This is a genomic window from Phenylobacterium sp. (assembly GCF_041919955.1).
Lineage (GTDB): Bacteria > Pseudomonadota > Alphaproteobacteria > Caulobacterales > Caulobacteraceae > Phenylobacterium.
The window spans coordinates 1-109,935 of record NZ_JAYRSU010000005.1; the positions used below are offsets into that span (position 1 = coordinate 1).

General features: G+C 68.9%; 104 protein-coding genes and 1 pseudogene. 56 read left to right on the top strand and 49 right to left on the bottom strand.

The annotated features are described in order from the left end of the window. The first annotated feature begins 95 nt into the window (after positions 1 to 95). Positions 96 to 2,324, top strand: a complete 2,229-nt coding sequence (locus tag ACE3T2_RS05860; protein ID WP_374655671.1) for a TonB-dependent receptor — start codon at positions 96 to 98, stop codon at positions 2,322 to 2,324. Positions 2,325 to 2,414: 90 nt separating this feature from the next. Next, complete coding sequence (locus ACE3T2_RS05865) at positions 2,415 to 5,396, top strand: amidohydrolase family protein (RefSeq protein WP_374655673.1); 2,982 nt, start codon at positions 2,415 to 2,417, stop codon at positions 5,394 to 5,396. A gap of 63 nt (positions 5,397 to 5,459) precedes the next feature. On the opposite strand, the gene ACE3T2_RS05870 is transcribed toward ACE3T2_RS05865, so the two are convergent. From ACE3T2_RS05870 to ACE3T2_RS05910, 9 genes are all read right to left on the bottom strand, one after another. Beyond that, positions 5,460 to 7,454: a TonB-dependent receptor gene (locus ACE3T2_RS05870; protein ID WP_374655675.1), complete on the bottom strand. Its 1,995-nt coding sequence runs from the start codon at positions 7,452 to 7,454 to the stop codon at positions 5,460 to 5,462. Between the two features lie 59 nt (positions 7,455 to 7,513). Next, complete coding sequence (locus ACE3T2_RS05875; RefSeq protein ID WP_374655677.1) at positions 7,514 to 8,338, bottom strand: nuclear transport factor 2 family protein; 825 nt, start codon at positions 8,336 to 8,338, stop codon at positions 7,514 to 7,516. Between the two features lie 142 nt (positions 8,339 to 8,480). Then, complete coding sequence (locus tag ACE3T2_RS05880; RefSeq protein ID WP_374655679.1) at positions 8,481 to 10,199, bottom strand: thiamine pyrophosphate-requiring protein; 1,719 nt, start codon at positions 10,197 to 10,199, stop codon at positions 8,481 to 8,483. 19 nt (positions 10,200 to 10,218) lie between these two features. Continuing rightward, positions 10,219 to 10,716, bottom strand: a complete 498-nt coding sequence (locus tag ACE3T2_RS05885) for a MarR family winged helix-turn-helix transcriptional regulator (RefSeq protein ID WP_374655681.1) — start codon at positions 10,714 to 10,716, stop codon at positions 10,219 to 10,221. A gap of 60 nt (positions 10,717 to 10,776) precedes the next feature. Next, positions 10,777 to 12,222 carry an aldehyde dehydrogenase gene (locus ACE3T2_RS05890; RefSeq protein ID WP_374655683.1) on the bottom strand — a complete coding sequence of 482 codons (1,446 nt, stop codon included), beginning with the start codon at positions 12,220 to 12,222 and terminating at the stop codon, positions 10,777 to 10,779. Beyond that, positions 12,219 to 13,424 carry an alpha-hydroxy acid oxidase gene (locus tag ACE3T2_RS05895; protein WP_374655685.1) on the bottom strand — a complete coding sequence of 402 codons (1,206 nt, stop codon included), beginning with the start codon at positions 13,422 to 13,424 and terminating at the stop codon, positions 12,219 to 12,221. The genes ACE3T2_RS05890 and ACE3T2_RS05895 overlap by 4 nt, the downstream gene beginning before the upstream one ends. 54 nt (positions 13,425 to 13,478) lie before the next feature. Then, the gene (locus ACE3T2_RS05900; RefSeq protein ID WP_374655687.1) at positions 13,479 to 14,399 is read right to left on the bottom strand and encodes a ketopantoate reductase family protein; all 921 of its coding nucleotides are present in this window, start codon (positions 14,397 to 14,399) and stop codon (positions 13,479 to 13,481) included. A gap of 64 nt (positions 14,400 to 14,463) precedes the next feature. Then, entirely contained in the window at positions 14,464 to 15,270 is an 807-nt protein-coding gene (locus ACE3T2_RS05905; RefSeq protein WP_374655689.1) for a nuclear transport factor 2 family protein, read from the bottom strand. Positions 15,271 to 15,447: 177 nt separating this feature from the next. Beyond that, entirely contained in the window at positions 15,448 to 17,874 is a 2,427-nt protein-coding gene (locus tag ACE3T2_RS05910; protein WP_374655691.1) for a TonB-dependent receptor, read from the bottom strand. Between the two features lie 397 nt (positions 17,875 to 18,271). Here ACE3T2_RS05910 and ACE3T2_RS05915 point away from each other — a divergent pair, with 397 nt between their 5' ends. From ACE3T2_RS05915 to ACE3T2_RS05925, 3 genes are all read left to right on the top strand, one after another. After that, positions 18,272 to 18,790 (top strand): heme-binding protein, encoded by a 519-nt coding sequence (locus ACE3T2_RS05915; RefSeq protein WP_374655693.1) that lies wholly within the window; start codon positions 18,272 to 18,274, stop codon positions 18,788 to 18,790. A gap of 521 nt (positions 18,791 to 19,311) precedes the next feature. Continuing rightward, positions 19,312 to 19,509, top strand: coding sequence for a hypothetical protein (locus ACE3T2_RS05920; protein WP_374655695.1), 198 nt, complete (start codon positions 19,312 to 19,314; stop codon positions 19,507 to 19,509). Then, a complete protein-coding gene (locus ACE3T2_RS05925; RefSeq protein WP_374655697.1) occupies positions 19,506 to 19,985 on the top strand; it encodes a hypothetical protein in 480 nt (159 codons plus the stop codon). The genes ACE3T2_RS05920 and ACE3T2_RS05925 overlap by 4 nt, the downstream gene beginning before the upstream one ends. Here ACE3T2_RS05925 and ACE3T2_RS05930 read toward each other — a convergent pair whose 3' ends face one another. From ACE3T2_RS05930 to ACE3T2_RS05940, 3 genes are all read right to left on the bottom strand, one after another. Next, positions 19,986 to 21,641 carry a M28 family metallopeptidase gene (locus tag ACE3T2_RS05930; protein ID WP_374655699.1) on the bottom strand — a complete coding sequence of 552 codons (1,656 nt, stop codon included), beginning with the start codon at positions 21,639 to 21,641 and terminating at the stop codon, positions 19,986 to 19,988. A gap of 208 nt (positions 21,642 to 21,849) precedes the next feature. After that, positions 21,850 to 23,697 (bottom strand): ABC transporter ATP-binding protein, encoded by a 1,848-nt coding sequence (locus tag ACE3T2_RS05935; protein WP_374655701.1) that lies wholly within the window; start codon positions 23,695 to 23,697, stop codon positions 21,850 to 21,852. Further along, the gene (locus tag ACE3T2_RS05940; RefSeq protein WP_374655703.1) at positions 23,694 to 25,553 is read right to left on the bottom strand and encodes an ABC transporter ATP-binding protein; all 1,860 of its coding nucleotides are present in this window, start codon (positions 25,551 to 25,553) and stop codon (positions 23,694 to 23,696) included. Before ACE3T2_RS05940 ends, ACE3T2_RS05935 begins: the two co-directional genes overlap by 4 nt. Before the next feature lie 322 nt (positions 25,554 to 25,875). On the opposite strand from ACE3T2_RS05940, the gene ACE3T2_RS05945 reads away from it, so the two are divergent. Together ACE3T2_RS05945 and ACE3T2_RS05950 are read left to right on the top strand one after the other, a co-directional pair. Beyond that, positions 25,876 to 27,459 (top strand): AMP-binding protein, encoded by a 1,584-nt coding sequence (locus ACE3T2_RS05945; protein WP_374655705.1) that lies wholly within the window; start codon positions 25,876 to 25,878, stop codon positions 27,457 to 27,459. Between the two features lie 167 nt (positions 27,460 to 27,626). After that, complete coding sequence (locus tag ACE3T2_RS05950; RefSeq protein ID WP_374655707.1) at positions 27,627 to 28,415, top strand: hypothetical protein; 789 nt, start codon at positions 27,627 to 27,629, stop codon at positions 28,413 to 28,415. A gap of 10 nt (positions 28,416 to 28,425) precedes the next feature. Here ACE3T2_RS05950 and ACE3T2_RS05955 read toward each other — a convergent pair whose 3' ends face one another. Beyond that, positions 28,426 to 29,919 (bottom strand): methyl-accepting chemotaxis protein, encoded by a 1,494-nt coding sequence (locus ACE3T2_RS05955; RefSeq protein WP_374655709.1) that lies wholly within the window; start codon positions 29,917 to 29,919, stop codon positions 28,426 to 28,428. A gap of 581 nt (positions 29,920 to 30,500) precedes the next feature. Between ACE3T2_RS05955 and ACE3T2_RS05960 the strand changes: the two genes are divergently transcribed. The 3 genes from ACE3T2_RS05960 to ACE3T2_RS05970 all read left to right on the top strand — a co-directional run bounded on the left by ACE3T2_RS05960 (position 30,501) and on the right by ACE3T2_RS05970 (position 33,876). Beyond that, complete coding sequence (locus tag ACE3T2_RS05960; protein WP_374655711.1) at positions 30,501 to 32,087, top strand: methyl-accepting chemotaxis protein; 1,587 nt, start codon at positions 30,501 to 30,503, stop codon at positions 32,085 to 32,087. Next, on the top strand, positions 32,087 to 32,554 hold the full coding sequence (locus ACE3T2_RS05965) for a chemotaxis protein CheW (RefSeq protein WP_374655713.1): 468 nt from the start codon (positions 32,087 to 32,089) through the stop codon (positions 32,552 to 32,554). Before ACE3T2_RS05960 ends, ACE3T2_RS05965 begins: the two co-directional genes overlap by 1 nt. 158 nt (positions 32,555 to 32,712) lie before the next feature. After that, positions 32,713 to 33,876, top strand: a complete 1,164-nt coding sequence (locus ACE3T2_RS05970; RefSeq protein WP_374655715.1) for a DegT/DnrJ/EryC1/StrS family aminotransferase — start codon at positions 32,713 to 32,715, stop codon at positions 33,874 to 33,876. A gap of 385 nt (positions 33,877 to 34,261) precedes the next feature. On the opposite strand, the gene ACE3T2_RS05975 is transcribed toward ACE3T2_RS05970, so the two are convergent. Continuing rightward, on the bottom strand, positions 34,262 to 35,959 hold the full coding sequence (locus ACE3T2_RS05975; protein ID WP_374655717.1) for an alpha/beta fold hydrolase: 1,698 nt from the start codon (positions 35,957 to 35,959) through the stop codon (positions 34,262 to 34,264). A gap of 77 nt (positions 35,960 to 36,036) precedes the next feature. On the opposite strand from ACE3T2_RS05975, the gene ACE3T2_RS05980 reads away from it, so the two are divergent. The 7 genes from ACE3T2_RS05980 (at position 36,037) to ACE3T2_RS06010 (ending at position 41,420) form a co-directional block, all read left to right on the top strand. Next, positions 36,037 to 36,807, top strand: a complete 771-nt coding sequence (locus ACE3T2_RS05980; RefSeq protein ID WP_374655719.1) for an AAA family ATPase — start codon at positions 36,037 to 36,039, stop codon at positions 36,805 to 36,807. Positions 36,808 to 36,993: 186 nt separating this feature from the next. After that, a complete protein-coding gene (locus ACE3T2_RS05985) occupies positions 36,994 to 37,956 on the top strand; it encodes a zinc-binding alcohol dehydrogenase family protein (protein ID WP_374655721.1) in 963 nt (320 codons plus the stop codon). Positions 37,957 to 38,169: 213 nt separating this feature from the next. Next, positions 38,170 to 39,006 (top strand): alpha/beta fold hydrolase, encoded by an 837-nt coding sequence (locus tag ACE3T2_RS05990; RefSeq protein ID WP_374655723.1) that lies wholly within the window; start codon positions 38,170 to 38,172, stop codon positions 39,004 to 39,006. Beyond that, entirely contained in the window at positions 39,003 to 39,437 is a 435-nt protein-coding gene (locus ACE3T2_RS05995) for a DUF3995 domain-containing protein (RefSeq protein ID WP_374655725.1), read from the top strand. The genes ACE3T2_RS05990 and ACE3T2_RS05995 overlap by 4 nt, the downstream gene beginning before the upstream one ends. Positions 39,438 to 39,466: 29 nt before the next feature. Further along, positions 39,467 to 40,252, top strand: coding sequence for an SDR family NAD(P)-dependent oxidoreductase (locus ACE3T2_RS06000; RefSeq protein ID WP_374655727.1), 786 nt, complete (start codon positions 39,467 to 39,469; stop codon positions 40,250 to 40,252). After that, entirely contained in the window at positions 40,249 to 40,836 is a 588-nt protein-coding gene (locus ACE3T2_RS06005; protein WP_374655729.1) for a histidine phosphatase family protein, read from the top strand. Before ACE3T2_RS06000 ends, ACE3T2_RS06005 begins: the two co-directional genes overlap by 4 nt. Continuing rightward, entirely contained in the window at positions 40,833 to 41,420 is a 588-nt protein-coding gene (locus ACE3T2_RS06010; RefSeq protein ID WP_374655731.1) for a histidine phosphatase family protein, read from the top strand. The genes ACE3T2_RS06005 and ACE3T2_RS06010 overlap by 4 nt, the downstream gene beginning before the upstream one ends. Here ACE3T2_RS06010 and ACE3T2_RS06015 read toward each other — a convergent pair. Next, positions 41,374 to 41,592 carry a hypothetical protein gene (locus ACE3T2_RS06015; RefSeq protein ID WP_374655733.1) on the bottom strand — a complete coding sequence of 73 codons (219 nt, stop codon included), beginning with the start codon at positions 41,590 to 41,592 and terminating at the stop codon, positions 41,374 to 41,376. The two genes, ACE3T2_RS06010 and ACE3T2_RS06015, sit on opposite strands and share 47 nt — an antisense overlap. A 120-nt stretch (positions 41,593 to 41,712) precedes the next feature. Between ACE3T2_RS06015 and ACE3T2_RS06020 the strand changes: the two genes are divergently transcribed. Next, positions 41,713 to 42,456: a YebC/PmpR family DNA-binding transcriptional regulator gene (locus ACE3T2_RS06020; protein ID WP_374655735.1), complete on the top strand. Its 744-nt coding sequence runs from the start codon at positions 41,713 to 41,715 to the stop codon at positions 42,454 to 42,456. On the opposite strand, the gene ACE3T2_RS06025 is transcribed toward ACE3T2_RS06020, so the two are convergent. Continuing rightward, entirely contained in the window at positions 42,453 to 42,878 is a 426-nt protein-coding gene (locus ACE3T2_RS06025) for a MarR family winged helix-turn-helix transcriptional regulator (protein ID WP_374655737.1), read from the bottom strand. The genes ACE3T2_RS06020 and ACE3T2_RS06025 overlap by 4 nt on opposite strands. A 94-nt stretch (positions 42,879 to 42,972) precedes the next feature. Between ACE3T2_RS06025 and ACE3T2_RS06030 the strand changes: the two genes are divergently transcribed. The 4 genes and pseudogenes from ACE3T2_RS06030 to ACE3T2_RS06045 all read left to right on the top strand — a co-directional run. Further along, the gene (locus ACE3T2_RS06030; protein ID WP_374655739.1) at positions 42,973 to 43,644 is read left to right on the top strand and encodes a glutathione S-transferase family protein; all 672 of its coding nucleotides are present in this window, start codon (positions 42,973 to 42,975) and stop codon (positions 43,642 to 43,644) included. Positions 43,645 to 43,671: 27 nt separating this feature from the next. Continuing rightward, positions 43,672 to 44,367, top strand: a complete 696-nt coding sequence (locus ACE3T2_RS06035; RefSeq protein ID WP_374655741.1) for an MgtC/SapB family protein — start codon at positions 43,672 to 43,674, stop codon at positions 44,365 to 44,367. Between the two features lie 60 nt (positions 44,368 to 44,427). Continuing rightward, positions 44,428 to 45,744 (top strand): aminotransferase class V-fold PLP-dependent enzyme, encoded by a 1,317-nt coding sequence (locus tag ACE3T2_RS06040; protein ID WP_374655743.1) that lies wholly within the window; start codon positions 44,428 to 44,430, stop codon positions 45,742 to 45,744. Positions 45,745 to 46,394: 650 nt separating this feature from the next. Next, positions 46,395 to 46,502 (top strand): annotated as a pseudogene (locus tag ACE3T2_RS06045) (PEPxxWA-CTERM sorting domain-containing protein); the annotation flags it as partial. Here ACE3T2_RS06045 and ACE3T2_RS06050 read toward each other — a convergent pair. Continuing rightward, complete coding sequence (locus ACE3T2_RS06050; protein ID WP_374655745.1) at positions 46,499 to 46,930, bottom strand: PaaI family thioesterase; 432 nt, start codon at positions 46,928 to 46,930, stop codon at positions 46,499 to 46,501. The pseudogene ACE3T2_RS06045 and the gene ACE3T2_RS06050 overlap by 4 nt on opposite strands. 61 nt (positions 46,931 to 46,991) lie before the next feature. On the opposite strand from ACE3T2_RS06050, the gene ACE3T2_RS06055 reads away from it, so the two are divergent. The 3 genes from ACE3T2_RS06055 to ACE3T2_RS06065 are packed head-to-tail and all read left to right on the top strand — an operon-like array spanning position 46,992 to position 48,999. Beyond that, positions 46,992 to 47,471 carry a ribonuclease H gene (locus tag ACE3T2_RS06055; protein WP_374655747.1) on the top strand — a complete coding sequence of 160 codons (480 nt, stop codon included), beginning with the start codon at positions 46,992 to 46,994 and terminating at the stop codon, positions 47,469 to 47,471. 26 nt (positions 47,472 to 47,497) lie between these two features. Further along, on the top strand, positions 47,498 to 48,199 hold the full coding sequence (locus tag ACE3T2_RS06060) for a hypothetical protein (protein ID WP_374655749.1): 702 nt from the start codon (positions 47,498 to 47,500) through the stop codon (positions 48,197 to 48,199). Continuing rightward, the gene (locus ACE3T2_RS06065; RefSeq protein WP_374655751.1) at positions 48,196 to 48,999 is read left to right on the top strand and encodes a site-2 protease family protein; all 804 of its coding nucleotides are present in this window, start codon (positions 48,196 to 48,198) and stop codon (positions 48,997 to 48,999) included. Before ACE3T2_RS06060 ends, ACE3T2_RS06065 begins: the two co-directional genes overlap by 4 nt. On the opposite strand, the gene ACE3T2_RS06070 is transcribed toward ACE3T2_RS06065, so the two are convergent. Further along, positions 48,996 to 49,196 (bottom strand): hypothetical protein, encoded by a 201-nt coding sequence (locus tag ACE3T2_RS06070; protein WP_374655753.1) that lies wholly within the window; start codon positions 49,194 to 49,196, stop codon positions 48,996 to 48,998. The genes ACE3T2_RS06065 and ACE3T2_RS06070 overlap by 4 nt on opposite strands. A 119-nt stretch (positions 49,197 to 49,315) precedes the next feature. Here ACE3T2_RS06070 and ruvC point away from each other — a divergent pair, with 119 nt between their 5' ends. From ruvC to ruvB, 3 genes are read left to right on the top strand one after another with little or no spacing between them, the layout of a single operon-like run. Continuing rightward, the gene (gene ruvC, locus ACE3T2_RS06075; RefSeq protein WP_374655755.1) at positions 49,316 to 49,819 is read left to right on the top strand and encodes a crossover junction endodeoxyribonuclease RuvC; all 504 of its coding nucleotides are present in this window, start codon (positions 49,316 to 49,318) and stop codon (positions 49,817 to 49,819) included. Next, positions 49,816 to 50,433, top strand: coding sequence for a Holliday junction branch migration protein RuvA (gene ruvA, locus ACE3T2_RS06080; protein WP_374655757.1), 618 nt, complete (start codon positions 49,816 to 49,818; stop codon positions 50,431 to 50,433). The genes ruvC and ruvA overlap by 4 nt, the downstream gene beginning before the upstream one ends. Continuing rightward, positions 50,430 to 51,467, top strand: a complete 1,038-nt coding sequence (gene ruvB, locus ACE3T2_RS06085) for a Holliday junction branch migration DNA helicase RuvB (RefSeq protein WP_374655759.1) — start codon at positions 50,430 to 50,432, stop codon at positions 51,465 to 51,467. Before ruvA ends, ruvB begins: the two co-directional genes overlap by 4 nt. A gap of 182 nt (positions 51,468 to 51,649) precedes the next feature. On the opposite strand, the gene ACE3T2_RS06090 is transcribed toward ruvB, so the two are convergent. Further along, positions 51,650 to 52,552, bottom strand: coding sequence for a LysR family transcriptional regulator (locus ACE3T2_RS06090; RefSeq protein WP_374655761.1), 903 nt, complete (start codon positions 52,550 to 52,552; stop codon positions 51,650 to 51,652). Positions 52,553 to 52,655: 103 nt separating this feature from the next. On the opposite strand from ACE3T2_RS06090, the gene ilvD reads away from it, so the two are divergent. The 9 genes from ilvD to tilS all read left to right on the top strand — a co-directional run bounded on the left by ilvD (position 52,656) and on the right by tilS (position 61,449). Continuing rightward, positions 52,656 to 54,506 (top strand): dihydroxy-acid dehydratase, encoded by a 1,851-nt coding sequence (ilvD, locus tag ACE3T2_RS06095; protein WP_374655763.1) that lies wholly within the window; start codon positions 52,656 to 52,658, stop codon positions 54,504 to 54,506. Positions 54,507 to 54,698: 192 nt separating this feature from the next. After that, complete coding sequence (gene ybgC / locus ACE3T2_RS06100; RefSeq protein WP_374655765.1) at positions 54,699 to 55,142, top strand: tol-pal system-associated acyl-CoA thioesterase; 444 nt, start codon at positions 54,699 to 54,701, stop codon at positions 55,140 to 55,142. A 129-nt stretch (positions 55,143 to 55,271) separates the two neighbouring features. Beyond that, positions 55,272 to 55,970, top strand: a complete 699-nt coding sequence (gene tolQ, locus ACE3T2_RS06105; RefSeq protein WP_374655767.1) for a protein TolQ — start codon at positions 55,272 to 55,274, stop codon at positions 55,968 to 55,970. Positions 55,971 to 55,973: 3 nt separating this feature from the next. Continuing rightward, positions 55,974 to 56,456 carry an ExbD/TolR family protein gene (locus ACE3T2_RS06110; RefSeq protein WP_374655769.1) on the top strand — a complete coding sequence of 161 codons (483 nt, stop codon included), beginning with the start codon at positions 55,974 to 55,976 and terminating at the stop codon, positions 56,454 to 56,456. After that, complete coding sequence (locus tag ACE3T2_RS06115) at positions 56,456 to 57,295, top strand: energy transducer TonB (protein WP_374655770.1); 840 nt, start codon at positions 56,456 to 56,458, stop codon at positions 57,293 to 57,295. Before ACE3T2_RS06110 ends, ACE3T2_RS06115 begins: the two co-directional genes overlap by 1 nt. Positions 57,296 to 57,318: 23 nt before the next feature. Then, positions 57,319 to 58,608, top strand: a complete 1,290-nt coding sequence (gene tolB / locus ACE3T2_RS06120) for a Tol-Pal system beta propeller repeat protein TolB (RefSeq protein WP_374656056.1) — start codon at positions 57,319 to 57,321, stop codon at positions 58,606 to 58,608. Positions 58,609 to 58,799: 191 nt separating this feature from the next. Next, on the top strand, positions 58,800 to 59,288 hold the full coding sequence (pal, locus tag ACE3T2_RS06125) for a peptidoglycan-associated lipoprotein Pal (RefSeq protein ID WP_374656058.1): 489 nt from the start codon (positions 58,800 to 58,802) through the stop codon (positions 59,286 to 59,288). A gap of 143 nt (positions 59,289 to 59,431) precedes the next feature. After that, the gene (gene ybgF / locus ACE3T2_RS06130) at positions 59,432 to 60,259 is read left to right on the top strand and encodes a tol-pal system protein YbgF (RefSeq protein ID WP_374655772.1); all 828 of its coding nucleotides are present in this window, start codon (positions 59,432 to 59,434) and stop codon (positions 60,257 to 60,259) included. Next, positions 60,247 to 61,449: a tRNA lysidine(34) synthetase TilS gene (tilS, locus tag ACE3T2_RS06135; protein WP_374655774.1), complete on the top strand. Its 1,203-nt coding sequence runs from the start codon at positions 60,247 to 60,249 to the stop codon at positions 61,447 to 61,449. Before ybgF ends, tilS begins: the two co-directional genes overlap by 13 nt. Here the strand turns inward: tilS and ACE3T2_RS06140 are convergent. Beyond that, entirely contained in the window at positions 61,446 to 62,315 is an 870-nt protein-coding gene (locus ACE3T2_RS06140; RefSeq protein WP_374655776.1) for an alpha/beta fold hydrolase, read from the bottom strand. The two genes, tilS and ACE3T2_RS06140, sit on opposite strands and share 4 nt — an antisense overlap. A gap of 66 nt (positions 62,316 to 62,381) precedes the next feature. On the opposite strand from ACE3T2_RS06140, the gene ACE3T2_RS06145 reads away from it, so the two are divergent. Continuing rightward, positions 62,382 to 62,786: a hypothetical protein gene (locus ACE3T2_RS06145; RefSeq protein WP_374655778.1), complete on the top strand. Its 405-nt coding sequence runs from the start codon at positions 62,382 to 62,384 to the stop codon at positions 62,784 to 62,786. A gap of 4 nt (positions 62,787 to 62,790) precedes the next feature. Here ACE3T2_RS06145 and ACE3T2_RS06150 read toward each other — a convergent pair whose 3' ends face one another. The 4 genes from ACE3T2_RS06150 to ACE3T2_RS06165 form a co-directional block, all read right to left on the bottom strand. Further along, entirely contained in the window at positions 62,791 to 63,546 is a 756-nt protein-coding gene (locus ACE3T2_RS06150) for a M23 family metallopeptidase (protein ID WP_374655780.1), read from the bottom strand. 295 nt (positions 63,547 to 63,841) lie between these two features. Further along, entirely contained in the window at positions 63,842 to 65,260 is a 1,419-nt protein-coding gene (locus ACE3T2_RS06155) for an NAD(P)(+) transhydrogenase (Re/Si-specific) subunit beta (protein WP_374655782.1), read from the bottom strand. Positions 65,261 to 65,280: 20 nt separating this feature from the next. Continuing rightward, positions 65,281 to 65,601 (bottom strand): proton-translocating transhydrogenase family protein, encoded by a 321-nt coding sequence (locus ACE3T2_RS06160; RefSeq protein WP_374655784.1) that lies wholly within the window; start codon positions 65,599 to 65,601, stop codon positions 65,281 to 65,283. Positions 65,602 to 65,615: 14 nt separating this feature from the next. Further along, on the bottom strand, positions 65,616 to 66,749 hold the full coding sequence (locus tag ACE3T2_RS06165) for a Re/Si-specific NAD(P)(+) transhydrogenase subunit alpha (protein WP_374655786.1): 1,134 nt from the start codon (positions 66,747 to 66,749) through the stop codon (positions 65,616 to 65,618). 247 nt (positions 66,750 to 66,996) lie between these two features. On the opposite strand from ACE3T2_RS06165, the gene ACE3T2_RS06170 reads away from it, so the two are divergent. Beyond that, the gene (locus ACE3T2_RS06170; protein WP_374655788.1) at positions 66,997 to 67,407 is read left to right on the top strand and encodes a hypothetical protein; all 411 of its coding nucleotides are present in this window, start codon (positions 66,997 to 66,999) and stop codon (positions 67,405 to 67,407) included. A gap of 5 nt (positions 67,408 to 67,412) precedes the next feature. Continuing rightward, complete coding sequence (locus tag ACE3T2_RS06175; RefSeq protein ID WP_374655790.1) at positions 67,413 to 70,064, top strand: hypothetical protein; 2,652 nt, start codon at positions 67,413 to 67,415, stop codon at positions 70,062 to 70,064. A gap of 76 nt (positions 70,065 to 70,140) precedes the next feature. Here ACE3T2_RS06175 and ACE3T2_RS06180 read toward each other — a convergent pair whose 3' ends face one another. The 3 genes from ACE3T2_RS06180 to ACE3T2_RS06190 form a co-directional block, all read right to left on the bottom strand. Further along, a complete protein-coding gene (locus ACE3T2_RS06180) occupies positions 70,141 to 70,368 on the bottom strand; it encodes an aa3-type cytochrome c oxidase subunit IV (protein WP_374655792.1) in 228 nt (75 codons plus the stop codon). Positions 70,369 to 70,450: 82 nt separating this feature from the next. Beyond that, complete coding sequence (locus ACE3T2_RS06185) at positions 70,451 to 71,515, bottom strand: alpha/beta fold hydrolase (protein ID WP_374655794.1); 1,065 nt, start codon at positions 71,513 to 71,515, stop codon at positions 70,451 to 70,453. Between the two features lie 4 nt (positions 71,516 to 71,519). Then, complete coding sequence (locus ACE3T2_RS06190; protein WP_374655796.1) at positions 71,520 to 71,996, bottom strand: PaaI family thioesterase; 477 nt, start codon at positions 71,994 to 71,996, stop codon at positions 71,520 to 71,522. A gap of 160 nt (positions 71,997 to 72,156) precedes the next feature. Here ACE3T2_RS06190 and ACE3T2_RS06195 point away from each other — a divergent pair, with 160 nt between their 5' ends. The 3 genes from ACE3T2_RS06195 (at position 72,157) to ACE3T2_RS06205 (ending at position 75,604) form a co-directional block, all read left to right on the top strand. Further along, positions 72,157 to 72,657 carry a DUF3617 domain-containing protein gene (locus ACE3T2_RS06195; RefSeq protein ID WP_374655798.1) on the top strand — a complete coding sequence of 167 codons (501 nt, stop codon included), beginning with the start codon at positions 72,157 to 72,159 and terminating at the stop codon, positions 72,655 to 72,657. 164 nt (positions 72,658 to 72,821) lie between these two features. Further along, positions 72,822 to 74,255 (top strand): amidohydrolase, encoded by a 1,434-nt coding sequence (locus ACE3T2_RS06200; protein WP_374655800.1) that lies wholly within the window; start codon positions 72,822 to 72,824, stop codon positions 74,253 to 74,255. Continuing rightward, the gene (locus tag ACE3T2_RS06205) at positions 74,255 to 75,604 is read left to right on the top strand and encodes an amidohydrolase family protein (RefSeq protein ID WP_374655802.1); all 1,350 of its coding nucleotides are present in this window, start codon (positions 74,255 to 74,257) and stop codon (positions 75,602 to 75,604) included. Before ACE3T2_RS06200 ends, ACE3T2_RS06205 begins: the two co-directional genes overlap by 1 nt. A 51-nt stretch (positions 75,605 to 75,655) precedes the next feature. On the opposite strand, the gene ACE3T2_RS06210 is transcribed toward ACE3T2_RS06205, so the two are convergent. Both ACE3T2_RS06210 and ACE3T2_RS06215 read right to left on the bottom strand, forming a co-directional pair. After that, positions 75,656 to 77,353 carry a class I adenylate-forming enzyme family protein gene (locus ACE3T2_RS06210; protein ID WP_374655804.1) on the bottom strand — a complete coding sequence of 566 codons (1,698 nt, stop codon included), beginning with the start codon at positions 77,351 to 77,353 and terminating at the stop codon, positions 75,656 to 75,658. Positions 77,354 to 77,509: 156 nt separating this feature from the next. Continuing rightward, a complete protein-coding gene (locus tag ACE3T2_RS06215) occupies positions 77,510 to 78,034 on the bottom strand; it encodes a DUF2087 domain-containing protein (protein ID WP_374655806.1) in 525 nt (174 codons plus the stop codon). Positions 78,035 to 78,260: 226 nt separating this feature from the next. Here ACE3T2_RS06215 and ACE3T2_RS06220 point away from each other — a divergent pair, with 226 nt between their 5' ends. Further along, the gene (locus ACE3T2_RS06220; RefSeq protein ID WP_374655808.1) at positions 78,261 to 78,827 is read left to right on the top strand and encodes an NADPH-dependent FMN reductase; all 567 of its coding nucleotides are present in this window, start codon (positions 78,261 to 78,263) and stop codon (positions 78,825 to 78,827) included. A gap of 10 nt (positions 78,828 to 78,837) precedes the next feature. Here the strand turns inward: ACE3T2_RS06220 and ACE3T2_RS06225 are convergent, their stop codons facing one another. The 3 genes from ACE3T2_RS06225 to ACE3T2_RS06235 all read right to left on the bottom strand — a co-directional run bounded on the left by ACE3T2_RS06225 (position 78,838) and on the right by ACE3T2_RS06235 (position 83,597). After that, positions 78,838 to 80,628: a M3 family oligoendopeptidase gene (locus tag ACE3T2_RS06225; RefSeq protein ID WP_374655810.1), complete on the bottom strand. Its 1,791-nt coding sequence runs from the start codon at positions 80,626 to 80,628 to the stop codon at positions 78,838 to 78,840. A gap of 108 nt (positions 80,629 to 80,736) precedes the next feature. Beyond that, positions 80,737 to 82,875, bottom strand: coding sequence for a PQQ-dependent dehydrogenase, methanol/ethanol family (locus ACE3T2_RS06230; RefSeq protein WP_374655812.1), 2,139 nt, complete (start codon positions 82,873 to 82,875; stop codon positions 80,737 to 80,739). A gap of 83 nt (positions 82,876 to 82,958) precedes the next feature. Next, a complete protein-coding gene (locus ACE3T2_RS06235) occupies positions 82,959 to 83,597 on the bottom strand; it encodes a hypothetical protein (RefSeq protein WP_374655814.1) in 639 nt (212 codons plus the stop codon). Positions 83,598 to 83,873: 276 nt separating this feature from the next. On the opposite strand from ACE3T2_RS06235, the gene ACE3T2_RS06240 reads away from it, so the two are divergent. Further along, complete coding sequence (locus tag ACE3T2_RS06240; RefSeq protein ID WP_374655816.1) at positions 83,874 to 85,370, top strand: sigma-54-dependent transcriptional regulator; 1,497 nt, start codon at positions 83,874 to 83,876, stop codon at positions 85,368 to 85,370. Here the strand turns inward: ACE3T2_RS06240 and ACE3T2_RS06245 are convergent, their stop codons facing one another. Both ACE3T2_RS06245 and ACE3T2_RS06250 read right to left on the bottom strand, forming a co-directional pair. Next, positions 85,371 to 85,673 (bottom strand): hypothetical protein, encoded by a 303-nt coding sequence (locus ACE3T2_RS06245; RefSeq protein WP_374655818.1) that lies wholly within the window; start codon positions 85,671 to 85,673, stop codon positions 85,371 to 85,373. Further along, positions 85,670 to 85,936, bottom strand: a complete 267-nt coding sequence (locus ACE3T2_RS06250; protein ID WP_374655820.1) for a DUF2312 domain-containing protein — start codon at positions 85,934 to 85,936, stop codon at positions 85,670 to 85,672. Before ACE3T2_RS06250 ends, ACE3T2_RS06245 begins: the two co-directional genes overlap by 4 nt. 134 nt (positions 85,937 to 86,070) lie before the next feature. Here ACE3T2_RS06250 and folE point away from each other — a divergent pair, with 134 nt between their 5' ends. Then, positions 86,071 to 86,655, top strand: coding sequence for a GTP cyclohydrolase I FolE (gene folE, locus ACE3T2_RS06255; protein ID WP_374655822.1), 585 nt, complete (start codon positions 86,071 to 86,073; stop codon positions 86,653 to 86,655). On the opposite strand, the gene ACE3T2_RS06260 is transcribed toward folE, so the two are convergent. Both ACE3T2_RS06260 and ykgO read right to left on the bottom strand, forming a co-directional pair. Next, complete coding sequence (locus ACE3T2_RS06260; protein WP_374655824.1) at positions 86,652 to 87,266, bottom strand: HAD family hydrolase; 615 nt, start codon at positions 87,264 to 87,266, stop codon at positions 86,652 to 86,654. The two genes, folE and ACE3T2_RS06260, sit on opposite strands and share 4 nt — an antisense overlap. 1 nt (position 87,267) lies before the next feature. Continuing rightward, entirely contained in the window at positions 87,268 to 87,393 is a 126-nt protein-coding gene (ykgO, locus tag ACE3T2_RS06265) for a type B 50S ribosomal protein L36 (RefSeq protein WP_056023006.1), read from the bottom strand. A gap of 155 nt (positions 87,394 to 87,548) precedes the next feature. Between ykgO and ACE3T2_RS06270 the strand changes: the two genes are divergently transcribed. Continuing rightward, positions 87,549 to 88,853, top strand: coding sequence for a lytic murein transglycosylase (locus ACE3T2_RS06270; protein WP_374655826.1), 1,305 nt, complete (start codon positions 87,549 to 87,551; stop codon positions 88,851 to 88,853). On the opposite strand, the gene ACE3T2_RS06275 is transcribed toward ACE3T2_RS06270, so the two are convergent. Beyond that, entirely contained in the window at positions 88,850 to 90,184 is a 1,335-nt protein-coding gene (locus tag ACE3T2_RS06275; protein WP_374656060.1) for an MFS transporter, read from the bottom strand. The genes ACE3T2_RS06270 and ACE3T2_RS06275 overlap by 4 nt on opposite strands. A gap of 122 nt (positions 90,185 to 90,306) precedes the next feature. Between ACE3T2_RS06275 and motA the strand changes: the two genes are divergently transcribed. After that, a complete protein-coding gene (gene motA, locus ACE3T2_RS06280) occupies positions 90,307 to 91,176 on the top strand; it encodes a flagellar motor stator protein MotA (RefSeq protein WP_374655828.1) in 870 nt (289 codons plus the stop codon). A gap of 71 nt (positions 91,177 to 91,247) precedes the next feature. Here motA and ACE3T2_RS06285 read toward each other — a convergent pair whose 3' ends face one another. Continuing rightward, positions 91,248 to 92,327 carry a 5-(carboxyamino)imidazole ribonucleotide synthase gene (locus ACE3T2_RS06285; RefSeq protein WP_374655830.1) on the bottom strand — a complete coding sequence of 360 codons (1,080 nt, stop codon included), beginning with the start codon at positions 92,325 to 92,327 and terminating at the stop codon, positions 91,248 to 91,250. 11 nt (positions 92,328 to 92,338) lie between these two features. Continuing rightward, the gene (gene purE / locus ACE3T2_RS06290) at positions 92,339 to 92,830 is read right to left on the bottom strand and encodes a 5-(carboxyamino)imidazole ribonucleotide mutase (RefSeq protein WP_374655832.1); all 492 of its coding nucleotides are present in this window, start codon (positions 92,828 to 92,830) and stop codon (positions 92,339 to 92,341) included. 141 nt (positions 92,831 to 92,971) lie between these two features. Here purE and ACE3T2_RS06295 point away from each other — a divergent pair, with 141 nt between their 5' ends. Together ACE3T2_RS06295 and ACE3T2_RS06300 are read left to right on the top strand one after the other, a co-directional pair. Continuing rightward, the gene (locus ACE3T2_RS06295) at positions 92,972 to 93,700 is read left to right on the top strand and encodes a GGDEF domain-containing protein (protein WP_374655834.1); all 729 of its coding nucleotides are present in this window, start codon (positions 92,972 to 92,974) and stop codon (positions 93,698 to 93,700) included. Between the two features lie 87 nt (positions 93,701 to 93,787). After that, positions 93,788 to 94,153: a VOC family protein gene (locus tag ACE3T2_RS06300; protein ID WP_374655836.1), complete on the top strand. Its 366-nt coding sequence runs from the start codon at positions 93,788 to 93,790 to the stop codon at positions 94,151 to 94,153. Between the two features lie 36 nt (positions 94,154 to 94,189). Here ACE3T2_RS06300 and ACE3T2_RS06305 read toward each other — a convergent pair whose 3' ends face one another. The 3 genes from ACE3T2_RS06305 to ACE3T2_RS06315 are packed head-to-tail and all read right to left on the bottom strand — an operon-like array spanning position 94,190 to position 95,514. After that, complete coding sequence (locus tag ACE3T2_RS06305) at positions 94,190 to 94,408, bottom strand: YdcH family protein (protein ID WP_374655838.1); 219 nt, start codon at positions 94,406 to 94,408, stop codon at positions 94,190 to 94,192. A 57-nt stretch (positions 94,409 to 94,465) separates the two neighbouring features. Beyond that, positions 94,466 to 94,912, bottom strand: coding sequence for a TIGR02444 family protein (locus ACE3T2_RS06310; RefSeq protein ID WP_374655840.1), 447 nt, complete (start codon positions 94,910 to 94,912; stop codon positions 94,466 to 94,468). Beyond that, a complete protein-coding gene (locus tag ACE3T2_RS06315) occupies positions 94,909 to 95,514 on the bottom strand; it encodes a UbiX family flavin prenyltransferase (protein WP_374655842.1) in 606 nt (201 codons plus the stop codon). The genes ACE3T2_RS06310 and ACE3T2_RS06315 overlap by 4 nt, the downstream gene beginning before the upstream one ends. Positions 95,515 to 95,645: 131 nt before the next feature. Between ACE3T2_RS06315 and ACE3T2_RS06320 the strand changes: the two genes are divergently transcribed. Further along, positions 95,646 to 95,819, top strand: coding sequence for a DUF465 domain-containing protein (locus tag ACE3T2_RS06320; protein ID WP_374655844.1), 174 nt, complete (start codon positions 95,646 to 95,648; stop codon positions 95,817 to 95,819). Between the two features lie 145 nt (positions 95,820 to 95,964). Here the strand turns inward: ACE3T2_RS06320 and ACE3T2_RS06325 are convergent, their stop codons facing one another. Next, the gene (locus ACE3T2_RS06325) at positions 95,965 to 96,630 is read right to left on the bottom strand and encodes a DUF1013 domain-containing protein (protein ID WP_374655846.1); all 666 of its coding nucleotides are present in this window, start codon (positions 96,628 to 96,630) and stop codon (positions 95,965 to 95,967) included. A gap of 127 nt (positions 96,631 to 96,757) precedes the next feature. Beyond that, positions 96,758 to 97,486: a DUF72 domain-containing protein gene (locus tag ACE3T2_RS06330; protein ID WP_374655848.1), complete on the bottom strand. Its 729-nt coding sequence runs from the start codon at positions 97,484 to 97,486 to the stop codon at positions 96,758 to 96,760. 127 nt (positions 97,487 to 97,613) lie between these two features. Between ACE3T2_RS06330 and ACE3T2_RS06335 the strand changes: the two genes are divergently transcribed. The 4 genes from ACE3T2_RS06335 to ACE3T2_RS06350 all read left to right on the top strand — a co-directional run bounded on the left by ACE3T2_RS06335 (position 97,614) and on the right by ACE3T2_RS06350 (position 102,299). After that, positions 97,614 to 97,970, top strand: a complete 357-nt coding sequence (locus tag ACE3T2_RS06335) for a hypothetical protein (protein WP_374655850.1) — start codon at positions 97,614 to 97,616, stop codon at positions 97,968 to 97,970. 56 nt (positions 97,971 to 98,026) lie between these two features. Further along, entirely contained in the window at positions 98,027 to 98,767 is a 741-nt protein-coding gene (locus ACE3T2_RS06340; RefSeq protein ID WP_374655852.1) for a TylF/MycF/NovP-related O-methyltransferase, read from the top strand. Between the two features lie 100 nt (positions 98,768 to 98,867). Then, entirely contained in the window at positions 98,868 to 100,163 is a 1,296-nt protein-coding gene (locus tag ACE3T2_RS06345; RefSeq protein ID WP_374655854.1) for a lanthionine synthetase LanC family protein, read from the top strand. A gap of 153 nt (positions 100,164 to 100,316) precedes the next feature. After that, positions 100,317 to 102,299: a methyl-accepting chemotaxis protein gene (locus ACE3T2_RS06350; RefSeq protein ID WP_374655856.1), complete on the top strand. Its 1,983-nt coding sequence runs from the start codon at positions 100,317 to 100,319 to the stop codon at positions 102,297 to 102,299. 33 nt (positions 102,300 to 102,332) lie between these two features. Here ACE3T2_RS06350 and ribB read toward each other — a convergent pair whose 3' ends face one another. From ribB to ACE3T2_RS06365, 3 genes are read right to left on the bottom strand one after another with little or no spacing between them, the layout of a single operon-like run. Next, complete coding sequence (ribB, locus tag ACE3T2_RS06355) at positions 102,333 to 103,478, bottom strand: 3,4-dihydroxy-2-butanone-4-phosphate synthase (RefSeq protein WP_374655858.1); 1,146 nt, start codon at positions 103,476 to 103,478, stop codon at positions 102,333 to 102,335. Further along, positions 103,475 to 104,050, bottom strand: a complete 576-nt coding sequence (locus ACE3T2_RS06360; RefSeq protein WP_374655860.1) for an NADPH-dependent FMN reductase — start codon at positions 104,048 to 104,050, stop codon at positions 103,475 to 103,477. Before ACE3T2_RS06360 ends, ribB begins: the two co-directional genes overlap by 4 nt. Beyond that, on the bottom strand, positions 104,047 to 105,798 hold the full coding sequence (locus ACE3T2_RS06365) for a class I adenylate-forming enzyme family protein (RefSeq protein ID WP_374655862.1): 1,752 nt from the start codon (positions 105,796 to 105,798) through the stop codon (positions 104,047 to 104,049). The genes ACE3T2_RS06360 and ACE3T2_RS06365 overlap by 4 nt, the downstream gene beginning before the upstream one ends. A gap of 281 nt (positions 105,799 to 106,079) precedes the next feature. On the opposite strand from ACE3T2_RS06365, the gene ACE3T2_RS06370 reads away from it, so the two are divergent. Further along, complete coding sequence (locus ACE3T2_RS06370; protein ID WP_374655864.1) at positions 106,080 to 106,754, top strand: nitroreductase family protein; 675 nt, start codon at positions 106,080 to 106,082, stop codon at positions 106,752 to 106,754. Positions 106,755 to 106,764: 10 nt separating this feature from the next. Here the strand turns inward: ACE3T2_RS06370 and ACE3T2_RS06375 are convergent, their stop codons facing one another. Next, positions 106,765 to 108,096: an acyl-CoA dehydrogenase family protein gene (locus tag ACE3T2_RS06375; RefSeq protein WP_374655866.1), complete on the bottom strand. Its 1,332-nt coding sequence runs from the start codon at positions 108,094 to 108,096 to the stop codon at positions 106,765 to 106,767. 189 nt (positions 108,097 to 108,285) lie between these two features. Then, entirely contained in the window at positions 108,286 to 109,797 is a 1,512-nt protein-coding gene (locus ACE3T2_RS06380; protein WP_374655867.1) for an MATE family efflux transporter, read from the bottom strand. Between the last annotated feature and the right edge of the window lie 138 nt (positions 109,798 to 109,935).

Genomic DNA, 109,935 nt, shown 5'->3' on the forward strand with positions numbered 1-109,935 from the left:
GGTGGAACCATCGTGCCATGGGCGAGCGCGCCAGCTGTTGAGGGCGCGCGCTCGCCCACCCCAACCATGGCCTCAGAGCCAGCCATGCACTAACATTGAACCCGGATCACCCAATCGGGTCAGGCCATCCGCTCAGCGTCGCCGCCTACACCCAGGAAAAGCTCGACAAGCAGAGCATCCGCAACTTCCAGGACGTGGCTCGCGTCACGCCCGGCGTGACCTTCTCGCGCGGCGCGCGGGGCAACGCTTCGGGCAGCAGCCTGTCGATCCGCGGCATCTCGTCGGGCTCCGGCACCGCCACGGTCGGCGTCTATATAGACGACACCCCGATCCAGCAGCGCCCGGGCAACCCCTACAGCGCCAGCAACGCCTATCCGAAGATCTTCGACCTGGCCCGCGTGGAAATCCTGCGGGGCCCGCAGGGCACCCTGTTCGGCGTCGGGTCGGAAGGCGGCACCATCCGCTTCATCACCCCGGACCCGAGCCTGGACTCCTACAAGGTCTACGCCCGCACCGAGATGGCATTCACCCAGAGCGGCGATCCGAGCTTCGAGGGCGGCGTCGCCGTGGGGGGCCCGATCGTCCAGGACAAGCTCGGCTTCCGCGCCAGCGTTTCGGCCCGCCGCGACGGCGGCTTCGTCGATCGCATCAACTGGAACACCGGAGCCGTCCTCGACCGCAACGCCAACTATTCGGACTCCTACACCGCGCGCGTGGCCCTCAAGTGGCTGGCGACCGAGAACCTGACGATCACCCCGTCGGTCTACGTCCAGGACGTGAAGACCAACGACTCGTCGGTCTACTGGGAGTACTTCTCGAATCCCGACGACACCAAGTTCAAGAACGGCAACCCGGTCCACACCCCGAGCGAGGACCGCTTCTCGCTGGGCGCGGTCAAGGCCGAGTGGGACCTGGGCCCGGTCATGCTGATCTCGAACAGCTCGTTCTATTTCCGCAAGAACGAGAACGTGTTCGACTCGACCACCCTGGACATGGCCTCGCTGGGCGGCGTCAGCACCGTCGTCCCGCCGGCCGCCCTGTCGGACATCGCGGCGCCCGGCTACCTGCATGACAAGCAGCGGGTGTTCACCCAGGAAATCCGCCTGCAGAGCAACGAGCCTGACTCGCGCCTGAACTGGACCGCCGGCGTCTTCTACCAGAAGAGCTTCCAGAGCTCGAAGTACATCGTCGACAACCCGCAGATGAACCGCATCATCGCCAACGGCTTCGGCGCCTGCTGCGGCTGGACGCGGATCGAGCAACTGCCCTTCTTCGGCGGCATTCCGCTGATCCAGGACCGCTACGTCCTGATCAGCCTGGGCGACATGACCCAGGAAGAGCTGTCGGCCTTCGGCCAGTTCGACTTCAAGGTCACCGAGAAGCTGAAGCTGACCGCCGGCCTGCGCGTGGCCAGCAACAAGTACAGCGACAACAGCTTCAGCGCCGGTCCGGTCATGTCCACCACCGGCACGACCTCGACCTCCAGCCAGAGCGACAAGCCCGTCACCCCGAAGTTCGGCGTCACCTATCAGGCCGACGACGAGAACATGTACTACTTCTCGGCGGCCAAGGGGTATCGCCAGGGCGGCACCACCGGCGACCCCGGCACCCGCTGCGGCCCGGACCTCGCGGCCCTCGGCATCCCGCTCGGCAAGCGCGAGATTCGTCCCGACTACGTCTGGAGCTATGAAGTCGGCGCCAAGAAGCGGATGTTCGACGGCCGCGTCCAGATGGACGGCAGCATCTACCGAATCGACTGGAAGGACATCCAGTCGGGCTTCACCCTGCCGACCTGCAACGTGCCGACCTCGGCCAACCTCGGCGAAGCGCGCAGCGAAGGCTTCGACCTGGCGGTCAACGCCGTGGTCGCCGACGGCCTGACCGTGGGCCTGAACGTCGGCTACACCAACGCCCGCTACACCACCGCGACCACCGGCGCCGGCGGCAAGGTCGTGCGCTCCAAGGGCGAACCGCTGAACGTCGCGCCGTGGACCGTCGCCTTCTCGGCCCAGTACGACTTCGTCGTGCTCGACCAGGACGCCTACGCCCGCCTCGACTACCAGTACGCCAGCCACAACGACAAGGCGCTGGACCTGGCCTCGGCGGCGACCGACCCGACCATCCCGCGGATGCCGGAATCGACCAACCTCGACCTGCGCGCAGGTGTGAAGCTGAAAGGCTTCGATATCTCGATCTTCGGGACCAACCTGACCAACGACCATCCCCAGTACGGTCGTTATCGGGACAACCTGACCACCTTCAACTACCGCGGCGTCACCGTGCGTCCGCGCACGGTCGGGGTCACGGCCACCTACCGCTACTAAGGGTCCCCGCCCGCCGTAGCTTCGAGGCCCGGGAACGCCGAACGGCGCTCTCGGGCCTTTTCGTTTGCACCAGAACTCCAGGGTCGAACCATGCTCCGCCTGCGCACCGCCGCCGCCGTCCTCGCCCTCGCCACAGCCTTCGCCGCGCCCGCCCTGGCCGCAGCGCCGCAGGTGCGGCCGGCCCGCACCGTCGTGCTGGAGACCTCCGAGGGCTCGGACTTCTCGGCCGCCATGTCGCCGCGCGGCGACCGGCTGGTGATGGACCTGCAGGGCATGCTCTGGAACGTGCCGGTCAAGGGCGGCAAGGCGACCCGGCTGACTGAGGACACCTTCGAGGCCATGCGCCCGCGATGGTCGCCGGATGGATCGCAGGTGGCGGTCCAGGCCTATACCGGCGGCATGTGGCGGGTCTGGACGCTGAGCCCGGACGGCAAGCGCCGCCGCCAGCTGACCGACGGTCCGTATGACGCCATGCACCCGGCCTGGTCCCCGGACGGGAAGAAGATCGCCTTCGTCTCCGACCGCGGCGGCGCCGACGACCTCTGGATCCTCGACATCGCCAGCGGCGCCATGACCCAGGCGACCAAGGGCGCCATGGCCCAGGAGCCGTCTTGGTCGCCGGACGGGATGAAGATCGCCTTCGTCCAGGCCTACGGCCCGCTGAAGGTCGTGACCCTGGCCACCGGCGCTGTCGAGACGCTGCCCCTGCCGGCCGATGCCGCACGCCGGCCGACCGGCCCCTCCTGGTCGCCGGACGGCGAGCAGATCGCCTATGTCGGCTTCGGCGCCCAGACCGGCCGGCTGATGGTCACCGACCTCGCCGGAAACGCCCGCCGCGTCGGCGACCTCGACAACGCCTTCTCCTTCGCCCCGACCTGGCTGGCGGACGGACGGCTGCTCTACACCGCCAACGGCAAGATCCGCACGATCGGCCAATCTGGCGCAGCGCCGGCCGAGATCGCCTTCAGCGCCCGCTTCGACATGAAGCGCGGCGGCTACACGCGCAAAGCCTACGACTTCGACGGAACCACCCCGCGGCCGGTGAAGGGGATTTCCGCCCCGGCCCTGTCGCCGGACGGCAGGCAGGTCGTCTTCAAGGCGCTGAACGACCTCTGGCTGCTGCCGATCGGCGGAACCGCCCGCAAGCTGACGAGCGACGCCTTCTACGAATCCGATCCGGCCTGGTCGCCGGACGGGCGCCAGATCGCCTACGCGTCGGACAAGGCCGGGACCACGCGGCTCTTCGTGATGGACCTCGCCAGCGGCCAGACGCGGCAGGTCGGATCGGGCGACGGCGCCCAGCTCTCGCCCGCCTGGTCGCGCGACGGCGCGCGCCTGGCCTACCAGACCGACACCGGCGAAACCCGTATCCTCGACCTGGCGAGCGGCGAGAGCCGTGCGCTCATCCCCGCCAGCGACAGCCCCAGCCGCCCCAGTTGGTCGGCGGACGGCAGGACCGTCGCGGTCGCCGCCGTCAACCAGCGCCGTAACCGCATCCTGGCCGTCGACGTCGCCAGCGGCCGCCAAGCCTGGCACGACCCGGCGGCGTTCCGTTCGATCTCCACCCGCGGCGACGACGGCCCGCTTTGGTCGCCGGACGGCCGCTGGATGGCCTTCAGCATGGGCGGAACGCTCTGGGTCCTGCCGGTGTCGGCGGACGGCGCGCCCAGCGGCCCGGCGCGCCAGCTCACCCGCGAGGCCAGCGACGCTCCCTCGTGGGCGGCCGATTCCCGTACGCTGCTCTACCTGCACAACGGCCAGCTTCGCCTGACCGACATCGAGGGCGCGACGCCCCGCACCGTGCCCACGGGCCTCACCTGGACTCAGGACGTCGCCCGCGGCCGCACGCTGGTCCATGCCGGCGCGCTGTGGGACGGCGCGCACGAGGCCGTCCGCCGCGACGTCGACATCCTGGTCGAGAACAACCGCATCGCCTCCATTGCTCCGCACTCGGACGCCGCCCATGCCGGCGTCGCCGTCGTCGACGCCTCGGGCCTGACCGTCACCCCCGGCCTCTTCGAGATGCACAATCACCAGCAGATGCGCTCCAAGCTGCTGGGCGACCGCCAGGGCCGGATGTGGCTGGCCTTCGGCGTCACCTCGACCCGCTCGCCGGGCGACCCGGTCTATCGCGCCATCGAGGACCGCGAGTCGCTGGCCTCGGGCGCGCGCATCGGCCCGCGCCTCTTCACCACCGGCGAGATGCTCGAGGGCTCACGCTTGATGTGGGCTTTCTCGCGTCCCGTCGAGAGCAAGGACCAGCTCGCCATCGAGCTCTCCCGCGCCAAGGACCTCGAATACGACCTGATCAAGACCTACATGCGCTTCCCGTCCGACTGGCAGATCGAGGTCGCGGACTTCGGCCACAAGGCGATGGGCGTCTCGACCACCTCGCACTTCATCTTCCCGGGCGTCGCCCACGGGGTGGACGGGGCCGAGCACTTCGGCGGCCCGACCCGCTGGGGCTTCGTCTTCCCGCACCTGTTCCGCGGAGACGTCTATGGCGACACGTTGGACGGTCTTGCGCGCTCGGGCATGGAGCTCACCACCACCAATTTCTCGTCCAAGCTGTCGCTGCTGGACCTGCCGAACATCCTCGATGATCCCCGGGTGCGGGCCTTCTATCCGCCGTGGGAGATGGCCAGCCTGAAGACCACCATCGCCTGCGCCGACAAGTCCGGTCCCTGCAACTTCTTCCTGCCGCCGGACGAGCAGGGCTCGCGCCTGACCGTTCGCGACCTGCTGCGCATCAAGCGCGCGGGCGGGAGCGTGATGATCGGCACCGACGCGCCGCTCGACCACCCCGCGCTCAGCCTGTTCGTGAACATGATGTCGCTGCAAACCTACGGCTTCACGCCGTTCGAGACCCTGCAGGCCGCGACCCTGGTCCCGGCGCGGGCGCAGGGCGTCGACGCCGATCTCGGCAGCATCGAGCCGGGCAAGCTGGCCGACCTGGTGTTCGTGGAAGGCGATCCGTCCAAGTCGATCGCCGACCTCATCCGCGTGCGCAAGGTGATGAAGGCCGGGAAGCTCTACGACGTTGAGGAGCTGCTCGCGCCGTTCGGGCGGTAGCAGCGGAGTTTGCAACCCTATTCCCCGGTCATCCCGGCCTTCGCCGGGATGACCGGCGTGAAATCAGCGCCGCAGCGTGAAACCCACGCGCAGCGTCCGCGGCGCGGCATAGCTCTCGACGCCGTCCGCCGTCTCCCCGACCTCGATGTTCTCGTCCAGCACGTTGTCGGCGGCGAGATAGACCTCGCTGAAGCGCGACAGCTTCCAGGCCGCGCGCAGGTCCACGGCCCAGGCCGCGGCGAGCTTGCGGGTGTTGAGGTCGTCCTCGAACCGCGCGCCCTCGTAGCGTAGGTCGGCGGCCAGGGTCAGCTTGTCGGTGGCGCGCCAGGTCGTCCCGGCGGTCACCGTCAGCTCCGGCGTCTGGGCCGGGCGCTTGCCGGTCAGCTGCGCAGCCGATGCGCCGCCGTCCACCTCGGCCTTGGCGGCGGAGAATGCGGCCTGGACGCTCCAGGTGGGCGCCATGTCGGCGGCGACGTCGCCCTCCAGACCCCAGGCCTCGATCTGCCCGGCATTGCGCCGCTGGCGCAGCACGCCGCCGGCCGGAATGAAGCCGGCGGTGGGGAAAGTTCCCGGCCCGAAGCCGACCGTGACATTGGTGATCGGGTCTTCCAGCCGGTTGTAGAAGGCGCCCAGCGACCAGCGCACCGCGCCCTCGCCGGCCACCGCCGCCTCGACGCCGTAGAGCGTCTCGGGCTTCAGCCCGCTGTTGGCCTCGGTCACGTCGTTGCCCACCCGGAACGGGCGGTGCAGTTCGTTGAGCGTCGGCGGCCGGAACCCGGCATAGGCCGCCCCGCGCAGCCAGGTCTCGCCGACCAGCCGCTGCTTGACGCCGAACCGCGCGGTCGGGGTCGCGCCCGAATTGTCGGCCGGCTTCTGGTCCAGCACCAGGGCGCCGTTCGCCAGGTCGCGCTCTCGCCGGATCGCGTCGGTGGAGCGCCAGCCGTCGACCCGCGCCCCGCCTGTCAGGATCGTGTTCTCGCCGGCATAGGCGGCCTCGGCATAAACGCCGCCGACCAGGGTCTTGCCCCCGGCCACGCGGCCGCGGGTGAAGCCGCCATTCATGTAGCGGAAGCGCTCGCGCACCTCGCCCTCGGCGGCCCGCACGTCGGCGCCCAGTTCCCAGGACCACAGGCCCGCGCGCGCCTGCCAGGCGGCGTTGAGGCCGTAGCCGAGCGCCGGGGTCGCGTACTGGTCGTTGGCCGGGGTAGTGAAGGCCCGGCCCGCGCCCACCGCCACCGACGAATTCTTCAGGTCGCTTGAGCGCAGCCAGGCCTGGACGCGCCAGCCGCTCGTCCCATCCTGCGGGGCCTTGGCCGCGGTCAGGGTCAGCGAGCCGCCGCTGGCGATCGAGCGCGCCCCGACCAACCCGGCCCCGCGGCGCTCCTCGAAGGCGCCCAGGCGCACGGCCCACTCCACGCCCTCCCGCTCGCCCTGCAGCCGCGCCGCGAACGAGGCGTCCTCCAGCGTGGTCGGCGCGTCGGCCGCCCCGGCCTTTGCGCCGCGCACGGGCGTGTAGCCATCGGTGGTCGAGGCCGACGCCGTGACCAGCAGATTTTCGCCCCCGGACGCCGCAGCGGCGCGATAGCCGCCCCGCTCGGCCGCCGACAGCGACAGGGCGGTCAGCCCGTCTCGCGCGCCGGCCTCGCGCAGCGCGACGACGCCGGTCAGGGCGCCTGCGCCATAGGGGCCTGCGCCGGCCCCGCGGATCACCGCCGCACCGTCCAACCCCTCTCCCGGCAGGGACGACCAGATCACCCAGCCGCCGAACGGATCGTTCTGCGGCGCGCCGTCCAAGGTCACCAGCGCCCGGCCCGCGCCGGAGGGCGCAATGGCCCGCAGCGACAGGCCCTGGATGGTCGGATTGGCCGCGTCGCTGCCGGTGCGGCGGAACAGCGAGACCCCGGGCGAGCGCTTCAGCGCCTCGTCGAGGCGCAGGCTCTGGACCAACTCGGCCCCATCGAAGGTCTGGACGGAAAAGGCCGCCTCGCCGGCGAGCGGCGGCAGCCGGGGCGCCTCCACGACGACGGGGGCGACGGGCGGCGGAGCATCGACGGGCATGGCGACTCGCTGGGCGAACGAAGAACCGGCGCGCCCGCTTGGGAGCGCGCCGGGCAGTCTTATTGTCTCGGCGCGGCCGGGGCCGCTAGTGGCGAGTTGGCCGATGGCGCATTGGCCGCCGCGCTCGGGTCCATGCCCTCGGTCGAGTACTTGCGGCTGTCTTCCATCGTCCACGGCCGGCCGGTGACCGGGTTCGGATAGTGGAAGGGCGGCACGAAGTGGCCGGGGAAGGCGTCGTACTTGATCGACGGCGGCGCGTCGGGCGGGAAGTCCTTGCTCGGGCCGTTGTTGCCGAACGACATCTTGGCCCAACCCTGGTCGAACGGCGTGAAGTAGGTGCCGAACCAGTGCATGGTCTTGAACTTCCAGACGCCGTTCTCCTTCACATAGGTGATCTCGTACGGGCCCTCGGCCCACAGGGCCGCCTTCTGGTAGATGCCGATCTGGATGAAGGCGCGCCAGCGGCCGCTGGCGGTCTTGCCGCCTGGATCGACGTTGACGATGCCCTGCAGCACCATGTGGTTGGACAGCGAACCGTCCATCAGGCCCTCGTGGTTGCGCCCGATCACCTTCTGGAACAGCGTCTCGACGCCCTTCCTGCCCTTGTAGACGCCACGGCCCGAGATCTCGACGACCGCGTCGTCCGAGAACAGCGGTGTCACTTCCGACCAGACCTGCTTGTCGATGTAGTAGCCGTAGGCGCGGGTCAGCTTGTTGATCGCCTCGATGTCTTCCTGGGTCTGGACCCGGGCCTCGAGGGCGGCGATGCGCTTCTCCAGCGCCGCGGTGTTCTGCGCCGCCGCGGGCGCGGCCATGGCCAGGACGGCGGCGGAAACCGCCAGCCCGCCGAGCGCCGCCTTGATGATATGTCCGGTGTTTCGCATGCCTCGACTCCCCAAATAGTTTGATATCAATCTATTTTGGCGCCCTGACCCCCGCAACCGGATTTTCCGAGGGCGGGGTCTCTTGTCTTCAGGGCCTGGCGGGATGAGCCGCCAGGCCAGAGGCGCCGCCCCCTTTCGGGGATTAGCTGTCTTTCAAGTGGCTCAGCCAGACGTCCAGCACGGCCGATCGCTTCTCTTCGCGCACCATGCGCAGGGCTTCGGCGATCGCCGCCTCCAGTTCGTCCGGGTCCTTGACCTGGCGGGCGTAGGCCCCGCCCGCGGCCGCGGCGATGGCCGAATAGTCGGGCGGCGGGTCGAAGGCCACGTTCAGGTCTTCCGCCCGGCTGGCGAAGCCGTCCGGATGGACCGCCAGGGCCGAATATTTCGGCGCCTTCCAGCCGCGGTTGTTGAACACCACCTGCAGGAACGGCGTCTCGTAGCGCATCGCCATCCAGTGGACGGTCGAGGGCACGGTGAACATGTAGGACCCGTCACCGGTCAGGGCGACGACGGTCTTGTCCGGCGCGGCCATCTTGGCGCCGATCGCCGCCCCGCCGTTCCAGCCCAGCGACCCGCCGCCGCTGTTGAAGAAGTGGCCGGGCTTGGTCGGTGCGATGTGGTCGCAGATCGCCGGATAGTTGGTGATGCCCTCGTTCAGCACGATGGCGTCGGCGCCGACCGCCTTGCGCACGCAGGCGACCAGGTATTCCGAGGTGATGGTCCCCTCCGGCTTGACCTCGGCCGCCGCCAGGGCGGCTGCGCGCGCGGCGTGGGCCGCGCCGTAGTGGGCCTTGCGCTCGGCCGTTCCGGCGATCTCGCCCAGCGTCGCCGCATAGGCGTTCAGCTGGGCCAGGGCGGTGGCCGCGTCCGCCTGATAGCTGGCGTGGGCCTTGATGTACCAGAGCGGGATCGACTCCTTCAGGGGGTCGACGTCGATGTGGAAAATCTTCGCGCTTTCGGACGGTTTGGAGACCGTCGGGATCCACGGCACGTCGCTGTCGATCACCAGCACCACGTCGGCCTCGGCCAGGTGCGGGTTCTGGAACGGCTGGTTCCACTGGTTGCCCAGGTAGAGCGCGTTGTCGTGCGGGTAGTTCATGGCGTTGGGCACCGACTCCAGCACCCCCACGCCGAGCGCTTCGCACAGGTCGATCAGCGGCTGCACCGCCGCCGGGTTGCGGCCGACGAAAGAGGTCACCACCAGCGGCCGCTTGGCGCCGGCCAGGGCGTCGACGATCTGCCTGGCCGCACCCTCGGGCAGGGCCAGCGGCGCGATCGGCTTCCAGCGATCGAGGTCCAGCGCGACCGGCTCGACCTCCTCCTCCATCACCTCGCGCGCCCCGACCAGGTAGACCGGGCCCTTGGGGTCGGAATAGGCGAACTGCAGAGAGCGGTGGACCAGTTGCTTGACGTTGGCGCCGGTCCGGAACTCGTTGTTGTACTTCATGTACTCGCGGACGATGCCGCGCTGGTCATAGACGTCCTGGATCCACTGGATGAACTCGTTGCGGCTGCCGCGCATCTCACCCTCCTGGGTGAACGGCGAGAGCCCCGCGAAGATCAGCACCGGCACCCGGCCCTTGGCGACGTTGTGCACCGCCCCGGCCATGGCCTGGGTGCCGCATTCGACGTGCACGACCACGGCCTGCGCCACGCCCGAGACCTGGGCATGGCCCTGCGCAGCGGTCAGGGCCACCATCTCGTTCGGGCAGGTGATCATCTTGGGGATCGGCCGGCCTTCGGCCTGGGCCCTGGCCACCGCCTCGACGAAGGCGGGGTGGTCGCTGCCCAGGTTCGCGAAAATATAGGAGACCCCGGCCTCTTGCATCGCATCGAGCAAGGCCGTGCTTGCAGTGTACATTTATCCGTCGCTTCTCGATCTACTTGTCGTCGTTGTTCTGTGGTCCCAAGCCTTCGACGATCTGCTCGAGCAGATGGATGAAAAGCGGCTTGTGGAATTCGCCCACGATGGCGTCCAGGGCGCGGTCGTGGGCCTCGGCGTGAACGGTCAGTTCGCGCAGGTGCTTGCGCCCCAGGTCGGTGAGGTTGAGCGTATAGGCGCGCCGGTCGACGCTGGAGCGTTCGCGCGAGACGAAGCCCCGCTTCTCCAGGTCCTTCAGGGCCGGCGTCAGGGTCGACTTGTCGCGGCCGGTCGCATAGCTCAGCGCCGTCTGGTTGATCCCCGGGTTCTCGTTGATCACCGAGAGGATCGCGAAACGACCCGGGCTGAGGTCGTTTTCCCCCACGCGCTTGGCGAACGCCTGGAACGAGACGTCCTGCGCCCGGCGCAGCTGGAAGCCGATATATCCCTTTAGAGGTCCCAAATTTACTGCTTCCTGCGTGCTGACTTTTTCCGACTTCGAGCTCTTCTTCGCCATGTTCGTCCCCTGACGAGCTTCGGACCATCCCAGCCCCGGGACGGTCCGTGGCGGGATTCGCTAGATTGGGTAGTGTTGCTCACCATTTTCGATGGTGATCCAACGAAGATCAGTGAATTCGTTGATCGCAGCCTTACCGCCGAACCGGCCATAGCCGCTGGACTTCACGCCGCCGAAGGGCATCTGGGCTTCGTCGTGCACGGTCGGGCCGTTGATATGGCAGATGCCGGACTCGATCCGATTGGCGACATTCAGCGCCCGGGCGATGTCGCGCCCGAACACCGCCGCCGACAGGCCGTACTCGGTGTCGTTGGCCACCGCGAGGGCCTCCTCGTCGTCTTTCACCCGGATCACGCTGACCAGCGGGCCGAAGGATTCCTCGGAATAGACGGTCATGGCCGGGGTCACCCCGTCCAGCACCGTGGCGTTCATCAGCACGCCGTCGGCCTGGCCGCCGGCCACGACCTTGGCGCCCTTGGCGACCGCGTCTTCCATCAGCGCCAGGGCGCGGTCCACCGCCTCGCGGCCGACCAGCGAGCCGAGCTTGCCGCCCGTACGCGGGTCGGCGGCAGTCAGGGTCGCGGCCTTGGCGGCGAACTTCGCAACGAAGGCGTCGGCGATCTTCTCGTGCACGATGACCCGCTCGGTCGACATGCAGATCTGCCCCTGGTTCATGAAGGCGCCGAAGGCCGCGCCGGCGACGGCGGCGTCCAGGTCGGCGTCGTCCAGGATGATGCAGGGCGCCTTGCCGCCCAGTTCCAGCAGCACCGGCTTCAGGTGCTGCGCCCCCAGCTGGGCGATGATCTTGCCGACCTTGGTCGAGCCCGTGAAATTGACCCGGCGCACAGCCGGATGGGCGACCAGGGCGGCCACCACCTCGGCTGCGTCGGCCGGGGCGTTGGTGACCACGTTGACCACGCCGGCCGGCAGGCCCGCGCCGGCCAGCGCCTCGCCGATCAGGGCGTGGGTCGCCGGGCAGATCTCGGAAGCCTTCAGGATCACGGTGTTGCCGCAGGCCAGCGGCATGGCCAGGGCGCGCACGCCCAGGATCACCGGCGCGTTCCAGGGGGCGATGCCCAGCACCACGCCGGCCGGCTGGCGCGTGGCCATGGCGATGCAGTTCGGCTTGTCCGAGGGGATCACCTCGCCGCTGATCTGGGTGGTCATGGCCGCGGCCTCGCGCAACATCCGCGCCGCCAGCATGACGTTGAAATTGGCCCAGGCGCGGGTCGCGCCGATCTCCCCGGCCATGCGTGCGGCGAATTCGTCCTGCATGGCCTCGACGTTGTCGGCCGCCTTGAGCAGCAGGGTGCGGCGCGCGGTCGGGCCGATCGAGGCCCAGCCCTTGAAGGCCGCGGCGGCGGCGTCGGCGGCGGCGATCGCGTCGGCGGCCTTGCCGGCCGCGGCGCGGGTCGCCAGCTCGCCGCTGACCGGGTCCTTGCGCTCGAACAGTCCGCCGTCACGGGCGCCGACGCGCTCGCCGCCCACCAGCATGTCCACGTTCATGGCGCGGTTCTCCTGCTCTCTACTGCACGCAAGTCCGGCCGCGCGGGCGCGGCGTTGAAGGTCGTGGGCGCGAAAACCTCGACCTGGCGCAGCTCGGCCAGGGTCGAGGCGCCCAGTTGGGTCATGGCGCGGTCCAGTTCGTCGGCCAGGATCGCGAACAGCTCGCCGCCGCCGCGGCGCGCGCCGCGCGCGGCCGCCGCATAGAGGAACGGACGGCCCAACAGCACCATGTCGGCGCCGAGCGCGACGGCGCGGGCGATGTCCTCGCCCCGGCGCACGCCGCCGTCGAGCAGCACCGGCAGCCTCGGTCCCACCGCCGCGCGCACCGCCGGCAAAGCCTCGATCGGGGCCGGGGCGGAGTCGAGCTGGCGCCCGCCGTGGTTCGACACCACCACCCCGTCCGCGCCCAGTTCGGCCAGTCGCGCGGCGTCCTGCGGATGCAGCACGCCCTTGACCACCAGCGCGCCCTTCCAGCGGCGGCGAATGTCGGCCAGCAGCGCCCAGTCCAGCCGCGCCGAACTCTGCCCGGCCATCAGCTTGGCCAGCGACTGCGCGCCGGCGCCCTTGCCGCCATAGGCTTCCAGATTGGCGAACCGCGGCGCGCCGTTCGCCGCCAGGTCCAGCGCCCACCCGGGGTGGGCCAGCAGGTCCAGCGCCATGGCCGGGGTCGGCCGCAGCGGCAACGAGAAGCCGTTGACCAGGTCGCGCACCCGCTTACCCGGCGCCGGAACGTCGACCGTGACGATCAGGGTCTTGAACCCGGCGGCCTCGGCGCGGTCGATCAGGTCCTCGACGATGGCGTGGTCGGCGCCGACATAGAGCTGGAACCAGGCGCCCGGCGCGGTCCTCGCGATGGTCTCGATGGAGGTCGTCGCCGCCGTCGACAGCGTATAGGGCGCGCCTGCATCGAGCGCCGCCTGGGCCAGGCCCAGGTCTGTTCCAGAACCGGCCAGGTTGGCCAGGCCGATGGGCGCCACCCCGAACGGCAGGGCGTACTTCGCGCCGAACAGCTCCAGCGAAGGGTCGCGCGCCACCGCCCCGGTCAGCACCCGCGGCAGCAGCCGAACCGCCTCGAACGCCGCGCAATTGCGCGCCAGGGCGCTTTCGGCGCCCGAGCCCCCATCGACGAAGTCGAAGGCGAAACGCGGCAGGCGTCGCCGCGCCGCGTCCCTCATCGCCTCGATCGTGTGGAGCCCAGTCATGCCCGGAATGGTCCTAATTCGCCTGTCGGATAGTTTTACATCAAACGTTTTGAGTCACAACAGCGCTTGTCGCTGTTTCGCCCGGACCAGCCGCGCCAGAGCCTCGATAGTCGGCGCCTTCACGCCGGCCAGCCGAGCCTGCTCGACGATGGCGCCGTTGATCGACTCGATCTCGGTCGGCCGCCCGGCCAGGATGTCCTGCAGCATCGAAGGCTTGTGCGGCCGGTGCTCGGCATAGGCGTGCCGCACGGAACGGGTGATCCGCTCGGGCGAGACCGCCACGCCGCGCGCCAAGGCCACCGCCGCGGCCTCTTCGACGATCGAGGCCGCCAGGCCGGGAATGTCCGGATCGTCGGCCATCTGGCCGACGGTGAAACCAGTCACCGAGGCGATGGAGTTCATCGCCGCGTTGAACGCCGCCTTCTCCCAGATCGCGGCGGTCACCTCGCGGTCGGCGTGGGCGTTCAGCCCCGCCTGGGTCAAGGCTGCGGCGATCGCCTCGACCTGCGCGTCCTCGTGACCGTCAAAGGTCCAAAGCCGCACCTCGCCGTCGCCGTGCGAGTGGACGTGGCCCGGCCCGCGATAGTCCGCCGGCCAGTTGGTCATGCCGACGATCACACGCCCCGGCGCGACATGGGCGGCGAGCCGCTCGCCGTTGCCCAGGCCGTTCTGCAAGGTCATGGCCCAGGTCGAGGGCCCGACCAGATGCGCCGCCGACTGCAGCGCCGCTTCGGTGTAGGGCCCCTTTGTGAACACCACCAGCAGGTCGACCGGCGCCTCGAACTCGGCCGCGCGGCCTATGGCCACCGGGACCCGGCGGTCGCCACCGTCGTCCTCCAGCCGCAGCCCGGCGGCGCGCACCGCATCGATGTGCGCGACGTTGACGTCGACCAGTTGAACCTCGAACCCGGCTTGCGCCAGGCGGCCTCCGAACAGGCTGCCCATGGCGCCAGCGCCCAGCACCGCGATCTTCACGACCCGCGCCTCCAACACTCTCGACTAGAAGAACATCCGGCCCGCCAGGACGGGCCGGCCTCGATCAACGTTGGGGCGCCGGCGGCGGCGAGCCCGGCTGCGCGGGCGGACCGGCGGGCCCCGGGTTCATGCCTTGGGTCGAGTATTTCAGGGTGTCTTCCTGCGTCCAGACCCTTCCGGTGACCGGGTTCGGGTAGTGGAACGGGGGCACGTAGTGGCCGGGGAAGACATCGTACTGCACCGACTGCGGCGCGCTGGGCGGATAGGTCTTGCTGGGACCGTTGTTGGGCATGCCGACCTTGGCCCAGCCCTGGTCGAAGGGCGTGTAGTAGGTCGAGAAGAAATGCATCTTGCTGATCTTCCAGACGCCGTTCTCCTTCACGTACTCGTTCTCGTACGTGCCCTCCGACCACAGCGCGAACTGCTTGTAGCCAGCGATCTGCACGAAGGCGCGCCAGCGGGCCTTGGCGGTCTTGCCGCCGGGCGCGACATCGACGACCCCTTGCAAAATCATGTGGTTGAACAGGGCGCCGGGCTTCAGCCCGATCTCGCCGCCGCCCATCGAGCCGCGGAACAGGTCGTCCACGCCCTTGCGGTCGCGATAGACGCCGCGACCGGCGATCTCGACCACCGCGTGATCCGAGAAGGTGTCGACCACCTCGTGCCAAAGCTGCTTGTCGACATAGTAGCCGTAGGCGCGGGTCAGCTTGTTGATCGCCTCGATGTCCTCCTGGGTCTGGACACGCGCTTCCAGCGCCGCCAGCCGGGCCTCGAGATCGACCTTGGGAGCCGCCAGGGCCGGCGATCCGCAGAGGGCGCAGAGCCCCGCCGCCGCGCCGACCAGCGCGTTCTTGGTCTTCGATCGAGCCATCCGCCCCTCCCTGGGTTCTTGTCGCTGCGCAGCGGCGCCCGCCGCTCCGACCTTCAAACCCTAACCCAATATTAGTTTGATATGCTACTAATTTATATCGTGTCGGGCTTCACAAAATGAAACGCCGCCGCCTCGGGGGAGAGGCGGCGGCGCTACGCTGCGCACGATCGCGGCTGCCTAGTACCGATAGCTCGCCGTGATGCCGATGGTACGCGGGCGGAAAGACAGGTAGCCCGGATGGATGGGGCTCCCCAGGCCGATCGCGCCCATGTCCGACAGGTAGTTCTCGTTGAACAGGTTGTTGGCGAAGAGCGAGATTTCCGCGTCGCCCAGATAGACCCCGGCCCGCACGTTCACGAGGCTCAGCGCCGGCGCCGCGACGTTCTCGATGTCGAAGCTGGCGTTGTTGGGGTTCAGGTCCGGCGTGCGGTCGTTCTTGCCGGTATAGGTGTAGTCGCCGCGCACATAGGCCTGGTTGTCGCCCCAGATCGGGAACTCGTACTGGGCCGAGAAGGTCGCGGTCAGGCGCGAGCCGAACAGGGCGTCACCCTTGGAGACCGTCGGCTTGGTCTGTACCGAGGACGGCGAGAAATCGGCGTCATAGGTCGAGTGCGCGTCGCCGACCTGCAGGCCGAGGGTCAGGCCGTCGACCGGCATGTAGTCGACGCCGAGGTTGAAGCCGTAGCTCGTCGCGTCGCCCAGGTTGTCGGTATAGGATAGCGGGCAGCCGAGCGGCACGGCGATGTTCGAGATTCGGTTCGTCCACTTGATGTAGAAGACGCTGCCGTCGAGCTGCAGGCGCCCGTCGGCCAGCGAGACCTTGCTGCCCGCTTCCCAGCTGCGGACGCGGTCGGAGGTGTACTCCTCCGGCACCTTGCTGATGCCGAGCGCGGCCAGGCCCGCCTGGCAGCCGGCGTTGTTCACCGGAACGTTGGCGCCGCCGATCCGGAAGCCGTCGGCCACCGAGGCGTAGTAGAGGTCGCCGCGGTCGCTCTTGTAGGACAGGCCGATCTTGCCGGTGACCGGGGTTTCGCTGGTGTCGCCGGTGTCGACCCGCGGGCTGGGCGGGCCGTTGACCGGGCCGGCCGCGTAGTTCTCGAAGCTGAACTTGGTGCGCGAGACCCGCAGGCCGCCGGTCAGGGTCAGGTTGTCGGTCAGCTTGTAGTCGACCTGGCCGAAGCCGGCGAGTTGCTCGTCGATGGTGGTGGTGTTGCCGACGAAGACGTACTTGCCCTCATGCGGCCCGACGCCGAACACCGCCTGCAGGCAGGTGTCGGGGGTGCAGAAGCCGAGCGCCTTGCTGAGCAGGCCGCCCAGGAAGGTGTTCTGCACCGAGCGGAAGGTCTCGGTCTTGTCGCGCGAATAGAACACCCCGCCGGTCCACTTCAGGCGCGCGTCCGGGTCGTTCGACTGGATGCGGAATTCCTGGGTGAAGAAGCGGTTGCGCTGCTGGTCGGCGCCGGGCGCGACGTCGCCCGGATTGGTCGGCAGGACCACGGCCTTGCCGGTGAAGATGGTGGTCCACAGCGGTACTTCGAAGGCGGTGAAGTCGTTGATGCCGTGCTCGCTGCGGCGGAAGTACGAGGTCGAGGAGATCAGGCTGAAGCCGTTCCCCTCGTATTCCATCTTCAAGGCCGGCAGGACGAAGTTCTGGTGATAGGGCTGCACCAGCGGCTGGGCCTGGCCGTAGATGTCCTTGTCTTCCTTGGTGTACTCGAAGACGTAGCCCGAGCCGCCCGGCCCGGTGTCGCGCACCGGCCGCCAGATGGCGTGGGTGTCGTCCAGGTCGACCTTCTGGAAGAAGACCGAGGGGCTGACCGAGAAGTTGTCCGTCACCTGGAATTTCAGCGCCAGGCGGGCGTTGAAGGTGCGCTGCTCGTCGGCGTCCTTGTCGGCCACCCGGCGGGTGAAGTTGTCGATGTGGTCGACGAAGCCGCCGTCCTTGCGATACCAGGCGCTGGCCCGGAAGCCGATACGATCCTGGACGATCGGGCCGCCGACCGCCAGACCCGCCTCATAGCTCTCGGCGCCGTTCTTGGTGCTGGCCAGTTCGGTGCGGCCGTAGGCCGAATAGTCGGTCAGGCTGGGGGTGCGGTTGATGAAGCGCACCGTGCCGCCCTGCGAGGAGGCGCCGAACAGCGTCCCCTGCGGGCCACGCAGCACTTCCACCCGCTCCAGATCGAAGATCTGCGGATAGGTGTTGGACGAGAAGTTGCCCGAGGCGATGGTCGCGCGGGTCTGGATCGGGGTGTCGTCGATATAGACGCCCACGGTCGGCGCGCCCGCGCCGGACGAGATCCCGCGGATCGAGATCGAGGTGCCCAGGCCCTGGGCCGGGGCGAAGGTGATGCCGGGCGTCAGGCGGGCGATGTCGGCGACCGAGCGGACGCCCTGCTTGTCCATCTTCTCCTGCGAGTACGCCGACACGCTGATCGGGATGTCCTTGATGTTCTCGGAGCGCCGCTGGGCGGTGACGACCAGCTCCTCCAGGACATTCTCGGTCTGGGCGCGCGACGGCTTGGTCTGGGCCAGCGCGCCGTCGGCGGCGAAAGCGACCAGGATCGCCGTGGACGCAAGCAGGCTCGTTCGAACTCTTACTTTCATGTTCCCCCCAAAATTTGGCTTTGCCGAGTTGGCGCGCTCGGACGCGTTGTCTGTTGGGTCTCCAGCCGGCGCGTCGGAACGCGCGGTCGAGGGGAGCATGGCTTCAATATAGTTTGACATCAATCTGTTTTTGACATCACCGTAATTTCCGATCCCCGGTCGCTGACCGAACGGGTCTCCAACGGACGCCGCGGGCTCCGCGCGCGCCCCGCGCCTCTTTGGCCTGCAAAGCTTTGCGCGATGCGGGACGAGGCGTCGTCGCGCCGCCTCCCGCCTAGCTTCAGACCTACCTGCGAACACGCGACCCGTTGCCTCGCCTTGACGAAACAGCGACGCATTTGGTTGGATATCATATCAGTTGAAGGCGCCCGCCGGGCGCTCCTGGGAGGACCCCCGAATGAAGCCATCCACCCTCTGCCTGGCGCTGGCCGCCGGCGCGCTCGCCGCGGGCGCCGCCCAGGCCCAACCTGCGCCCATGCAGGTTCCGCCGGCCCAGCAGCACGCAGGCGCGACCTTCCAGAAGCCCGCGCTCAGCTCGAAGGGCGCCCAGGCCGTCCTCGCCGCCGCCGTGGCCGAAGCGACCAAGCGCCAGTGGGGCATGTCGATCGCCGTGGTCGACGAATCGGGCCGGCTGCTCGGCTTCCAGCGCACCGACGGCGCGCCGATGGGCACGATCGACGTCGCCCAGGGCAAGGCTGTCACCGCGATCAAGTTCAAGATGCCGACCAGCTTCGTGCAGGACATGGTCTCGAAGGGCGGCGCGGCCATGCTGACCATCGGCGGCATCACCGCCGTGACCGGCGGCTATCCGATCGTGGTCGACGGCCAGGTGGTCGGCGCCATCGGCGTCAGTGGCGGCCTGGGCGGCGAGGACGACATCACCGCCAAGGCGGGCCTGGCCGGCCTTCCGAAGTAAGGGGTCGGCGGCCGGGCGATGATCATCCGGCCGCCACCCAAGTAACGTCGTTCTTCAATGTAGACGCATTGCTATCGTATAGATTGTGGAATTTTACCTAGAGCCGTATTTTTCGCGATTTCCGCGACATGTTCCCCAATTTGGGGAAGCTTGACCACATTCAACGAGCGCCGTTCGCCAACGTTCTACGCAAGTTACGCAGCGATTTGCTGAAAAGTTGGGCTTGCGACGGTAGGAATGAAAACGTCAGAACCATATTCCCCGTTTTCGGCGACGGAAAACCGTCGCCATGTGGCCTTGGCCCCTCTCGTTACAATTGATGAGTTCGCAACGCCGCCCTTGATGGGAAGGTGCCTGCAATGACTTGGATCGGATATCGACTACATACTTCCACCGACGCCTCGCCACCTAAGGACAAGGCGCGAATACTTATAGTTGTAATAAATTGCCTGCGCGAGCTGGGCGAACCCTCGACCGTCGCGGAATTGGCCGACTATGCGCGGCCGAGAGTCGCGGCCCGGATGACCGAAAGCCTCGAACAGGACATCGCCGAAATCCTGGACCAGTATTCCCTGGCGCCGAGCGACCCTGCCGAGACCGCGCCCTTCCGCCGCGTGCGGCGCGAAGGCGTCGAGGCCTGGGCGTTCAGCGACATGTTCCGCCAAGCACTCAGCGACAGCGGCCTTCCGATCAGCGACCGCGATTCGGAGGTTTTGTGATCGAAGTCCCGAAACGGCTTCCCGGCGACCTTATACTTGCCCGCCTTTGCTCAAACCATTTGCTCCGCATGCTCTCGACGATCAGCCAAATTTTTGATGGCGACCTGATCCTTGGAATTGTCTTCGTCGCAATTAACCAGGCGGCGACCGATCACCTCAGCTTCGGTCGCGACGCGCGCGCCATCGACGAAGAAGAAGTCGTGCCCAACCACTTGCGGCGGCCGGTCACGGTCCTGTCAATTGCGAACTCACTCAACCTCCCCCGCGAGACGGTGCGTCGGCACGTCGCGCGGCTGATCGAACGCGGGTACTGCGTCCAGGTCCAGGGGCGGCGGGTGATGATCCCAGCCGAGGTATATTTGAAGCCGAGGTTCGCCCAGGCCTTCGAAAACAACCGCCGCGATCTGCACGCCTTGATCAGCGCCGTGCGCCGCGCCGGCCTCCTGCACGAAGAACCGGTCGACGAGGTTCATTGACTACCTTCGTTTGGCCGCGCTGGCGTCGCGCAGCGGCTTGAACTCCGAACCGTCCTTCCAGTTGGGCCAGGCGCGGCCGTTCGCCAGGTCCGTGCCCATCTCGTAGAAGAGCGCGACGTCCTGGGCCGCGCCCGACAGGTCCCAGTCCGCCGACCAGGCGTCGCAGGTCTTGTGGTAGCAGTTGGTGGTGTAGTCGGTGACCCACTTGTCGCCGGCGGCGCGGCCGCCGTTCACCAGGTCGGCCCCGCCGCCCAGCCCCATCAGCAGCAGCACCGGCACCCCGCGGCGGGCCAGCGAGAAGTGGTCGGCGCGGTAGAACAGCGCCCGCTCGGGATGAGCGTCGGCCGTCACGGTGCGCCCCTGCGCCCCGGCCGCCTTGGCCAGCATGTCCTCCAGGGCGTTCTGGCCGGCCCCGATCAGCACCACGTCCTTGGCCAGGCCGTTCGGCTGCAGCACGTCCATGGTTAGGTTGGCGACCATGGTCTCCAGCGGAACGGTCGGGTGCACGCCGTAATATTCCGAGCCCAGCAGCCCGCGCTCCTCGGCCGTCCAGGCGGCGAACACCAACGTCCGCTCGGGCGCAGGCCCGGCCTTGAAGGCGCGCGCGATCTCCATGGTCCCGGCCACGCCGATGGCGTCGTCCAGCGCGCCCGGCCGCACGGTGCGCCCCTGGGCGTCCGCGGCGCCGACGCCATAGGCGTCCCAGTGAGCGGCGAACATCACGCTTTCGGCCGGCCGCTTGGCGCCCGTGATCTTGCCGATCACGTTGCGGCTGACGATGCGCGAATGGGTCACGCCGTAGTCGGCCGAGAAGCTCGCCCCCTCCAACGCCACCGGCTTGAAGTCGGCCCGTCGCGCGGCGACCTTCAGCGCGTCGAAATCCTGGCCCGCGGCGGCGAACAGCTCGCGCGAGACCTCGCCCGAGAGCCAGCCCTGCAGCAGCACCTTCTCCTTTGACGGATCGGCGCGGACGATGTCGAAGGCCTCGCCGTTCGAGGCGATCACCGTCGACCAGCCATAGCCCGCGCCCGGCGCCTCGTGGACGATCAGCGCCCCGATCGCGCCCCGCCGCGCGGCCTCCTCGTACTTGTAGGTCCAGCGCGCATAATAGGTCGCCGCCTGGCCGCCGAACTTGCCGGCGACCGGCTCGCCCGCCTGCGCCTCGAAGTCGGGGTCGTTGATCAGGAAGACGGCGACCTTGCCCTTCAGGTCCACGCCCTTGAAATCGTCCCAGCCGCGCTCGGGCGCGGTGACGCCATAGCCGACAAAGACCAGCGGCGCCTTGTCGATCGCCACCTTGTCGACCGGCCGCAAGGTCGAGGCCGATAGGTCCTTGTTGCGCTCCAACGGCCGCACCTGGCCCTTCAGGTTCAGCGAGAAGCGCCCGCCGTCCTGGACGTTGAACCGCACCAGCGGCACGTCCTGGGTGAACTTCCCCGCGTCGCCGGCCGGCTCCAACCCCAGGGCTTTGAATTCCCTGACCAGGTAGTCGATGGTCTTCGCCTCGCCCGCCGAGCCCGGAGAGCGCCCCTCGAAGGCGTCGGAAGCCAGGGTCTTGGTGATCTCCGACAGCCGCTGCGAATCGATCGGCCCCTGCGCCAGCGCGCTCGAAGCCATTAGCGACAGGGCGAGGGCGGCGGCGGTCGGACGGATCATGGGGGACTCCTGGACTGAAGCGCCGAGCCTACTCACGCCCAGCGCTCCCACCAAGGTGTCATCCCGGTTTCGCCGGAGGCGAAGACCGGGACCCATTGCCGCCTGATCCTGCAGACTGGCGGGGGGCCGCGCCGTATCCGGTTCCATCTGGTGTTCATGGGTCCCGCACAGGCGCTTCGCGCTTTCCGGGATGACACTCCAGGGAAACTCACGTCCGCGTCGCGAACTCCGCATCCCCCGTGGTCGCCACCACCTGGTCGTCGAACGAGGCATGGGCCGAGGCGTAGAGCCGCGCATAAAGCCCGCCGGCCGCCATCAGCGCCTCATGCGGCCCCTGCTCCAAAATGCGGCCCTGCTGCAGCACCACGATCCGGTCGGCGTCGCGGATGGTCGCCAGCCGGTGGGCGATGACGATGCAGGTGCGGCCCGCGAACAGCACCTTCAGGGCCTTCTGGATCGCCTGCTCGGTGAACGAGTCGATGTTCGCCGTCGCCTCGTCGAGGATCAGGATCTGCGGGTTCGCCACCAGGGCTCTCGCAAACGAGATCAGCTGCCGCTGCCCCATCGAGACGTTGCGCCCGCGCTGGCCCAGCCGCGTCTGGTAGCCGTCCGGCAGGCGCATGATGAAGTCGTGCGCGGCCACCGCCTTGGCCGCCGCGACCACGTCCTCGAAGCTCGCGCCTTCGGTGTTGTAGCGGATATTCTCCTCGATGGTGCCGGTGAACAGGAACGGCTCCTGCAGCACCATGCCGATGGTCTTGCCCAGGCTGTCCAGCGTCACCTCGCGCACGTCCCGGCCGCCAACCAGCACCTGGCCCTGGTCGACCTCGTAGAACCGGTGCGCGAGCGCGATGATCGAGGTCTTGCCCGAGCCGGTCGGCCCGACCAGGGCCACCACCTCGCGCGGGTTCACGGTCAGGCTGACGTCGTGCAGGATCGGCCGTCGCGGGTCGTAGCCGAAAGTCACGTTGCGGAACTCGACGGTCGCCGCGTCGGGCGGCAGGGCCTTGGCGCCCGGCGCGTCCTGGATCGTCACCTCCACGTCCAGCACCTCGAAGATCCGGTGCGCGGCGGCCATCGCGCGCTGCATCACCGTGTACTGCATCGACAGCATCCGCACCGGATCGAAGAACCGCTGGACGTAGAAGATGAAGGCGACCATCACCCCGACCTCCAGCCGCCCGCCCAGCACCGCATTGCCGCCGATCACGATGACGATGGCCATGGCCAGGCCCGTCAGCACGTCGACCGTCGGGACCATGATCTGGGTCATCCAGGAGGCGTGGGCCTGGGCCTTGAAGTTCTCCAGCGCCTTCTCGCGATAAAGCTCGAAGTTCAGCGCCTCGCGGCGGGTCTCCTGCACGGTGCGCACGCCGTTGATGTTCTCGGCCAGGGCCGAGTTGGCGGTCGAGGAGGCGTCGCGCGCGTCGCGGAAGCTGGTCTTCGAGAACGGCAGCCAGATCGCCCGGATGGCGATCAGCGCCGGCAGCACGGTCAGGGTCAGCAGGCCCAGCTTCCAGTCCATGCTGATCAGCACCGCCGCGATCCCGACCAGCATGACCAGGTCGCCGATCGCCCCGGTCGAGCTTTCCAGGAACTCCTGCAGCGCGTTCACGTCGCCCTGCAGCCGGGCCATGATCCGCCCGACATGGGTCTTGTCCATGAAGGACAGCGAGACGTCCTGGAAGTGGTCGAACATCTGGCGGCGGATGTCGAAGATCACCCGCTGGGCCAGCCGCGCCGACAGCCACTGCTCGACGAAGAAGGCGGTCGAATAGACGCCGACCAGGATGGCGAAGACGATCAGGGTCGCATCCAACAGCGCCCCGTCGCGCGCCACCGCCGCGTCCACCGCCCGCCCGATCAACGCCGGGATCGTCACGACCGAGGCGGCCGAGACCAGCACCGCCGCCACCGCCAGCAGGAACGAGCGGCGATGCGGCTTCAGCATCGCCAGAAACCGCCGCGCCACCCCGGCGTCGAAGGTCCCGAAGATGTCCTCCCCCTCGGACGAGCCCAGCGAGGCCCGCGGCTTGCGTTGTGACGGCTGACTCATGCGGCGGTCTCGTCCAGCACCGCCTCGGCGTCGGTGCGCGTCTGCAGGTCGTAGAGGTCGGCGTAGATTCCGCCCGCGGCCACCAGTTCGGCGTGGCGGCCGCGCTCGACGATACGTCCCTCATCCAGCACGATGATCTGATCGGCGTGCATCAGGGACGACAGCCGGTGGGCGATGACGATCGTGGCCTTGGTCGCCGTGGCCTCGGCCAGCGCCTCGCGCACCCGCCGCTCGGTCACCGCGTCGATGGCCGCGGTGGAGTCGTCGAAGATCATCAGTCCCGGCCCCGGCGCCACGCCGCGGGCGATGCTCATCCGCTGGCGCTGTCCGCCCGACAGCGCCACGCCACGCTCGCCCACCCGGGTCTCGTAGCCGTCGGGCAGGCCGGCGATGTGATCGTGGATCTGGGCGGTCCGCGCCGCACCCTCGATCGTCTCGTCCTCCGCCCAGGGATCGGCATAGGCGACGTTGTGGCCGATCGAGGCGTCGAACAGGAACGCCTCCTGCTGCACCAGCCCGACATAGCGGCGCAGGGATTCCAGCGTCACGTCGCGGACGTCCTGGCCGTCGATGGTGATCGCGCCCTCGGTCACGTCGTAGAAGCGCGGAATCAGGTTGGCCAGGGTCGACTTGCCCGCGCCCGGCGCGCCCACGATCCCCAGGGTCTGGCCGGCCCGCACCTCGAAGCTGACGTCGCTCAGCACCGGCTTGGCGCCGGGCGCATAGGCGAAGCCGACGCCCTCGAAGCGCAACGTGCCGGCGCCGGGCGCCAGCGGCCTCGCGCCCGGCGCGTCTGCGATCTCGGGTTCCAGATCCAGCACCTCGAACACCCGCGCCCCGGACGACGTCGCCCGCGCCGCCGCGTTGAAGATCATGGCGATCTGCCGGATCGGCGTCTGCAGCAGGGTCATGTAGGTCAGGAACTCGGTCAGCCGCCCGACGCTCATGGTCCCGTCCACCACCTTGTGGCCGCCATACCAGAGCAACAGCCCCATCGAGCCGTAGAAGCTGACGCTCATCACCGACACGGCCCGGAAGCGCAGGGTGATGCGCATGTAGGCGTAGCTCAGCGCCTCCATCGACGCCTTGTCGAACTTGGCCATCTCGAAGCGCTTGCCGGCGAAGGCGCGCACCACCCGGATGCCCTGGAGGTTCTCCTCCATGGTCAGGGTCAGCACCGCCATCAGCTCCTGCACCCGCAGCCAGGTCACCCGCAGCAGGAAGCCCATCCGCGCCAGGGCCCAACCGGCGATCGGCGCGAAGGCCAGGCCGATCACGCCCATCGCCAGGTCGGTCGACAGCATCATCCAGGCCGAGAAGCCCAGCAGCAGCACCAGCGACACCGACTGCAGCAGGCCGTTCTGGATGAAGACCCGCGCGCCCTCCAGGTCGAGCATGCCGCGGGTGATCAGGTCGCCGGAATGAATGCGGTCGTGAAAGCCGAAACTCAGTCGCTGGAGCTGCTGGAAGAACTGGAGCCGCAGGTCGTAGCCGACCCTTTGGCTGACATATTCGCCCAGATAGCCGCTGGTCATGGTCAGCAGGCCGCGGACCACCGTCGCGGCGATCACCAGCAGCGCGACACCCATCAGCGCGCTCTGAGCTTCCGCCGTCTGCGCCGCGCCCGCCTTCAGCAGCGCCCCCGCATGGTCGACCCCGGCGCCGAACAGCCGTGGCAGCGCCAGGGTGGCGAGCGCAGCGCCGACCGAGCAGGCCACCGCCAGGCCAAGGCGCACGGGATAGCGCAGGGCGAGCGCCGAGATCCTCTGCAGCACGCGCGGCATCTCGCTGACGTCCACCTGCGGGGCGGAGTCAACGGCGCGCGCACCCCGTCGGGAGGGGTGTGACTCGCCCATGGCAAGATTCCAATCTGAAGTATGCGGATCATTCTGGCCCGCGTCGGCGCTGCGCGCCAGACCTGTTTTGGCGCCGGCCGCAAATTTGGCGCGAACGTCGAAAAAACTTCTAGGTGTCGGCCTGCGAGACCATCCGGCCGGTGTTTGGATTCCGCACGCCGTTGTCGCGCGCCTTGCGCCCTGTCATGGTGGGCTTCCGATACGGAAACGGCCCCCAGCCGCGGCGCATATTTCGCGCCGCGCAGCCGAGCGAACGCCGGATCGGATCATAGAAAAGAACGCTGGCGCAGACCCTCGCGGCTCGCGGCGTCGGGAGGATTTGATGGAAGATTTGAAAGAGCGCCCCAGCCTGGAAGAAACCCTGGACCAGGCCGCCGCCGTCGGCATGACCACGGCCGTCTGGGCCCGGCTGACGCCGGACAAGACCGCCGTGGTGAGCCCGGACGGCTCCTCGCGGACCTTCGCCGAGGTCAACGCCACGGCCAACAAGCTGACACGGCTGTTCCGAGAGCACGGGCTCGGCAAGGGCGACGCGCTCGCCATCGTCTGTTCCAACCGCGCGGAATTCGTCGAGGTCCAGGCCGCCACGCTGCGCTCGGGTCTGCGCATCACCCCGGTCAACTGGCACCTGACCACCGACGAGATCGCCTACATCGTCAATGACTGCGAGGCCAAGGTGCTGGTCGCCGAGGCGCGCGTCGCCGCCATTCCGGCGGTCGCCGAGCAATGCCCGAGCCTGGTGCTGAAACTGGCGGTCGGCGGGCCGATCGCGGGCTTTGCGGATTACGACGCCGCCATCGCCCCGTTCGACGGCTCGGACATCACCGACCCGGTGCTCGGCAATCAGATGATGTACACCTCGGGCACCACGGGGCGGCCTAAGGGCGTGTTCCGCGAGAACCCGGTCGTCACCCCCAGCGCCATGTACGCCCTGCGCGGCTACGACGAGAATTCCATCCAGCTCTGCGCCGGCCCGGCCTATCATGCCGCACCGCTCGCCTTCGACATCCGCGCGGCCATGGGCGCGGGCGCCCCGCTGCACTTCCTTGACAAGTGGGACTCAGAGCTGGTCCTGCGCACCATCTCGGAGAGGAAGATCACCCACCTGCACCTGGTGCCGATCATGTTCCAGCGCCTGCTGGCCCTGCCGGACGAGGTGAAGGCCAAGTACCCCGTCGACCACGTCAAATACATCGTCCACGGCGCCGCGCCCTGCCCGCCGGAGGTCAAGCAAGCGATGATCGAATGGTTCGGGCCGGTGCTGTCCGAATACTACGCCGGTTCGGAAGGTGGCGCGGGCTTCACCATCTCCTCCGAGGAGTGGCTGAAGAAGCCGGGCAGCGTCGGCAAACGCCCGGCCCTGCTCAAGGTCCGCATCCTCGACGAGGAGGGCAACGACTGCCCGCCCGGCGTGCCCGGCGGCATCTATCACCAGCTCCCGCCCGGCGGCGGCTTCACCTACTTCAAGGACGCGGCCAAGACGGCGGCCAACCGGGTCGGCGACTTCTTCACCATGGGCGACGTCGGCTATTTCGATGAGGACGACTACCTGTTCCTCACCGGCCGCAACGCCGAGACGATCATTTCCGGCGGGGTGAACATCTACCCGCAGGAGATCGACAACGAGCTGATCAAGCACGACGCGGTCGCCGACAGCGCCACGGTCGGCGTCCCGCACGACGAATGGGGGGAACAGGTCAAGGCCGTGATCCTGCTGAAGCCCGGCCATCAGCCCTCCGAGGCCCTGGCCCAGGAGATCCTCGACTTCGCGCGCCGCTCTCTGCCCTCGTTCAAGGTGCCGCGCAGCCTGGACTTCGTCCACGACCTACCCCGCTCCGAGGCCGGCAAGGTCCAGCGCAACAAGGTCCGCGCCCCCTACTGGGAAGGCCGCGCCCGGCAGATCTAGCCGCGCCGCCGCGATCCTTCCGCGTCATCCCGGCTTGCCTGCGGCGAAACCGGGATGACGCATCGGCAGGCCCGCCGTCGCGCCCCGATCTCACGAACGCCTGCCTGCGAAGTCGTTTGACGCCGCCGGGTCCAGATGGCGCCCTTGAGTGAAAGGGAGGCCGCCGCATGACCGCCGAACAACAGGCCCTGCTCGACCGGCTCACCGCCGCCCTCGCATCCGAGCCCCGGGTGCAGGCGGCCTGGCTCTCGGGCAGCTTGGGCCGCGGCGAGGGCGACGCCTGGAGCGACGTCGACCTCACCGTTCTGGTCGCGCAAGACGACCTGGCTCAGGTCATCGCCGCCTTCCGCGCGCCGCGACCGGACATGCCGCCGGTGGTGTTCGGCCAGCTCGTTCACGGCCGTATCGTGTCGGCCGTGACCCCGAACTGGGACCGCTACGACCTGGCCTTCGTCACCCCCGCCGAACTGGCCTGGCTCGACGGCGCCGCGCTCACGCCGCTGCTGGGCGAGACAGCGCCGCCGCCCGCGCGCCCGCCGCCGGACGACCGCGACGCGGCCCGCCGCGTCGAGGCGCTGGCCGCCGAGTTCCTGCGCGTGCTGGGCCTGGCGCCGGTCGCCTTCGGCCGCGGCGAATGGATCGTGGCCCTTCAGGGCCTCGATCTGCTGCGCAGCATGCTGGTCGACCTGATGCTGGAGGAGAACGGCGTCCCGCCCGGCGCCCGCGGAGCCAAGCGGCTCAACCCGTTTCTCACCACCGAACAACAGCGCCTGCTCGAAGCGCTGGCCGCGCCGCGCGCCGAGCGCCGGGCCCTGCTCGAAGCCCAGCGCGAACTGGCGACCCTCTTCCTGCCCCGCGCCAGAGCGTTGACCGAAGCCCTCGGCGCGGCCTGGCCCGCCGAATTCGAAGAGGCCACGCGCAGGCGTCTGCGCGCGGCCCTGGACCTTTCGATCTAGGCGGCGAGGCCTAGAAGTCTTCCCACTCGACCGCCGGGGCCGCACCGCCGCGGGCGAAGGCCGCCGCGCGGGTCTGGATGCGGGCGACCGGATTGGCCGCCGGCGCCTGGCGGGTCGCCGTGGACTGCACAGGCGCGGCCGAGGCGCCGGTGTGGAACTGGGCCACCAGACGCGAGAGTTCGATCGCCTCGTTCTTCAGGTTCGCCGCCGCCGCCGTGGCCTGCTCGACCATGGCGGCGTTCTGCTGGGTGACCTGATCCATCTGGTTGACGGCGGTGTTGACCTGGTTGAGGCCGGTCGCCTGCTCTTGCGAGGACTGGGCGATCTCCGAGATCAGCTGATCGATGTCGGTCACCTTGGCGACGATTTCGGTCAACGCCTCGCCGGTCTCGCCGACCAGCTTCACGCCTCGGTCCACCTGGGCGGACGAGGCGCTGATCAGGGCCTTGATCTCCTTGGCCGCTTCGGCCGAGCGCTGGGCCAGGGCCCGCACTTCCGAGGCGACGACCGCAAAGCCCTTGCCGGCCTCGCCCGCCCGCGCCGCCTCGACGCCTGCGTTCAGGGCCAGCAGGTTGGTCTGGAAGGCGATCTCGTCGATCACCCCGATGATGTTGCCGATCTCGGCCGACGACTTTTCGATCTCGCCCATGGCCGCGACCGCCTCGCGGACCACCACACCGGACTTCTCGGCCCCGACCTTGGCGCTGGAAGCGACGCTCGAGGCCTGCTTGGCGCCGTCGGCGCTGCGCTTGACCGTGGCGGTGATCTGGTCGAGCGCGGCGGCCGTCTCTTCCAGGCTGGCGGCTTGCTGCTCGGTGCGCCGCGACAGATCGTCCGAGGCGCTGGCGATCTCGTCGGCTCCGCCCCGCAGGCCGCCGGTCGCGGTCGATATGGAGTCCATGGTCTGGCGCAGACTGGCCAGCGCGCGGTTGTAGTCGTCCTTCACCCTCTGATGCTCGCCGCTCAGAGTCTCCTCGATCGAAGCCGTCAGGTCGCCTTGCGACAGGCGGCTGAGGTTCTCGGCCAGGATGCGCACCAGGGTTTCCTGCGCAGCCTCCATCGCCGCCCGCTGGGCCTCGCTGCGCGCGGCCTCCTGCTCGGCCTGGGTGATGTCGAGCGCGAACTTGACGACCTTGTAGGGTCGCCCGTCGGGCCCCAGGATCGGGTTGTAGGTCGCCTGCAGCCAGACCTCGCGCCCGCCCTTGGCCAGGCGGCGGAACTTGCCGGCGAGGAACTGGCCCTGGTTCAGGGAACGCCAGAAGTCTTTGTATTCGGCGCTTTGCGCTTCGACCGGGTCGACGAACCCGCTGTGATGCTTGCCCTGCACCTCGGCCAAGGTCACGCCCATGGTGTTGAGGAAGTTCTCGTTGGCGTCGATCACCGTGCCGTCGAGATTGAACGAGATCACTGCCTGCGACCGCGAGATCGCCGCCATCCGGTCGGCCAGCTCGTCGGTCTTTTCCCCTTGAGCTCGCTCGGCCACGCGCGTCTTGAACAGTTTCATTGCCGCCCCCTAGCCGTATCTGGCCGGGGAACTGTTCGCCGCGAAGGCAAATGCGAGGTTAATTTTCGAGGCCCGCAAAGCTCTCGAATTGAATATTCATTCGAGGACTACTGAAATCTATGCCGCAAAATACGTGATTTGCGCACTTCCCATACGGATGCCGCGCTCACCCGACACCGCCACCATGTAATCATAGCCCCATCCGCTGCGCTCCTCTCCGCCGGATATCATCATCACCTCAGTATTCATTCGATCCTTGAGCTCTATGCATGCATCTCGAGGTATCCAACGGAGGGCCCGAGGTCTCGCGCAGTCTCTATGTCGCGCGGCGCCGTCCTGGGCGGGAGGGTCCGCCGGACGCCCACGCCCATCGAAACTCCGCAAAATACGCAATCGTAGGCGTCTCCGGCGGTCGACTACTCTTATATCGAATATCGCCGCTATCCGGACGCCGCAATTTACGGATTTTACGGACGTCGAATACCTCGCCGTAACTGACCGACAACACGCCGTTATTTGGATATTAACGAAACCGCGCGGTCATCACTCCACCGAGGAACACTCGTCGAGGGGAAGCATACATGGCGTCGTCGAACGCTCTGGCCGAACGGCTGGACTTCATCAAGCTCACGCCCGCCGCGCTGCAGGACATCCGGGGCGTCAAGTCGATCATCATGCAGGAACTGCCGGGCGCGCTCGACCGGTTCTACGACTCGGTCCGCAGCAACCCCAACACCAGCAAATTCTTCAACAGCGAAGGCCATATCACCGGCGCGAAGAACAAGCAGATCGATCACTGGGAGACGATCTCCAGCGGCAATCTCGACGAACGCTACGTCGGCGCCGTCACCACGGTCGGCGAGGTCCACGCCCGCATCGGCCTGGAGCCGCGCTGGTACATCGGCGGCTACGCCCTGGTGCTGGACGCCCTGATCGAGAAGGTGCTGGCCGCCCGCTGGCCCAAGGGCGGGTTCGGCAAGAAGACCAGCTCGCGCCAGACCGCCGCCGAGATCGGCGCCCTGGTCAAGGCGACGCTGCTCGACATGGACTTCGCCATTTCGGTCTACCTTGAAGCCCTGGAGACCGCCCGTAAGGAGGCCGACGCCCAGCGCCGCGCCGCCGAGGAAGAGCAGAACAAGGTCGTCGCGGCCCTGGCCGCCAGCCTCAAGCGCCTGGCCGACGGCGACCTGACCACCCACATCGACAGCCAGTTCACCGGCTCGCACGAGCAGATCCGCACCGACTTCAACGCCGCCGTCGAGAGCCTGCGCGCGACGATCGGCTCGATCTCCGAGGCGACCGGCGCCCTGCGCAGCGGCTCGGACGAGATCTCCACCGCCTCCAACGACCTGTCGCACCGCACCGAGCAGCAGGCCGCCAGCCTGGAAGAGACCGCCGCGGCGCTCGACCAGGTCACCGCCGCGGTCAAGCGCAGCGCCGAGGGCGCGCGCCAGGCCTCGTCCGCCGCGTCCAGCGCCAAGGAGGACGCCAGCCAGTCGGGCGAGGTGGTCCGCGGCGCGGTGGCGGCCATGGGCGAGATCGAGCAGAGCTCGGGCCAGATCACCCAGATCATCGGCGTCATCGACGAGATCGCCTTCCAGACCAACCTGCTCGCCCTGAACGCCGGGGTGGAGGCGGCCCGGGCCGGCGACGCCGGTAAGGGTTTCGCCGTCGTCGCCCAGGAGGTGCGCGCCCTCGCCCAGCGCTCGGCCGACGCCGCCAAGGAGATCAAGGCCCTGATCTCCAACTCCACCGCCCAGGTCGCCCGCGGGGTGAAGCTGGTCGGCGACACCGGCGAGGCCCTCACCGGCATCGTCGCCAAGGTCACCGAGATCGACGGGCTGATCTCCGAGATCGCCCAGTCGGCCAACGAGCAGTCGACCAGCCTCAACGAGGTCAACAGCGCGGTGAACCAGATGGATCAGGTCACCCAGCAGAACGCCGCCATGGTCGAGGAGGTGACCGCCGCGGCGGCCAGCCTCAAGGGCGAGGGGGTCGAACTCGAAAAGCTGGTCTCGCGCTTCAACACCGGGGCGGCGGTGGCGGCGCCCCGCGCCCGCGGCCGGCCCGAGATCGCCCAGGCCGGTCGTCACGGCCCGGCCCGCAGCCCCGCCCGCGCAGCCCAGGCCCAGCTGGCCGCCGCCGCCGATGAATGGGAGGAGTTCTGATGGCCGACATCGCCGCAGAGGCCGCCGACGGCAAGCTGGAGCTGATCTCCTTCGAGATCGCCGACCAGGAATTCTGCATCGACATCCGCGCCGTCCGCGAGATCCGCGGCTGGACCCCGGCCACGCCGATGCCTCACACGCCGCCGTACATGCTGGGGGTGATCAACCTGCGCGGCTCGATCATGCCGGTTCTCGACCTGCGCGCCCGCCTCGACCTCGGCCGCACCGAGGCCTCCAGCCGCCACGTCATCGTCGTGGTCCAGCATGGCGAGCGCCTGGCCGGCCTGCTGGTCGACGCGGTGCAGGAGACCTTCGTGGTCGACGAGGCCCTGCTGCAGCCGCCGCCGGAGATGGACTCCACCTCCAGCGCCCGCTTCATCGACGCCATCCTGCCCCTCGACGGGCGCATGCTCAGCCGCCTGGTGGTGGAATCCCTGCTGCCGACGGCGCCCCCCATGGCCGCCTGATCTCCGCGGCCGGAGCGCGGCGCCGCCGACGGACGCAAGTTGTTGCGGCCGCCGCGCTCCACCCCTCGCCCGGCGAAACGTTCGGAAAACAAGCGTGTTTGGCCTAGGCTTCCGACGCATGCCATGAAGCGCGCCGCTTCGTATCGCCGGATGTTCCCATGCCGATCCCGTTCATCGACCTGCAGACCCAACGCGCCCGCCTCGGTCAGCCGCTGGAAGACGCCATTCTCAAGGTCGTCCGCTCGGGCGCCTACGTCATGGGGCCGGAGATCGGCCAGTTCGAGACGGCGCTGGGCGAGTTCGGCGACGCGCCCTTCGTGCTCTCCTGCGGCTCGGGCACCGAGGCCCTGCAGCTGCCGCTGATGGCCTGGGGCGTCGGCCCGGGCGATGCGGTCTTCTGCCCCTCCTTCACCTTCGCCGCCACCGCCGAGGTCATGCCCCTGGTCGGCGCCTCGCCCGTGTTCGTCGACATCCTGCCCGACACCTACAACCTCGACCCCGCCGCCCTCGACCGCGCCATCGAGGCGGTGAAGGCGGACGGCGAGCTGACCCCCAAGGCGGTGATCGCGGTCGACCTGTTCGGCCAGCCGGCCGACTATCCGGCCATCGCCGCGGTGGCGCGCAAGCACGGCCTGAAGCTGATCTCCGACAGCGCCCAGGGCTTCGGCTGCACCCTGAACGGCCAGCATCCGATCCACTGGGCCGACGTCACCACCACCAGCTTCTTCCCCGCCAAGCCGCTCGGCTGCTACGGCGACGGCGGAGCGGTGCTCTGCAAGGACGCGCGCCTGCACGACCTGCTGGTTTCGCTGCGCGTCCACGGCCAGGCGGTGAAGTCCGACCTCGAAGGCAGGACCTTCGACCACGATCCGAAGTACCTGAACCTGCGCATCGGCATGAACAGCCGCATGGACACGATCCAGGCCGCGGTGCTGCTGCAGAAGCTGACCATCTTCGCCGACGAGATCGAGGCTCGGAACCGCGTCGCCGCCCGCTACGCCGCGGGGCTGTCGGACGTCGTGACCGTGCCGAAGGTCATCGAGGGCGGGGTCAGCGTCTGGGCCCAGTACACGCTCGAGACCGACGACCGCGACGGCCTGATCGCCCATCTGAAGGCCCAGGACATCCCCACCGCCGTCTACTATCCGATCCCGATCCACCGCCAGGACGTCTATTCGGTCTATCCGGCGCCCGGCGGCCTGCCGGTCACCGACGCGGCCGCCGGCAAGGTCATGAGCCTGCCGATGCACCCGTACCTGACCGAGGAAGACCAGGACCGCATCATCGCGGCCATCCGCGCCTACGTGAAGCGCAACGCCTGAACAGGAATACGGACGCGGCTCCCCGGGGAACCGCGTCCGCCTCTCCTAAGGGTCCGGCCTGAACTCCCCCGAGATCGGCCGACACGCCGGGTTTCCGAGCTTCCCGGCTCCCCTCAGCAGCTCATCCGTCTGCGAATGGGTCGGATCCGCCACCGTTGCTGGGTGGGGCCTCGGCGGCGGATCCTGGAGTTCCGGCGAGGCCGCCGGACTCGTTGCTGGCGCGTGTGGGACAAACGAGGGCCGTGGCGCACCGGCCCAGGGGCGCGGCGATCGCCAAGTTCGACGGCTTCCGCATGATCATTTGTCCCACCCGACAAATCGCATCCGATGAGCCGAACAGACACCAGCGCCGCGCGCGGCGCATGACGCAAATGCACTATGGAGTCTAGGCCGCCGCCTCGGCGAGCAGGCTGCGCCAGTGCTTCAGCACCAGGAAATGACCGATTCCGGGGGTGACGTGCACCTCGCTGGCCCGGTCGCCGAGAAAGGCCAGCAGCGGCGACAGGGGCGCGAATCGATCCTCCTCGCCGTGCCAGACGCTGAGCGGGACGCGCAAGGCGCCGATGTCCATGTTCCGTCCGCGGCGGAAGGCGCGGATCTCGTCCACCGGCCCGCGGCTGGAGCGCGCCAGGGCCTCGCCGATATAGGCCGCGACGAAGGCGGCGGTCTCGGGCCGGCTCGCCAGATAGTCCAGGTCGCCGGCCGAATGGACGCTGGAACGGCGCAGGATGCGCTCCAGCATGGCCGGCGACAGCCGCAGCCGCAGGATGGCGAAGAAGCTCTCCAGCACCCAGGCGTTCTCTTCGATCCGCCGGCGGAACATCACCAGCGGATTGCCGGGCCGCGCCTCCAGCGCCCGCGGCGCCCGAGCCGAATAGAGCTGCACCTTCACCGCCCGCTCGCCCAGGGCGATGGCGGTCGCCAGCGCCGACGGCGCCCCCGACAGCACCGCCCCGATCCGCACCTGGCTCACGCCCAGCCGGTCGCAAAGCTCGACCATGTCGGCGGCCACGCCCTCGAAGCTGTAGTCCTCGCGCGGGTCGGACTGGCCGAACCCGGGCCGCTCGGCGCAGATCACCCGCAGACCCAGCTCCCGGCCCAGCTCGTCCGTGCCCGGCGGCAGCAGGCTGGAGCCCAGCCCCTCGTGGAAGGCCAGCAGCACCTTGCCGGCCGGGTCGCCATATTCGCGATAGGCCAGCCGCCGCCCGACCGCCAGCGCCACGAACCGCACCGGCGGCGCCTGCAGGATCTTCAGCTCCTCGGCGCGCACCCGTTCCTGACCGTCGATCAGCCCGGCCAGGGTCGACAGCTCGGTCAGCGCCCGGATCAGGTCGCTTTGCCGCTTCAAGCCCATCTTGTCGAAGATCGCCCGCAGCTGGTTGCGGACGGTGTTGATGCTGACCGACAGCTCGCCGGCCGCGTCCTGCAGGGTCCGCCCGTCGCGCAGCTTGCGCGCCAGCCGCACCTCCGCGGGCGTCAGGCCGAAGCTCTCGCGGATCGAGGTCCACAGGCCGGTGGTCACGCTGGCGGCGGGAAACACCAGCGCATAGCTGGCGTCGATATCGAAACTGTCGGGCAGGTCGGCGCCTGCCAGCCCCGCCAGAGCCGCGCCGCGGGTCAGGTAGGCGAAGGCCGGCCCTTCATCCTCGTCACGGTCCAGCTTGACTATGACTTGGCCGGGCCCCGACTGGACGCGGACGAAAGCCTGGGCCAGCGCCTCCTCGTTGGCCGGATCGTCGAAGTCCACGGCCTGGCCCGCCCGCAGCGTCCCCAGCCCGTCCAAGATCTCGGCCGCAGCGCCGTTCCAGACCAGGGCTTTGCGACCGGACGTCAGCAGCAGCCAGCCCAGGTCAGCGCGGCGCACTGCGTTCGGCCCCTCGTCCCGCCGCTGGGTCAGGCGTGCGATGTCCTCGCTGATGGCCAAGTCGCGGACGATCTCGGGCGCCGGCTCGTCCAGCCCCTCGTCCAGCACCTCGACCAGCTGCTCCCACGCCTCGGGATCGGCCGCCACCTGGTACATGGTCTCGACCACCAGGCGCGCGTCGCTCGGCGGGCGCTGCGCGAGTTCAGACTGACCGACCATGCCCCTCCGTCCCGCACCTGTCCCGAATCTGCACGATGGGACTCCACTCCTTGCATCGCTGCAAGGAGTCGGCCGTCGTGCTTAACGTCGGTGTCGGTCGGCGCCTGCGCGGCGGGCTGTCGAACGCCTGTCACAGCGATCTGCAAACTAGCTTCAGCGTAGCCGGCGATGGGCCGGCGCGGAGCTTCGCCATGCGCACCATCGCGGTGATCGCCCGCAAGGGCGGCTCGGGAAAGACCACGCTCGCCGTGCATCTGGCGCTGGCGGCGCACTTGCGCGGACGCAGGGTGCTGGTCGCCGACACCGACGCCCAACGCTCCTCGACTCAGGTGCTGAAGGGGCGCAAGGGAGCGGGCCCCGGCTGGGTCGAGACGTCGGGGCCGAAGCTGTTCCCGCTGCAGATCACCGCCCGCAAAGACGGGGTCGAGGCGCTGATCATCGACACCCCCGCCGCGGTCGAGGAAGAGATCGCCCACGCCATCGTCGCCGCCGACCTCAACCTGCTCGTCGTGCGCCCGACCTTCCTCGACCTCGCCGCCTCGATCCACACCGCCGAGATCGTGCGCCGCCTGCGCAAGCCGGCCCTGATCGTCGTCAACCAGGCGCCGGTCGCCCGGGCCGGGGTCGAACCGCCCGCCGTCAAGAAGGCGCTGGAGGCCCTGCTGCTGATGCGCCTGCCGGTCATCCCGATCATGCTGCGCGCGCGGGCCGGCTACCAGTCGGCCCTCGAAGCCGGCCGCTCGGTCGAGGAGACCGACGCCAGCGCCGAAGCGGCCCGCGAGGTCGCCGAGCTCTGGCAGTTCGTCGAGACCTTCCTGTTCGGCCGCAGCCGGGACATGGCGGAGTAACTCTGGATCCGGTCACCCCGGCGAAGGCCGGGACCCAGATTCATCCACGGGGGTCGGCGGGTTTCACCTGGGTCCCGGCCTTCGCCGGGGTGACCGGGGTCGGTGGCGACGCCTTTCCCTTGCGTCCCTCACGGCCCGCCGCTAGCGTCCTCAAACAATTGTTTAAAGCCATTTTGGAGGAAGCGCATGAAGGCGGCGGTCTATTATGAGAACGGCGGCCCCGAGGTCCTGAAATACGAGGACTTCCCCGATCCGGCCCTGCATCCCAAGGGCGTGATCATCAAGGTCGAGGCCATCGCCATCGAGGGCGGCGACACCCTGAACCGCTGGCGCGGCCCGCTGATGACCAACCCGCACATCGTCGGCTACCAGGCAGCCGGCGAGATCGTCGCCGTCGGCGCCGAGGTCACGCACCTGAAGGTCGGCCAGAAGGTCGCCACCGTGAACAACTGGGGCAGCCACGCCGAGCTGCGCTCTGTCCCGGCTCGCAACTGCTGGGTCATCCCTGACGGCTACGACGTCAAGAAGGCCGCCGCCATTCCCGTCACCTTCGGCACCGCCGACGACTGCCTGTTCGAGGCCGGCCGCCTGAAGGCCGGCGAGACCGTGCTGGTCCAGGCCGGCGCCTCGGGCGTCGGCGTCGCCGCGATCCAGCTCGCCAAGCGGGCCGGCGCGACCGTGCTGGCCACCGCATCGTCGGACGAGCGGCTGGAGCGCCTGAAGCCGCTCGGCCTCGATCATGGCATCAACTACGCCCGCGAGGACGTGGTGAAGGAAGTCATGCGCCTGACCGACAAGAAGGGCGTCGACGTGGTGGTCGATTCCGTCGGCGGCCCGACCCTGCAGGGCTCGATCAACGCCCTGGCCTATCGCGGTCGCGTCTCGATGGTCGGCGCGGCCGGCCGCGAGCCGATGGTGGTCGACGTCGGGACCATGATGGGCGGCAACCGCCAGCTGCGCGGCGTCTTCCTCGGCGCCGAGATCATGACCGACCGCGTGCACGACAACATCCAGCGCCTGATCGACGAGGCCGCCCGCGGCGAGCTGGAAGTCCTGGTCGACAAGGTGTTCCCGCTGTCGGACGCCGCCGGCGCCCACGCCTATATCGAGAGCCGCGCGGCGGTGGGCCGCGTGGTGCTGGTTCCGTAGGCTCCGCCAAATTGCTCCCCCAATTCCTCCCCCTCTGGAGGAGGTGCCCCGAAGGGACAGAGGGGGCCGGGCCATAGGCCCGGTGGGGGAGCTGTCAGCGAAGCTGACTGAGGGGGACTTCGACCCTTCGGCCGTTGGCCCCCTCCGTCATTCGCCGCTTCGCGCCGAACGCCACCTCCCCCAGCGGGGAGGATCTGAATGGAGAAACCGCCCATGCCCCGCGCGAAGAACGGCGCCGTCGAGATCGAGTATGAAAGCTTCGGCGACGCGGCCGCCCAGGCGATCCTGCTGATCAACGGCCTCGGCTCGCAGATGACCCGCTGGCCGGGCGAGTTCTGCCGCCAGCTCGCCGCCCATGGCTATCGCGTGCTGCGGTTCGACAACCGCGACACCGGCCTTTCCACCTGGTTCCAGCCCGGCGAGAGCTACAGCCTGTCCGACATGGCCGCCGACGCCGTCGCCGTGCTCGATGCGGCCGGAATCGCCAAGGCCCACGTCGCCGGCGTCTCCATGGGCGGCATGATCACCCAGGCCGTGGCGATCGAGCATCCCGACCGCGTGCTCTCGATCACCTCGATCATGTCGGCGACCGGCGCGCCGGGCACGCTCGACCCGACGCCGGAGGCCGGCGCCGTGCTCACCGTCGCCCCGCCCGATCCCACGGCCGACTTCGAGGCCTTCCTCGACTTCCAGGTGGCGAACGCCCTGGTGATCGGCAGCCCGGCCTATCCGTGGCCCGAGGGCGCCCTGCGCCAGCGCGCCGCCGACGAGTACGCGCGCGCCTACAACCCGACCGGCTCGGCCCGGCAGATGGGCGCCATCCGCGCCGACGGCGACCGCACCGAGCGGCTGCGCAAGCTCTCGGTCCCCGCCGTCGTCCTGCACGGCGCCGACGATCCGCTGGTCCGCCTGGTCGGCGGCGAGGCGACCGCCGCGGCGATCGCCGGAGCCGAGCTGCGCGTCATCCCCGGCATGGGCCACGACGTCCCACCCTCGCTCTACGACACCTTCGTCAGCGCCATCCTGGCCGCGGTCGACCGGGCGGGATGATCGGCCCGCTCGCCATCGTCATCGTCGCGGTGCTGGCCGCCATCGCCTTGCTGCATTTGAGCTGGGCGTTCGGCCAGCGCTGGCCGGGCGTCGACGAGGTGTCGCTGGCCGAGACGGTGGGCGGGCTGCCGCCCGGCAGCCGCATGCACCCGCCCGCCGCGTGCGTCCTGGTCGCCTCCTTGATCGGGATCGCCGCCGTCGTGGTGGGGGTCGACTCCGCCGGCGTCCTCGCCGGCCCCGCCAGGGCCCTCGTCCGCCTGGCCTATCTCGCCCTTGTCGCGGTCTTCGGCCTGCGCGGCGCGGCCGGCTTCGTTCCGGCGCTCTGGCGCCGCACCCAAGGCACGCCATTTCACCGGCTCAACCGCCTCTACTACTCTCCGCTCTGCCTGCTGATCGCGGCCGGGCTCATCGCCAATATCGTTCGCGGCTGAGGCCGTATCCGCACTCGAAAGGACTTCTCATGGGACGCCTCTCCGGCAAGACCGCGATCATCACCGGCGCCGGCTCCGGCATCGGCCGCGCCAGCGCACTCCTGTTCGCCAAGGAAGGCGCCAGCCTGGTCATCGCCGACAAGATGGAGAGCGTGAACGAGACCGCCGATCTGGTGAAGGCCGCCGGCGGCAAGGTGGTCGCCCTGACCGGCGACGCCGGCGACGAGGCCTTCGTCGAGAGCCTGGTCGCCAAGGCGCTGGCCGAATACGGCGGCCTGGACGTGGCCTGGGCCAATGCCGGGATCTCCGGCGGCTGGACCGCCTTCGACGAGCAGGACGGCGCCTTCTGGGCCGAGATCCTGCGGGTCAACCTCATCGGGGCCTTCCTCCTGGTGAAGCACGCCTCGCGGGTGATGATCCCAGCCGGCAAGGGCTCGATCATCTGCACCGCCTCGGTGGCCGGCATCCGCTCGGGCGCGGGCGGCTCTCCCTATTCGGCCTCGAAGGCCGGGGTCATCAACCTGGCCCAGACCGCCGCCAACGAGTTCTACGGCACGGGCGTGCGCGTCAACGCCATCTGCCCGGGCCTGATCGAGACCGGCATGACCCAGCCGATCTTCGACGGCGCGCGGGCGCGCGGCAACGAGGACAAGATCGGCCAGCTCAATCCGCTGACCCGCGGCGGCGTGCCGATCGAGATCGCCAACGCCGCCCTGTTCCTGGCCAGCGACGAGGCCTCCTACGTCAACGGCCACGCCATCGTGGTCGACGGCGGCCTGTCGTCGTCGCACCCGGTCGTGCGGCGGAAGAAATGATCTACCTGCTGCGTCACGGCCAGACCGACTACAACCGCGACGGCCGGCTCCAGGGCCAGACCAACTCCCAGCTCACCTCGCTCGGTATGGCCCAGGCGCGGCAGATGGGCGTGCTGCTGGCCGATCTGATCGACGACGTCTCGGGCTGGCGCATCCTCGCCAGCCCGCTGCGCCGCACGCGTCAGTCGGCGGCCATCGTCTCCCAGACGCTCGGCGGCCTGCCGGTCGAGATCGAGCCGGCGCTGATCGAGGTCGGCTGCGGATCGTGGGAGAATCGCATGTACGCCGACCTCAAGGCCGAGCACCCCGACTCCTTCGGCCTGGGCTGGTTCTTCAACTCCCCAGACGGCGAGCGCTTCGAGGACGTCGACGGGCGCGTGCGTCCCTGGCTCGCCGCCCTGCCGCCCGAGGGCGAGCGCAAGGTCATCGCGGTCAGCCACGGCGTGGCCGGCAGCCTGATGCGGGGCGCCTATCTGGGCTTGTCGCGCGAGGAGACCCTGGCGCAGGATACGCCCCAGGACGCGATCTTCCGGCTGGCGGGGGGCGCGGTCGACCGCCTTCCCTGCGCGCCGGTGGCTGCATGATCTATCTCGTCCGCCACGGGCAGACGCAATTCAACGCCGAACGCCGTCAACAGGGACGGCTGGACTCGGATCTGACCCCGCTCGGGCGCTCACAGGCCGCGGCGGTGGGCAGATTACTGCAAGGCCTGACCGGAAAACCTGCCGGATGGCGCCTTGTTGCAAGCCCTCTGGGCCGGGCCCAGGCGACCGCCGACATCATCGGCCGGACCCTCGGTCTGACGGCCGAAACGGACCCGCGCGTGACCGAGGTCTCGTTCGGCGAATGGGACGGGCGGCTGCGCGACGAACTGGCCGCCGAGCACCCGGAAGTCTTTGCGCGCAAGGACTGGCAGTTCTCGGCCCCCGGGGGCGAGCGCTATGAAGACGTGCATGCGCGGGTGAGCGGCTGGCTGGCCGATCTGCCCCCCGAGTCCCACCGCAAGGTGATCGTGGTCAGCCACGGCGGGGCCGGGCGCGTGCTGCGCGGCGCCTTTCTGGGCCTGAGCCGCGAGGAGACCTGGGCCCAGGCGGCGCCTCAGGACGCCGTGTTCCGCATGGCTAATGCAGCAATCGTGAGGTTCGATTGCCAACCTGCCGAACCGTGATCCGGCCGGTTATCGCCATCACCGCCAGCACCGCGGCCGCGCCCAGGACGAAGGCGCCGGCCACCGCCCCGGACAGCGCCGCCGGACTGACGCTCATCGGCGGCCGGTCCATCCAGCGCACCACCGAGCGCGTCGGCGGCTCGTCCAGCATGTCGTCGAGATAGTCGCTCATCGACCCGGCTCCTGACTGTTGCGCAGGCCTAACCCCTTGCAAGGCGCGTGGTTCCGGCCCCGACTGGCGTTCGCACGCGCGGAGCGCTAGAAGCCGCCCACTGAACTTTCAGAGAGACCCATGGCTGGACATTCCAAGTTCAAGAACATCATGCACCGCAAGGGCCGCGCGGACGCGGCGCGGTCCAAGCTGTTCTCCAAGCTGTCGCGCGAAATCACCGTCGCGGCCAAGTCGGGCATGCCCGACCCGGCGATGAACCCCCGCCTGCGCCTGGCCGTCGCCAACGCCCGCGCCGAGTCGATGCCCAAGGACAACATCGAGCGCGCCATCAAGAAGGGCGCCGGCGGCGACGGCGAGAACTACGAGGAGGTGCGCTACGAAGGCTTCGGCCCGGGCGGCGTGAACATCATCGTCGAGGGCCTGACCGACAACCGCAACCGCGCGGCGTCGAACATCCGGACCATCTTTTCGAAGAACGGCGGCAACCTCGGCGCCTCCGGCTCGGTATCGTTCCAGTTCGACCGCATGGGCGAACTGACCTATCCGGCCAAGGTCGGGTCGGAAGACAAGGTCATGGAAGCGGCCATCGAGGCCGGCGCCCAGGACGTCGAGTCCGACGAGGAAGCGCACACCGTCTACACCGCCTTCGAAGACTTCGCGGAGGTCGCGTCCGCCCTTGAGGTCGTGCTCGGCGAAGCCAAGTCCGCCAAGATCGTCTGGCGGCCGAAGAACTACGTCGCCGTCACCGGCGATGCGGTGCCGACCCTGCTGAAACTGATCGACGCCCTGGACGACGACGACGACGTGCAGAACGTCTACGGCGACTACGACATCTCCGACGAGGACATGGAGAAGTTCGGCTAGGCCAGCTTCCCCAGCAGATCGGCGAGCGAGCGCGCCTGCGCCTCGCTCAGCCGTTCGCCGACCGCCGCCTGGATCGCGCCCGCATAGACGGGCCACATCGCGTGGCGCGTCGCGCGCCCAGCGTCGGTCAAGGCCACCAGCCGCCCGCGGCCGTCCTGCGGGTCGGGACTGCGGGCGATCAGGCCCGCCGCCTCCATCCGGTCCAGCAGCCGCGAGAGGTTGTACTGCGCCAGCAGCAGCTCGCCCTCCAGCACATGCGGCCGCATCGGCGCGCCCGACCTCTCCAGTTCCAGCAGCACGTCGTACCAGGCCAGCGGCGGCAGGCCCTGAGCCTTCAGCGCGCCCTCGACCCTGCCCAGCGCGATCGCCTGCGCCCGCAGCAGACGCGCCCAGGCCGTGACCACCGTCTCCGAAACGTCCATCCCGCGAACCTAGGATAAGGATGCAATTGCATCAACCTTGACTCCCCGCTGGGATCCGCCATCTTAATTCATGCAACTGCATGGAAATATCTTCATGTCCGGACTGCGGCTCGTCAGCCATCACCTTTGCCCTTACGTCCAGCGCGCCGTCATCGTGGCGGCCGAGAAGGACATCCCCATCAAGCGGACGTTTATCGACCTGGGCGCCAAGCCCGACTGGTTCCTGGCGCTCTCCCCCACCGGCAAGGTTCCGCTGCTGCAGGCCGGCGGCCAAGCGCTGTTCGAAAGCGCGCCGATCGTCGAATATCTCGACGAGATTTCGCCGGGCTCGCTGCATCCGGCCGACCCGCTTGAAAGGGCGCGCCACCGCGCCTGGGCGGAGTTCGCCTCCGCGACGCTGGCCGACATCGGCGGCCTCTATTCCGCGCCCGACGCGGCGGCGTTCGAAGCCAGGCGCCAGACGCTGGCCGCCCGCTTCATCCAGGTCGAGGCCGTACTCGGGGCCGGCCCCTGGTTCGACGGCGCGCGGTTCCAGATCGTCGATGCGGCCTGGGGACCGGTGTTCCGCTATTTCGACGTCATCGAGACCCGCCTGGATCTCGGGCTGTTCGACGCCCTGCCGCGGGTCCGCGCCTGGCGCGGGGCGCTAGCGGCGCGGCCGTCCGTCGTCGGCGCAGTCGGGTCGGACTATCCGCAGCGGCTGGCCGAGTTCTTCGCCCGCCGCGACAGCCATCTCGGCCGGCGGTTCGCGCCGGCGGAAGCTTAACCGTCGCCCGCGCGTTATCTGCGCGCTATGCACGTCGACATGGAATGGTGGTGGCCTGAATACACGCTCCCGATCCTGGGGGCGGTGATCGCCGGCGGGTTGATCGGCTTCGAGCGCGAGCACCGCGGCCGCGCGGCGGGCATGCGCACCCACATGCTGCTGTGCCTGGCCTCAACGCTGCTGATGCTCGCCGCCGTGCACCAGGTCCGGTGGATGGCCGACACGCCCGAGGGAATGATCCGCATCGACCCGGTTCGCATGGCCCATGGCGTGCTGACCGGCATCGGCTTCCTCTGCGGCGGGGTGATCTTCCGAGAGGGCTTTTCGGTACGCGGCCTGACCAGCGCCGCGTCGCTCTGGACCACCGCGGCCCTCGGCGTGCTCTACGGAATCGGCCTGTTCGGCCTGGCCGTCGGCGGCACGCTCGCGACTCTCTTCGTCCTGGCCGGCCTTCGCATGATCGAGGAGCGCCTGCCGCGCCTGCGCCATGTCGACATCACCGTCCGCTACGGCGCCCAGGCCGCGACCCAGGCCGAGCTGGCCGCGCGGCTGGCGGGGCTGGATCTAACGCCGGACGTCGTCACCCATCGGCGGAGCAACGAGGGCGTCGAACTGGCCGCCACCTTTCGCAGCCCCCGCCGCATCGACCCCCAGGCCATCGCCGACAGCCTCTCGGCCGATCCGCGGGTCGTCGCCTTCGAGGTCGCGCCGCGTCACGAGTAGCGACCCGGCGCAACCGCCAGCCAAGCTGCGCATTGTGCAACGGGGGCTGGGAGAGCCGCCATGGGGTCCACCGGCGCGCCGGGGGTCGATCGACGCAGCCTGCTCGGGCTCGGCCTTGCAGCGCCGAGCGTCGTAGCGGCGGCGCCGGCGCTCGCCCAGTCCCCACCTTCGCCCGCCGCCCCGCCGGACTGGAACCGGTTGCGCGGCCAATGGGACCTGGACTGGAGCGAGGTCGACCTCTCCGCAATGCTGTTCGCCGCCAACCCCAAGCCGGTGCGCGAGGCCGTGGCCCGCCATCGCGCCGCCCTGGGCCGTAATCCGATCACCTATCTGGAGGCCAACAACCGCCGCCTGCAGAACGCCGCCCGGGTGGCCGCGGGGACCTATTTCGACGTGCCGGTCGAGCAGGTCGGCCTGTGCGAGAGCACCACCGCCGGGATCGCCCTGGTCTATGCGGGCTTGGACCTGCGCTACGGCCAGGAGGTGCTGACCACCGTCCACGACTACTACGTGACCCATGAGGCCCTACGCCTGGCCGCCCGACGCAATGGCGCGAGCATCCGCAAGATCGCCCTGCACGAAGGCGCGCCCGGCGCCTCGGCGGAGGAGATGGTTCGCCGTATCGCCGCGGCCATCACGCCGGCCACGCGGGTGCTGGCCCTGACCTGGGTGCATTCCTCGACCGGCCTCAAGCTTCCCATCGCGGAGATCGCCGCGGCCCTCGCGCCCATCAACGCCCAGCGCGCGCCCGCCGACCGGGTTCTGTTCTGCGTCGACGGGGTCCACGGCTTCGGCGTGGAGGACACGACCCTGCCGGCCCTCGGCTGCGACGTCCTGGTCGCCGGTTGCCACAAGTGGCTGTTCGGCCCGCATGGGACCGGCGTGATGATTTTCAGCCCGCTGGCGCTGTCGCGCCTGTCTCCGACCATCCCGACCTTCCTGTCGCCCGGCGCCTATTCGGCCTGGCTCGGCGGCTACGATCCCGGCCCGGCCGACGGCGCGCGCATGACCCCCGGCGGCTTCAAGGCCTTCGAGCACGTCTGGTCGCTGGCCGAAGCCTTTCAGTTCCACCAGATGGTCGGCAAGGCGCACGTGGCCGCCCGCACCCGCGAACTAGCCTCACGCCTGAAGAGCGGCCTGGCGGCCATGCCCCACGTGCGGCTGGCCACCCCAGCCGATCCCAGGCTGTCGGCAGGGATCGTCAGTTTCGAGGTGGCCGGCCTCTCGCCGCAGGCCGCAGTCCAGCGCCTGCGGACCTGGCGCGTTATCGGCTCTGACGCGCCCTACTCGCCCTCGTACGTGCGGCTGACGCCCAGCATCCGCAACACGCCGCAAGATGTCGACTTCGCGCTCCAGGCTGTCGCCGCCCTGGCCTGACGGTCACTCGCGCAATAGGCGAGTCCGCCGTGAAAACGCCCGCACACCGGGCGAATTAACTTGGCGGTAACCGCGTTTTATGGGCGAAGTCGCGCCTTCCATGGTGAGGCTCCGCGTGTCGGCGGGATTGGTTTAGGGGATCGGGGATGAAGGCATTTCTGGCGGCTCTGGCGCTTTGCGCGGCGACCCTCGCGGGTCCGGCGTTCGCCGACGTGATCACCTTCGACGACCGCGGCCACAATGTTCAGGCCCTCGGGAACTACCAGGGCTTCGACTGGAACAACATGAGCACGGTCGGCCCGAAGAAGGTCGGCCTTGGCGCCACCGGCTACGGCAAGGGCGTGGTCTCGCCGAAGAACGTCGCCTTCAACGATTACGGCGACGTCACCGGCTCGGTCTCGCTGGCCCAGGGGACCTTCACCTTCGAAAGCGCCTACTTCACCGCCGCCTGGATCGATGGCCTGAAGCTGACGATCGTCGGCCTGAACGACGGCGTGCAGAAGTACGCCAAGACCCTGACGCTCAACACCAAGAAGCCCTTCCTGTTCGAGGCGAACTGGGCCGGCATCGACAAGCTGACCTTCACCACCTACCTCGACCAGTGCAGCACCAAGGGCCGCCAGTTCGTGATGGACAACTTCAAGTTCATCTCGGGCGTGCCCGAGCCGGACACCTGGGCCCTGATGATCGCCGGCTTCGGCGGCGTGGGAATGATGATCCGCACCAGCCGCCGGCGCGAGGCCCGCGCCGCGGCCTAGGCCCGCGGATAGAGGATGATCTGAGTACAGCGGAACGCGGCCATCAGCTTGCCCGTGGCCGCGTCCTCGACCCGGGCGTCCCAAACCTGGGTCGTGCGCCCGCCGTGCAGAAGGGTGGCGGTGCAGACCGCCTCGCCTTCGCGCAGGGTGCCCATGAAGTTGGCCTTCACCTCGGCCGTGGTGAAACCGTTCGCCCCTTCCGGCCAGACCGTCGAGACGCCATAGGCGCAGAGGATGTCGGCCACCGACAGCACCGCCCCGGCCAGAAGATAGCCGGTATGGGCCACGAGGTCGGGCCGCACCTTCAGCCGCCCGACGACCTTGCCGTCGGCGACCTCAGTGATCTCCAGCCCCAGATGGCCGGGCAGCTTGCCCACATTGGCCTGGTTCAGCTTTTCGACGCTGGTGTGGTTGGTGGTGGCGGCCATGGCTTGCTCTCCTGGGTGGAGAGATCATGCGGCCGATTCCGCAAGCTGCTAAAGCCCGTCCATGAGCGACGCCATCTGGATCCAGACCAGTTTCCACACCGCCTTCAAGTGCGGCGGATGGGCCTATGTCCGCCGTATCGGCGGAGACGTCTACGGCCAGGCCGGCGGCGAGCGCTACACCTCGCCCCAGCGCATGGCGCTGGGCGCCCTGATTGCGGCGCTGAAGGACCTGCCCCCGGGCGCGATCGCGATCCAGATGGACGACGGCGCGGTGGCGCGCACGGCGGCCCTGATCGCCGCCGGCCGCCCGCCCCATGGCGAAGAGGCGCCGGCCGAGGATCTTGATCTCTGGGCCAGGCTCACCGCTGCACTGGCCGGGCGCAACCCGGCCTTCGCCATCGCCCGGCCCTCGAAGACCAGCCCCACCGGTTTCGCCGCCGCCTGGGCCGAGCTCGCGCGGGACAAGGCCAACGCCCAGGGTGCGTTCGTCTCGGCCATCCCCAAGCCCAACCTCGCCAAGGTCCCTGGCCTCCTTCTATAGTCGCGCTTCCCGCAGCGAGCCCGCCCTTGATCCTCGACGACATCGTCCTCCGCCTCGCCCCCCTCCGCCCCCCGGCCGGCCCGTTCGTCATTGGGGTGACGGGGTCGGTGGCGGTCGGCAAGAGCACGTTCGCCCAGCAGCTGGCCGAGCGCCTGGGGACCGGCGTCGGCGCGGTCGAGATCGCCTGCACCGACGGCTTCCTGATGCCCAACGCCCGGCTCGAGGCGCTCGGCCTCCTGGGCCAGAAGGGGATTCCGGCGACCTACGACCATGCCGCCCTGCGCAGCGTGCTGACCGGCGTGCGGACCGGTCCGGTCAAGATCCCCGCCTATTCGCATGTGATCTACGACGTCGATCCTTCGCTGGCCCGGCGGATCGATCCGCCCCAGGTGCTGCTGGTCGAGGGCCTCACCCTGCGCCACCCGGACACCGGCCCGCCCGGCCTGCTGGACGCCCTGATCTATCTGGAAGCCGACGAGGCGGACCTGGAACGCTGGTACGTCGCCCGCTTCCTTCAGCTCTGGGAGGCGGCCGAGCATGATCCAACCTCGTTCTATGCGCGTTTCCGCGGCATGACCCGAGAGCAGACCGACGCCCTGGCCCGCATGGTCTGGCGCGACGTGAACCTCAAGAACCTCCATGACCACATTGTCCACGCCCGCCCGCTCGCCGACCTCGTGGCGCGCAAGGGACCAGACCACGCCATCCTGTCGGTGAGCCCGCCATGACGCCCGCGACTCAAACGCCCGACGTCGCCGAAGCCCGCCCAGGCGTCAGCCGCAACGCGCTGATCCTGCTCGCCGCGTGGATCGCCGCGGGCGCGGCCCTGGCGGCCGCACCGGCGGAGCTGGCGGGGCGGCTGCTGACGTTCGTCTTCGTGATCCTCGGCTGGATCCTGGCCGTGATGGCGCACGAGTTCGGCCACGCCTTCGTCGCCTACAAGGCCGGCGATCACACCATCCGCGCCAAGGGCTACCTGACCCTCGACCCACTGAAGTACGTGGATGTCGGCGTCTCTATCGTCATCCCGATCCTGGCCGTGGTGCTGGGCGGCATCGGCTTTCCGGGTGGGGCGGTGTATCTGCGCGAGGACTTGATGCGTAACCGCGTCTGGCGGGCGCTCGCCTCTCTGGCCGGCCCGATCGGCACGCTGCTGGCGATGATCTTCCTGATCGTCCTGCTCTGGGGCGTGGCCTTCTCGCCGCTCGACACCCCCGGCGCGCGGATGCTGTGCGACGCCCTGGCCTTCCTCGCCTTCCTCCAGGCGACCGCCTTCGTGCTCAACCTGCTGCCCGTGCCGGGCCTTGACGGTTACGGGGTCATCCGCCCGTTCCTGCCCCAGGCCTGGCGACAGGGCCTGCGCAAGTTCGAAGGCCTGGCGATGGTGGCCCTGTTCCTGGCGATTTTCCTTTTGCCCGGCGCCTCACGCGTGATCTTCACGCCGGCCCTGTTCCTGACCGACGTCGCCGGCCTGCCGCGCGAGATGATCCAGGCGGGCTGGGACGCGTTCCGGTTCTGGCGAAGCTAGGCGGCCTGGGTATCGCCCGGTCGGCTCATCGGCCCGGCGAAGGTGCTGACCTTGCGCTTTCCCTGCCAGAGTTCGGCGCCGTAAGCGCGAGCGCGCAGCGCGGCCTGTTCGAGCGCCGCCTCGTCCGAGGGGCAATTCCATTCCTCGACGTCGGAAAACTTCCCAGCCGAGTTCAGCACGTAGAACCGATAATCCATGGCGTGACACCTTCCGTATCGCCAACCGCCGCAAGCTGGGCCGGGTTCCTTCAACCATTGCTTAACCCTGGCGCCGTCCTGTGCCAGTCTTGGAACAGATGACGAACGCGCCGATTCTCATGAACGCTCCGCTCCGCATCCTCGGCCTCGATCCCGGCCTGCGCCGCACAGGCTGGGGGGTGATCGCGGTGGAGGGCGCGCGCCTGACCCACATCGCCCATGGCGTCATCACGCCCAAGGACAGCCTGCCCTTCGCCGAGCGCTTGCTGGTGCTGTTCGAGGCGATCGCCCAGGTGGTCGAGGCCCACGCTCCGCACGAGGCGGCGGTCGAAGAAACCTTCATGAACAACAACGCCGCCTCGGCCCTGAAGCTCGGCCATGCGCGGGCCATGGCGATGATCGTGCCGGCCCGCGCCGGCCTGCCGGTGGCCGAATACGCCGCCACCGTGGTCAAGAAATCCGTGGTCGGGACCGGCGCGGCCGAAAAGGACCAGGTCGGCTTCATGATCGCCCGCCTGCTGCCCACCGCCGGCAAGACCACCGCCGACGCCGCCGACGCCCTCGCGGTGGCGATCGCTCACGCCCATCACCGCAAGCTGCGCCGCATCGGAGCGGCCGCATGATCGGTCGCCTGCGCGGGCTGGTCGCCGAGATCGGCGAGGAGGAAGCCCTGATCGACGTGGCCGGGGTCGGCTATGTCGTGCGCTGCGGATCGCGCACCCTGGCCCACCTGCCGCCGCTGGGCGAGGAGATCGTCCTTCACATAGAAAGCCAGTGGTCCGAGGCCCACGGCCTCAAGCTCTACGGCTTCCTCGGCCGCGACGAGCGCCGCGCCTTCGTCACCATGCTGGCCATCCAGGGCGTCGGCCCGAAGGCCGCGCTGGCCGTGCTCGACGTGCTGAGCCCCACCGACCTCGTCGGCGCGGTGGCGCGCGAGGACAAGGCCGCCGTCGCCCGCGCCAACGGAGTCGGCCCCAAGCTCGCCCTGCGCCTGATCACCGAGCTGAAGGACAAGCAGCTGACCGACGGCCCGGTCGCGGCCTTCCACGCGCAGATCCATGCGCCCGCCGCCCCGCTCGCGCCCAGCAATGTCGGCGAGGCGGTCGCCGCCCTGCTTGGCCTCGGCGTCGCCGAGGTCAACGCCCGCCGCGTGATCGAACAGGCCGCCCTCCGCCTCGGCGACGACGCCGAGATCCCGGCGCTGATCAAGGCCGGCCTGCAGGAGCTGGGACGGTGACCCGGATCGTCTCGCCCGACGCCCAGCCCTTCGAGGCGGGCCCGCACGACAAGGCCCTGCGGCCGCAGACCCTGGCCGAGTTCGTCGGCCAGGAGCAGGCCAAGGGCAATCTCAAGGTCTTCATCGAGGCGGCCAAGGCGCGCGGCGAGGCGCTGGACCACGTGCTGCTGTTCGGCCCGCCGGGCCTGGGCAAGACCACCCTGGCCCAGATCGTGGCTCGCGAGCTGGGGGTGAACTTTCGCGCCACCAGCGGCCCGGTTCTGGCCAAGGCCGGCGACCTGGCCGCCATCCTGACCAACCTCGAGCCGCGCGACGTGCTCTTCATCGACGAGATCCACCGCCTGGCGGCCAACGTCGAGGAGATCCTCTATCCGGCCATGGAGGACCATGTCCTTGACCTGGTGATCGGCGAGGGGCCGTCGGCCCGCTCGATCCGCATCGACCTGGCGCCGTTCACCCTGGTCGCCGCCACCACCCGCGCCGGCCTGCTGGCCACGCCGCTGCGCGATCGCTTCGGCATTCCGCTGCGGCTGGAATTCTACACCCACGCCGAGCTCGGCAAGGTGCTGACCGGGGCCGCGGCCAAGATGGGCCTGGGCCTAGCGCCCGACGGGGCCGGAGAGATCGCGGCGCGCTCGCGCGGCACGCCCCGGGTCGCCGGCCGCCTGCTGCGCCGGGTGCGCGACTTCGCCGCCGCCGACGGAGTTGAGGTGATCGACGGCAAGGCGGCCGCCCGCGCCCTGGCCCGGCTCGATGTCGACCAGGCCGGGCTGGACGCGCTCGATCGCCGCTACCTCCAGGCCATGATCGACAACTACGGCGGCGGCCCGGTCGGCGTGGAGACCATCGCCTACGCCATCGCCGAGGCCAGGGATGCGGTCGAGGACGTGATCGAGCCGTTCCTGATGCAGCAGGGCTTCATCCAGCGCACACCGCGCGGCCGTATCGCCTGCGCCAAGGCCTATGCGCACCTGGGCCTCACGCCACCGCCCCAACCGACGCCCGGCGGCCAACCGACCCTGTTCGACGAATAGCCGGCGCCCGCCCCCGCTCACGTGTCATCCCGGTTTCGGCGCAGCCGAAGACCGGGACCCATTCGCGCCTGATCGTGAAGAATGGGGGCGTGGCCGAGCCGCATCCTGGTCCATCTGGTGTTGATGGGTCCCGGACAGCCGCAGCGCGGCTTCCGGGATGACATTCGAGGTATGAGCGCCCCTCAGCCCAGCGGCTGCAACGCCACGTCCAGGAACCGCCGCAGGGTCGGGGTCGCGTCGTCCGCGCGCCAGACAAGACCGCTTTCCAGATAGGGCCCCTCGCCCGGCAAGCTCATGTAGCGCACGCCCGTCCGCGCCAGGTGGCGCATGGAGGCGGGGACCAGCGCCACCCCGATCCCGGCCGAGACCAGGGCGATGATGGTCTGCATCTGGATCGCCTCCTGCACGATCCGCGCGCCGCCGGTCAGGGCCTTCAGCGTCTCGATCGCCAGGTCATAGAAGGCCGGCGCCACGCGCCGCGGGAAGATCACGCCCGCCGCCCCGACCAGGGCGTCCGGCGCCAATCGATCGCCTTCGTGCGCCAGCCGTCCCTCCTCGACCCAGCTCTGCGGCACGGCCGCGACCAGCGGCTCGACCAGAAGGCGGCGATAGTTCAGGCGCTCCAGCAGCCCGCCCGGCGGCGGAATGACGATTCCGGCGTGGCCGTGACCGTCCAGCAAGGCGGCGATCTGCACGTCGCTGGTCGCCTCGCTGAGCGCGATCTCGACCTCGGGATTCAGCGCCGAATAGCGCCGCACCAGGGTCGGCAGGATGCTGTAGTCGGCTGTGCTGACGAACGACAGCTCCAGCCGCCCGGTCTCGCCGTCGCGTAGCTGGCGCGCGATCTCGGGAAGCGCCTCGAGCCCCTCCACCGCGGTCTGCACGTGCGCCAGCCACTGGGCGCCGAACGGCGTCAGCGCCACTTGCCGCTTGGTGCGTACGAACAGCGCCGCGCCCAACTCCCGCTCCAGCGCCATGATCGACTGGCTGAGCGGCGGCTGGGTCATGCCGAGCTGTTCGGCCGCACGGCCGAAGTGCAGGGTCTGCGCCACCGCCAGGAAGTGCCGAAGCTGGCGAGTCTTCAATATATATCCCCAACGACCTAATAAGCGCGCCGTAATATATTTCACCAATAGGACGTCATTGGCTACGGATAGGCGCGCGAAATTTCCGCCAGGACCCCACCCCATGCCGACCTATCGCTCCCGCACCACCACTCACGGCCGCAACATGGCCGGCGCCCGCGGCCTGTGGCGCGCCACCGGTATGAAGGATAGTGACTTCGGCAAGCCGATCATCGCGGTGGTCAACTCGTTCACCCAGTTCGTGCCGGGCCACGTGCACCTGAAAGATCTGGGCCAGCTGGTCGCCCGCGAGATCGAGCGCGCCGGCGGCGTGGCCAAGGAATTCAACACCATCGCGGTCGACGACGGCATCGCCATGGGTCACGACGGCATGCTCTATAGCCTGCCCTCGCGCGAGCTGATCGCCGACAGCGTCGAGTACATGGTCAACGCCCACTGCGCCGACGCCATGGTCTGCATCTCGAACTGCGACAAGATCACCCCCGGCATGCTGATGGCTTCGCTGCGGGTCAACATTCCGACCGTGTTCGTCTCCGGCGGCCCGATGGAGGCCGGCAAGGTGATCCTGAAGGGCAAGGAGGTCGCGCTCGACCTGGTCGACGCGATGGTGGCCGCCGCCGACGACAAGATCTCGGACGAGGAGGTCGCCACGATCGAGCGCTCGGCCTGCCCGACCTGCGGCTCCTGCTCGGGCATGTTCACCGCCAACTCGATGAACTGCCTGACCGAAGCCCTCGGCCTGTCGCTGCCAGGCAACGGCTCGACGCTCGCCACCCACGCCGACCGCGAACGCCTGTTCCTGGAAGCCGGCCACCTGATCGTCGACATCACCCGCCGCTATTACGAACAGGACGACGCCTCGGTGCTGCCGCGTTCTGTCGCCTCGTTCAAGGCCTTCGAGAACGCCATGAGTCTCGACATCGCCATGGGCGGCTCGACCAACACCGTCCTGCACCTGCTGGCCGCCGCCCACGAGGCCCAGGTCGACTTCACAATGGCCGACATCGACCGCCTGTCGCGCAAGGTGCCGTGTCTTTCCAAGGTCGCTCCGGCCAAGGCCGACGTCCACATGGAAGATGTCCACCGCGCCGGCGGCATCATGGCCATCCTCGGGGAACTCGACCGCGCCGGCCTGCTGCACACCGACCTGCCGACCGTCCATTCCAAATCCATGGGCGAGGCGCTCGACCGCTGGGACATCAAGCGCACCAACAGCGAGGCCGTGCAGACCTTCTTCAAGGCCGCGCCCGGCGGGGTTCCGACCCAGGTCGCCTTCAGCCAGAGCCGCCGCTGGGAGGAGCTGGACCTCGACCGTGAGGGCGGCGTCATCCGCGAGGCCAAGCACGCCTTCTCGCAGGACGGCGGCCTGGCCGTGCTGTTCGGCAACCTCGCCGAGGACGGCTGCATCGTGAAGACGGCCGGGGTCGATGAGGAGATCCTGAAGTTCAACGGCGTCGCCCGCGTCTTCGAAAGCCAGGATGCGGCGGTCAGCGCCATCCTGACCGGCAAGATCGTCGCCGGCGACGTGGTGGTGATCCGCTATGAGGGCCCCAAGGGCGGGCCGGGCATGCAGGAGATGCTCTATCCGACCAGCTACCTGAAATCGAAGGGCCTGGGCAAAGCCTGCGCCCTGATCACCGACGGCCGCTTCTCGGGCGGCACTTCGGGCCTGTCGATCGGCCACGTCTCGCCGGAAGCGGCCGAGGGCGGGGTCATCGGTCTGGTCGAGGATGGGGACGCCATCGTCATCGACATCCCGCAGCGGATCATCCGTCTCGACGTCTCGGATGCGACTCTGGCCGAGCGACGCGCGGCCATTGAGGCCAAGGGCGCGGGCGCCTGGAAGCCGGCGACCGAGCGCAGGCGCGCCGTCTCCCCGGCATTGCGCGCCTACGCGGCCATGACCACCAACGCCGCCCGCGGCGCCGTGCGCGACGTCAGCCAGGTCGAATAGCCGCCAGCTGTCATCCCGGTTTCGGCGCAGCCGAAGACCGGGACCCATTCGCGCCTTGCCTTGAAGAACGGGGTACGGCCCAGCCGTATCCTGATCCACCCGGTGTTCATGGGTCCCGGTCCTGCTTCGCAAACCGGGATGACACGGATTGAGGCTGGCCGCTTCGCGGCCGCGCCCCTAAACCTTGACGCCATGCAGACCCCGATCCCCAGCGCCGGCCTGATCGACGGGCGCGAGCACGTCCTGCCCGTCCGCGTCTATTACGAGGACACCGACTTCACCGGCGTCGTCTATCACGCCAACTACGTCCGCTATTTCGAGCGCGGCCGGTCCGACTTCCTGCGCGTGGCCGGCGTCCATCACGCCGACCTGCTGGACCGCGCGGATCCGGCCGCCTTCGCCATCGTGCGCATGGAGATCGACTTCAAGCGCGCCGCGCGCATCGACGACGCCCTCGCCGTGCGCACCACCTATGACGCGGCCCGCGGCCCGCGGCTCTTCATCTCCCAGCGAATCACCCGCGGGGAGGAACTGATCTGTGCGGCCCAGGTCGAGGCTGCCTGCATCGACCTGGCCGGCCGGCCGCGAAAGCCGCCTGCCGGAATGCTGGAAACCCTGCGGCCGTACTTCGCGTAAGGTTTCCGTAAAACCGCCTTCACCTTTTCCGCGTTAGAAGCCGGTTAACCCAAACCGGCGGCCTTAAGATCGCCACTGCGCGCGGTTTGAAGTCGTGCGCCTGACTATCAACCGGAGCCCCAGGAGCGCATGGACCCCGCCGCGATCACCGCCGACAGCTTCAGCTTCATCAACCTGTTCATCCGCGCCGACTGGGTCGTGAAGCTGGTGATGATCGGGCTGATCCTCGCCTCGCTGTGGTCCTGGACCGTGATCATCGAGAAGACCCTGCGCCTGACGCGGCTCAACAAGGAGGCGGCCTCCTTCGAGGACCAGGTTTCGACCGGCCGTCCGCTGGAGGAGATCGCCGCCGAGGCCGGCGAGCGCCCGACCGCCGCCCTGCCGCGCATGCTGCAAGGGGCGCTGAAGGAATGGCGCGACGCCCGCGGCCGCGGCCTGAGCGAGAGCCAGGTCGCCTTCCTGATCCAGCGCATCGACCGCATGCTCGACACCACCATCGCCCGGGAAAGCGCGCGGGTGGAGAATGGCCTCGGCTCTCTGGCCATCGTCGCCACCGCCTCGCCCTTCGTCGGCCTGTTCGGCACGGTCTGGGGGATCATGAAGGCCTTCCAGTCGATCGCCGTGGAGAAGTCGACCAACCTGGCCGTGGTCGCCCCGTCGATCGCCGAGGCTCTGTTCGCCACCGCCATCGGCCTGATCGCCGCGATCCCCGCCTATATCGCCTACAACAAATTCTCGACCGACGCGGGCAAGTACGCCGGCCGTCTGGAAGGTTTCGCCGACGACCTGTCGACCGCGATCCAGCGCCGCCTGGCCGAGCGGGGCTGATCCATGGCCTTGTCCGCTCACGACGCCTTCTCCGCCGGCGGCGGGTCGCGCCGCCGGCGTGGCCGCCGCTCACGCGGGGCGCTGTCCGAGATCAACGTCACGCCGCTGGTCGACGTGATGCTGGTGCTGCTGATCATCTTCATGGTGTCCGCCCCGCTGCTGACCAGCGGCGTCGAGGTCGAGTTGCCGAAGACCGAGGCCGCCGCCATGGAGGACCAGAACGAGCACCTGACCGTCTCGATCCGCGCCGACGGCTCGCTGTTCATCCAGGATGACGCCACGCCGTTCTCCAGCCTGGCTCCGCGCCTGCGCGCCATGGCCGGCGAGGAGACCAAGCGGCCGATCTATGTCCGCGCCGACGGCCGCGCCTCGTACGCCGTGGTCGCCCAGGTGATGGCGGCGCTGTCGACCTCCGGCTTCACGACCATAAATCTCATCACCGATACTGGCGGGCCGTCCTCAGGCGGCGAGCCCCTGAGGCGTTGATGGCGCGCGAGCGGTCCGAATTCTCCGGTCCGATGCTCGCCTCGGCGCTGCTGCACGCCGGGGTGATCGCGGCCGCCCTGATCTCGTGGCCCTGGGCGCGGCAGCTGCCGCTCGGCTCGGCCGTGCCGATCAACATCGTCGCCAACGCCCCGGTCACCGATCTGGCTCCCGCCGAGCAGGGGCCGGAAGACCAGCTCGCCCAGACCGAGGAGCCGGTTCCCGAGGCTCCCGCGCCGCCAGCCGCCCCGCCGCCGGCGCCGGCCCCGCCGACCCCGACGCCACAGCCGACTCCGAAACCTGTCCCGGCTGCGCCGAAGCCTGCGCCTACACCGGCGCCGACGCCGAAACCCGCGGCCAAGCCGACGCCTGTTCCGGCCAAGCCCGCTCCCGCCAAGCCGGCGCCGCGGGCTGAGAAGAGCCTCGACCTCGACGCCCTGGCCGCCAGCGTGGCCAAGAGCAGCCAGCGCTCCTCCGCCGCCAAGGGGCCGGCTCGTCAGGCCACGGCGCCCGAGTCGCGGCCCGACCTCGGCTCGGGCCAGGCCGCCGCCGCCATCGCCGGCATGAGCGACGAGATCCAGAAGCGCTGGAACCCCAACTGCGAAGTCGAGGGCGGCCGCAACGTGCGGCTCCAGCTGGCGTTCACCCTCGGGGCCGGCGGCCAGGTCGACGGCAAGGTCGACGCCCAGGGCGCCGAGCACTCGTCCGATCCCGTGGTGAAGGCCGCAGCCGAGCGGGCGATCCGCGCCGTCTACGCCGCCGCCCCCTTCACTCGCTTGCCGCGCAACCTCTACGGCCAGCGCTTCAAACTGAACTTCAGGACCAGCGAGGCCTGTTCGTGACCAAGGAGACCCGCCCCATGCGCATGAAGTCCCTGGCGATTGCGCTCGTGGCCGCCCTCGTGTCGGCGGCGGCGATCACCGCGCCCGCCCGCGCCCAGATCGAGGTCGACATCAACCGCGGCGACATCAAGCCCCTGCCCATCGCCATCCCCGCCTTCGGCGGATCGCAGGGCGCCGAGATCGCCCAGGTCATCACCGGCAATCTCGAGCGTTCGGGCCTGTTCGCGCCGATCCCGCAGAGCGCCTTCATCGAGCAGACCCTGGACGTCAACGTCCAGCCGCGTTTCCCCGACTGGAAGACCATCAACGCCCAGGCCCTGCTGAACGGCCAGGTGACCGTCGAGGGCGGTCGCCTGACGGTCAATTTCCGGCTCTGGGACGTCTACGCCCAGCAGCAACTGCTCGGCCTGCAGTTCACCTCCACCCCCGACAACTGGCGGCGCGTCGCGCACAAGATCTCCGACGCGGTCTATGAGCGGCTGACCGGCGAAAAGGGCTATTTCGACACTCGCGTGGTGTTCGTGGCCGAAAGCGGCGGAAGGCTCGACCGCAAGAAGCAGCTGGCGATCATGGACCAGGACGGCGCCAACCCGTCCTATCTGACCGACGGCTCGTCGATCGTCATGACCCCGCGCTTCTCCTCGACCAGCCAGGAGATCACCTACATGGCCCTGCGGCCGGAGGGCTCGTCGGTCTATCTGTTCAACCTGGAGAGCGGCCGGCGCGAGACCCTCGGCAACTTCCCGGGCATGGTCTTCGCGCCGCGCTTCTCGCCCGACGGCGGCCGCGTCGCCTTCTCGGTCGAACGCGGCGGCAACACCGACATCCACGTCATGGACCTGCGCAGCCGCACCACCTCGCGCCTGACCGCGGACCCGTCGATCGAGACCTCGCCCTCATTCTCCCCGGATGGAGCGAGCATCGTCTACACCTCCGACCGCGGCGGCAGCGCCCAGCTCTATGTCATGGGCGCCAACGGCGGCGGCAGCAAGCGCATCTCCTTCGGATCTGGACGCTACACCACGCCGGTCTGGAGCCCGACCGGCGAATACATCGCCTTCACTCGGCAAAACGGCTCGGAGTTCCATATCGGCATCATGCGTCCCGACGGTTCGGACGAACGCATCCTGACCACCAGCTACCTTGACGAAGGCCCCACGTGGGCGCCCAACGGCCGGGTTCTGATGTTCAGCCGGGAAACGCCTGGTGGAGCTCCGCGTTTGTGGACCGTGGACGTGACGGGACGCATCCAGCGCGCGGCGCCGTATCCGGGCGCCGGCACCGATCCGGCCTGGTCGCCTCTGCTCAATTAACTAGTGTTTTGAAGTCCAATTTTCCCGCCCAACGGTCTTTTGACATGTCCGGTAAAGGAAAAGCCGGGTAGAACGAGGAACAGGCTGTGGGAACCGCCGTCATCGCAACACCAAAAGGAGAAGCCAACGTGCAACGCTTCAGTACCAAGCACGCCCTTCGACTGGCCCTGGTCGCCGCCGCCGCCGTCTCGATGACGGCCTGCGCGTCCAAGCCCAAGCCGGCTCCCACGCCGGAACCGCCGCCCGCCCCGGCTCCCGCGCCCGCGCCCGAACCGGCCCCCGCCCCGCCGCCGCCCACCGCCTCGATCATTCCGGGCTCGGCCGCGGACTTCGCCCAGAACGTCGGCGACCGCGTGTTCTTCGACCTCGACCGCTACGACGTCCGCGCCGACGCCGCCCCGGTGCTCGACGCCCAGGCCGCCTGGCTGGTGCGCTATCCGAACGTCCAGGTCCGCATCGAAGGCAACGCCGACGAACGCGGCACCCGCGAATACAACCTCGCCCTCGGCTCGCGCCGCGCCAACTCGGTGAAGGAACACCTGGTCTCGCGCGGGGTCGCCCCGTCGCGCGTCGCCACCGTCTCCTACGGCAAGGAAAAGCCGATCGATCCGGGCACGACCGAGGAAGCCTATCAGCGCAACCGTAATGGCCACACGGCCATCGTCAGCGGCGCCCAGTAAGGCTAGGACCGATGTATGCGAGAGGGGGCCTTCGGGTCCCCTCTTTGCATTTGGGCTCTACTGCCGCCGAGCCGCGCTCATTCTTTGATTCCCCGGCCGAACAGCCCCATTTTGGCCGTCCGCATTTGTAGATGATGACGCCTATGAAGCTCCCCGTGCTCGCCCTCTGCCTGTTCGCCACCGCCGCGGCCGCACCGCTGGCCGCCGCCCAGACGCCGATGGACCCGCTCGACGCGCGCGACGCGCGGCGGATCGACAAGATGGAGCAGGTGGTCCGCGAACTGCGCGCGATCGTCTTCCAGGGCCGCGACATCGGCAAGCCGGTCGTCGTCCAACCGGCTGAGACCGACTATCAGCTGCAGGAGGTCACGCGCCGCTTGGCCGACCTCGAGCAGAGCATGACCCGCATGACGGGCGACCTCGAGAGCGCCAACCGCCAGGCCGAGCTGGCCAAGCGCGACGCCGAGCAGCTGCGCGCCGAGAACAAGTCCCTGGCAGACCGCCTGGCCAGCCTGGAAAGCCGCGCCCTGGCCGAAACCGTGGCCCCGCCCGACGGCCTGGCCGGAGGCCCGTCCAGCGGACTGCCGGCTGGGGACCTCTTCACTCAGTCGCGCCAAGCCCTGGCCTCCGGCGACTATGCCGCCGCCGAGAACGGCTTCCGAGAATATGTCGACGCCCACGGCGAGACGTCCAAGGCGCCGGAAGCGCGCTACTGGCTGGGCAAGGCGCTGAGCGCCCGTGGCGCTCATGCCGACGCCGCCGGCTCCTACATCGCCGCCATTCGCGGCTGGCCCTCGACCAGCTGGGCGCCTGACGCGGTGGTCGAGCTGTCGCGTTCGCTGATCGCCCTGAAGAAGCCGGCCGACGCCTGCCAGACCCTGGCCGAACTCGCCAAGCGCTATCCCAAGGCCTCGACCACCGTGCAGACCCGCGCGGCCCAGGCCCGTAGCCAGGCCAAGTGCGCGGCCTGATCGACGACGCGTTCGCCCACGGCGTCCACGCCGTTCTCGACCGCCGACTTGCGCCCGCGTCGGCCGCGCCGGTCGCACTGGCCCTGTCCGGCGGCGGGGATTCGGTCGCACTCGCCCTGATCGCCGCCGACTGGGCGCGCGCCCGCGGCCGCGCCCTGCTGATCCTGACCGTCGATCATCGGCTGAACCCCGCGAGTGGAGGCTGGACGCGGGCCTGCGCCGACCTTGCCGCCCAACTGCGCGCCGACTTTCTCGCCCTGGCCTGGGAGGGCCAGAAGCCCGCCGCCGGTCTGCCCGCTGCGGCCCGCGCCGCCCGTCACGGCCTGCTGGCCGCCGCCGCCCGAGCGGCCGGCGCGCGCGTCATCCTCATGGCCCACACGGCCAGCGACATAGACGAGGCCGCCGCCATGCGCGCCGCGGGCTCCACGACGCCCTCGCCGCGGGAATGGGCGCCGTCGCCGGCCTGGCCTGAGGGGCGCGGCCTCTTCCTGCTGCGGCCCATGCTGCATCTCTCCCGCGCTGCGATCCGACAATGGCTCGCCGCCCGGGGCGAGACCTGGATCGAAGACCCTGCCAACGCCGACCTGCGCTTTTCCCGCGCCAGGGCCCGCGCCGCAGCCCCTGCGCCCGCCGAAGCGCCCTCTGAGCCTGAGCAGTCCCCGCTGGAGATCGAGACCGACCTCGCCGGCGCCCTGCGTGTGTCCCGGGCATCTCTGACCCCACGCCTCGTCGCCTTGGCCGGCCTCTGCGCGGCCGGGACCAGCCGCCCGCCGCGCGCCGACAGTCTGGCCCGGATCGCCGCTCTGCTGGCGGGCGAAGAGGCATGGATCGCCACCCTGGCCGGGGCGCGGCTGGAAGCTGGCGCGCGCGACGTCCTTTTCCTGCGCGAGCCGGGAGAGCTGAGCCGCAGGCCGCCGCCCCCGCTCGTCGTGCAGGCCGGAAAGGCCGGCGTCTGGGACGGCCGCTTCGAGATCATGGGCCCCGGCCGTATCGTCGCCCTCGCCGGCCACGCTTCGCGCCTGCCGACGATGCAACGCGAGGCCCTGCAGGCCCTGCCGCCGAAGGCCCGGCCCGGCCTGCCATTCGACCTGGACACCCTGTCCAGCCCGGCCCTGACCGGCCAGGCCGTCAGTCTGGTGGAGGAACGGCTGCTTGCCGCCTACGGCGTGATCGACCGCGAACCCGCCTAGCGGGCCGTCTTCAGCACGTGCTCGACACCGGCGACGATCGGGTCGGCGAAGGCCTTGCCCAGCAAGCTGGCGTGGTTGGCCCCCTTGACGTGGTCGACATAGCCGCGGCTCGACCGCTGCGCCGGAACCATCTGCAGGGCCTTCAGCGCGGCGCCGGTGCGCGCGTCGCCAGCCGTCACCACCGCAACCGGCAAGTCGGCCGGGAAGGCGCCCGCCTCGCGCCCCATGGCCGAGGTCGCGGGCCAGGCCTGCACCTCGCGCGCCGCCCAGCGCGTGTGGCCCGCCGAGCCGTAGATGCGCCGCTTCTCGCTCCGCGCCTCGCCCTCCAGCCCGATCAGGTCGCCGATCACCAGCGACACGGGCCGCATGAAGCCCGCCGAGGCCCAGGCTCCAACCACCTTCATCGCCCCGCGATAGGCGTGGATGCCGGCCGCAGCCCGGCGCACCTGGATCATCTCGGGCGTCACTGCATCGACCAGCACTACGCCCAGCACGCGCTCTGCATTGCGCGGCACGAACACCCGCGCCATCAGCCCCGCCATCGAGTGGCCGACATAGACTAGCGGCCCGTCCTCATCGAGCCTGTCCAGCAGCGCCTCCAGATCCTCGGCGATGGCCCGTCCATCGCGTGGATCTGGGCCGGGGTCTGAATAGCCCAGGCCGGCGCGGTCATAGGCGAGGCTGCGCAGCCCCCGCGCCGCCAGCCGTTGCTGCACCACCGCCCAGTCGGCCGCGCAGCCGAAGGCGCCGCATTCCAGCACCACCAAGGGCGCGGCGTCAGCCGGCCCCGCCGCAACCGCCCGCAGGCGTCGCCCGCCGATGTCGATCAACGCCCCGCGGGATGGATGAAATCCGCCCGCGTTCATCTGCAAACCTTGAGCATCTTCCCAATCTAGTCGAGGTTGCCCGCCGATCCAGGGAGAGGAACCTTCATGCTGCGGACAATCTTGGGCGTGGTGCTCGGCGCGATCGTCGCGGTGATCGTCGTCGGGGTCGTCGAAGGCGTCGGCCACACCATCTTCCCGCCGCCGCCGGGCGTGAGCCTGACCGACCCGGCCCAGATGGCGACGGTGATGAGCAGGATCACTTTTCCGGCCAAGATCGCCGTGCTGCTGGCCTGGGTGCTCGGCACGCTGGCCGGCGCCTCGGCCGGCGACGTGATCGCCGGCCGCCGCGCATGGGCAGGCCGGATCGTCACCCTGGTCGTCCTGGCGCTCTCGATCTTCAACATGATCACCATTCCGCATCCGGTCTGGTTCATGATCGCCGCGGTGCTAGGCATCCTTGCCGCCGGCGCCCTGGCCGACCGCGCCTTCGGCAAGCCGCGGACGGCCTAGGTTCCTACTCCGCCACCGCGAGTGTCGCCGAGGGCCGTTCGGCATCGCCCGCGGCCTTGGCCTTCGCCTTGCGCTTGCTGGCCGGCCATTCGCCAACCTGGGCCACGCGCACCTTCTTCGAGTAAGACGCGGCCGTCCTCAGCGGCAGATCCTGGACGGTCTCGAACTCGCGGCCGATGAAGGCGACCGGGTTCAACGGCGTGTCACCGCGGCGAATCTCGAAATGCAGGTGAGGACCGGTGGAAATGCCGCTCGAGCCGATGCGGCCGATGACCGTCCCGGCGTCGACCGCCACGCCGGCGCGCGCGGTCTTCTCGATGCGGCCGAGATGCGCATAGAAGCTGGAGAGGCCGTTCTCGTGCTTCACCTCGACATAGCGCCCGTAGGAGGCGCTGGTCCCCGCGCGGACGATCACCCCGTCCTCGACGGCCTGGACGCGTGTGCCGGACGGCGCGGCGATATCGACCCCCTCGTGCAGGCGCCCATGAGTCTCCCATGGCATCCGGCGCAGGCCGAACGGCGAGTTCACGGCATGGCCGGGGACAGGCTCGGAGAAGTCGAAAGCCGGTTCCGGCTCGGGCGGCGGGACGACAGGCTCGACGACTGCCTGGTAGGCCGGTTCCGGCCTGGCTGTCAGGGTCGGCACGACGCTCGTGGCGAAGGCGGCCGTCACGACGCCCAGGGTCGCCGCCGCCGCAATCAGCCCTTCGACCCAGAAATGGCGCAGGCCGCCAGGTGCGGCCAGATCAGATGAAATCAAAAAAAACCCTCTTACAGTACAGTCGAGCTTAAATGAGCTCCGCTAGAGGTGATGCGGGCTCTCTGCGACGACGCCCCTCCAGGCGTGGCGTCTTCTATGGAGCGCCTTCTAGACCAAAAATGGACGGAGAGGACTCACCGATGTGGCGCATATTGCCGCGCCGCCGGAACCTTTCGCGGAAAGCGGAGCACGGCCCGCCAACGGCGCCGCTTATATTTCGGCGGCCTTTCCAAAAAGCAAAAGGGGCGCGCCCTGCAGCGCGCCCCTTCTCCGCAAGGGTTCCGATGCTCGACGATCAGAGGCCCTTGAGGATCCCTTCGACCATTTTCTTGGCGTCCCCGAACAGCATCATGGTGTTGTCCCGGAAAAAGAGTTCGTTCTCGACCCCGGCGTAGCCCGAAGACATGCCGCGCTTCACGAAGAGGACGGTGCGGGCCTTTTCGACGTCCAGGATCGGCATGCCGAAGATCGGGCTCTGCGGGTCGGTCTTGGCGGCCGGGTTGGTGACGTCGTTGGCCCCGATCACGAAGGCCACGTCGGCGGTCGAGAACTCGGAGTTGATGTCCTCGAGCTCGAACACCTCGTCATAGGGCACGTTGGCCTCGGCCAGCAGCACGTTCATGTGGCCCGGCATCCGTCCGGCGACCGGGTGGATGGCGTACTTCACCTCCACGCCCTCTTCCTTCAGGGTGTCGGCCATCTCGCGCAGGGCGTGCTGGGCCTGGCTGACCGCCATGCCATAGCCGGGGACGATGATCACCTTGCTGGCGTTCTTCATGATGAAGGCCGCATCGTCGGCCGACCCTTGCTTGACCGGCCGGGTCTCGACCTTGCCGCCTGCGGCCGCGGCGCTGTCGTCCGCGCCGAAGCCGCCCAGGATCACCGAGATGAAGGATCGGTTCATCCCCTTGCACATGATGTAGCTGAGGATGGCGCCGGACGAGCCGACCAGGGCCCCGGTGATGATCAGGGTGACGTTTTCCAGGGTGAAGCCCAGCGCCGCCGCGGCCCAGCCGGAATAGCTGTTCAGCATCGACACCACGACCGGCATGTCGGCGCCGCCGATCGGAATGATCAGGGTGACGCCGATCAGCAGGCTGAGCGCGAAGATCGCCCAGAAGGCCCACAGCGCCTGACCGCCGCTCATCACCAGCACCACGATCAGGCCGACGATGGCCAGCGCGATGACGATGTTCAGCAGGTGGCGGGCCGGCAGCAGGATCGGCGCGCCCGACATATTGCCGTTCAGCTTGGCGAAGGCGATCACAGAGCCGGTGAACGTGATAGCGCCGATGGCCAGGCCCAGGCTGAGCTCGATCAGCGAGTTCAGGTGCACGTGGCCATCCGGCGTGGCGATGCCGTAGGCGGCCGGCGTGTGGATGGCGGCGACCGCCACCAGGCAGGCCGCCATGCCGACCAGGCTGTGGAAGGCGGCGACCAGCTGCGGCATCGAGGTCATGGCGACCTTGCGGGCGATGACCGCGCCGATGGTCCCGCCCACGGCCACGCCGCCGATGATGAGACCGAGCGTCAGCACGTCCAGCTTGCCCTGCCCCCAGAGGGTGGCCAAGGCGGTGCCGATGGCGATGGCCATGCCGATCATGCCGTTGCGGTTGCCCGCCTGGCTGGTGGTCGGCGACGACAGGCCCCGCAGGGCCAGGATGAAGAGCACGCCCGAGACGAGATAGGCGATCGCAGCGAGATTGGCGTTCATGATGGTCCCCCCGATCCCGCTTACTTCTGCTTCTTCTTGTACATCGCCAGCATCCGCTGAGTGACGAGGAAGCCGCCGAAGATGTTGACCGCCGCGAAGGCCGCGGCGATGGCCCCGGCGCCCTTGGAGATCAGGATACTTCCGGTCAGGGCCTCGCCGGAACCGCCGCCGGCGGCGGCCGCCAGCAGGGCGCCGACGATGATCACCGACGAGATGGCGTTGGTCACCGCCATCAGCGGCGTATGCAGGGCGGGCGTCACGCTCCAGACGACGTAGTAGCCGACGAAGATCGCCAGGACGAAGATCGCCAGGCGGAAGACGGTGGGATCGACAGCTTCCATGGATGGCCCTCCGATCAGGCGGTCAGGTTGGGATGGACGACTGCGCCGCCCTTGGTGACGAGCGCGGCCTTCAGGATCTCGTCCTCGTAGTCGGGGGCGAACTTGCCCTCCTTGTCGAGGAAGAGCCCGGCGAAGGCGAAGAGGTTGCGGGCGTAGAGGGCGCTGGCGTCGGCGGCGATGCGGCCGGGCAGGTTGGCCCTGCCCAGGATCTTGGCTCCGTTGGCGGTCTCGACCACTTCGTTCAGCTTCGCGCCCTCGACGTTGCCGCCCTGCTCGATGGCCAGATCCACCAGCACCGAACCCGGCTTCATCGAAGCGACCTGGGCGGCGCTCACCAGCTTCGGCGCGGGCCGGCCGGGGATCAGGGCGGTGGTGATAACGATGTCCTGCTTGGCGATGTGGCTGGAGACCAGTTCGGCCTGCTTGGCCTGATACTCGGCGCTCATCTCCTTGGCGTAGCCGCCGGCGGTCTGGGCGTTCTTGAACTCCTCGTCCTCCACCGCCAGGAACTTGGCGCCCAGGCTCTCGACCTGCTCCTTGGTGGCGGGCCTGACGTCGGTGGCGGTGACGACCGCGCCCAGACGCCGCGCGGTGGCGATGGCCTGCAGGCCGGCGACGCCGACCCCCATCACGAACACCTTGGCGGCCGCGACCGTGCCGGCCGCAGTCATCATCATCGGCATGGCCTTGCCATAGGCCTCCGCCCCCTCGATCACGGCCCGATAGCCGGCGAGGTTGGCCTGGGACGACAGCACGTCCATCACCTGCGCGCGGGTGATCCGCGGCACGAACTCCATGGCGAAGGCGGTGGCGCCCTTTTCGGCCAAGGCCTTCAGGGCGTCCTTGTCGACATACGGATTGAGCGTGGCGGCCACGATGGCGCCGCTCTTCAGGGCCGCGATCTCCTCGTCGACGGGCGCGCGCACCTTGAACAGGATGTCGGCCTTGCCGATCGCGTCCTTGGCGCTCTTGGCCAGCGTCGCGCCGGCGGCTTCATAGTCGGCGTCCGGGAACGAAGCGGCGCCCCCGGCCCCGCTTTCCACGACGACCGAGAAACCTGCGCCGATGAGTTTCTTCACCGTCTCGGGGGTCGCGGCGACGCGCGTCTCCCCGCCGCGGCGTTCCTTGGTCACGGCGATGACTGTCATGCGCCCCAGAGCCCCCCTCTACCTCTAAATCTTGAGGCGACCATAGAAGCCGCCGCGAGACGTTGTCTAGCGACGGAACAGCGGCATTCAAACAATTGTTTGAGGCGAGAGCGCCAGGGGCCTCGGGTTTGGTCGCATTCCCGTCGCCCTTGGTCGCAGCCGCCGTCGCGTCCGTCGAACGATTGCTGACGCGCAAGCTCTTCGGCGGCACCGCTCACCCGCTCAATCCAGAAAAAGTCGGTGACCTATGAAAAGAACTGCGCTCGTCCTGGCCGCGGCCGGGCTCCTCTCGGCTCTATCGGCTGCGCCCGCCCTGGCCGAAGGCGTCGTCCGCCCCGGCGACATGACCCTCTCGTGCGAAGCCCTGGCGGCCGAGATCAACCAGCTCGAAGAGGCTCAGGTAAAGAAGGCCCAGCGCGCCGAATCCGGACGCAAGTTCATGGGCTTGGCCGGAGCGGCCTTCAACGCGGCGGCCCCCAGCCTGATGGCCCGCGCCGGCAACGGCGAAGGCGCCCAGATCGCCTCCAGCCTGTTCGGCCAGCTCCAGGCCCAGGCCGCCGCCGCCCCGGTGCAGGAGACCGCGCCGGCGGCCGACACCAGCGTTCAGGCCCGCCGGCTGGAGCGCGTGAAGAGCCTCTTCGCCGAGCGGAGCTGCTGAGCCCGATGCGCCTGCGCCACAGTCTGCTGGCCGGGGTCACGGCGTTCAGCGTCGCGGTCAGCGGCCAGCCCGCCTACGCCTGGAAGCCCAAGACCCACGTCTACCTGGCCGAGGAGGCGCTGCGGGACGCCCTCGATAACGGCAAGGTGACCATCTACGAGACCGACCAGGCCAGCGGGAAAATCCTCGGCCCGCTCGGCGAGTTCGACGTCGATCCGAAGATCCTGGCCGCCCTGCGCACCGCCCCGGCCCAGTTCCGGGCCGGCGTGCTAGGGCCGGACGCCTATCCCGACATCCTGACCGGCCAGCAGATCATCCACCCGGACGAGGCCCTGCCTCACGACGGCAGCGCCAGCGGCACGGATGCGTGGCTGGCGCACATCTGGAAGCGCGGCTTCATCGAAGGCGCGACGCCGCAGGTCCAGGCCTTCGCCATCGGCTACCTGACCCACGGCGCGGGCGACGTCTTCGCCCACACCTTCGTCAACCACTTCTCGGGCGGCGAATTCCTGCTGGTCCCGGACCCGACCAACGCGGTCAAGCACCTGGTGCTGGAAGGCTATATCGGCAAGCGCACGCCCCAGGCGGTCAACGCCGTCTCCACCCGCATGCGCACCGGCGGCGGCCCTCGCAACCAGCGCAAGCGCGACGACCTGGGCCTCGATCCCGATGCGAGCAACGATCCAATCACCTATGAGAACGTCAACCTTCCGGTCAGTCAGGCCGACACCAGCATCTCCGGCGTGGAAGACTTCATCTACCGCGAACTGACCTACGCGACGCCCGGCGGAATGCTCGACCAGAAGCTGCTGAAGGGCGGCGGGACCTCGCGCTCCATCCCCTTCATCTACTCCGCCCTGCGCAACGGCCTCCAGCGGCAGGTCGAGGAGTACGACCGCGTGCGGATGTCCAAGACCGGCCCCGACCGCCTGGCCTATGCCGCGGTCAACGGTCCGGCGGCCGAGTACAAGCGCGCCTGGATCAAGGACATCGATGCGGGCCTCGCCGCCCTGCCGGCCGTCAGCCACAAGGTCGCGACCGCCATCGTCTACAACGAGCAGGGCTCGGACATGGCCGCCGCCAAGGCCGCCATGGACCAGTACGTCGCCGACCACCTGGCCTCGATGTCAGGCGTGCCGGACGGCGTCGTGGCCACCGCGGCCTTCATCGGCCAGGTGATGGACGCCATTTCGCCGACCTTCCTCAAGGAAGCGGTCGCCGCGATGATGAAGGAACCCATCGACGCTTTGGTGAAGGGCGTCACCGGCAAGACCGCCGACCAGTGGAACGACTACCTCAAGAACCCCGAGACCCACTTCGACGAGATCATGAACCGCCCGGGCGGCGGCCATGACGGCGAGGTCGAACATCTCATCGACCTGAAGACGTTCAACCGCGACTACCTGAAGATCGACGACGACGGCTACAAGAACCCCGGACTGAAATGGAAGGTCCAGGATCTGCCCCCGGCCTTCAACACCATCCAGCTCACCAAGATGATGCTGCTGGGCGACGCGGGCATGCAGCAGCTTTCCGCCGCGCTCGCCGCCAAGGGCGCGCCGATGGGCTCGTCCCCCGGCCAGTTCCGCAACCACATGCTGGGTTGGGTGCGCTCGCTCGACGCCGGCAACCAGTGGCAAGGATTGCCCGGCCACAAGGGCGGGACCTCCCCCCTGCCGGCCTTTTCCAAAGGCGGGACGGCGGCGGCCTATTACAAGCTGTTCCTCGACCAGACCGGCGCCAAGGCGCTGGACCCCAGCGCAGGCGAGCATGGCGCGAGCCCCGTCCCCCCGGACCAGGCCCAGCCAAACCCCGGCTCGCCCGGCTCTCCGGAGCAGCCGGCGCCGAACCTTCAGGAGCTGCGGCCCTGGGTCGACACGTGGGAGACCACCTACGGCAAGGTGACCCTGCAGCTGTCGCCCGACGGCGTGCTTTCAGGCCGCCTCATGGTGCTGGACGAATACGGCAAGGAGCGCGAGAGCGAGCGGCTGGAGCTGCGCGCGGGCCCCGAACCCGGCTCGCTCGTCGGCACGTCGAAATACGCCGAGCACGTCGCCGAAATCACCATGAAGCTTTCGGCCGACAGCATGAGCTTCACCGCAACCGCCAAGGCCGGCGGCTCGGCGACGCCCAACGCCTGGACCGGCAAGCGCATGCAGTCGCGCTACACCCCGCCGCCAGGCCAGGCGACGGGATCGGCGCCGCCGGGCCAGGGGACCGGGTCGGCCCCGCCCGCCGGCGGGACGCCCGACTGGGGATCGCCCCGACCGAATACCGGGACGGTTCCGCCGCCGCCGGCTCCTCTGCCGCCGGCCAGCTTCAAGCCGCTGAAAAACTTCGACGTGCGCCTCGATCGCACCGAGAAGGACGGCGCCATCGTCTGGGTGCACGTAACCTTCAAGAACATCTCAGGCGGCGAGCAATGGATGAGCTCGGGCATCGTGCGGGTGCAGATGGAGGACTCCGACGGGATCACCACCGAGCGCAACCAGTTCTGGCGCCCGCAGAGCCCGCCGACCGTGTTCGCGAGCACGCCGTTGCTGGCCCCCGGCGCAGAACTGAAGGCCCGCTTCCGCTTCACGCCCGACGCCGGGGCCCGGCCCGCCGCAGTGATCCTGCGCGAAGGCGACGCCACCGCCAGGTTCCCAGCGCGGTAGACTGCGCCTTCAGGCAGCAAAAAGGGCGGGGCCTCGCGGCGCCCGCCCTTTTCGATTCGGTCCGGGAGAGGCCGCGCTAGTGCGCGTCGCCCTTGTCCTTCAGCACCACGAAGCCGCCGATGGCGATCACCGCGCCCACGACGAGCGCCCCGATGAAGCTGGTCGGGGTGCAGAACACCAGCACCAGGAACACCAGCAGGGCGGCCAGGGCCAGCGAGCCCCACTTCGCCATCATGACAAACAGGTGGTAGGTCGACACCTGCTCGTGGATGTCCATGTCGCCGCGGTGGTAATCGGAAGCCATGGCGGTGGCGTCTCTCTCTTGAAAATTCAGTTGTCGCCGGACCTACACGAACCGCAGGCCGGCCTCAAGGGTCAGTACGGGCTCAGTGCGGCCACACCGACAGCAGCGACCGCAGCGCCGCCACCAGGGCCAGCGGCTGGTCGACCATCACGTGGTGGGCCGAATCCGGGATCGCGATCTCCAGGATGTCGTCCGGCAGCGGGGTAGCCTGGCCTTCGGTGCGCCGGGTCATGATCACCGAGCGGTCGCCGTAGATGTGGGCCAGGGGCACGTCAACCTTGGGCTTGCCGCCGACCATCATGGCGGTCATGGCCGTACGGTCGAGCTTGTTCCACATGTTCGGATCGAACCGCCAGGACCAGCCCATGCCCGAGCCGTCCTCCATCGGGACCTGCTTGAGCGAGCGGCGGGCGATGAAGTCGGCCACGAACAGGTTGCCTGCCGCCTGCGGCGGCATGAAGCGGAAACGGGCCAGGGCCGCGGCGATGGTCGGATAGACCTTCTGGGCGCGGTCGGGCGTCGGGATGTTGGCCACACGCTTGGCCTGCTCCTCCAGCATCCGCTTGCCTTCGGGACTATCGGGCGGCGGGCCGCCAAAACCGACGTCGACCAGCACCGCCGCCTTCATCCGCTCGGGATGGGCCGCGGCCGCATAGAACACCTGCGAGCCGCCGAACGAGTGACCGATATAGACCGGCAGGCCGTTCTCGTAGAGCCCAGCGGCCTTGGCGCAGGCCTCGGCGTCCTCGGCGAAGTCCTGGAAGGCGTAGGTTTCGCGCCAGTCCGAGGCGCCCATGCCGGCCAGCGACATCGAGGCGACGCGATAGTCGTTGGCGAGATAGGGCGCGATGAAGCTCCACCAGTCGGCGTGGGCGGAATTGCCGTGCACCAGCAGCAGGCCCGGCTTGCCGACCTCGCCCCAGGTCAGGAGTTCGATCTGGCTGCCCTTGGAGGTGACGAAGCTGCGCTCGGGCGCCTGGGCGATGGCGTCGAGAAACCATTGCGGCGCGTCCGGCTCACGGCCGCGGAACGGCAGCAGCGGCGCCTGCACCTCGGGCGGCAGGCTTCCGGGCTCGCTCGAGACCGGGCGGTCGTCGTCGTAATAGCCGACCGGCGCGCCTTCCTTGATGGCTGGATCCATCGCCATGTGCTTACGCGCCCCCTCGCGCTTCCCGCTCGCCCGGCTTGCGCTGGATCGAGCGGATACCCTTGTAGACGCCCGTGCCGGTTATCAGCGTGCGGTCTCCGCACCAGATGCGGCCACGGACAGTGAACACGTCGTCCTGTTCGGCGATGATCTCGCTGGAGCCTTCGATCCACTCGCCCATGTGCGCGCCCGACAGGAAGTCGGTGGTCAGGCGCACCGTCACCCAGCCGATCTCGCGTTGGTTGGAGATCACCCGTCCCCACGCCATGTCGGCGAAGCTCATCAGCATGCCGCCGTGGCAGTTGCCCATGCCGTTGGCGTGGTGCTCCTCGACACGGAAGGCCATGACCTCGTCGTTCGTGGCGTCGTCGCGCTTGGAATAGAACGGGCCGACCGTGCGGCCGAAGCCGCGCTGCCAGAGGTTGATGACATAGCCGTCGGGAACGACGGCGGCCTGCACTTCGGTCAGATCGTCGGACATCGCCCGTTGCTGATGAACGGGCGTTTGAAAAATGGCAAGTCCGTATCAGTCGCATCCGTGGCCAGGCCGGGCGCATTTTCGTTGGCGCCATTGTGGCGCTTCGCGCGTTGTCGCATCGCCGATGCGCCCTGGGGTGGTCGGAATATAGCTGGAGGAATGCATGCGTATCGCTATCAGCCTTGCCCTGGTCGCCGTCCTGGCCGCCGCCTGCTCCAAGAAGGAAGATACCGCCAAGACCGACACTGCCCCCGCGCCGACCGCCGCGGCGCCGGCCGCCACGGGCTCAACCCTCGCCGCGGCCGACATGGAAGGCCCCAAGCCGGGCAAATGGAAGCTGACCACCGAGCTGTCGGCCGCGCCCAAGCCGGTCACCGTCGAGACCTGCGTGGCCAAGACCAGCTTCAAGGACATGGAGGCCGCCCGCCAGCAGGCCGGCATGACCTGCAGCGAGCAGTCCTATCGCCGTGAGGGCGCCGACATCGTCGGCCGCAGCGTCTGCACCATCCAGGGCGGAATGAAGGTGACCAGCGACACCCGCATCTCGGGCGACTTCAACAGCCGCTACACCATTGAGGGCAAGACCACCATGGACCCGGCCCCGACCCCGGCCATGAAGGAAACCACCATGAAGATCACCGCCGAACGCCTCGGCGACTGCTGATCTGCGACGGCGTCGTCCCGGGTCGCCGGGATGACGCCGATCTTTGCGTCTGCGCAACTTTCTCCCCCTGAGCAGGCCTTTCGCCGGAATTCCGTGCGCGCGCCCTTCCCTGCGGCGCAGCTTCCGGCCTATCGTCCAGGCCGTTCATTGAGGGATCATCCGGGATGAGAGTATTGGAGACGGCGATCGCCCTGGTCGCCGCCGCAGCGCTCGGCGCCTGCGCCACCACCGCTCCGCAGGCGGGGAAACCGGCCGAGACCGCGAAGGCCAAGCCCTTGCCCAAGGGCCTCGATTCCGGCCGCGGTCCCGACGCTTTCGCCTCGACCTATCGCCCGCTGCCCAGCCGCCCGACCGCCCTGGTCGGCGCGACCATCCTGACCGGCACGGGCGCGCAGATCGATGGCGGGACGATCCTGATCAAGGACGGCAAGGTCGAGGCGCTGGGCGCCGGCGTTTCCGTTCCGGCCGGCTACGACGTCGTCCAGGCGGGCGGCAAGTACGTCACGCCAGGCCTGATCGACGCCCACTCACACCTGGGCGTCTATCCCTCACCCGCGGTGCCCGCCCACTCCGACGGCAACGAGCTGACCGACCCCAACACCGCCGGCGTGTGGGCCGAGCACTCGGTCTGGCCGCAGGACCCCGGCTTCAACCGCGCCCGCGCCGGCGGCGTCACCACCCTCTTGGTGCTGCCCGGCTCGGGCAACCTGATCGGCGGCCGCTCTGTCACCCTGCGCAACATTCCTGCGCGCACCGTCCAGGACATGAAGTTCCCGAACGCACCCTACGGCCTGAAAATGGCCTGCGGCGAGAACCCGAAGCGCGTGTACGGAAACAAGGGCCGCGCCCCCTCGACCCGCATGGGCAACGTCGCCGGCTATCGGACGGCCTGGATCAACGCCGCCGACTACGCCCGCAAGTGGGACGACTACCGCGCCAAGGTCGACCGTGGCGAGAAGGCCGACCCGCCCAAGCGCGACCTGCAGCTCGAGACCCTGGCCGGAGTGCTGAAGGGCGAGATCCTCGTCGAGAACCACTGCTACCGGGCCGACGAGATGGCCCAGATGATCGGGATCGCCCACGAGTTCGGCTACCGGATCACCGCCTTCCACCATGCGCTGGAAGCCTTCAAGATCGCCGACATCCTGGCCAGGGAAGACATCTGCGTCGCCACCTGGGCCAACTGGTGGGGCTCCAAGCTGGAGGCCTGGGATTCGATCGAGGCCAACGCCCCCATGGTCCACGCGGCCGGCGGCTGCGCCATCATCAAGTCCGACGACCCCGATGTGATCCAACGCCTGAACCAGGAGGCGGCCGAGGCGCTCGCCGCCGGCCGCGCCGCGGGTCTCTCCATCTCCGAGGCCGAGGCGATCAAGTGGATCACCTACAATCCGGCCAAGGCCATCGGCCTGCAGAAGGAGGTCGGCAGCCTGGAGCCGGGCAAGCGCGCCGACGTCGTGCTGTGGGACAAGAACCCCTTCTCGATCTACGCCCGCGCCGAGCGCGTCTACATGGACGGCGGCCTGGCCTATGACCGCAACGATCCGCGCTACCAGCCCAAGTCAGATTTCGAACTCGGCCAGGGGGCCTATCGCTGATGCGCAAGCTGGCAGTCAGTCTGGCGGCCCTCGCCGCCGCCATCGCCGCCCCGGCCGCAGCCGAGACGGTCGCCGTCACCAACGCCCGCATCCTGACCGCCGGTCCCGCGGGCGAGATCGCCCGGGGCACGATCGTCCTGCAGGACGGCAAGATCGCCGCCGTCGGCCCGGCCGCCCAGGTCCCGGCCGGCGCACGGGTGATCGACGCTCAGGGCGGCGTAGTCACCCCCGGCTTCATCGCTCCCAACGCCCTGCTGGGCGCGGTCGAGGTCCGCTCGCTGGGCGACGATCTGGCGGTGAACAATCCGGAGATCGGCGCGTCCTTCGACGTGCAGTACGCCCTCAATCCTGCCTCGACCCTGATCCCGGTCGCGCGGCTCGCCGGGATCACCCGCGCCATCGTCGTACCGCTGTCGGCGGGCGGCGGGGGCGGCAGCTTCCATGATGACGATGGCGAGGAGGTCATGACCGCCGGTGACGGCGGCGGCTCGAAGTCCTCGGCCCTGTTCGCCGGCCAGGCCGCCGCAATCCATCTGGCCGAGGGGCCGGAGATCCTGATGAAGCCGAAGGTCGGCATGGTGGTGCCGTTCGGCGACGGCGGGGCCAATGTGGCCGGCGGCGCACGCGGAGCTGAGATCATTGCGCTGAAATCCGCCTTCCGCGACGTGCGCGACTACATGCGCAATCGCGCGGCCTACGACCGTGCTGGCGTCCGCGACCTTGCCCTCTCCAAGAGCGACCTCGAGGCGCTGATCCCGGTCGTCGAGGGCCGCATGCCGGTCATCGCCCTGGTCCACAAGGCCTCCGACATCCGCGCCGTCCTGAAGTTCGCCCGCGAGGAGAAGATCAAGCTGATCCTGTCAGGCGTCGAGGAGGGCTGGATGGTCGCGGCCGACATCGCCGCGGCCGGCGTTCCGGTGATCCTCGATCCGCTCAGCGACCGGCCCGAGAGCTTCCAGGTGCTGGGCTCGACCCTCGAGAACGCCGCCAGGCTAAACGCCGCCGGCGTGACGGTCTCGCTGGAAGGCACGGGCGGCGCCCACCGGGTGCGCGAGCTGCGCTACAACGCCGGCAACGCGGTCGCCTATGGCATGCCTTACCAGGCTGCTCTGGCGGCGGTGACCATCAACACCGCCCGCATCTTCGGGGTCGCCGACAGGGTCGGTTCGCTGGAGCCCGGCAAGGACGCCGACCTGGTGATCTGGACCGGCGACCCCTTCGAGCCGCTCAGCCAACCGAAGGCGGTCTTCATCGCGGGCAAGGCCCAGCCGATGACCTCGCGCCAGATCGAACTGCGCGACCGTTACAAGGACCTGTCGGGCCCCTGTCCGGTAGCGTATCCGAAGTAGGGACTGCGAAACCGCCCGATCCGCTCGCCCGGCTTCCGCCGGAGCGAGCGATCAGCCCGCGTCCTCCGGCTTCAGCGTCTGGCGAAGTTCCCGCTTGAGGAACTTGCCGCTGGCGTTGCGCGGCAACGGGTCTGGCATGAACCACAGGTAGCGTGGGATCTTGTGCTTGGCCATCAGGTCGCCGAGGTGCGTGCGCAGGGCGTCCGGAGTAACGAACTCGCCGGGCCGCAACACCACCGCCGCCCCGACCTCCTCGCCCAGCCGCTCGTCCGGCACGCCGAACACGGTGACCTCCGCCACCGCCGGGTGACGGAAGATGCCGGCCTCGACCTCGGCGCAATAGACGTTCTCACCGCCGCGCAGGACCATGTCCTTCTTGCGGTCGACGATGAAGATGAAGCCGTCCTCGTCGATGCGGGCGATGTCGCCGGTGTGCAGCCAACCGTCGGTGATCGACTCCGCGGTCGCCTCGGGCCGATTGATATACCCCTTGATGACTGGGGCGCCCTTGACCCACAGCTCGCCGAGTTGGCCGGTCGGGACGGCGTTCCCGTCGTCGTCCACACACTTGGCCTCGAAGCTCGGCATGGCGGGACCGCAGCTGTCGGGCTTGTCCACGAAGAAGTCCGCCGCGACCGCAGTGATGATCCCGCAGGTCTCGGTCATGCCGTAGCCCGTGTTCGGGCGAGCGGTCTTCACGGCCCCGTCGATCTTGCCCACGAGGTCCGGCGGCAGTTGCGCCCCGCCGCCGCCCAGGGTCAGCAGGCTGGAAGTGTCGGTCGCCGCGAAGTCCGGATGGTTGATCAGTTCGCGCGCCATGGTCGGCACGCCGCTCATCGCCGTCACCTTCTCACGCTCGATCAGCCGCAGGGCTTCGCCCGCGTCCCAGCGGTACATGAGGACCAGCTTGCCGCCGCCGGCGGTGACGGCATAGGCGCCGCAGTTGTTGGCCGTGACGTGGAATAGCGGGGTCGTGATCAGGGCGACGGGGATCGGCGGGGCGACCGTGGGATCGATCGGAACCCCGGTGCCGCGCGCAGTCGCCAGCGCCTGGACCTGGCCCGAGAAGCCCATGTTCATCAGATTGTGGACGCAGCCGCGGTGGGTCAGCTGCGCGCCCTTCGGAAAGCCCGTCGTGCCCGACGTGTAGAAGATGCAGGCGTCGGCGTCCGGATCGACGGCCACCTGCGGCATGGCTCCACCGCCGGCGATCACTTCGGCGTAGGCCACCGCGCCGGCCGGCGGCTCGGTCCGCACCGCCACAACCTTGATCCCCTCGACCATCGACGGCCGCTCGTAGATCCGCGCCAGCCGCTCGGCGTCGGCGAAGACCACCTTGGGCGCCGCGTCCTTGAAGGCGTACTCCATCTCGTCTGGCACCCACCAGGCGTTCATGCCCACGGCGGCGACGCCGACCGACAGGCAGGCCCAATAGACCAGCATCCATTCTGGATAGTTGCGCATGGCGATGGCCACGCGGTCGCCGGGTTGCACGCCCTGCTCGAACAGCCAGGCGGCGATGGCGTTCACCTGGGCGTGGGCCTCGGCGTAGGTCAGGCGGTCGTCCTGGTAGACGAGGTAGTCGCGGTCGGCGAACTGCGCGGTCGAGAGCCAGAGCTCGCGGACGGACGGGGGCGCGTTCTTGAACGTGCGGATCATGTTCCCCCGCACCGGGATCTCGACCACCTCGAAGGGCGCGCCCGCCCCGGTCAGTTCCGCCCACGCCTGCTTCAGCTCGCGATAGTGCATCAACTCCCTCCCGTTCTTTTGTCGCCCTCCGCGTCGAGGCGAGGAGCGTGAAATTCCTGGCAGACACGACAAGGGCCGACGCCGCGGAACGCAAGACACAATCCGGGAGAAAAGCGTCCGCCCGGCCGATTTCAAGGGGCCGGCCGGCGAGGCGCCTCAGATGCGGGCGATCAGCCGTACGGCGTCGGCCGGGGGCGGCCGCTCGATCCGGCGATAAACCGCCCCGTCGGTCGTGCGACCCAGCAGGCGCGAGATCACCAGCTCGCGGCGCAACAGGGCGTGGTCGCCGAAATCGTGCAGCCGGGCGATGACGCCGCTGATCTCGCGCTCGTTGAAGCTCTCGCCCGCCGGCAGCCTCGACCAGAGGCCCCAGAGCGCCAGGACCCGGTCCTCCCGCCTTGACGGCCAGCGCAACAGCCGGCCGCGGGAAAAGCAGCGCTCGACCCGCTCGATGCGACGCAGGTCGGGCGCTTCGACGGCCCGAACGGGCTCCGAAGGCGGCGACGCCTGCAACGCCTCGGCGCGCAGGTGCTGGAAATTCCGGCGACCTGCCGCGCGCGCCAGCATGTTGAGGATTTCGAGGTGGCTGGGGACCTCTCCACGAGCCAGCAGTTGCGCACGCAGCGCCTTGGCCAGGTTCGAGACGTCGTCCGCCTGGAGCGGAATAGCGGTTCTGGACATGATCTTCCCTCGCGTGCCGAGGTGAGCGGTGGTCGCCGTTCCGATCGGGCACGGGAAGGTGTCGATCGATCAAGTCGGATGCAGGTTTAGCTTGCCCTGGCGGGCGGCGACGCCTCGGTGAACTGCAGACCGTCCCTAAGCGATAGGCGGCGGGGAATCTGTCGTCAAGCTTGGCCGGCCCGTGGGATAGTCGGCGCTCGACACCCTTGAGATCGCGAGCCCCGCCATGACCCAACCCATTCGCATCGTCGGCCTGTCCGGCAGCCTCCGCTCCGGCTCGTTCAACGGCCACCTGCTGCGGGCCGCCGCCCGCCTGGCGCCGGGGGGCGTGACCTTCAGCCCGGGCACGATCCGCGGCATCCCGCTCTATGACGGCGACGTCGAGGCGACAGAAGGGATCCCTGCGTCGGTCGCCGCGCTGAAAGACGAGATCGCGGCCGCAGACGGCCTCTTCCTGGTGACGCCCGAGTACAACAACTCGATCCCCGGCGTGTTCAAGAACGCCATCGATTGGCTGACCCGCCCCGCCTCGGACATCCCGCGCGTGTTCGGCGGTAAGCCGGTGGCCTTCATCGGCGCCTCGCCCGGCGGGTTCGGCACCATCCTCAGCCAGGAAGCCTGGCTGCCGGTGCTGCGGACCCTGGGCACGGCGCCTTGGTTCGGCGGGCGCCTGATGGTCTCGCGCGCCCATAAGGTATTCGACGAAGCCGGCGCGATCCTCGACCCAGCGATCGAGGATGCGCTGGCGACCTATGTCGCCGGTTTCGCCGCGTTCGTGCGCGAGCGGGGCTAACGGCCGCGTCTCACACTAGCTCGTCGAACTCGTCGACCAGCCGCTCCAACTGGCTCATCCCGGCGGCCCAGAAGGCCTTTTCACGCGGGTTGAGCCCAAAGGGCTTCAGCGCCTCGACATAGGTGCGGGTTCCTCCCGCGGCCAGCAGGTCCTCGTAGAGCGGCGCGAAGGCTGCAGGATCCTCACGCCGCGTCTCCATCAACCCGCGCACCAGCAGGTCGCCGAAGGCGTAGGCGTAGACGTAGAACGGCGCGTGCACGAAGTGGCTGACATAGGCCCAGTAGTGCTCGTAGCCCGCGTTCAGCTTCACGGCCGGACCCAGGCTTTCAGCCATGACCTCCAGCCACAGGGCGCTGATGTCCTCGGGCGCGAGTTCGCCTTCCTGGCGCAGCGCGTGGAACTGGGTCTCGAAGCGGTGGAAGGCGATCTGGCGCACCACCGTGTTGAGGCCGTCCTCGATCTTGCCGGCCAGCAGGCCCAGGCGCTCCTGCTTGGACGCGCCGGCCAGCAGGCGCTCGAACACCAGGCCCTCGCCGAAGATCGAGGCGGTCTCGGCCAGGGTCAGGGGCGTATCGGCCAAGAGGGTGCCCAGCGGCGCGCACAGGGTCTGGTGCACCGCATGGCCCAGCTCGTGAGCCAGGGTCAGCACATCGCGCCGCTCGCCCATGTAGTTCATGAAGACGTACGGGTGGCGGTTGGCCGTAACCGGGTGCGAATAGGCGCCCGACTGCTTGCCGGTGCGCGGCCGCGCATCGATCCAGGGCTTGGCGAAGAAGGTCTGGGCGGTGTCGGCGAACTTCGGCGCCAGGTCCGAGAAGCTGTCCAGCACCATGCCCTTGGCCTCGTCCCAGCCGTAGGTGCGGGGCGCGGCGGTGTCGAGCGGAGCGTTGCGGTCCCAGTAGTCCAGGCTCTTGCGGCCCATGACCTTCGCCTTCAGCGCGTAGTAGCGGTGGCTGACCGAGGGATAGGCCTCGACCACCGCGTCCTCCAGCGCCTGCACCGCGTCGGCGTCGACCTCGTTGGCGAGGTGGCGAGAGGCGGCGGGATTCGGGTACTTGCGCCAACGGTCCTCGACTTGTTTCTCGAAGGCCAGGGTGTTCATCGCCAAGCCAAGGATCGGCGTGCGCTCCTCCAGCGCCTTCGCCAACCCTTGCGCGGCCTGCTTGCGGCGCGCGCCGTCGGGGTCGGACAGGCGGTTCAGCGCCTCGGGCAGGGTCAGGGTCTCGCGACCGACCTTGGCGGTCAGGCGGGCCAGGGTCTCGTCGAAGAGACGCGTCCAGTTGGCCACCGCCGGGCCGCGGTCGATCAGCAGCCGCTCCAGCTCGGGCGACAACTCATGCGGCCGCGACAACCGCACGCGGCGCATCCACGGCCGCCAGCGGGCGGCGGGCGCATGCGCCTTGAAGGCCATCTCGATCTCGCTGTCCTCGAGCTGGTTCAGCTCCAGGGTGAAAAACAGGCTGTCAGCCGCTATCTGAGCCGAGCGGGCTCGCAGGTCGGCCTCGAACTTGGCCCAGGCGGGATCGTCGCGCGCGACTGAAGCCGACAGCGCCGCATAGGCGCCGACGCCCCACAGGCCGTTGGTGGCGGTCTCGTAGAGGCCGATTCCGTGGTCGAGAATCTCGCCCAGATGCAGCGGGTCGCCGCGCAGGGCCAGGAACCGCCCCTTCAGCTTGACCAGCTCGTCATTGGCCGCCTTCGCGGCGGCAAGGTCGGTTTCGATCTTCGGATCCTCGCGGCCGGCATAGAGGTCGGCGAGATCCCACTCGGGCAGGGTGTCCAGTTTCACAGGCGCGTTCATGGGACGACAGATAGCCCTTCGACCGACCTCATCCTAGGGCGCAGTCCCGATTGCTGACCAAGGGGCTCCTTCCGCAAAGAAGGAGCCCCCTTCGTGTCGATGGCGCCTTCAGCTCTTCGGCGGCGGGCCGCCCTTGGCCGGCGCGACGGCGGGGGCCGCAGCGCCCTTGGCCTCGCTCAGCACGTAGGCGCGCAGATCCTCGGCGCCCTTGGCGTCGAAGAAGCGGCTGAAGCTGGCCATGCCGCGCGGCGCGAGCGCCCCGTCGATCAGCACCGACTTCCAGTTCTCCGCCGAGAGCAGCATCTGCGAGCGGCGCAGGTCGGGCAGGAAGGCGCCGGAGGCGTTCGGGCCGTGGCAGACTTGGCAGTTCTGATGGAAGAGGGCGAAGCCGCGCTTGGCGTCGCCGGTCGAGGTCACGCCCGTCAGGTCGATCGGCACGACCTCGGGCCGCACATAGTCGGGCGCCTTGGCCGTCCCGCCCAGCTTGAAGACCATCAGGCGGCCCGGCAGCCGCGGCCGGTCCGGCAGGACGAAGGGCGCCGAGAGCGCGCCGGCGCCGCCATAGCCGACCATCTGGGCCACGTACTGCTCGCCATCGATCTCGTAGGTCATGGGCGCGGCGATGACGCCGTTGTCGGTCTTGTAGGACCAGAGCTTCTTGCCGTCGGCGGCGCTGTAGGCTGCGAACTCGCCCTGGGCGGCGCCCTGGAAAATCAGGCCGCCCGCCGTCGACAGGATGCCCGCGTTCCAGAAATAGGGATGCTCGATGGTGAATCGGGCCTTCTGGGCGACCGGATCCCAGGCGATGAGCTGGCCCTTCACCATGGCCTTGACCGCCGCGATCTGGGCCTTGTCGCTGGGCAATGCGTTGGCCAGGAAGTCGGTGCCGACGTTCCAGCCGCCGGGGCGGTAGGTGTAACCCTTGTCCGGCGTGTAGGCGAACGGGATGATCTGGGCCGGGATGTAGACGAGGTTTTCCTTCGGATTGAAGGCCATCGGGTGCCAGTTGTGGGCGCCGAACGGCGCGGGCACCTGCAGCGAGGGCGCGTTCTCATAGCGCACGCCCGGGTTCTCGATCGGGCGGCCGGTGGCCGGGTCGACCCCCTTGGCCCAGGTGATCGGCACATAGGGCTTGGCCGAGATCAGCTGCCCGTTGGTGCGGTCCAGGACGTAGAAGAAGCCGTTCTTCGGCGCCTGCATCAGCACCTTTCTCGGCGTGCCCCCCACATTCATGTCGGCCAGCATGATGTGCTGGGTGGCGGTGTAGTCCCAGCTCTCGCCGGGGGTCGTCTGGTAGTGCCAGACGTACTCGCCGGTGTCGGGTTTCAGCGCCAGGATCGAGGACAGGAACAGGTTGTCGCCCTTGCCGTCCGAACGCTTGATATGGTTCCAAGGCGTGCCGTTGCCGACGCCGACATAGAGGATGTCGAGGTCCGGGTCGTAGGCCATGGAATCCCAAACGGTGCCACCGCCGCCGGTGGCCTTCCAGCCTTCACCGAACCAGGTGGCCGCACCCTTCTCCTTCATGACCTTGTCCGAGGCCGCGTTGTCCGGCTGACCGTTGGGATTGGGGGTGGTGTAGAAGCGCCAGATCAGCTTGCCGTCGTTGACGTCGTAGGCTGAGAGGTAGCCGCGCACGCCGTACTCGCCGCCGCCGTTGCCGATCAGCACCTTGTCCTTGATGACCCGCGGGGCGCCGGTGATCGTGTAGGGGCGGCTGGTGTCGGTGGTCTGGACCGACCAGGCCTCCTTGCCGGTCGCCGCATCCAGGGCGATCAGCCGCCCGTCGAGCGCGCCGACATAGACCTTCCCCTTCCACACCGCGACGCCGCGGTTGACCACGTCGCAGCAGGCGTCAAAGCCCTTCTTGCCCTCGACCTTGGGGTCGTAGGACCATTTCAGCGCGCCGGTCTTGGCGTCGAAGGCGAAAACCTTGGACCAGGCGGTGGTAGTGTAAAGCACGCCGTCGACCATGACCGGCGTGGCCTCCTGGCCGCGGTCGGTGTCGAACTCGTACATCCAGGCCAGGCCCAGCTGGCCGACGTTGCCGGCGTTGATCTTGTCGAGCGGGCTGAAGCGCTGCTCGTCGTAAGTCCGTCCGTAGGAGAGCCATTCGCCGTTGGACTTGGCGGCGATGATCCGCGCCCCGTCGACATTGGCGACCTTGCCGCCGCCTCCACCGCCCTGATTGCATGCGGCCAGGGCCAGTGTCGCGGCCAGCATCGCCGCCAGCTTCAAGCTCTTCATTCTGCGCCTCCCTGCGGCCGTCATGGCGCGACCGTCAGCGGAACTATGCGCGGAACGCCGGGCGCGGCAAGCTTGCCGCCGGGTCAGGCGTCTTTGCGATCCAGGCCCCAGGCCAGCGCGCCGAGCGCCAGGTAGACGACCAGGGCCGTTGTCCCCAGGCCCGCCGCGTCGCCGCCGCCCGGCATCACCATGGCGATGATCTGCACCGCCACCAGCGCGCCGACGAAGACCAGCACCGGCCAGAGGCTCCGCCCCGCCCGGCCGCGGGTCCAGGCCCAGGCGGCCGCAGCGAGGCCGAGCAGGCCGATCTCCACGGCCTGCTCGGGGACCGGATAGTTCCAGAGTCCGAAGCCGACCTTGGCCCCGCCGAACCACAGCTCCAGGTCCGGGCGATGAACCAGCAGATCGAGCAGCCAATGGGAGAAGACCGTCGCGGCGATTGCCGCGGCCGCAGCCCAGGGCAGCCGCGCCAGCCGCGCCAGGCCGAGCGCGGCGGCGGACCAGACGATCACCGCCGGCAGGCTGTGAGTGTAGGGCATGTGGTAGAGGTCCAGCGCGCTGCCCGGCAGGCTGGGGTCGATGCGGACCTTCTCGATCCCGGCGACGACCAACCCGCTCCAGCCGATGTCGATGGCCTGGGCGGCGAGCACCAGGCTCCAGAGCGGAGCACGCGGGACGGCGGCCTTGGCGGCGAGCGAGGCGGCGTAGTGACCGACGAACATGGGCTGACTCCGGGGCGATGGGCGCCCAAGGTCCAGCTTCAAGCGGCTCGACGCAACCGGCGGCCGCTAACCCCTGCCATTCGGAAATGCAGAGCTCCGACAGCCTGGAGATGCGAACCCCTTGTTCAGATTGATGTAACCATCTCCGTTAAGACCGGACTCAGGACTCCGAAACCCCACCTTTACCCCGCCGCTGTATCAATCCGGGTCAACAAGAGCCTCGTTCGACCGGCCCGTCGGCGAAACGAGCGTCCGTTTCAGGTGTGGGTGTTTCAAATGACCAAGACGGTCCTCGTCGTCGATGACGACCCGACGCAACGCCGGCTGATCCAGGCCGTCCTCGAGCGCGAAGGTTTCGCCGTCGCGCACGCCGAGAGCGGCGATGCGGCGATCAAGCACCTGCAGTCGGGCGCTACCGTGGACGTGATCCTGCTGGACCTCGTCATGCCCGGCATGGGCGGCCAGGACACCCTGAAGGAGATGCGCGCCCGCGGCTTCGTCCAGCCGGTGATCGTCGTCACTGCGACCGGCGGCATCGACACCGTCGTCCAGGCCATGCAGGCGGGGGCCAGCGATTTCTTCGTCAAGCCGGCGAGCCCGGAACGGATCATCGTCTCGATCCGAAACGCCCTGTCGATGGGCGCCCTGAAGGGCGAGGTCGAGCGGCTGAAGAAACACGCGGGCGGCCGCATGACCTTCGCCGACATGGTCGGAACCTCGCCGGCCATGACCATGGTCAAGCGCATGGGCGAGCGGGCGGCCAAGTCCTCGATCCCGATCCTGATCACCGGCGAAAGCGGCGTCGGCAAGGAAGTCATCGCCCGGGCCCTGCACGGTTCGTCCGACCGGGCCGGCAAGCCGTTCGTCGCCGTCAACTGCGGCGCCATCCCCGAGAACCTGGTCGAGAGCATCCTGTTCGGCCACGAGAAAGGCAGCTTCACCGGCGCCACCGACAAGCACCTGGGCAAGTTCCAGGAGGCCAATGGCGGGACCCTGTTCCTGGACGAGGTCGGCGAACTGCCCCTGGATATCCAGGTCAAGCTGCTGCGCGCCCTGCAGGAGAGCGAGATCGACCCGATCGGCGCAAAGCGCTCGATCAAGGTGGACGTGCGGATCGTCTCGGCCACCAACCGGGACCTGACCAATGCCGTCGCCGAGGGCCGCTTCCGCGAGGACTTGTTCTATCGCCTGAACGTCTTCCCGATCGAGGCCCCGTCCCTGCGCGAGCGGCGCGAGGACATCCCTGCCCTGACCGACCACTTCATCCGTCGCTTCAACGTCGAAGAGGGCAAGAGCGTCGTCGGCGCCTCGGCCGAGACCCTGGCCTTCCTGACCAGCTACGATTGGCCCGGCAACGTCCGTCAACTGGAGAACGCGGTCTATCGCGCCATCGTCCTGGCCGACGCGCCTTATCTGCAGCCGTACGACTTCCCAGCCATCTCGGGCGTCGCCGCACCGCCGCCGGAAGCGATCGAGGCGGTTGCGACCCAACGCCCGGTCAACCTGCCGACCGCCGAACAGCTCGTCGCCGAGATGCCGGCCGACGCGCCGGTGCGCATCCTCGATCATCGCGGCCATCTGCGCACCCTGGAGGAGATCGAGCGCGACCTCATCGCGCTGGCCATCGAGATCTATGCCGGTCACATGAGCGAGGTGGCCCGCCGCCTCGGCATCGGCCGCTCGACCCTCTATCGCAAGGTCCGCGAGCAGGGCCTGGAAGACGCGGTCAAGGGCGCAGGCGGCGAGGAAAGCTCGGACACCGCCGCGGCCTGATCAATCCTCGGCGTAGGATTTGGGGCGCCGCCGGAAGGGCTTCTTCTCGCCCTTCGCCTTGGCGGCGATCTCCTTCAGCTTCACGGCCTGCATGACCGAGAGCGCCTCGCCCGCGCCGCCCTTTTCGGGATCGCCGAAGGCGCGGCCGTATGTCTTCACTCGCTCCTCGACCGAGCCGAGGAACTCGCCCTCCCAGTCGGAGAGCTTCATGTCGGCGCGGTCCGCCTGGCGGCGGACGCGCTTCAACGCATTCAGCGCGGCCCGCTTGGCCTGCGCCTTTCGATCGGGCGGGGCCCGCTTCAAATCTCTCCGATGGCCGAGAGATAGAGGTCGAGGATCGCCTCTTCCTCCAGCCGCTTGGCGCGGTCCTGCTTGCGGATGCGGACGACCTTGCGCAGCACCTTGACGTCGAAGCCGTTGCCCTTGGCCTCGGCGAAGACCTCTTTGATCTGCTCGGAGATTTCGGTCTTCTCCTGTTCGAGGCGCTCGATGCGCTCGATGATCGACTTGAGCTGGCCCTGGGCGGCCTGGTTCAGGATGTCGCCGTGGGAATTGTCGTCGGACATGAGTTTGAGCGTCTCACAGCTCGGGGTTTGCGGAAAGGTCGCGGAAACTAGCGGCGCGGCCGCCCGCTGTCATCCGCCGCGCTGAACCTTCGCCATGATCGGCCGTTGAGACGGATCGACGCGGAGTTTTCACCATGTCCGATCCGAAGCAGCGTCCCACCCAGTCAGAGGCCGAGGCCGCCGTGCGCACCCTGATCGAATGGGCCGGGGACGATCCCGATCGCGAGGGCCTGCTCGATACGCCCGGCCGCGTGGCGCGCGCCTATAAGGAGCTGTTCGCCGGCTACGACGTCGATCCCCGCGAATACCTCGAACGCACCTTCGAGGAGGTCGGCGGTTATGACGAGCTGGTGGTGCTGCGCGACATTCGCGTGGTCAGCTTCTGCGAACACCACATGCTGCCGTTCCTCGGCAAGGCCCACGTCGGCTACCTGCCTTCCAACCGGGTGGTCGGCATCTCCAAGCTGGCGCGGGTGGTGCATGGCTTCGCCCGCCGCCTGCAGATCCAGGAGAAATTGACCTCCGAAATCGCCCAGGCGATCCACGACATCCTTCAGCCGAAGGGTGTGGGAGTGGTGATCGTCTCCGAGCATAGCTGCATGACCATGCGCGGCGTCCACACGCCCGGATCACGCCTGACCACCAGCCATCTGACCGGCGTGCTGCGCGACGACCCGCGCACACGCCAGGAATTCCTGGAGTTCGTCAGGAACGGCTAGAGCAGGCCTCGCGCCTCGAGGGCGGGCCGGACCGCCGCGGGATCGGTGAAGTGATGGGCGTCGAAGCCGAACGCGAGGGCGCTCTCGATATTGGCCGCCGAGTCGTCGAAGAAGAGCACGTCCTGCGGCGCAACGCCGAAGCGCTCGCACGCCAAGGCGTAGAACGCCGGATCGGGCTTCATCAGTCCGACGTGGGCCGAAACCACGTAGTCGCGCAGGCGCTCGAAGGCCGGGCTCATGGCGATCGTGCCTGGGAAGGTCTCGTGCGACATGTTGGTCACGCCGAACTGCGGCACGCCGGCGGCATGCAGCGCCTCTATGGCCGCCTCGGTTTCGGGGATGGCGCCTGAGAACATATCCCACCACCGGGTCTCCCAGGCGTGGATGGCGTCGGCGTAATGCGGAAAACGTTCGATCAGCGGCGCGCGGTTGTCTGCGAAGGTGACGCCCAGGTCGTGGGCGACGTGCCATTCCATGGTGCAGACATGAGAAAGGAACCGGTCGCATTCGGCCGGTTCCTCAAAGTACGCCTGGTAAAGCGTGCGCGGATTCCAGCGCACGATCACATTACCGATGTCCCAGAGGACGGCCTTTGCAGCCGCCCCAGGCATCTTAGCCCTGCTTCGCCTTGAAGCGCGGGTCGGTCTTGTTGATGACGTACACGACGCCCTTGCGACGCACGAGCTTGCAGTCGCGGTGGCGAGTCTTGAGCGACTTGAGCGAGCTTCTGACCTTCATGGACCTATCTCGGGCTCCGGACCGGGGCCCGGGTGTTGTCTGTAAGAGCCGGCGCGTATACGGGCCGGACCCCCAAGAGTCAACGACCGATGGCCGCCAATCGCCTCGCGCCCTTGTGATTGAGGGGCCGTGCGGGCGCCGCTAGGCTCGCCGTCATGGACCGTCGTCTCTTTCTTGTCTTGCTGCTCGCCGGCTGCGCCGGCCCGGCCCCATCCCCGCCAGCGCCCTCCAGCGCCGGCCCGCATCCGGCGCCGCCGCAACCGGGAAATGCTCCGCTCCAGCCGCCGGCCGATCCCGCCTCCTCCGGCGACGCCGACTTCGACAGCTGGCGCGCGGCGTTCCGTGACAAGGCGGTAGCGGCCGGGCTCGCGCCGGCCCTGGTCGACCGCGAGCTGGCGGGCCTGACGCCGAATCCGAAGGTCATGCGCCTCGATTCGGCCCAGCCGGAGTTCTCCAAGCCAGTCGGGGACTACATCAAGGGCGTGATCAGCGACGACCGCATCGCCCGGGGCCAGCGCTATCGCGCCGAGCTGCCGTTCTGGCCGGCCGTCGAGCAGCAGTTCGGCGTGCCGCGCGACATCCTCATCGCGGTCTGGGCCATGGAGAGCGCGTTCGGGGCGATCCAGGGCGACTTCGACGTCCTGCGCTCAATGGCCAGCCTCGCCTATCAGGGCCGCCGCCGCGCCTGGGCCGAGGGCGAGTTGATCGCCGCGCTCAAGGTCATCGCCTCGGGCGAGGCGACCCGCGCGCAACTCAAGGGCTCGTGGGCCGGCGCCATGGGCCAGACCCAGTTCCTGCCGTCGAACTACCTGACCATCGCCGTCGATGGCGACGGCGACGGCCGCCGCGACATCTGGAGCTCGCCCAACGACGCGCTGGCCTCGGCCGCAAATCTGTTGGCCAAGGGCGGTTGGGCGCGGGGCCAGGCCTGGGCGCGCGAGATCGCGGTCCCGGCCGACTTCGACTACAGCCTCACCGAGGGCCCGCGCGAGGCGCCGGCCTGGTGGGAAGCGCGCGGCGTGCGCGCCGCCGACGGCCGGCCCTGGAGCCCGGCCGAAACCGGCGCCGCGGCCATGCTGTCGGCGCCGGCGGGCGCGGCGGGCCCGATGTTCCTGCTGTTCCCGAACCACTTCGCGATCCGCAAGTACAACAACTCCACGGCCTACGCCCTGGGCATCGGCCTGCTGGCCGACCGCTTCGCCGGCGGCGCGCCGCTGGTGCGAGCCTGGCCGGTGGAGACGCCGCTGGCCATCGCCGACCGCATCGGCGCCCAGACCGCCCTGGCGCGACTGGGCTTCAATCCCGGCGCGCCGGACGGGGTCATCGGGGTCAACACCCGCACGGCCCTGCGCGCCTGGCAGAAGGCCCGGGGCCTGATCGCAGACGGTTATCTGTCCATGGACATGGTGCGGCGGCTGAACGTCGAGGCCGGGGCGCTGCCGGCGGCGGCCCCGAACTAGACGCCGCCCTCGTCGCTCTTCTCGAGGGTGGCCATGGCCGCATCGGCGCGGGTGGCCGGCTGGGGATGCGCGTTGCGGAGTTGCTGGTTGCGGAAGGCGTAGACCAGCATCACCACCATCAGGCCGCCGCAGAGGACGAACGGCGCAGGCGCGACGCGCTCGTACAGCCAGACGAAGGCCGGGGCCAGCACCACGTTCACGCCGTTGACCGCGGCGATGGCGCCGGCGACGCGGGCCTGTTCGTGCATGCCTACCGCCAGCGACGAGCCGGCGGTGAAGCCTGGCCGCGCCAGGCCGAAGCCCAGGCTGGAAATGGCGTAGCCGGCGACCACGGCCGCATAGCTCGGCTGCAGGGCGACGATGACGTTGCCGATGGCCGCGACGCCGACGCCCCAGCGCAGCAGCTGGCGGGGCGTCATCTCGAACATCCGGATGATGCCCCACTGGGCCAACAGGCCGGCGACGGCGCCGAACATCATGGCGATGGCGATGAAGCCTTGCGCCGCCGTCGGGCTGAGCTTCAGCTTGTCGATGATCAGAAAGCCCAGGGTCTGGGCCTGGGCCGTCTGGCAAACCGCGACGATGAAGCCGTAGATCAGGAACGGCTGAACGCGCGGGTCGCGCCACATCGGGCGCTCCTTGGTCACCGCTTCGGCGCCCGAGGCGCCGCGCGCGATCTCCGCCGTCACGGGCGCATGGGGCATCTTGCTGCTCTCGGGCAGGTACTTCCAGACGACGAACAGCATGGCCGCCGCCAAGAGGGCGAAGCCGAACATCGGGCCGGCCAGGTCGACCTTCAGCCCATGCAGCACGAACAGAGGTGCGACGAAGGGTCCGATCACCGTCCCCAGGCCAAAGGCGCCGGCCAGGGCCGACATCGACTGGGTGCGCTGCTCGGGCGGGGTGTGCTCGGCGATATAGGCCTGGGTCGCCGGATTCGAGGCCGCGCCGAACAGGCCGAACAGCGCCCGCGCCACCAGGAAGAAGCCGAAGATGATCATCGGCGCAGCCAGGTGCAGCAGGCCGGCGCTGACCACCAGGCCGCAGGCCACCATCGAGGCCATGAAGCCGGAAAGCCCGATCAACATCAAAGGCTTGCGCCCGTAGCGATCCGAAGCCCTGGCCCAAAACGGTGAGGAGAAGGCCCACAGCAGCGCCGAAAGCGAGAAGATCGCCGCCACCATCGGGTCGGGAATGCCGATCGACCGGCCGATGGCCGGAAGTACGGAAATCATCCCGGTGTTGCCCATGGCCGTGACCAGGGACACGCCGAAGATGATCGCGAAAGTCCCCTTGGGCAGGCCCTCGGGCGCGGAGACGAACTTGGGCATGTGAACGCTGTTAAGCCGCGCCGAGCCGATGCGCAAACCCATACCGCGGCTCAGACGCACACGGGCCATTAAGCATTAACCGCCATGCTGCCTGCCAAATCCGCGGGGACCGCCTTCTTCCTATGTTTCAGATCATCGGCATCGTGTTGCTGTTCGGCCTGGTGTTCGGCAGCTACATCATCTCCGGCGGCAATATGGGCGTCATCATGCACGCCCTGCCGCATGAAATGATGGCCATCGGCGGGGCCGGCGTCGCCGCCTTCCTGATCTCTAACTCGGTTCCGGTGATCAAGAGTTCGCTGGGCGGCTTCGGCAAGGTGTTCGCCGGTCCGAAGTGGAAGGCGGGCGACTACCGCGACCTGCTCTCGCTGCTGTTCCTGCTGACCAAGACCATGAAGTCCAAGGGCGTCATCGCCCTGGAAAGCCACATCGAGAACCCGAAGGAGAGCACGATCTTCTCGCGGTTCCCCAAGATCATGAAGGACCACTTCGCCATCGACTTCATCTGCGACACCCTGCGGATGATGACCATGAACCTGGAGGATCCCCACCAGGTCGAGGACGCGATGGAAAAGCAGCTCGAGAAGCACCACCACGAGGCGCTCGGCGCGCCGACCGCGCTGCAGAACCTGGCCGACGCCCTGCCCGCCCTGGGCATCGTCGCCGCCGTGCTCGGCGTCATCAAGACCATGGGTTCGATCACCGAGCCGCCGGAAGTGCTGGGCGGCATGATCGGCGGCGCCCTCGTCGGCACCTTCCTCGGGGTGTTCCTGGCCTACGGCCTTGTCGGCCCGATCGCCACGCGCCTGAAGGAGATCATCGAAGAGGAAGGCGCCTTCTACAAGATCATCCAGTCGGTGCTGGTTGCGCACCTGCACGGCAACGCCGCCCAGATCTCGGTCGAGATCGGCCGCGGCAGCGTCCCCTCCGGCGCCCAGCCGAGCTTCCTGGAACTGGAAGAAGCCCTGTCGGCGATCCCGGCCGAGGGCTGATCGGCTTCTAGGATGCTCCCCCTCTGAGGGAACTGTCAGCCGAACGCCCAGAGGAGAGGATCAATAGGTCTCTACAGCGGCCGCAGGCGGTTCACGTGGCCCATCTTGCGGCCCGGCTTGGCGTCGCGCTTGCCGTAGAGGTGCACGCGGGTCTCCGGCTCGCCGGCCAGCTTGGCCCAGGCGTCGGCTTCCTTGCCCAGCAGGTTCAGCATCTCGACCCGCGAATGGGCGTGGGTGGGGCCCAGCGGCCAGCCGGCCACGGCGCGGATATGCTGCTCGAACTGGTCGACCTCGCAGCCGTCCATGGTCCAGTGGCCGGTATTGTGCACCCGCGGAGCGATCTCGTTGACCAGCAGCCTGCCGCCCTTCAGCTCGAACAGCTCGATGCCGATCACCCCGACATAGTCGAGCGAGGACAGGATCTGGGCGGCGATGCGCTCGGCCTGGGCGGCGGTGTCCTTGCCGACCTCGGCCGGCGCGAACGAACGGCGCAGCACCCCCTTCTCGTGATGGTTCTCGGCCATCGGATAGACGGCGATCTCGCCGTCACGTCCTCGCGCGGCGATGACCGACAGTTCGCGCACGAAGTCGGCGGGGGCCTCCAGGATCACCGGCCTGCCGCCGACCGCCTTGAAGGCGTCGGCCGCCTCGGAGGCGTGCTCGACCCACTTCTGGCCCTTGCCGTCGTAACCCTCGCGCCGGGTCTTCATCAGGGCCGGCGCGCCAAGAGCCGTCACGGCCTCCCGCGCGGCTTCGGCGTCGTCGGCCGCGGCGAAGGCGACGGTCGGCGCGCCCGCGCCGTTCAGGAAGGTCTTTTCCTCGACCCGATCCTGGGCCACGGCCAGCGCCCGCGCGCCCGGCGCGACCGGCACGCCCAAGGCCGTCAGGTGCTCGACCGCCGCAGCCGGCACGTTCTCGAACTCGAAGGTGACCACATCGGCCAGCCTGGCCAGCTCGGCCAGCGCGGCGGGATCGTCATAGGCCCCGACCACCTCGAAAGCGCTGACGCGGCTGGCGGGGCCGTTCGCCTGGGGATCCAGTACGGCGACGTCGAAACCGAGGCGCCCCGCGGCCAGGGCCAGCATGCGGCCAAGCTGCCCCCCGCCGAGAATCCCGATCGTCGAGCCGGGGGGCAGGGGAAAGACGGTCATGGGATACAACTCTAGTCTTCGACGGTTTCGGCCACGCTGGCGGTGACGGAGGCGCGCAGGTCGGCGAGGCGCTGGGCCAGCCCTTCATCCGAGAGCGCCAGGATCTGGGCGGCAAGAAGGCCGGCGTTCTTCGCGCCAGGTTCGCCGATGGCGAGGGTGGCGACCGGAATGCCGCCGGGCATCTGCACGATCGACAGCAGGGAATCCATGCCCTTCAGCGCCTTGGACTCGACCGGCACGCCCAGCACGGGAAGTTCGGTCAGCGAGGCCGTCATGCCCGGCAGGTGCGCCGCGCCGCCGGCGCCGGCGATGATCACCTTGAAGCCCGCTGCCTTGGCGCCCTTGGCGAAGGCGTACATGCGGTCGGGGGTGCGATGGGCCGACACCACCTTGGCCTCATAGGCGACGCCGAGGCTCGCCAGCACGTCGGCCGCGGCCTTCATCGTCGGCCAGTCCGAACGGCTGCCCATGATGATGGCGACCTGCGCCTTGCCTGCGCTCATTCCCGATATGCCCCCTCGGCCGAACATGCTCCGCCGGAAAGCGGGGGAGTATAGGCGCCGGCCTTGCGCCCGCAACCAAGGACGTTCAGGATTCCGCCAAGGTCAAGGTTCCGGCTGATTCTCCAGCCTCTGGAAGGCGTTATGAAGATCACGGGCGCGCGCACCGAACCGTTCTCGGCGATCCGCAAGCGGGCGCTGGTGCATGCGGGCGCCCAGGCCGCCGCCGCCCAGGCGCCGGTCGTCGACAGCACCGCCTTTCTCGGCCTCGGCGAAGGCGACCTGACCCCGGCCGTCCAGGGCGCACTGAAGACCCTGCTCACCGAAATCGACGACCTGCGCGGCGAGGTCGGCCGCCTGAAGGCCAAGCTCACCGAGGTCGAGGGTCTGGCCGACCGCGACGCCCTGACGCCGCTGCTCAACCGCCGCGCCCTGATGCGCGAGCTCTCGCGCATCCGCACCTTCGCCCAGCGCTACGGCTCGCCCGCCAGCCTGGTCTATTTCGACCTCGACGGTTTCAAGGCGGTCAACGACCGTTACGGCCACGCCGCCGGCGACGCCTGCCTCTGCGCCGTCGCCGAACGCCTGACGGCGCAGGTGCGGGAAAGCGACATCGTCGGGCGCATGGGCGGCGACGAGTTCGCGGTCATTCTTGTCCAGGCCGACGCAGCCACGGCCGAGGCCAAGGCCAAGTCCCTGGCCGCCGCCATCGAGACGACGCCGATCCGGTTCGGCGAATGGACTGCGCCGCTGCACATCTCCTATGGCGTGTGCGAAATCACGCCCGACGCCGAGCCGGAAGCGCTGATCGCCGCGGCGGACGCGGCCATGTTCGCGCGCAAGCGCGAGGCGCGGATCATTCCACCGCGCTGAGGACCGGGCCGGTCGCTTCCCTCTTTCCTGACGCGCGCGTCACCCTTCTAGGGTGCCGGCTGCGAAAGCAAGCAAAAGGGGACCACCATGATCGGCTACACCACCGTCGGCGCAAACGACCTGGAAAAGGCGAAGACCTTCTTCGACGCCGTGCTGGCGCCGCTGGGCGCCAAGCGCAGTTTCGGCATGGACCGCATGCAGTTCTACGGCACGCCGGGCGGCGGGGCCCTGGCGGTATGCGAGCCCTATGACAAACAGGCCGCGACGCCCGGCAACGGCGCCATGGTGGCGCTCGCCTGCCCGTCCCCCGAGGTGGTCGACCAGGTCCACGCTGCGGCCCTGGCGGCCGGCGGAACCTGCGAAGGCGAGCCGGGCAAGCGGATGCCCACCTTCTATGGCGCCTATTTCCGCGACCTGGATGGCAACAAGTTCTGCGCGTTCAAGATGGGGTAGGAAGCGTCGGCTCGCGCCCGCGAGCCGAGAAAATTCTCACGCGATGATGTCGGGCGTCTGCTGATCCTTCAGGCGCTCGATTTCGTCCTTGAGGACGAGCTTCTTCCGCTTCAGCCGCGCGATGACCATCATGTCCGGCACCGGCGCCTGGCCGATGGCGTCCACCGCCACGCCCAGGTCGGCGTGTTCCTGAATCAGGGAATGGAGGCGCGCGGCAAGCCGGGCCTCGGGGTCGTTTCTGTCGTCGTCGTTCATACGCCTAACCCGCCCCACAAACGGGGGGCTCTATATGCCACGGTCAAGGCTTGCGGCCTAGCTCAGCGCGCCCGCCAGGCGAGCCAGGGCCTCGTCGCCCGGCCGGCTTGCCCAGGCGCTGGAAGCTGCTTGCAAGGCCGCGAGCGCCGGCTGGCCGCCGCTCTGGTTCCCGCAGATCGCCTCCAGCGAGTCCATCAGCACCCGCTCGGCCCGCAGTTCGGCGGCCTTGACGTCCTCGCGCAGTCCTTCGCGCGCCCGGTCGCCCACGCCCGCCAGCGCAGGCTTCAGCGCGCGCCGCACCTCGCGCAGCGGCTTCAGCGCGGTCTCGTCCCAGCGCATGGCCAGGTCCCGGCCCTCCGCCAGGGCCGCCGCGTCCGGCCCTTCGGCCCACACCGCCCACAACAGGTATGAAGTGTTCTGGCCATGCTCGTCCTGCAGCGCCAGGCAGGCGTCGGCCACGCCGATCCGCGAATAGGCCTCAAGAGCCCAGTCCCAAAGGCTCATGCGCCCCCCTCGCCGGCCAGCGGGCCGATATCCCGGCCCCAGCGTTTCACCGGTCGCCAGGAGAGGCCGAACAGATCCAGAGCCCGGCCGACAGACTGATCGACCATCTCCTCCAGTGACGCGGGCCGGGCGTAGAAGGCCGGCATCGGCGGGGCGATCACCGCCCCCATCTCGGCCAGTCGCACCATGGTGCGCAGGTGACCGACGTGCAGCGGCGTCTCTCGCACCATCAGCACCAGCGGCCGGCGCTCCTTCAGGGTCACGTCGGCGGCGCGAGTCAGCAGGGACGAGGTCACGCCCGTGGCGATCTCGCTCATGGTCCGCACCGAACAGGGGGCGATGATCATGCCGAGCGTTGGGAAGGACCCCGAGGCCACCGAGGCGCCGACGTCGCCGACCCGATGCGACACGTCGGCCCGCGCCTGGACGTCGGCCAGGCTGAGCTGCGTCTCCTGCGACAGGGTCAGGGCGGCGGCCTTGGAGAAGATCAGGTGGCTCTCGACGCCCAGCTCACGGCAAGCCTCGAGCGCGCGCAGGCCATAGACCACGCCGCTGGCGCCGGAGACGCCTATGACCAGCCGCGCCCGCTCAGGTTTGCTCATGCCATTGTGTCTCCACCGCCGGTTTCAAGGCGCAGGCCCGCCCCGGCGATTGCAAGCATATGTGATCTGACAGGGCGAAACAGCGGGTGTTCACTCTTGGTCATCGTAGTTCGACAAGGAGATGACACGTCATGGCCGTCGAAGCCCGTATCCGTGAACTTGGATCCCGTCACCAGAGTCTGGAGCGGATGATCCAGGAGGAAGCGAGCAGACCAGCGTCGGACGCCATGAAGTTGAAGGAGCTGAAGCGCAAGAAGCTTAAGCTCAAGGAGGAGATCGAGGCCCTGGGCGCGCAAGCGCACTAGGGGCGGCTCCTCTTCGTCCGTCAGGGCGGGGCCGGACGCCAGGCGACCCTGATCGACCGTCTCCACGGGTCCCCGGAGGCGATCGGCAGGGTCGGCTGCGCGTGAGCAGGCTTACGAAAAAGGGGCGGTCGCCCGCCCCTTTCCTTTAGTCCTCGTCGCCGTCCTCGTCCTCGAAGTGCGGCTCTTCAGCCTCGTCGTGGTCGTCGTGCGGCGTGAAGACCCCGGTCTCGGAGGCGGGCTCCAGGGTCGGCCCGTCGACGATGCCGCGCTTGGCGTCGTCCTTGGCCTTCTTCTCGGCCGCCTTCTTCACCACCGCATCCAGCTCCAGCTGGGTCGCCAGGCCGAGCGTCACAGGATCGACCGGCTTGATGTTGGCCGAGTTCCAGTGGCTGCGGTTGCGGACCTGCTCGATGGTGGCCTTGGTGGTGCCCAGCAGGCGGGCGATCTGGCTGTCGGCCACTTCCGGGTGGTTGCGGATGAACCAGGCGATGGCGTCCGGGCGGTCCTGGCGGCGCGACACCGGGGTGTAGCGCGGCGCCTTCTTCACCGGCTTCAGCAGCTCGGCGTGACGGCTCTTCTGGGCCTTCATGCGATAGCGGTCGTCGGCCTGGGCCTTGTCGAGCTCTTCGCGCGAGAGCTGGCCGTTGGCGATCGGGTCGGCGCCGCGGATGTCGCGCGCCACTTCGCCGTCGGCGATGCCCTTGACCTCGAGCGGGTGCAGGCCGCAGAAGTCGGCGATCTGATCGAAGGTGAGCGAGGTGTTGTCGACCAGCCAGACGGCGGTCGCCTTCGGCATCAGAATCTCGGTCATGACGGTCTTTCCAAAATGACGGCGCCCGGCCTTTCGGCCGGGCGGTGCAATCAAGCAGACCCTCATATAAGCCCGTTCTGCGCCCAAGAAAACGACAATCAGCGGCTGTTCGGCACGGCGACGCGACCTAGCCGGCCCCGACCAGGCGCGCGCGCAGCAGGGCCGCGTCGGCGGGCGCCGCACTTTTGATGTCGTTGTCGAAGTAGGCGTAGACGTCCTTGCGCGCGCGCCGCCAAGCGGCGATCTGCGCCGCCCAATCGCCCAGTTCGGCGGCCGGGTACCGTCCGCGATATCGGCCGCCCGGGCCGTGGCCGCGCACATAGACGAAGGAAGCCGGCGCCTCCCACGGCGCCGGGGCGTGGTGATGGTCGGATATGCAGAGCGCCGCGTCGTGGTCGGCCAGCAGATCCAGCACCGGCTTTTCGTACCAGCTGGGATGGCGGAACTCGATCACCCATCGCCCCTTGGGCGTCGTGGTGAGGAAGCGGGCCAGCCGCGCATCGTCGCGGCGCAGGCTGGGCGGGAGTTGCACGAGGGCCGGCCCGCGTTTGGCGCCCAGCCCCGCCATCCGCCGCACGACCAGATCGACCGAGTCCTCGCAGTCGACCAGCCGTTTGCTGTGGGTGATGTAGCGGCTGACCTTCCAGGCGAAGCAGAAGTCCTGCGGCGTGTGGGCCGACCACGCCTCAACGGCCTTGGCGCTGGGCAGGCGGTAGAAGCTGGCGTTGATCTCGGTGGTGTCGAACTGCGAGGCGTAGAAGGCCAGCAGGTCCTTCGACCGCGTCGCCTGCGGATAGAACGGCCCGATCCAGTCACGGTAAGCCCAGCCGGAACAACCGATACGCAGCGCCGTCACGGGCAGCTCCCCGTCCAGAAAGGTAACAAGTTCGGTAAGTCGGTCGCCTTGCGGATGTTCCCTGGAGACATTTGCGAAGGACGTGCCAAAGTCTGTGTAACAACGACCCCTAGGGAGGGCGCCAGGAATGAAGGGCGCGATCGCCACGATCGCCGCCGCCGGGTTTCTGTCCGCATGCGCGACGACCCCGCCGGCCACGACCACCGCCGGACTGACGGCGTCCAGGGCCGACTACAGCCACTGGTCCTGTCGCCAGATCGCGGCCGAACTCGCCCTCACCGAACGCGCCGTCGTCTCCGCCTCCAAGCGCGATCGCTCGCCTGAGCGGAACCAGACAGCCCAGGCTTTCCTTTTCCCCGCTTCGCTCGGGGCGGCCCCGCCGGCGGCCGGAGAGAACCTGGAGGCGCGACTGGCCGACCTGCGCCGCGCCTCGCGCGCCAAGCGTTGCACCAGCGCCTGGTCCCAGGACACGGCGACCGCCTGACGAGCCGTCACATAACGGCGATTGCCAAGCGCCGCGGCTCACGCACCAATGAGCGCATGAAACAGATCGTTCTACCTGAGATCGGCACGCCGCCGGGCGTCGCCCGAGGACGCTCGCCCCGCGACGGCTACCAGCGCGGCTGGGGCCTGATGCACACAAGTCTCGCCCAGGACGTCGCCGACCATCCGCTATATCGCGCCGGCTCCGAGGCCAGCGGCGGCTGGTCGCTGATGGTCGAGGCCAAACGGATGAACCTGTTTCTGCTCATGGCCCGGTTCTTCGAACCGCTCGACGGGCGCGACGTGATCGAGTTCGGCTCGTATCGCGGCGGCAATGCGCTGTTCATGGCTTCAGTGATGAAGGCCCTGCACCCCAAGGCGACGGTCTATGCCTGCGACACCTATGCCGGCATGCCCGCAACCGATGCGGCGCGCGACCTGCACGGGGCCGGCGACTTCTCCGAGGCGTCGTACGAGGCGTTGTCGCGCCGCCGTGACAAGCTGAAGCTGAAGAACCTGCAGATCGTGAAGGGCCTGTTCCAGGACACCTTTCCCGCCATCGCCCGAAACGCGCCGCGCTTCGCCCTCGCCCACATCGACTGCGACATCTATTCCGGCGTGAAATACGCCCAGGACGCGGTTTGGCCCCACATGGCGGCCGGCGGCTACGTGGTCTACGACGACGCCGACGCGCCCTCCTGCATCGGCGCCACCGAGGCGGTCGAAGAACTGGTCATGGAGCGCCGTCTGCATTCCGAACAGGTCTGGCCCCACTGGGTGTTCCGCGCGGGCCTCTAGCAGGCCTTTCAAGCCGCCCTGCCGTAACGTCACGTCTTCGCGTGCTGGAGATCGGCCGCGCACCTCGCTAGCCTGGGCGAAAAGATAAGGAACGGGTGGAATGGACAGGTATCGCGCAGCCGCGCTCGAAGCGCTCGACTTCATCGAAACCCAGCGCGACGGCGCCATCTGGCGCGGCCACGACCACCCCAAGGCCAAGCCGAACCATTCGCTCTATCATGGCGCCGGCGGGGTCATCCTGCTGCTTCTGGAGTTGCACGCCCAATCCGACGACCCGACGCTGATGGCGCGGGCGACGGCGGCGGGCGACGAGATCCTCGCCTACCTCGCCGCCGGTCCGGCGCTTTCGGTCAACTCCTCCACCGGCTGGGCCGGCTATGTCTTCGTGCTGAACGAGTTGGCCAAGGCGACGGGCGAGAACCGCTTTCGCCAGGGCGCAGTCGATTGCCTGAAGCGCATCGCCGTCCTGGCGCGGCCGCTCGGCGGCGGGGTCGGCTGGGTCGAGACCGCGCCGTTCGCCGACATCACCGGCTTTTCGGAAGAGCGCGAGATCTACGATCAGTCGGTCGGCGCAGCCGGCGTGATCCTGACCTTGGCCTACGCCCACCGGGAAGGGCTCGACGACGGCGCCCTGCCGCTGGCCTTGGCGGCCGGCGAACGGTTGCTGGAGGTGGCCGAACCGACCGAGGACGGCCTGCGCTGGCGGATGATGGCCGATATGCCGTTCCAGTTCACCACCCCGAACTTCGCCCACGGCGGGGCCGGCGTCGGCTACGCCCTGGTTCAGCTCCATCGGATCACCGGCGAGGCCAAGTGGCTCGACGCGGCCAAGGAGGCCGCGCGCTACACCATGAGCCGCGCCCACGCGACCGGACCTCGGGGGCGGCTGGTCTGCCATAACGAGGACACGCGCAAGCCGATCTTCTATCTCGGAGCCTGCCACGGCCCGGCCGGAACCGGCCGGCTGTTGATTGAGCTTGCCGAGCTGACCGGCGAGGCGCGATGGACCGAAGATCTCCATGCCCTGATGTCGGGTATCGAGGAGATCGGCGCGCCGGAAACACGCTCGGCCGGCTTCTGGAACAATCACGGCCAGTGCTGCGGCGACGCCGGGATCGGCGAGTTCGCCCTGCTGGCCGCCGGCCGCACCGGTAGGCCCGAGTATGTCCAGGTCGCCCGCCGCTGCGCCGAGGTGATTCTCGACGCGGCCGAAACCGCGGATGGCCGCCGCCGCTGGCGTCATGCCGAACACCGCGACCGACCCGATTTCCTCCAGGCCCAGACCGGCTACATGCAGGGCGCGGCTGGCATCGCCAGCTTCCTGCAGCATCTGGCAGGAGCCTTGGAGGGAGCGCCGGTGAAGATCAGGATGCCGGACTGGCCGACGGCTACCTAAGCGTGTTTAACACGCTAAATGATTGCATTTTTCCCTGAAAACCAATGATTTACGTATCAGGGTTAACGCTGCGGCAGTCACGTAACAGTACTGTGGGACAGCTGTACAAACATGGGTCGCCGCCAGTCGATTGAAGGCACTTTCAAAAAGCTCATGGTCGCCAACCTCGCCTGCATGGCAGGCGTCGTTGCGGCCTTCCTGATCCAGAACTGGGCGCAGAGTCGGCTGCAGCACGCCCAGGAGACGCAGTACAAGTCCTACCTGCTCGCCGATGAGCTGCGTCAGAGCTCGGACGACCTGACGCGCCTGGCCCGCAGTTATGCGGTGAGCGGCCAGCAGGTCTACGAAGACCAGTACAACGCCATCGTCGCGATGCGCGACGGCGAGCGCGCCCGGCCCCAGCTGCCCCACCGCATCTACTGGGACCTGATCGGCGCCGACGGCAAGGCGCCGCGCCCGGACGGCGAGAAGAAAGCCCTGCTCACCGCGATGGAGGAGATGGGCTTCACCACCGAAGAGCTCGACAAGCTCAAGCTCTCCAAAGCTAATTCGGACCGCCTCGTGAAGCTGGAGACCCGCGCGATGAACGCGGTCAAGGGCCGGTTCCAGGACGCGGGCGGCGCCTATAGCGTCACTGGCGCGCCCGACCTGGTCCTCGCCCGCGAGCTGCTGTTCTCGCAGGAGTACCAGAGCGGCAAGGCCGAGGTGATGAAGCCGGTCGACGAATTCTTCGGCCTGATGGAAGGCCGCACCGCGGCGGCCGTGGCCTCGGCGCGCCAGCTCTCGACCGCCGCGGCCGTCGCGCTGGGCCTGCTGGTCGCCGGCATGGTCGTCACTATCCTGTTCACCGCCGTAACCTTGCTGCGCCGCGTGCTGCGGCCGTTGGGCTCATTGCAGGCGTGCATGCAGGCGCTCTCCTCGGGCCGCCTCGATGCCCAGGTGCCGATGACCGACCGCGCCGACGAGGTCGGCGACATGGCCAAGGCGCTGCTGGTGTTCAAGGACGCGGTCTCGGGCATGCAGTCGGCCGAGGAAGCCGAACGCCAGCGCGCCGAGATCGAGGCCGAGCGCGCCCGCAACGAAGCGATCCGCGCTCGCGCCGAGCAGGAGCAGGCCCGGGTGGTCCAGAGCCTGGCCCAAGGCCTGGCCGGCCTGTCGAACGGCGATCTGCAGTCGCGGCTGGAGACCCCCTTCGCTCCCGAGTACGAGCAGCTGCGCGCCGACTTCAACGCCGCCGTCACCCGTCTCCAGGAGACGAGGCTGACCATCGACGGGGCCGTCTCGGCCCTGCGCTCCGGCGCCGGCGAGGTCAGTCAGGCCTCCGACGACCTGTCGCGCCGCACCGAGCAGCAGGCCGCCAGCTTGGAGGAAACCGCCGCGGCCCTCGACCAGATCACCGCTACCGTCCGCAAGACCGCCGAGGGCGCCAAGCACGCCTCCGACGTGAGCGGCGGGGCCCAGGACAGCGCCGAACGCTCAGGCAAGGTGGTGCGCGACGCCGTCGCCGCCATGGCCCAGATCGAGCAATCGGCCCAGCAGATCAGCCAGATCATCGGCGTCATCGACGAGATCGCCTTCCAGACCAACCTGCTGGCCTTGAACGCCGGGGTCGAAGCTGCGCGCGCCGGCGAGGCCGGCAAGGGTTTCGCCGTCGTCGCCTCGGAGGTGCGCGCCCTGGCCCAGCGCTCCGCCGACGCCGCCAAGGAGATCAAAGCCCTGATCTCGACCTCGTCCACCCAGGTGGCGACCGGCGTCAGGCTGGTCAGCGAGACGGGCGAGGCCCTGGTCCAGATCGCCGCCCAGGTCAGCGAGATCAACGAGCAGATCGTCGAAATCGCCGCCTCGGCCCGCGAACAGTCGACCGGCCTCGCCGAGGTCAACACCGCGGTCAATCAGATGGATCAGGTGACCCAGCAGAACGCCGCCATGGTCGAGGAAAGCACCGCCGCCAGCCATTCGCTCTCCCAGGAGGCCGAGCAACTTCGCCAGCTCGTGGCGGTGTTCCAGCTCGGCAGGAAGGCCGCGCCGGTTCAGTCCCCGGCGGTTCGCGCCGCGCCTGCGCGCGCGCCGATGCGCGCGGTAGCCGGCGGACGCCCGGTCTCGGTCGCCGACTCCGACGACTGGACCGAGTTCTGAGCACGAAGGCGGGCGCTTGGCGCCCGCCAGTCCTTAGTCCAGCGGGCGGCGGCCGACGATGCGCAGGCCATAGCCGCCCGAGCCCGGCAGCACGGTCTTGGAGTTGGACAGCAGCTCCATGTCGCGCACGCCCAGGTCCAGCAGGATTTGGGCGCCGACGCCGTAGTCGCGCAGGACGTTGGCGCCGTGGTCGGTCCCCGGCTCGGCGCCGTATCGCTCGGACAGCCAGGCCGGGTTGGAGTCGCGGATGAACACCGCCACGCCGGCGCCCTCATAGGCGGCGATCGCCTCGAGCGCCTTCGGCACATAGTCCCGGCGCGCTTCGGCTTGGCCGAGCATGTCGGCGGCGAAGTCGACGCGGTGCATGCGCACCAGGGTCGCCTTGTCGGGATCGATCTTGCCCTTGGTCAGGACCACGTGCTCGGTCTTGTCGAGGATGTTGCGGTAGATGACCATCCGGAAGCGGCCGCCATAGGCGCTGTCGAACGGCGTCTCCAGCACCCGCTCCACCTGGCGCTCGGTGCGGCGGCGATAGGCGATCAGGTCGGCGATGGTGCCGATCTTCAGGCCGTGCAGCTGGGCGAACGAGATCAGGTCGGGCAGGCGCGCCATCGACCCGTCGTCCTTCATGATCTCGCAGATCACCCCGGCCGGATTGAGGCCGGCCATGCGGCTGATGTCCACGGCCGCCTCGGTATGGCCGGCGCGCACCAGCACGCCGCCATCCTTGGCGACCAGCGGGAAGACGTGGCCCGGCGAGACGATGTCGTCGGCGCTCTTGGTCGGGTCGACCGCCACGGCGATGGTGTGGGCGCGGTCGTGGGCCGAGATGCCGGTGGTCACGCCCTCGCGCGCCTCGATCGAGACGGTGAAGGCGGTGCCGTGGCCGGACTGGTTGTCGATGGCCATGGGCGGCAGGCGCAGGGCCCGCGCACGCTCGGCGGTGATCGACAGGCAGATCAGGCCGCGGGCGTGCTTGGCCATGAAATTGATCTGGTCGGGCGTGGCGAACTGCGCGGGGATGATGACGTCCCCTTCGTTCTCGCGGTCCTCGGCGTCGACGAGGATGTAGGGGCGGCCGTTGCGGGCGTCCTCGATGATGTCCTCGATCGGCGAGATCGCCGATTCATGCGGCGCTTCGCTGCTGGAGCCGTCGGAGACGAGGTGGGGGCGGGTCATGGTCGTGCCTTCATTCGTGCGAAGTCCAGGACCTGTTCTGCGACGGTCGCCAGTTGCCAGGCGTCCTTCGCCTCGATGCAGGCCCCGTCGGCGTCGAACAGTCCGGACGCCGCGTTCAGGGCCGCGCCGAACGGCGTCGGCCAGCCCCGCAGCGCATGTATGATGGATCGCAGCGCGGTCAAAGTGGTCCCGGCCGCCTGCCAGCCGTCGGCGGTGATGATGCACCCTACCGCGCGGTCGGTCAGGTAGGGCCGATCGTCGCCCCGCAGCGCTTCCAGCGTATCCAGAGCGTTCTTGATCACGCCCGAGATCGAACCGTGATAGCCGGGGCTGGCGACGATCAGGCCGTCCGCGGCTCGGACCGCCGCGGCCAGCTCGGCCTGCTCGGGCGTCGGCTCGCGCTCGCCGGGATTGAAGATCGGCAGCCGCGCCAGGAACTCCCCGCCCAGGAGCCGGGTCTCTGCTCCGGCCTCCTGCGCCGAGCGCAGGGCCACGACCAGGGCGCGCTCGCTGCTGGAGCCCGGACGGGTGGTGCCGCCGATGCCGACGATCAGCGGCCTACGCGAACTCATGCCAGCTCCTCGAACAACTTCTTCAGTTCCGTCTTCACGATCTTGCCGTTGGCGTTGCGCGGCAAGGTCTCCGGCCAGAACCGGATCGCGACCGGAACCTTGAAGGCCGCCAGCCGCCCGCGCACCAGCGCCTTCAGCTCCTCTTCGGTCGCCGCCCCGCCGGGCTTCAGGTGCACCACCGCCACCGGCTCCTCACCGAGGGTCTTGTGCGGCCGTCCGACCAAGGCGGCGTCCATGACGTCGGGGTGGTCGTACAGCACGTTCTCGACCTCGACGCAGTAGATGTTTTCGCCGCCGCGGATCAGCATGTCCTTGGCCCGGTCGATGATGAAGAGGAAGCCCTCCTCGTCGATCCGCGCCAGGTCGCCGGTGCGCAGCCAGCCGTCCACGAAGGTTTCGGCCGTCGCCTGGGGCTTGTTCCAATAGCCTTTGACGACCTGTGGGCCCTTCACCCACAGCTCGCCGACCGCATTCACCGCCAGCACGCTCGTTCCGTCAGCCGGATCGCGGATCTGCATCTCGCCCACCGGCGCGGCCGGCCCGGCGCTGTCGGGGCGGTTCTCGTAGTCCCTGCCCAGGTGCGAGGTGAATGTGGCCGTCGTCTCGGTCATGCCCCAGCCGTTGCCGGGCTGCGAGGCGGGAAACACCTCGACGATCTTGCGCACCAGCTCGGGCGCCGAGGGCGCGCCGCCGTAGGAGACCGCCTGCAGGGAGGACAGATCGTACTTGCTCCGCGCGGGATGCTCGATGAGCTGCCAGGCGATGGTCGGCACCCCGCCGGTGGCGTTGACCTTCTCGCGCTCGATCAGCTGCATGGCCGGCTCGGCGTCCCAGCGGCGCATCAGCACGATCTTGCCGCCGGCGTTCATGCTGGGCGACAGGGTCGCCGACAGGCCCGTGGCGTGGAACATCGGCACCACCAGCAGGGTCGCGCGCTGCGGCAGCTTGTGCGGGTCGCTCTCGGGCAGCGGCTGGCCGGCGCGCACGAAGTTGCGCACGCTGGAGATGCCACCGGCCATCACGTTCGAGGTCATGTTGCGATGGGTGCCCAGCGCGCCTTTCGGCTTTCCCGTAGTGCCGGAGGTGTAGAGGATGGTGGCGTCGTCCTCGGGCTCCAGCGCCACGTCGGGGAGAGCTGCGTCGGGCAGGTCGCGCCAGCCGTTCACGGGACCGATCACGTCTTCCAGCCGCTGCGTCTTCGGCGTCGTGGGCGCGCCTGCCAGGCGGGTAACATAGACTTTCTGCAGATCGGGCAGGTTCGGCAGGAACTCTGCGATGCGATCGAGCCGCTCATCATCGACGATGGCGACCTTGGTCCCGGAATCGGCCAGGCCATATTCCAGCTCCGGCCCGGTCCACCAGGCGTTCAGCGGCGTGACGATGGCCCCGCACAGCACCCCGGCCCAGAACGCCACCGGCCATTCGGGCAGGTTGCGCATGATCACCGCCACCCGGTCGCCCTTCGTCACCCCGTCGGCTTGCAGCTGGGTCGCGAGCGCGATGGTGGCCCGCGCGAAGCCCTCGAAGGTGGCGCGGTCGTTCTCGTAGACCAGGAACTCGCGCTCACCGAAGGTGCGGCCGTTCAGGAAGACGTCGCGCAGGGTCGGTGGGGCGTTCTTCCAGGTGCGGGTACGCACGCCGCGGATGTCCTTCTCCTCCATCTCGAAGCGCTCGCCAGGGGCCGTAAGGCGCGCATGGGCCTCGGCCAGGGACATCACGGGCCAGGCGGGAGCATTCGTGTCGGACATGGACATCTCAAAATTGGAAAAGGCGTCAAAAATCGTCGCGAGAGTGAAAGTCAGATAATCGGCCTCCGCCGCGGCAAGCCAAGCGATTTCCGGCGTGGCGCAGACGCTTGCGGCAGATGGGACGAGGACCGCCCTGCGCCAAGGCGGCCCCAGACGTTCCACCGCGCGAAAGCCGTCTTCGCGCAGGCCGCGCGTCGTTGCTGGGGGCGGGCCGATGGTATCAACTGCAACGAACGCCTGGGCGCGATCGTCGCCCTGCAGGCCAGGAGCTTGGCGAGACCATGAGCGACCACCAGCCGATTCCCCTTCCCGACCGCGCCGACCTGCCCGAGGCCGAGATGATCGCGCGGTCCGAGCAGTTCCTCGACCGCATGCGCCGCCGCCACACCGTGCGCGAGTTCAGCGACCGGCCGGTGCCCCGGGCGATCATCGAGAACTGCCTGCGTGCGGCCGGCACCGCGCCCAGCGGCGCCAACCAGCAGCCCTGGCATTTCTGCGTGGTCGAGGACCCGGAAGCCAAGCACAGGATCCGCATCGCGGCCGAGGAAGAAGAGCGCGCCTTCTACGCGGGCCGGGCGGGCGAGGAGTGGCTGGACGCGCTGCGCCCCATCGGCACCGACGCCGACAAGCCGTTCCTGGACATCGCGCCCTGGCTGATCGTGATCTTCGGCGAGCGCAAGTCGCCGGACGCCGACGGTCGGCTGCACAAGAACTACTACGTTCCGGAATCGGTCGGCATCGCGACCGGCTTCCTGATCGCGGCCCTGCACGACGCGGGCCTGGCCACCCTTACCCATACCCCCAACCCGATGTCGTTCATGAACGAGGTGCTGGGCCGGCCCGAGACCGAGAAGGCCTACATCCTGTTGGTGGTGGGCTATCCGGCGGACGACGCCACCGTGCCGGCCTTCGCGAAGGTGAAGAAGCCCCTGGAGGCCATCTCCACCTTCATCTGAAGTCCGCCCGTCACGCCTCGGCTGGCGACCGCGCCCCGCGGCTGGCCGCGTAGGCGTCCTTCACCTCGGCCAGTTCCTTGGCGTACTTCTCCTGCGCCGCCTCGCGCAGGCGCGGGATGTGGTAGGCCGGGAAGAGGTCGTTGTCGGGCCGGTAGTCCTTCAGCACCTGCTTGGCGAGCGTGACCTTGTGCACCTCGGTCGGCCCGTCGGCGATGCCCATGACCAGCGAGCTGGTCACCATGTGCATGAAGGGCATCTCGTTGGAGACGCCCAGCGCCCCGTGCAGGTGCGCGGCCTTGGTCGCCACGTCGTTGTAGACCTTGGGCATCGCGACCTTGATGGCGGCGATGTCCTTGCGGACCATGTTGTAGTCCTTGTGCTTGTCGATCAGCCAGGCGGTGCGCAGCACCAGCAGGCGGAACTGTTCGACTGCGATCCATGAGTCGGCGATCTGCTCCTGCACCATCTGCAGGTCGGCCAGCTTGCCGTCGCGGGTGGTGCGCGAGACCGCCCGGCGGCACATCAGGTCCAGGGCGTGCTTGCAGGCGCCGACCGTGCGCATGGCGTGGTGCACACGCCCGCCGCCGAGGCGCACCTGGGCGATGACGAAAGCCGCGCCGCGCTCGCCCAGCAGGGCGTCGTAGGGCACCCGGACGTTGTCGTAGCGGACATAGCCCTCCGAGCCCTGGCCGATCTCGCCGCTGCCGACGCCGACATTGCGGATGATCTCCACGCCGGGGGTGTCGGTGGGCACCAGGAAGATCGAGGTGCGCCGGTAGGGGTCCTTGGCGTCCGGGTCGGTGACCGCATAGACCACCAGCACCTTGGCCCAGCGGGCGTTGGTCGAGAACCACTTCTCGCCGTTGATCACCCACTCGTTCCCGTCCAGCACCGCACGGGTCTTGAAGGTCAGCGGATCCGAGCCGCCGGTCGGCTCGCTCATCGAGAAGGCCGACCGGATCTCGCCATTCAGCAGCGGCCAGAGGTATTGTTCCTTCTGTTTGTCGGTGCCGTAGTGGGCGATGATCTCGGCGTTGCCGGTGTCGGGCGCCTGGCAACCGAAGACCGTGGGGGCCAGGCCGTTGCGGCCCAGCTTCTCGTTCATCAGGCCCAGCTTGAGCTGGCCGAAGCCCTGACCGCCCAGTTCAGGGCCCAGGTGGCAGGCCCACAGGCCCTGCGCCTTCACCTTCTCCTGCAGCGGCTTGATGAACTTCTCGCGCCCCGCCGGGCCGTGGACCGCCATGCCCAGGTGCGAGAGCGGCTCCACCTCCTCGCGCATGAATTCCTCGATCCAGTCGAGCTTCTTCTGGAATTCAGGGTCGGTCTCGAAATCCCAGGCCATCTGGCGCCTCCCATTTTTCCGCAATGCGCGGCGAATTTCCGAAATTCCGGTATGGCGCGCGGCGCGGCCAACGGAAAATATCTTTCAGTAACAATTACTTGCAGCTTCTCTTCGAGCCGCATTATCAAACGGATGTTTAAGGCGCGCAACGCCCCTTAGGGGGCGGCCGAGAATTTTCTAAGCTCCGCCCTATTCGGCGGGAGCCTTGACCGCCGCCTGGACGGCTTCGGTCTCCTCGGCGACCGCAGGCGGGCTCATGCCGGTGTCGGGGGCGGCCCCGCGCGGAATGCCGGCCATCAGCCGCGCCTTGCGCCAGCCGCCGAAGCGGTAATAGCCCGCCGCCAGCACCAGCGAGATCATCGAGCCCAGCGGGAAGCTCCACCACACCGCATCCTGGCCCAGCGTCGGCTCCAGATAATGGGCGAAGGGGATGCGCACGAACCACATCGAGATCAGCAGCCCCAGCAGCGGCGGCCATACGGCTCCGGTCGCACGTATCACCCCGTTCAGCACGAAGGCCATGCCGAACGGCACGAAGCCCCACAGGGCGAAGGCGTTGATGTGCATGGCGATCGGCGTCGAAGGGCTGCCCGCCGGCAGGAACAGCAGCAGCACCCAGCGCTCGACCAGATAGATGAGGGCCACGGGCACGCCGGTCATCAGCACCGACAGCAGCACGCCCTTGCGGGCCACCTCGCCGACCCGCTCCATGTGGCCGGCGCCGACGTTCTGGGCGGCCATGGACGAGACCGCGGCGCCGAGCGCCATGGCCGGCATCTGCACATAGGTCCAGAGCTGGATGGCCGCGCCGTAACCGGCCGCCACGTGCGAACCGTAGGCGTTGACGAAGCGGATCATCACCACCGCCGCGCCGGAAATGACCAGCATCTGCAGGGCCATGGGCAGGCCCTTCACCACCAGGGTGCGGACGATGGCGAGCTCGGGCTTGAACAGCCGCCAGTCGGCGCGCTTGAGGATCAGCACGCTGTCTGTGCGATAGAGGTGCACGATCATCGCCGTCAGGGTGAGGGTCTGGCTGATCAGGGTCGAGGTCGCCGACCCGGCGATGCCCAGCTTCGGAAACGGCCCGATCCCCATGATCAGCAGGGGATTGAGAATCACGTCCAGCCCGACCGCGAAGACGGAGAACCAGAAGGGGGTCTTGGAATCGCCCGCCCCGCGCTGGGCCATCATCACGAACGAGAAGAAGTACATGAACGGCATGGCCGCGAAGATCACCCGCAGATAGGTGATGGCGTCGCGCGTAGCGTCCGGCGGGGTCTGCATGACCTTCAGGATCGCCGGGGTCAGCAGGTAGCCCGCCACCCCGACCGACAGCGACAGCACCAGGAAGAAGGTCGAGGCCGAGCCGACCACGCGCTTGACCGTGGCGATGTTCTTGGCCCCCACCGACTGGGAGATCAGCAGGTTGGCGGCCATGCTGATGCCGAACACCGCGCCCAGCATCAGGAAGAAGATGTTGTTGGCGTTGACCGTCGCGGTCAGGGCCGCCTCGCCCAGCACGTGGCTGACCCAGATGGCGTTGGCCGAGCCGTTCAGCGACTGCAGGATGTTCGAACCCAGCACCGGAAGGGCGAAGACGAGCAGGGTCTTGCCGATCGGGCCGACGGTCAGGTCGCGTACGCCATGGCGCGCGCCACGCGCGCCACCGTTGTCGTCGTCTTTTGTCGCTGAAACCACTTTGCTCCCCAGGGCGCGAAGAACGGGCGCCTGCCCGCGCCCCCGGCTGGCCCTTGAAAATTTGAGCGCAGCCTTGTTAACGCCGCGGGGAAGCAGGCGTCGGAGACTGTAGGCGGGCCGTCCGGCCGCCTCAAGCGG

Excerpts from the sequence above, each read along its gene's own strand:
- ACE3T2_RS05865 (WP_374655673.1), top strand. The coding sequence starts at position 2,415 with ATGCTCCGCCTGCGCACCGCCGCCGCCGTCCTCGCCCTCGCCACAGCC.
- ACE3T2_RS05870 (WP_374655675.1), bottom strand. The coding sequence starts at position 7,454 with ATGCCCGTCGATGCTCCGCCGCCCGTCGCCCCCGTCGTCGTGGAGGCG.
- ACE3T2_RS05875 (WP_374655677.1), bottom strand. The coding sequence starts at position 8,338 with ATGCGAAACACCGGACATATCATCAAGGCGGCGCTCGGCGGGCTGGCG.
- ACE3T2_RS05880 (WP_374655679.1), bottom strand. The coding sequence starts at position 10,199 with ATGTACACTGCAAGCACGGCCTTGCTCGATGCGATGCAAGAGGCCGGG.
- ACE3T2_RS05885 (WP_374655681.1), bottom strand. The coding sequence starts at position 10,716 with ATGGCGAAGAAGAGCTCGAAGTCGGAAAAAGTCAGCACGCAGGAAGCA.
- ACE3T2_RS05890 (WP_374655683.1), bottom strand. The coding sequence starts at position 12,222 with ATGAACGTGGACATGCTGGTGGGCGGCGAGCGCGTCGGCGCCCGTGAC.
- ACE3T2_RS05895 (WP_374655685.1), bottom strand. The coding sequence starts at position 13,424 with ATGACTGGGCTCCACACGATCGAGGCGATGAGGGACGCGGCGCGGCGA.
- ACE3T2_RS05905 (WP_374655689.1), bottom strand. The coding sequence starts at position 15,270 with ATGGCTCGATCGAAGACCAAGAACGCGCTGGTCGGCGCGGCGGCGGGG.
- ACE3T2_RS05910 (WP_374655691.1), bottom strand. The coding sequence starts at position 17,874 with ATGAAAGTAAGAGTTCGAACGAGCCTGCTTGCGTCCACGGCGATCCTG.
- ACE3T2_RS05915 (WP_374655693.1), top strand. The coding sequence starts at position 18,272 with ATGAAGCCATCCACCCTCTGCCTGGCGCTGGCCGCCGGCGCGCTCGCC.
- ACE3T2_RS05920 (WP_374655695.1), top strand. The coding sequence starts at position 19,312 with ATGACCGAAAGCCTCGAACAGGACATCGCCGAAATCCTGGACCAGTAT.
- ACE3T2_RS05930 (WP_374655699.1), bottom strand. The coding sequence starts at position 21,641 with ATGATCCGTCCGACCGCCGCCGCCCTCGCCCTGTCGCTAATGGCTTCG.
- ACE3T2_RS05935 (WP_374655701.1), bottom strand. The coding sequence starts at position 23,697 with ATGAGTCAGCCGTCACAACGCAAGCCGCGGGCCTCGCTGGGCTCGTCC.
- ACE3T2_RS05940 (WP_374655703.1), bottom strand. The coding sequence starts at position 25,553 with ATGGGCGAGTCACACCCCTCCCGACGGGGTGCGCGCGCCGTTGACTCC.
- ACE3T2_RS05945 (WP_374655705.1), top strand. The coding sequence starts at position 25,876 with ATGGAAGATTTGAAAGAGCGCCCCAGCCTGGAAGAAACCCTGGACCAG.
- ACE3T2_RS05950 (WP_374655707.1), top strand. The coding sequence starts at position 27,627 with ATGACCGCCGAACAACAGGCCCTGCTCGACCGGCTCACCGCCGCCCTC.
- ACE3T2_RS05955 (WP_374655709.1), bottom strand. The coding sequence starts at position 29,919 with ATGAAACTGTTCAAGACGCGCGTGGCCGAGCGAGCTCAAGGGGAAAAG.
- ACE3T2_RS05960 (WP_374655711.1), top strand. The coding sequence starts at position 30,501 with ATGGCGTCGTCGAACGCTCTGGCCGAACGGCTGGACTTCATCAAGCTC.
- ACE3T2_RS05965 (WP_374655713.1), top strand. The coding sequence starts at position 32,087 with ATGGCCGACATCGCCGCAGAGGCCGCCGACGGCAAGCTGGAGCTGATC.
- ACE3T2_RS05970 (WP_374655715.1), top strand. The coding sequence starts at position 32,713 with ATGCCGATCCCGTTCATCGACCTGCAGACCCAACGCGCCCGCCTCGGT.
- ACE3T2_RS05975 (WP_374655717.1), bottom strand. The coding sequence starts at position 35,959 with ATGGTCGGTCAGTCTGAACTCGCGCAGCGCCCGCCGAGCGACGCGCGC.
- ACE3T2_RS05985 (WP_374655721.1), top strand. The coding sequence starts at position 36,994 with ATGAAGGCGGCGGTCTATTATGAGAACGGCGGCCCCGAGGTCCTGAAA.
- ACE3T2_RS05990 (WP_374655723.1), top strand. The coding sequence starts at position 38,170 with ATGCCCCGCGCGAAGAACGGCGCCGTCGAGATCGAGTATGAAAGCTTC.
- ACE3T2_RS05995 (WP_374655725.1), top strand. The coding sequence starts at position 39,003 with ATGATCGGCCCGCTCGCCATCGTCATCGTCGCGGTGCTGGCCGCCATC.
- ACE3T2_RS06000 (WP_374655727.1), top strand. The coding sequence starts at position 39,467 with ATGGGACGCCTCTCCGGCAAGACCGCGATCATCACCGGCGCCGGCTCC.
- ACE3T2_RS06005 (WP_374655729.1), top strand. The coding sequence starts at position 40,249 with ATGATCTACCTGCTGCGTCACGGCCAGACCGACTACAACCGCGACGGC.
- ACE3T2_RS06010 (WP_374655731.1), top strand. The coding sequence starts at position 40,833 with ATGATCTATCTCGTCCGCCACGGGCAGACGCAATTCAACGCCGAACGC.
- ACE3T2_RS06015 (WP_374655733.1), bottom strand. The coding sequence starts at position 41,592 with ATGAGCGACTATCTCGACGACATGCTGGACGAGCCGCCGACGCGCTCG.
- ACE3T2_RS06020 (WP_374655735.1), top strand. The coding sequence starts at position 41,713 with ATGGCTGGACATTCCAAGTTCAAGAACATCATGCACCGCAAGGGCCGC.
- ACE3T2_RS06025 (WP_374655737.1), bottom strand. The coding sequence starts at position 42,878 with ATGGACGTTTCGGAGACGGTGGTCACGGCCTGGGCGCGTCTGCTGCGG.
- ACE3T2_RS06030 (WP_374655739.1), top strand. The coding sequence starts at position 42,973 with ATGTCCGGACTGCGGCTCGTCAGCCATCACCTTTGCCCTTACGTCCAG.
- ACE3T2_RS06035 (WP_374655741.1), top strand. The coding sequence starts at position 43,672 with ATGCACGTCGACATGGAATGGTGGTGGCCTGAATACACGCTCCCGATC.
- ACE3T2_RS06040 (WP_374655743.1), top strand. The coding sequence starts at position 44,428 with ATGGGGTCCACCGGCGCGCCGGGGGTCGATCGACGCAGCCTGCTCGGG.
- ACE3T2_RS06050 (WP_374655745.1), bottom strand. The coding sequence starts at position 46,930 with ATGGCCGCCACCACCAACCACACCAGCGTCGAAAAGCTGAACCAGGCC.
- ACE3T2_RS06055 (WP_374655747.1), top strand. The coding sequence starts at position 46,992 with ATGAGCGACGCCATCTGGATCCAGACCAGTTTCCACACCGCCTTCAAG.
- ACE3T2_RS06065 (WP_374655751.1), top strand. The coding sequence starts at position 48,196 with ATGACGCCCGCGACTCAAACGCCCGACGTCGCCGAAGCCCGCCCAGGC.
- ACE3T2_RS06070 (WP_374655753.1), bottom strand. The coding sequence starts at position 49,196 with ATGGATTATCGGTTCTACGTGCTGAACTCGGCTGGGAAGTTTTCCGAC.
- ruvC (WP_374655755.1), top strand. The coding sequence starts at position 49,316 with ATGAACGCTCCGCTCCGCATCCTCGGCCTCGATCCCGGCCTGCGCCGC.
- ruvA (WP_374655757.1), top strand. The coding sequence starts at position 49,816 with ATGATCGGTCGCCTGCGCGGGCTGGTCGCCGAGATCGGCGAGGAGGAA.
- ilvD (WP_374655763.1), top strand. The coding sequence starts at position 52,656 with ATGCCGACCTATCGCTCCCGCACCACCACTCACGGCCGCAACATGGCC.
- ybgC (WP_374655765.1), top strand. The coding sequence starts at position 54,699 with ATGCAGACCCCGATCCCCAGCGCCGGCCTGATCGACGGGCGCGAGCAC.
- tolQ (WP_374655767.1), top strand. The coding sequence starts at position 55,272 with ATGGACCCCGCCGCGATCACCGCCGACAGCTTCAGCTTCATCAACCTG.
- ACE3T2_RS06110 (WP_374655769.1), top strand. The coding sequence starts at position 55,974 with ATGGCCTTGTCCGCTCACGACGCCTTCTCCGCCGGCGGCGGGTCGCGC.
- ACE3T2_RS06115 (WP_374655770.1), top strand. The coding sequence starts at position 56,456 with ATGGCGCGCGAGCGGTCCGAATTCTCCGGTCCGATGCTCGCCTCGGCG.
- tolB (WP_374656056.1), top strand. The coding sequence starts at position 57,319 with ATGAAGTCCCTGGCGATTGCGCTCGTGGCCGCCCTCGTGTCGGCGGCG.
- pal (WP_374656058.1), top strand. The coding sequence starts at position 58,800 with ATGACGGCCTGCGCGTCCAAGCCCAAGCCGGCTCCCACGCCGGAACCG.
- ybgF (WP_374655772.1), top strand. The coding sequence starts at position 59,432 with ATGAAGCTCCCCGTGCTCGCCCTCTGCCTGTTCGCCACCGCCGCGGCC.
- ACE3T2_RS06140 (WP_374655776.1), bottom strand. The coding sequence starts at position 62,315 with ATGAACGCGGGCGGATTTCATCCATCCCGCGGGGCGTTGATCGACATC.
- ACE3T2_RS06145 (WP_374655778.1), top strand. The coding sequence starts at position 62,382 with ATGCTGCGGACAATCTTGGGCGTGGTGCTCGGCGCGATCGTCGCGGTG.
- ACE3T2_RS06155 (WP_374655782.1), bottom strand. The coding sequence starts at position 65,260 with ATGAACGCCAATCTCGCTGCGATCGCCTATCTCGTCTCGGGCGTGCTC.
- ACE3T2_RS06160 (WP_374655784.1), bottom strand. The coding sequence starts at position 65,601 with ATGGAAGCTGTCGATCCCACCGTCTTCCGCCTGGCGATCTTCGTCCTG.
- ACE3T2_RS06165 (WP_374655786.1), bottom strand. The coding sequence starts at position 66,749 with ATGACAGTCATCGCCGTGACCAAGGAACGCCGCGGCGGGGAGACGCGC.
- ACE3T2_RS06170 (WP_374655788.1), top strand. The coding sequence starts at position 66,997 with ATGAAAAGAACTGCGCTCGTCCTGGCCGCGGCCGGGCTCCTCTCGGCT.
- ACE3T2_RS06175 (WP_374655790.1), top strand. The coding sequence starts at position 67,413 with ATGCGCCTGCGCCACAGTCTGCTGGCCGGGGTCACGGCGTTCAGCGTC.
- ACE3T2_RS06180 (WP_374655792.1), bottom strand. The coding sequence starts at position 70,368 with ATGGCTTCCGATTACCACCGCGGCGACATGGACATCCACGAGCAGGTG.
- ACE3T2_RS06185 (WP_374655794.1), bottom strand. The coding sequence starts at position 71,515 with ATGGCGATGGATCCAGCCATCAAGGAAGGCGCGCCGGTCGGCTATTAC.
- ACE3T2_RS06190 (WP_374655796.1), bottom strand. The coding sequence starts at position 71,996 with ATGTCCGACGATCTGACCGAAGTGCAGGCCGCCGTCGTTCCCGACGGC.
- ACE3T2_RS06195 (WP_374655798.1), top strand. The coding sequence starts at position 72,157 with ATGCGTATCGCTATCAGCCTTGCCCTGGTCGCCGTCCTGGCCGCCGCC.
- ACE3T2_RS06200 (WP_374655800.1), top strand. The coding sequence starts at position 72,822 with ATGAGAGTATTGGAGACGGCGATCGCCCTGGTCGCCGCCGCAGCGCTC.
- ACE3T2_RS06205 (WP_374655802.1), top strand. The coding sequence starts at position 74,255 with ATGCGCAAGCTGGCAGTCAGTCTGGCGGCCCTCGCCGCCGCCATCGCC.
- ACE3T2_RS06210 (WP_374655804.1), bottom strand. The coding sequence starts at position 77,353 with ATGCACTATCGCGAGCTGAAGCAGGCGTGGGCGGAACTGACCGGGGCG.
- ACE3T2_RS06215 (WP_374655806.1), bottom strand. The coding sequence starts at position 78,034 with ATGTCCAGAACCGCTATTCCGCTCCAGGCGGACGACGTCTCGAACCTG.
- ACE3T2_RS06220 (WP_374655808.1), top strand. The coding sequence starts at position 78,261 with ATGACCCAACCCATTCGCATCGTCGGCCTGTCCGGCAGCCTCCGCTCC.
- ACE3T2_RS06225 (WP_374655810.1), bottom strand. The coding sequence starts at position 80,628 with ATGAACGCGCCTGTGAAACTGGACACCCTGCCCGAGTGGGATCTCGCC.
- ACE3T2_RS06230 (WP_374655812.1), bottom strand. The coding sequence starts at position 82,875 with ATGAAGAGCTTGAAGCTGGCGGCGATGCTGGCCGCGACACTGGCCCTG.
- ACE3T2_RS06235 (WP_374655814.1), bottom strand. The coding sequence starts at position 83,597 with ATGTTCGTCGGTCACTACGCCGCCTCGCTCGCCGCCAAGGCCGCCGTC.
- ACE3T2_RS06240 (WP_374655816.1), top strand. The coding sequence starts at position 83,874 with ATGACCAAGACGGTCCTCGTCGTCGATGACGACCCGACGCAACGCCGG.
- ACE3T2_RS06250 (WP_374655820.1), bottom strand. The coding sequence starts at position 85,936 with ATGTCCGACGACAATTCCCACGGCGACATCCTGAACCAGGCCGCCCAG.
- folE (WP_374655822.1), top strand. The coding sequence starts at position 86,071 with ATGTCCGATCCGAAGCAGCGTCCCACCCAGTCAGAGGCCGAGGCCGCC.
- ACE3T2_RS06260 (WP_374655824.1), bottom strand. The coding sequence starts at position 87,266 with ATGCCTGGGGCGGCTGCAAAGGCCGTCCTCTGGGACATCGGTAATGTG.
- ykgO (WP_056023006.1), bottom strand. The coding sequence starts at position 87,393 with ATGAAGGTCAGAAGCTCGCTCAAGTCGCTCAAGACTCGCCACCGCGAC.
- ACE3T2_RS06270 (WP_374655826.1), top strand. The coding sequence starts at position 87,549 with ATGGACCGTCGTCTCTTTCTTGTCTTGCTGCTCGCCGGCTGCGCCGGC.
- ACE3T2_RS06275 (WP_374656060.1), bottom strand. The coding sequence starts at position 90,184 with ATGCCCAAGTTCGTCTCCGCGCCCGAGGGCCTGCCCAAGGGGACTTTC.
- motA (WP_374655828.1), top strand. The coding sequence starts at position 90,307 with ATGTTTCAGATCATCGGCATCGTGTTGCTGTTCGGCCTGGTGTTCGGC.
- ACE3T2_RS06285 (WP_374655830.1), bottom strand. The coding sequence starts at position 92,327 with ATGACCGTCTTTCCCCTGCCCCCCGGCTCGACGATCGGGATTCTCGGC.
- purE (WP_374655832.1), bottom strand. The coding sequence starts at position 92,830 with ATGAGCGCAGGCAAGGCGCAGGTCGCCATCATCATGGGCAGCCGTTCG.
- ACE3T2_RS06295 (WP_374655834.1), top strand. The coding sequence starts at position 92,972 with ATGAAGATCACGGGCGCGCGCACCGAACCGTTCTCGGCGATCCGCAAG.
- ACE3T2_RS06300 (WP_374655836.1), top strand. The coding sequence starts at position 93,788 with ATGATCGGCTACACCACCGTCGGCGCAAACGACCTGGAAAAGGCGAAG.
- ACE3T2_RS06305 (WP_374655838.1), bottom strand. The coding sequence starts at position 94,408 with ATGAACGACGACGACAGAAACGACCCCGAGGCCCGGCTTGCCGCGCGC.
- ACE3T2_RS06310 (WP_374655840.1), bottom strand. The coding sequence starts at position 94,912 with ATGAGCCTTTGGGACTGGGCTCTTGAGGCCTATTCGCGGATCGGCGTG.
- ACE3T2_RS06315 (WP_374655842.1), bottom strand. The coding sequence starts at position 95,514 with ATGAGCAAACCTGAGCGGGCGCGGCTGGTCATAGGCGTCTCCGGCGCC.
- ACE3T2_RS06320 (WP_374655844.1), top strand. The coding sequence starts at position 95,646 with ATGGCCGTCGAAGCCCGTATCCGTGAACTTGGATCCCGTCACCAGAGT.
- ACE3T2_RS06325 (WP_374655846.1), bottom strand. The coding sequence starts at position 96,630 with ATGACCGAGATTCTGATGCCGAAGGCGACCGCCGTCTGGCTGGTCGAC.
- ACE3T2_RS06335 (WP_374655850.1), top strand. The coding sequence starts at position 97,614 with ATGAAGGGCGCGATCGCCACGATCGCCGCCGCCGGGTTTCTGTCCGCA.
- ACE3T2_RS06340 (WP_374655852.1), top strand. The coding sequence starts at position 98,027 with ATGAAACAGATCGTTCTACCTGAGATCGGCACGCCGCCGGGCGTCGCC.
- ACE3T2_RS06345 (WP_374655854.1), top strand. The coding sequence starts at position 98,868 with ATGGACAGGTATCGCGCAGCCGCGCTCGAAGCGCTCGACTTCATCGAA.
- ACE3T2_RS06350 (WP_374655856.1), top strand. The coding sequence starts at position 100,317 with ATGGTCGCCAACCTCGCCTGCATGGCAGGCGTCGTTGCGGCCTTCCTG.
- ribB (WP_374655858.1), bottom strand. The coding sequence starts at position 103,478 with ATGACCCGCCCCCACCTCGTCTCCGACGGCTCCAGCAGCGAAGCGCCG.
- ACE3T2_RS06360 (WP_374655860.1), bottom strand. The coding sequence starts at position 104,050 with ATGAGTTCGCGTAGGCCGCTGATCGTCGGCATCGGCGGCACCACCCGT.
- ACE3T2_RS06365 (WP_374655862.1), bottom strand. The coding sequence starts at position 105,798 with ATGTCCGACACGAATGCTCCCGCCTGGCCCGTGATGTCCCTGGCCGAG.
- ACE3T2_RS06370 (WP_374655864.1), top strand. The coding sequence starts at position 106,080 with ATGAGCGACCACCAGCCGATTCCCCTTCCCGACCGCGCCGACCTGCCC.
- ACE3T2_RS06375 (WP_374655866.1), bottom strand. The coding sequence starts at position 108,096 with ATGGCCTGGGATTTCGAGACCGACCCTGAATTCCAGAAGAAGCTCGAC.